This window comes from Leptospira kanakyensis (assembly GCF_004769235.1).
In the GTDB taxonomy this organism is placed as follows: Bacteria; Spirochaetota; Leptospiria; order Leptospirales; family Leptospiraceae; genus Leptospira_A; species Leptospira_A kanakyensis.
In genome coordinates this window covers 1-115,343 of record NZ_RQFG01000019.1, presented here as the reverse complement: position 1 = coordinate 115,343, position 115,343 = coordinate 1, and the positions used below count along the sequence as shown (strand labels likewise).

Sequence of the window (115,343 nt, the reverse complement as noted above, 5' to 3'; positions counted from 1 at the left end):
TCTCCATAAAATGCGGCCATTCGTTCATATCCATTCGGAGCTTCTTCCAAACCTGTGTGCATAGAGCCCATAATGGTTCGATTTCGTAGAGTTGTGAATCCTAAAGATAAAGGGGAGAGAAGATTGGGATAAGATGTCATATGCTACAAAAATAGAAAATGGAAGAATTTGGCAAGATTTACTTGCAATCCAAGGAGAAACAGGTATAACATTGCCCTGTGGTTATTAAGACTGAGACTAAAAATAAAAAAAATGCCATTCTCTTTGTAGATGATGAGACCATCATTTTACTGAGTATGAAGTCACAAGTCAGACAACATTTCGGAGAAAAATACAAATACCTCACAGCAGACAATGCAAAGGAAGCTTGGGATCTTCTCCAGGAACTAGAAGAAGAAGGATGTTCTGTTTCCATCATCATCACCGATTGGTCCATGCCTGGGATGAATGGAGATGAATTTTTACGAAAGGTTCACCATTCCTATCCAGAGATTGAAAAGGTGATTGTCACTGGTTTTGCTGACCAAAAATCAATGGAAGAATTAAACTCAGAAATTGGCCCGATTGTTTGTTTAAAAAAACCTTGGGACGAAGAAGAACTCATCACTACTATTTCCAAAGCAATGCATTCTTAAACATTTTTCGGAAGGTAAATAGAAAATATCGTTTCTCCAGGCACAGAAGAAAGTTCAATCCTACCTCCGTGACGTTTCACAATTTTATTCACGATATCAAGTCCAAGCCCACTCCCTTCTCCCGGTGGTTTGGTCGTAAAAAATGGTTCAAAGATTTTTGATTGGATCTCACTGGGAACCCCTGGGCCTGAGTCCTTAAAAGAAACCAAAATTTCTTCGGCACAATCCTTCACGGTAATTTCTAAATCTCCAATAAACGACATGGCCTGGAGTGCATTATAAATTAAATTAGTCCAAACATGCAAAAGATCATCCGGATAACAATCGATAGGTTGCACTGGCTCAAAGTTTTTAGTTAGATTGATTCCTCGTTTTAATTGGTTTTGATAAATTGTCAGAACGGTTTCTATCGTTTCAGGAATGGAAGCTCGATTTTTTTTACCATTCATATCAAACCTAGAAAAATTCTTCAAAGCATACATGATTTTAGAGATTCGATCCACTGCCAATTGGATGGAACGAGTGTTCCTTCTGAATTGGATCTCCAATGATAAATAATCTAAAAATACTTTTACGTAATGAGATTTGAATAAAGGAAGATAACTGGGGTCAATCTCACCGATTCCTAAATCCACCCAGATATCAGCAAGTTCTTCGGCTTGTGCGTTAGGAAATCCATTGGATAAAAACAACTCCCGATTTCTTTTTTTGCGGAGACGTTCTTCCTTTCCTGTATAAAATTCAATGGGTTTGTCTAAATTCCCAAGAATCGTTTTTAAAATTTTTTGCTCAGTGACAGGGACTGACAAAATGGCTTCCCGAAAGAGTTGGGAAGCAAGCCCATACCTTTTTTGCCAATCCAACATATTCTGATTGGATGCTTTCACTGCCCCAATGGGATTATTGATTTCGTGGGCGATCCCTGCAATCAACTGCCCTAAAGCGGCAAGTTTCTCCGATTGGATCAATTGTTCCTGGGTTCGTTTTAAATTCTCGAACGCCATTTCTAATTCTAGTTTTTGTTTTTCAATGAGTTTGTTTTTATCTCTGATTTCTGCATTGATCAATCGTAACTCTTCTACTTCTTTTAAGGGACTCAAATCAAAGATACTATAAGCAATCGAATTTGTTTCTTTATATAGAAATCGTTTGATAGAAACGAGTGCTGGAAAAAAATCTCCATTCTTTTTTCGACAAACGATTTCTATGGATCCGCCTAAGTTCGATCCAATTCTTTCTCGAATGATTCGAAGTGATTTTGTGGAAAGAAGATTTCGTATTTTTAATTTGGGAGTGTCTTCTAAATCATAACCAAATAGTTTTTGGAATGCAAAATTAGAATCTTTGGCTGTTAAACCTCCGGCATCAAAAATCAGAAAGGCTTCTGTCGAAAACTGATAAAAAGCTTCAAACCTCTCATCTGACTTTCGTAAAGCTTCTTCGCTGAGTTTGATTTCAGTGATATCTAAAACCGTTCCTCGAAGGTTCAAAGGTTTGCCGTCTTTGGATCTAGTTAGTTTTCCAATGGCTTCCACCCAATGCAGTGTTCCGTCTGGATGTTTGATTCGGTTACGAAGCCTGTATGCTGACCTGTTTGGATCATTCAAAAGATTCGTTGTTTCTTTTGACATTAATTCCAGATCTTCTTTGTAGATTAGGGATAAAAATTTCTCTTCTGTTACTTCAAAATTTTCCCCAGGGAATCCATAGATATGATAAGTTTGCGGAGACCAAAATATGGCCCTTGAGTCTAAATCCCAACTCCAAATTCCCATTTTTGCGGCATCAAGTGCCATAACCAGTCTGGATTCCGATTCTTTTAGAGCAAAACTGGCTTCGGTTTGTTTGGTGCGATCGATCATGGCACCAAGCAAACGATAGGCTAATCCAACTTCATCATATAAAAAAATTCCATTGTCTTCAATGTATACGTAATTACCCGACTTTGTTTGGTAACGGTATTCTGCAGAAAACTTCTGATGGTTTTCCGAAGATTCTCGAAACAATTTTAAAGTAGTTTCTCTATCGTCTGGATGGATGGAGGCAAACCATTCGGAAAATCCAAACTTTTGGTATTCTTCTGCTGAAAAACCAGTGATTTCTTCGATGGCCCCACCCCAATGGTTTTTTCCTGTACGAATGTCCATATCATAAACCAAACTTAACGAGAGTTCGGTGATCATACGATATTTAGATTCACTATATTCTAAGGCTTTTTGTTTTAAAACATTTTCTGTAATATCAGTAACTAAAAAAACTAAAAAAGAAATTTCTCCTTCTTTGTTGAAGACGGGAGATCCATTGATGGAAAGGTATTTTTTATTTCCAGAAGAATCTTCAATGGCGTGGCGAATGTCTGTGACTGGTTTTTTTGTTTTTAGAACAATATTAAAGGGTTGGTCTTCCTCTCTCCAAGGTGCACCATCCAAGGAAGTATTTTTCCATTCAGGTGCATCAAAGGTTCGAGAAAGGATATCGTTCAACTTAATTCCGAGAACTGATTCAGAAGCTGGATTCGCATAAAGAATCTGCCCCTTTGCATTCAAAACTGTCATGGCAGTGGAACTGACGTTCATGATGGTTGTCAAAAGTTCTGCTTCGACAAAGGTCTCCTCAGCGGAGAGACTTCTCTCCGTTTTTTTTCCGTCCAACCCTTCGCCTTTTGAAAACTTAGAATCCACGAAGCGGTAAACTTATTTTTTTAAGGAATCCAATTTGGAGGCTTCAATTTTTTGATAAACCGGTAGGATGAAAAACAAAAACCGATCTAACACTTGGATGAAACGGAAAAGAAAAGAAGGATACACTTCTTTGGAATCGGATAAAATTCCATTCACTACTTTTTTAGCCACAGTTTCTGCCGTTTGGCTTGGGAAAGGAACAGGAACTTTTTTCCCAGCAGAATCAAAAAACTTGGTTCTAGTTGCAATTGGATAAACAACCATCACACGGTTTCCCGGTTTTAATTCATAACGGTAGGCATCAATAAAAGAACGAACCGCAGCTTTTGTAGAAGAATACTGTGCATAACCAGGAAGTGCTAAATGGCTCATGGCAGAAGCTGTGACCACAAATAAAAACGGATCTTTCCTTGTATGATTGAGAGTGATGAGAGTGTATAAGGGAGAAAATACGTTGGTTCGATAGATTCGATCAATTCTGTCCCAATCAGCATTCGAAATTACTTCGTAATAAGCAAAACCTGCATTCGCATAAAAAATATCAATTCCACCCAATTTTTTATCTGCATCTTTCAATAATTTATCTAAATTTTCTTTTTTAGATACGTCGCATTTGTATGGGATGACGTTTGGATGTTCCAGAATGTATTTTTCGTTCAAATCACAAGCAAGGATTTTCACACCCTCATGCTTTAACACTTGCAATACGGTTTCTTTTCCGATTCCGGAACCGGCCCCGGTAATCACGATTCGTTTGTTTTTTAGTTCCATATAGCTGAAACCTATATGGGAGAGATTCGGAATAAAGTTCTTTTTGATAAGATGTCTAACTTTTTTAGAACATTTCTATAAAAAATCTTTACTAAGTATTTTTCATCCTTAAATTTTGTGTTCCCTGGAGATTCGGAATGAGCAGCTTTTTTGATCGGATTTTCAAATTCTTCTACAAATACATATCTTATAGTTTTGCCATTGTATTTTTTTCCCTGCTAGGTGCCTTTTTTGGGGCTTTTTATGCTTACTTTTTTGGATCAGCCCTCATCCCTGATTTCACAATGGCAAACCATCCGGAAGTGGTTTTGGTTTTTGTTGTGACTACCTTAATGGCAGCCCTTGGTCATAGTATAGAGTTTGGAATTTTGGCACCAATTGGTTACCAAGGTTTTCGTTCCGATACAAAAAAATTAAACATAACACTGAGGCCCAACGAAACGATTCGCCACAAGGACATTCTTGAATTAGAAAATATTTTAAAATCCATCATTGATTTTCCTAAAGAGAATATGTTTGCTGCAGTTCGTTATGCTTGTTTTGTTTTCCTGTCGGTAATGATCACCTATCTCATTTACAAATATCCAATTTATGAACTGGCTCTCATTTTTATTGGTTGGCTTGCGGCCGTTTTTGTATACGGAGGATTTTCTTATATCATCTCCGATTATTTTACCGGCGCCAAACGAGTGGAGATCAAAAAGATCTTAGCGTATAGAGATGTAACCATTCATAAAAATTATGGAATCATGAGCCTAAAGGGAAAGTTTATTTTTTTACTAATCCTTATTTTATTATCACTCAGTGTCCTCGCTGTATTTATCTCTTTTGAAAATGCAAGTCTTTTGAAAATTTCAGCATTCATTACCATGACTTTTTTTGAAGCTGTCATTTTGATTTTTATGTTTTTCCAATCCATCAATTTAACCTTAGAACAAATCAATGAATCAGCAAATAGTTTGGCGAGTGGAGGACGAGGTGCCCTTCCCATTTTATCAATCGATAAAGAATTCATTCAGTTTGCAGAGAATTTTGAAAAAGCAACAAGAGAAGTAGGACGGATCAGGGAAAACTTACAAGAATTAGTCGAAGCAAAAACTTCCGAACTCAGAAACAGCTTAGAAATTGTAGAATCACTCAAAAAACAACAAGACGGGGATTATTTTCTAACATCCCTTCTGATCAAACCACTTAGTTTAAACAAAACGCTCGGTTCCAATGTAAAAACCGATTTTTTCATCAAACAAAAGAAAACCTTTACCTTCCATGGGAGAGAAAATGAAATTGGTGGGGATATTTGTATCACAAGGACTTTGTCACTTCGAGGAAAGGATTATACTTTTTTTCTCAATGCCGATGCCATGGGGAAATCTTTACAAGGAGCTGGAGGGGTTCTCGTTCTTGGTGCTGCTGTCCAATCTATCTTAGAACGTTCCAACGCCGTCCAATCTGTCAAACTTCTATATGCAGAAAGGTGGATTAAAAATGCCTACCAAGAACTCCACCATATATTTGAAAGTTTCGACTGTTCTATGTTAGTTTCCATGGTAATGGGCCTCATTGATGATGAAACAGGACTCGTTTATTATTTAAATGCAGAACATCCTTGGTCTGTTTTATTCCGAAACGAAAAAGCCGAGTTCATTAAAAACAATTCCGAACTCAGAAAATTAGGAACACCTGTCAAAGAAAACTCACTAGAAATATCCACCTTACAATTGCAACCTGGTGATGTTTTGGTTTTAGGTTCCGACGGCCGAGACGATATCGAATTTGTCAGTATGGAAGATTTACGAAAAATCAACCATGATGAAGAATTATTTTTACATCATGTAGAAAGGGGAAAGGGAGATCTAAAATCCATTTACAAATCCATTTTAGAAACGGGAGAACTCACTGATGACCTAAGCCTAATGCGAATTTCTTTTAAGGAAAACTTAAGCCTCCCGGCAAGATCCATCCGAAAGGAATCCTATGAACTGATGAGAAAGGCGAGAACCAATATCAAAGATGGCCAATTGGAAAAAGCCAAACAGAATTTGGTCGATGCCAATAAAATCAACCCAGAAAACCAAGAAATTTCCAGAGCCCTCATCCGCCTCCTTGTCAGAATGAAAGACTATGGTTTAGCCGCTGAAAAGTTAAATGCCTATATTGAAGAATTTCCGGGAGATACAGATCTCATTTATTTGGCATCCTTCACTTACAAACAAACCAAAGAATATGGGAAGGCCATTGATATGGGGGAAAGGATTCGGCTTCGTAATCCAGGCCACTTGTCCAACTTATTGCGCCTTGTACAATTGTATCTTTTAATAGGCAATTTGCCTAAGGCGGAAAAAACTTTAGGCCTCACTTCTTTTCTAACCGCTGATTCCAAACGGATCGAAAGTTTTAAATTACAAATTGAAGACTACAAAAAGAAAGTTCTTGATTAAATCCCTAAGAAATCAGAGGAAGGATCATCTCCTTCGTGCAAGTTTTCATGTTATCAAGAACCAAAAGAACAATCTGTACTTTTCTGGTTCTATTTCTCTCATTTTTTTGCCAGAGGTCAAACCTCAATAACCTTTGTGATCCAAAATCAGACGCTTACTTAGAAAGTTTACTTGTTAGATACGTTAACTTCGATGAGACGCCCCATTGCGGGCTGGTCTTAAAAGTTGATCCACCCACATTTTTAATTTGTCCCCCACTCACACCCAAGGTGAATGGAAGTTTCTTTTTTGAAGGTTTTGAATCCGATGGCAATCGGTTGAGTTTTTCCTCCTCACCCCCACTTCCAGAAGGAATTTTCTTTTCTCCTTTTGGCAATTCCCTCCAAGGCAGTTATTCTGGCTGGATGGCAAACAGAATCTCTTATACCATTACTGCTAGTAACCCAAAAGGGAGTGCCAGTTGTACTTACCAACCTGCTTGGATGGGAAAACTCACTTTAAAAACCAACCAAACAACTTGTTATGATGGTGCTACTCCACCGAATCTAGATCCAAGTTGTACGGTCATCCTTGGCCAAGATGGTAGCCTTCAAAAAGGGATCTCTCAAAGTTTTATTGGCCCGACCCTTGTCGCCGGTGGAGAAATCACAACAGATCTCAATACAGGCCTCGTTTGGACCAGTTGCCAAATAGGAAAAACAGGGATTGGGTGCACAACCCCTGGTACGACATCCTTTCAATATTCACCTGCCCTAGCAGAATGTGCCAGCCTCAATGCGGGATCTGGATTTGCAAATCGCACCGATTGGAGAGTTCCAGAAATTTACGAATATTTAAGTACGTATCATTATGCTTTAGAAAATCCATCGATCGATCAGACATTTTTTCCTGTCACTGACAGTTTTAATTTTAAAACAAATACGATAAGCACACCTGTATCGCGAACATTTAACGCTACCTTCATTCAATCTTCCATTGGAACAGGTGCTTTTTCTGACTACCACCATTTACGTTGTGTTTCGAATTCATTGCCTATTAAAAACAAACGCCTTCAAAACAATGATGATGGAACGATTCTTGACCTAGACACATCTCTAGTTTGGCAAAGATGTACAGCGGGCCAAACCAACCTCACTACCTGCACTGGTGGAACGGACCTCATACTCGATTGGGAAAATGCTATCAATTACTGTCGGAATTTAAACCTTGTTGGAAAAACTTGGCGTCTTCCCAATGCTTCGGAACTTAGAAGTTTGCTAGATTTTTACCTCACTTATGGAAGTCCTGGATTTGATCCTATCTACTTTCCAAACACAGCAGCTGTCCCAGGTGTCTTTTACTGGACATCTACAACCTTACTTTCCACTCCAGAAAATGCATTTATAGTTGCATTCGATACTTCCGGCGGAGGGGGGGATGCAAAATCAAATGCCTCGTACAACCGAACTCGTTGTGTTTCCGATTTTTAAGGTTTGGCGAAAAAACAATCCTTAGGGAAAATTGAATTCTCTACTAAAAATGTTAAAACCATTTCCTTATATTCTCCTCCTATTTATTTTTCAATGTACAACCATTGGATTCCACGAGAAAGAAATCCGAGAGAATATTTCCTTTGGTAAAGAAGAAACAATTCGCGTTTGCCTTTTCACAGAACCAGACATCACGAAAGAAGAAATCAAAGATTTATTTACGGCATGGAATGAAGAGTTATCTCTTTACCAATTAAAAGTAGAACCCATCCATTTACAAGTGTTACAAAGACCTGGATTTTGGGGTACCGATATCTTAGGATACCTAATGTCGACTCCCCTAACAAAAGATTGTGACAGACTTGTTTATTTCAAAGGTAGAACCTGGGGGGATATGGCTTTTGAAGTTTTGACTCTTGGCATTTTTGCAGGTGTGGGTATCAAACTAGAAATCCAAGGTGCTGTGGAAGGCCAGTCCAATACCAGAGGATACATCAAAGCAAAATACCAATCCACCATCCAACTTTTATTCACAAGTCCGAAATCCACACTCATCCATGAAGGTTACCACCTACTTGGCTGTGGCCACCAACTTTTTATGAAAGATTGTTATGAAAAAATTCGGGATGTAAAACTCCTTCTCGCTGATCCAGAAAGAGATCCTAACTTTTTTCCAAACCTAACAACCTCCGGAAAAAAAATATTAAATCGGTCGCAAGTTCTCACCTATTCTAACAACGATTAAATTTCATTCATAAGGTTTCGAACAGGTTTTTGATTTATAAAAACAATGGACTTTCTTTTTGTTTGGGAAGATGATTTGTCTGTCTCCACTTCCCTTCCAATTCACAATAAGAATTCCATTCCCATTCCACTGTTCTTCATCTCCACCAATTGTCCATGATTGCCCTTCGGATTTGATTTCATAAGCACCGGACTTCCATAAAAAAATGGATTCTTTTTTTCCGTCTGTAGATAATCCCGAAAACCATCCTTCATAAATTCCTTCGAGCCCGTTAAAGTCATAAACTTGTTTTCTCATCATACAAGGAATCTGATGAAATTCAGTAATTTCATTAGGATTTTTGGGAATTGTCTGAATGGAAGTCGCACAATGTTCGGGGACTGTTCTCGATTTATGTTTCAGTTTATATTTTTCTGACCATCGCCATTCGATAAATTCTTTCTCAAAAGAACTTTGATTTTTTTGGAAATAATCATACATATCTGAAGTAGCTTTTTGTAAAGAAACTCCAAACTCAGATTGGAATGAAAGTTCCGATGATTTACCAAAACAAGTTCCTTCATAAAAATTTCGAATTTTTTGGTTTCCATAAACAAGTGATAGATATTCTAAAAACATGGTTCCGACCAAACGATAGTCAGGAAGATTCGGGTTATTTGCTTCTTTTAAAGATGTTCTTTTGCGAAGGAATTTTTGAAAAAAACTTTCATAAGTTCCTGCTTTGTGTTCTTTATCGGTATGAATGACACTCAATTCAGCAATCCCTTCTAAAAACCAAGGTTCCATCATTCCTTGCGTGGGTGATCCAAGTTGGTCACAACGTTGCGATTGAATGTAATGTAAAGTATCATGTTTCCATGCGCGGAAATGATAATTCTGTTTATTAAAATCATCCAATGTTTGATTTTCTGATTTTAAAAGTAAAATTCCGGTTAATGGACAAAGAGTAAAAAAACTCTTATAGGAAAATCCCGTACAATCATCTTTTGTTTTAGGATCTTTTCCGGCATAAATCCAAAATTTTTCTTTTGATTCATGTAAAACTACTTTGATCCTTTCGGCTCGAAAACCAAACTCATCTTCTGCATTTTTTAGAAAATCTGTCATCCGGTTGGTTTCACGTAGAGATTCAACAACCAAACTCCAAATTGGTGAATATGTAATATCAAATACTCCGACAACAGTACGTTCTGTTCCCCATTCTTTGGGATGGACAATGTCAAAAAACAAAAACTGCCCCTCTTTATTTTTCTTTTGATAAGTGTACTGATTTGTATTTGATTTTGGAATTTTATGTTTTGTTACAATGGTTCCATCCGGAAACTGAATGGAATGGAGTGATTGCCATAAAGCATGGGAACCAATGGCAGAACGTACAGTATGTGTATTATTTTTCCATTCCCAACTTCCGTCTCTTTGTGTGAAAACGGAACCATCTGCCAACTCCCAAATAAAATTGGACTTAGAAGAAAAATTGATTTTTCCTCCTTCAGAAGTTAAGGATTCACCTACAGGTAAGTTTTTAGGCAATTCGTAGTCAGACGGAGAGGGAACCAACATGGAATCCCATTCTTGAAAGTCTTCCGGCGCCGATTCGGGAAGACGAAATTGGTATAAAAACCAATTTTCATTTTTAGTAATCCTTTCGTCTTTTGCATCTAGGCCGATGGCAAAAATGCATAGAAAAACAAAATAAAAGAAAACATTCATCTTTAGAACCTTTTGCACAATCGTTCAGCAGAGTTAATGATTTGAACAGAGTCAACCGTGATAAAAAAAATCCAAGTTTTTACTACGGACTCATCCGTAAGGTTAAGAAATATCTTTCTCGCTTGATTCTGGACTCCCCTTTCTTATACCAGGTTAACTTAATCATTATTATATGAATCGATTTTTGATTTCCTGGTTTCTTCTTTCCCTCTTCCTTTCTTGCGCAAAACCAAAAGCAGACAATGCTTGCGACTTAGAAGATTCAATTTTTCTACCCAACCTTTTTTACAGGCTGATCTCTAAAGACAAAAGTAACCAATGTGGGTACAATCTGGCCTTAAAGTTGCCCGCTTGTGAACTTTCTTACGAAGAAACGCATTTAGCAGAAAATTGGCCCCAAGTGAAAGCAGAGATGGAATCACAATTCGCTCTGGGATCAGAGGGATCAGAATCTTTATCGCAATATAGATCGGAAACAATACAGGCAATCATAGGGAGCTCTTACACGACAGCCTTCCAAGGGGCACTCAATGCACCGAATGGAGAAATTTATTTTCTACCTTATGATTCCACAATGTTTTTATCCATTAACCCCAGCGCCAAAACTTATGCCAATGCCGGTGCCTCAGCAGGTGGTGTTGCCTTTATTGGAGGTTCTCTTGGACCTGCAGGAAAAATTTATCTATCTCCACATGTATCCGGTGATTTCCTCACCATCGATACTACTAATGCAAACCAACAAAAAGTATTAGCGACTCAGTCTATGGGTGCAGCCGCCTATAACGGGGCAATATACGCACCTAACGGTAAAATATATTTTGTACCAAGTAGCCAAACCATCATTCGTTATTATGATACAATTAAGGAAACAATTGGTACAGTAGCAACGCCTACTTCGGGAGGTTTTTCAACTGGCGTACTCACTCCCGATGGTAAAATTTATTTCATCCCATTCACAACAAATACAATGTATATTCTGGACACTAAGGACGATTCAGTAACGACCCACCCATATGTGTTCGCAGGAACTAATAGATATATTGCAGGGATACTAACCCCCAATGGCCGAATCTATATGATCCCATATAACTCATTGCCAGTGATTTATCTTGACACGACCACGAATCAAATCTCGACTCCTCTATACCTCTCGAGTCCTACCATTGACATGTTCAATGGTGCCGTTCTTGCCCCCAATGGAAAAATTTATCCCGTTCCTTATGGATATACCGATTTCGTATCGATTGATACCAAAGAACATAGCATCAAGACTCTTTTTGCAAATCCCAGTGGCGCCACTGCCTACCGAGGCGGTGCGCTTAGTGCCGATGGAGATATCTATTTGGCACCCCATGGGGCCAACCGGCTTGATCTCATCAAAACCAATTCAAAGGGAAAGTTCTGTGATTCCCTCCGCCTTTCCCCTTATTGGAACAAACTTTAACCAAAAAAGAATGACATAATTTTGGAAATTGACGCGTCAAATGGGAGGTAAGGGTAGTTTTCCTTGCAAAAGTCAGAACCCTTATGTTTTCTCTAAAAAACAATCTGCCCACTACCTTTGTTTTATTTGCCAATAGCCTTCCCCATGCGGTTTTTGTTTTTGAGTCACCAACCGCAGAACTCTCGTTAGAAAGTCACCTAATCTATGCAAATGAAAATGCCCTGTCTATTTTAAACCAGAAACCAAATCAAAAAAATACACAAACGATTTTAGATTTATTTCCTACTTTCCAATCGGATGGATTTTTTTCGCAGATTCTTCACTCGTTAACGGAAGGGAAACCTTCTCGCATACTTTTAGGTCATGAGGAACTTTTTCCGAAAGATGCAAGTATAAAAAAAGTCTATTCACTCCGAACCTCCATTCTCACATCCAACCAGTTTTCTTTCCTTTTGGAAGACATCACTGAAACGGTAGAGGCGATGGAGAATACAGATAAGATGTTACATTTTACTGGGATCCAAAATAGTCGTTTGCAGAATTTTGCCTATATCATCTCACATAATGTCAGACAACACTCCGCTAATTTTAAATCGCTCATTGGTTTGTTAGAAGAAAATCCAACCGACGAAGAAAAAAAAAGTATCATGGAAATGTTACATACTTCTGCGGATAAATTGAATGAAACCATCATCCATCTAAATGATATTGTTTCCATAGGACAGATGTTAAACAAACAAATGGAAGTTTGTTATTTGGAAAAAGAAATTCAGAAAACATTAAACATCCTGAAAGGATCCATTGAGTCTAGAAAAATCCAAATCATCCTAAATTTAGAAACCAATTTAAGTCTCAAGATCATCCCTGTATATTTAGAAAGTATCCTTCTGAACTTAATCTCTAATGCTGTTAAGTACGTACGATTGAAAGAAGGAGCATTCCTTCGGATCATTGCGCATAAAAAAGACAACCAAGTTTCTCTAGTCTTTGAAGACAATGGCCTTGGAATCAATTTAGAAAAACACGGGGATAAAATCTTTGGAATGTTTAAAACCTTTCATAAAAATGAAGATGCTCGGGGGATCGGACTCTTTATTACAAAATCCCAGGTGGAAGTTCTTGGCGGAACCATCACGGTCGAAAGCTTAGAAGGGAAAGGTTCCACGTTCACCGTGTTACTCCCCGATGTTCCCGACGAATCGCTCTACATCTAATCCCCCTTGTTCTATTTCTGTACAACTAAAGAAAACTTCTAACCCAGAGTTTGGATGAGAAGATCTCCCCATTCTCTCTTGACAATCTCACCCGACCCACGAGCCTTACCCTAGTGATCCGTCGGCATGCCCTTCGGACGTACCAATGACATAAGGAAATCCATGAAAGTCCACGAATACCAGGCCAAAGAAATCCTACGTAGACACAATGCCAACGTTCCCTTCGGAAAGGTCATCGACACAGTCGGTGATTTCGAAAAGGCATATAGCGAAGTTGTCCAAAAATCACCCGTAGTGGTGGTGAAAGCCCAAATCCACGCTGGTGGACGAGGAAAAGGTGGCGGTGTCAAGGTTGCCAAAACCAAAGAAGACGCCAAAGCTGCTGCTGAGAGAATTCTCGGGATGCAACTCATCACCCCTCAAACCGGTGAAGAAGGAAAAAAAGTTCTAAAAATCTATTTGGAACAAGGTCTTGAAATCGCAAAGGAATACTACCTTTCCATTCTACTCGATCGTGCTTTCCGTAAAACCATCATCATGGCTTCTACCGAAGGTGGAATGGAAATCGAGGAAGTTGCAGAAACTCACCCAGAAAAAATCATCAAAATACAAATTGATCCAGGAATCGGAATCCAAGGTTCTCAAATCCGTGAACTCGCGTTTGCTTTAGGAATCCCAGCGGAGGCGCAAAAGTCCTTCTCTGCTCTTGTAAACTCAATTTACAATGCATACATCAAAGAAGATGCAGCGTTATTGGAAATCAACCCCCTCATCCTAACAAAACAAAACGAAATCGTTGCCGGTGACTGCAAGATGGACTTGGATGAAAACGCACTCTATCGCCACCCTGAAAACGAAGCTCTTCGTGATATCTCCGAAGAAGATCCGTATGAAGTAAAAGCAAAAGAATACAACCTCAACTACGTTAAGTTAGATGGTAACATTGGTTGTATGGTAAATGGTGCCGGTCTTGCTATGGCAACTATGGACATCGTAAAGTTAGCTGGTGCTGAACCTGCAAACTTTTTGGACGTCGGAGGTGGAGCAAACCCTACTACTGTAGAAAACGGTTTCCGTCTTATCCTTTCTGATCCAAACGTAAAAGGTATCTTTGTAAACGTATTCGGTGGTATCGTTCGTTGCGACCGAGTGGCTCTTGGAATTATCGAAGCTACGAAAAAGGTAAACGTATCGGTTCCAGTAGTGGTTCGATTGAAAGGAACCAACGCGGAAGAAGGAAAAAAAATCCTGAACGAATCCGGTATGAACATTGTGGGAGTGGAAGGACTCCGTGAAGCGGCAGACAAAATCGTCTCCCTAATCAAAAAATAGGAACTATAAAACATGACTGTATTAGTTGACGCAAACACAAGAGTAGTCGTCCAAGGGATCACCGGTAAGGAAGGATCCTTTCATGCGACTCAAATGTTAGAATATGGTACAAAAGTGGTTGCAGGGGTCACTCCAGGCAAAGGCGGACAAACCTGGACTTCCGAAACTGGAAAAACAGCTCCGGTTCGTAATACCATTAAAGAAGCGATGATCCAAGATGGTGCAAACGCTGCCATTATCTTTGTTCCACCTCCATTCGCAGCGGATGCGATTTTGGAAGGAATCTTTGCTGAGATCCCACTCGTAGTGTGTATCACAGAAGGAATTCCGACTCACGATATGCTAAAAGTATATAGTGTACTTCGTAATTCCAAAACCAAACTGGTTGGACCAAACTGCCCTGGGGTCATCAACCCTCTTCATAAAGTGAAAATGGGAATTATGCCAGGTTTCATCCACACTCCAGGAAAGATCGGGATCGTTTCTCGTTCTGGAACTTTGACTTATGAATCCGTTGCTTCCTTAACTGCGGCAGGTCTTGGCCAGTCCACTTGTATCGGAATCGGGGGAGACCCAGTTCCAGGAATGAACCACACAGAAGCGGTTCGTCTTCTCAACGAAGATCCAGACACTGAAGGAATCGTAATGATTGGTGAGATCGGTGGAACTTCGGAAGAAGAAGCTGCTGCTTACATCAAAGCTCATGTGAAAAAACCCGTGGTTGGTTTCATTGCAGGCCAAACAGCTCCTCCAGGAAAACGTATGGGCCATGCCGGTGCGATCATTTCTGGTGGAATGGGAACCGCTACTTCTAAGATTGCTGCGATGCAAGACGCTGGTGTCAGCATCTGCGCGCACATTGGGGAAGTTGGCGATAAAATGAAGGCTGCCCTTAAAAAATAAGGGTTTGCCTCAAAAAAAAAACAGCTATTCAAGGGGAATGGGGAGTCTGAATTAAGAGTATGGAACAACGTTCATGGGTTTCAAGTACATTGATTCTCCTCGTTTCCGTGGGCCTTTTGGCTGCGGAATCTGGAGATAAGGGATTTACACTTAGCTTACAAGACGCAGTCAAGTATGCCATAGAAAACAACCGCGAGGTCATGCAGGCCCGTCTAGAATTGGCAAAAGCTGACACAAACCTCATGAAGTTTGAGGGAAAGTATTCTTGGCGAGCCCTTTCTAAAGCGGAATTGGATGAAAAAAAATTCCCTTTCAACCAAAACAACATCTTTACGGGAACGAAAACCCAAACCACTACTTACAGTGCTGGACTTGAGAAACTTTTCACAACAGGAACCTACTTCAAATTAGAAGCGAAGTCACAACGTTTTGACTCGAACGCTTTTGAAGATCCGAATAAAACTCCTGCTGGATTTACCGCTCTTGGCCTACCGCCTTTATATACTGATACCCTTTCCGTAACCATTGCACAAGATTTACTGAAAAATGCTTTTGGTGCCAATGAAAGGAATATGGAAAAAATCCTTGAAAACCAAACAGAGATCATGCGCGAGCAAATGGAAGACCAAGTCGCAAACAAAGTGGTTGCCACTCTTGTTGACTACTGGAACTACTCTGTAAAGGAATCAGGATACCAAACCTTCGAACAACTTTTAAAAAATACAAAGAACGTTCGTGACCTAACCATTCGCAAACAAGGACTCGGACTTTCGGAAAGTTTTGAAGTCAACCAGTGGAACGCCCTTCTCTCCCAAGTGGAAGGACAGATGGCTCAGGCAGTTGCGGAAAAAGAAGAAGCACGAAGAAAACTCATTCGTTCACTGAACCTTCCAGAGGACACTGTTTTCCAAAAAACATCTCCACTATCAGAAACTCTACCAGCAAAATTGGATTACCAATCTGATATTGATTACGCATACAAACATAGAGCTGACTTCAAAGCCATTGTTCGTAAAAAAGAAAATGCAGAACTTTCAATGAGAACTGCTAAAAATGAAGCCCTTCCTTCTTTGAAAGCAGCAGGAACTTACGGATACCAAGCGCAAAATACCATCAGTCCTCAAAACAATTATACTGACAAAGGTGCGGGAGTTTTTTCTTACCAATACCCTGTGATGCAAGGATCTTTAGACCTAAGTTACCCTATTATGGACAAAGGTGTGAAGGCTGGAATTCGTGATGCAGAAATCCAAAAACGCCAGGTATCTTTGGAAGAAGCAGACCTGACAAAGGCTGTTTCTGATGATGTCAAAACAAGAATCGATATTTTAAAAGCATCTTTCCAAGTGATGGAAAATGCAAAACGCACAGAAGAAGAATCTAAAAAATACTACAACGGTGTTTTACGTTCCTTCCAACAAGGAAGGTTCAATGCACTGGCGGTCAAAAATGCTTTAGACACACATGTGCAAGACCAATTATCCCTTGTCCGAGCGAAAGTTGACTATAATATCAATTTACACAGATACTATGTTGCTAAGAATGCTTTGTTTGAAGAATACGGAGTGGAAAGATCCAAACTCCTACCTGAAAATCTTTAATTAAAGAAACGGGAGAATCATTTGATTAGATCCCGTGTATTTCTTGCTCTTGGCCTTCTTTTCTCTTTCATTGTCATTGTTACTTATGCCTTTGTTGACTTTCGTGAAAGAGAAGACAAGGCCTATGACCTCTACCAATCGGAATCCTACTTAAAAGTTCTAAAACTCTATGCCGATACAGAAATCCCATCCAGTGAATTAGAACTTACCATACTTTCACAAACCATCTCTCAATTAGAAAAAAAACTAAACGAAAAGGCCTCCTCTCAAGACCTTATTTCTTTTTTCAAAAAACGTTCTGTTACCAAACTCATCGAATGGGAAACAACGAGAGGGACTTATTACCATATCGAAGATCCTTATCTGTCCCATTTAAAAAAACATGGGGATGGATACAAAAGAGCACTCATCACAAAAATTGGAACCTTATCCAAACCCATTCCAAAACGTGAAGTCACTCACCTCCTCCTCTTACTCATCTTAGAAGACCCAAGGGGAATGGAGGAAAGTTTCAGTCGGTCACTGGCAAACCTACTCAGTTTTCCTTTTGAACCAATCGGTGAAATTGAATCTGAATTTTTGCTCCAGAGTCTTCACTTTCTCGCGAATACACAAAACACTCTTTTATCTCACCAAATCGCTGTAATCCGAGGAAAAAATGTAAACCTCAGGAGTGGCCCTGGGCGCGAAAATGCGGAAGTGGGAAAAATCAGCGAACCAGAACTTAGTTTTTGTTTAGAAGAAGATGCAGGTACAGAAACCATCGCTGGCCATAACGGTCACTGGAAACGTTGTTACTTTCCTAACTTACAAAAATCGGCTTGGATCTTTTCTGGATTTTTAACCGAAGTACCTCCGAATCCAAACATCGTGGCCGAATTTGAAAAAAGATTTAAGGCCGTAGACAATGAGATCCGAATTGACTTTGAAGGTTGGAACGGAAATCAAATCCCTTCCACTTTTTTCGGGAATTACATCCCCCGGGAATCCGTCCGAGTATCAGGAGAAACGGGGTTTCCTATCTATGGCAAAACAAAAGAATCCAAGGTAACCCAAAGGATTTGTAAAAAACTCTCAGGTGATAAGAACTACTTTGAATTTTCCTTTAGCCCTACGGATTCTGAAGTTCCCATCAGTTTTTTAGAACTCCATTTAAACTACGACAACCAGGAACACCTTGCCTATTCCATATCCTTGGATAAAGAATCCATCTGGGTAAATAAAAATCGATATGTCCTCGACGGCGAAAAAAGACGAGAAAATCTGTCCTTACACATTGAATCCCGCGATGGGGACAAATGGAACGCTAGCCTTTGGAGGCGAAACACAGGACTCATTCAGTCCATTCGTTCCTTACCTATGGATGAATCGGCCTTACAATCTGGTCGTTACTCCTGGGAAATTTGTCTCCCACTCGTAAAAGAACCAAACCGGGAACAAGTGTTACTCTTTGAAATTAGAACAGGAATCCATTAGAGGGGGAAAATTTATGGCTACCTACGATTACCATTGCCATACATGTGGAAAAGACTTTGAACACGTTCAATCAATGAAAGACGATGCACTGACCCTGTGCCTCTGTGGAAAAAATGGATCTGTCGAACGCCGCATTTCTGCTAGTGCCGGAATCATTTTCAAAGGATCTGGATTTTACGTAACAGATTATAAAAAAAATAGTTCCACTCCTGCTTCCAGCAGTGGTGATTCTGGATCCACGTAAGGTTTTTCTTTGGCACCCAAAGGCCGATTAGCCATTATTGCTGGTGGTGGTGAACTACCTCATATCGGAATGTCAGAGGCTCTGGCAGCAGGAGAAGATCCTTTATTTTTGGGACTCATTGAATCCGATTTCGTCCCGAGAGAACACAGTGCACGGACAATCCCTGTGCATATCACCCAAGTGGGTAAAATTCTCAAAACCATCCAAAAAGAAAAAATCACTCGGATTTTAATGCTTGGAAAAGTTCGTAAAGACCTTCTCTTCCAAAAACTCAAATTTGATTTAAAAGCCCTTGCCATCCTTGCTCGCACCATCAACCGCAATGACTATCCTATCTTTCTTGCGATTGCCGATGAATTCGAGGCCATGGGTGTGAAGGTGATCTCCCAAAAGATCTACCTACAATCTCTCCTCCTTCCCGAAGGAAGATACACCCCTAAAAAGTTTAGCTCCCAAGAACTAAAAGACATCGACTTTGGAATGTTTTACGCCGAAAAAATGGCAGATTTAGATATCGGACAAATGGTTGTGGTTTGTGATGAATCGGTAATTGCTGTAGAAGCAGTGGAAGGAACCGATGAAACCATCAAACGGGGTGGTCTGTATACCAAAAAGAAAGGAGATGCGGTTGTTTGTAAAAGCCCAAAAGCCAAACAAGATGATCGTTTTGACTTACCCACCATAGGAATCCATACCTTCCAAATGATGCTCGAAAGTGGATGTAAAACACTTTGTATACGAGAAGGAGAAACTTTAGTAGTGGATCCAAAATCTGCAATTGAATTTGCCACCAAACACAAATTAAATTTTTGTGTTATAGGAAAAAGTGGAAGTAAGGTTCTCAATGGTAACCAAAAAAAAATCCCATAATTATGAGTCAGACAAAAACATCCTAGTCATTGCCGGAGAACATTCTGGTGATTTACTGGGGGCCGACCTATTACAAGAATTGTCCATCCTAGAGCCAGAATACAAATTCTACGGAATTGGTGGGGAGGGAATGATCGGGCACGGCCTAGAGTCCATGGAAGAGTTGGAACAACTCAGTGTGATTGGATTTTCCGAAGCCCTCAAAAAATATAGTTTCTTAAAAAAGATATTCTATCGTGTTCTAGAGGAAACTAGCCGTAGACCAACCAAACTTGCCATTTTAATTGATTACCCCGGCTTTAACCTCCGTTTGGCGAAAGAACTAAAACAAAGAGGGATTCCATCCGTTTTTTATGTATCCCCTCAGATTTGGGCTTGGAAATTCAACCGGATTTATTTTATCAAAGAACAAATTGCTTTGATGCTTACCCTCTTTCGATTTGAAGAAGAGATTTATACAGAATACGGAGTAAATGCTAAATTTGTGGGTCACCCCATCACCAAACGAATTCCTGAAAAATTAAAAAAGGAACCGGTGATCACAGAAAAACTTCCTGACTCCCACCATGGATACAGTGTGGGACTACTCCCTGGTTCCAGAAAGGGAGAGATTCGGAGGCTGATTGATCCGATCCTCGGAACGGCCGCCCTCCTCCACGAAAAGTGTAAATTGGAAAAAAAGAAAATAGTATTCCTTCTTCCAAACATCAATGCAAAGGAAGAATCTTTTATCCTAGAAAAAATTGAAGCATTAAAACAAGTCCATCCAGACATCCAAATCCATTACTTATGGAATGCGTCCCTTCGTGTGATGGAAACAAGCGACCTCCTCCTCATTGCTTCTGGAACAGCAACTTTGGAAGGATTGTACTTTGAAACACCGATGGTGATTCTTTATAAGGTGAGTCTGTTTACTTATCTTTTAGGATCCCTTCTCATGCGTTCCAAATTCATTGGACTTGCCAATATCCTTTCCGGTGAGGAAGTCTGCCGGGAAATCACTCAAAACGAATGCCAACCAAAGTATATTTTCGAGGAGGCATGGAAAATCCTTTCTAATGCCAAACTTCGAAATAAAATGAAAGGGATTTTAAGGGATGCGAAAGAAAGAGAACTAGGAACTACCAATGCTTCCAAAAAGGCAGCAAAGGAAATCCAATCACTCCTGCGTTCCCTTTCGAATTAACCGCACCACTCGATTTTCCCAAGTTCCAATCCAGGATTTGGGTTTCAGGTCTGAATACAAAAAATACCCTTTGATGGTTTCTTCATCACTGGGTCGCAGGCGAATTCCTACGGAATCCAATTCCAAACTAAGGCCTTCTGTTCCATTCCAAAGCACAGTCTGATCTTCCGGTTGGATTTTGATGATATGAGTTTTATTTTCCCATTCCAAAACCCACTCCCCACCAAACGCCGGTAAACGAGAAGCCTCTGGAGCCGTATCAGCAGGATTTTTTTTATCCTGACAACCAATTGAAAATAAGAATAAAAAAAGAATACTTAGAGAAACTATTTGATGACGCATTTATTTTCCTCTTCTGAAAAACTAAAAGTTCCCCGGGATTCGCCGACGAGACCATAAGTCGTAAAACCATAGTTTCCATTTTTATTATTTCCGTATCCTTTCAGATCCAAAGATTCACTGGAAACCACCAGGTTCGAAATATAATCCATATCCGAATACCGACTCAAATCAAATTCCATTTGAAATGGTTTTTTGAAAGGAGTGAGATCCATTTCTAATTTAGAAACTAAATCAGCTTCTTTAAAACTCACTCCAAATAATTTTAGAAAATAAGAAGTTCTAGCATCTTTATGTAAGGTATAATAATCGCTTCCAATGCTATTAAAACTATAATCCAAACTGACTTCGGAAGGTTTCAATTCCGCACCACAAAGATGCATCCAAGGATCAGACCAAGGATATTCATTCAAAAACAAACTAAAACCAAAGTTGGGAGTTTTACTCGCAAAATAGGAAACCATAGAAACCTTGGAACCTGTATTTCCCAAAGCCAAATTGAAATTCATTCGCCCGTCTCTCACTTGAAGATTCCCTTTGGATTCTCCGAGAGATTTTGACCCACTATATGGAAAATAATTTCCAACAGCAATTCCTAAGTCCAAGTTCATGGATTCTAAAAAGTATTTATATACCTTTGTTTGGTAAAAGTATTCTTCTGGGATTAATTTCTCCTGGCGTTCCCTGATTTCTTCCAAGGTTTCTTTTTTCCAGTCTTCATACAAAGGTTTCCAATCATTGGCTGTAAAATCTGCCGTTTTGAAATTAAGTTTCGTTTTTGAATTTAATGGATAATAAAAACTGCCATCTGTTTTTTTAGACCTGCCCCAAACGTTCACTCCTCCCCCAGAAAGATGAGAAGGTTTACCAAAAAGCATAGAATCAAAATTCAAATTCCATTCATTGCCTTCGAGTAATTTTAGGTTTAAGTTTCCATTTTCGATTTGTAAAAGTTTAGAATCCCATTCGATTTCTGATCCGACAATTTCCCCAAGCAAACGAAACCATTTGTTTTTATCCCCCGTTTCCGTGAGATCTAAATTCCCTTTGAGATTACCGGTCAAAGGTAGAATAAAATTTCCAGATACGTCAGAGATTCGCTCCGTAATTCCTTCTAGAGATTCAATTTGAAATTCAAAATGACGATCAAGCACCGGTTCTTTAATGGTTTCTTTTTTGACTGAGGTTTTGATCCGAAAGTCTGTGCCTAAAAATTCTCTATCTTCTTTGTTTTCTGTGAATAAAAACACTTCTCGGAACCGGAATCCATCCAGAATGTAGTTTTCAAAAAATGGAAGGGGAATGAGTGAATTTTCAAACTCCACATCTCCGCTCGCAGTAAATCCGGACACAGGATCACGAACCACTTTCCCTTCTCCCGATAGGACAGCAGAATGTACATTGGAACCAAACAAGTAATTGGTAAGTATTATGGCTTCTTCTGATGGATAATTTTTCCATTGGAATTCAAATTGGAACTCATCCAAATTTGTATCAGAAAACTGACCTTCACCCTTAATGCGAGTTGTGTTCGGAATCCAAAACCAACCATTGTTATAGGAAAGGTATAATTTTTTACTTTTACGTTTTAAAACAATGTCCCAACCTTCTTTCCAATCCACCAAAGTGGAATCGTTTTGTTTGAAGGTGAGCCTTGCATCATGAAAACGAATGTCTTTTAATTTGTTTTTTTGCGCATATTCGATGAGTTGATTTCTTAAACTTACGTTTTCATTCAAAACCAAATGAGGACTATAAAAATCAATTTGTTCGACTGTAGGAGATTCTTTAAAGTAACTGGAAAGACGAAAGGTTACCTTTTTTACCTTCAACATATGATCGTTAAAGGAAAAGTCTTCTTCATTCGAAACCACTAGATCCTCAATGATAAGACCTTCTCTGAGCGAAAAGTCTAACACTCCAATATCAACCGCCTTCCCTAGTTCTTTATTGATGGTAAAAGAAACAACCTTCCGCAGTTGGACAAGTGGGATGCGGTAGTTTCGAAGGTAAAACTCAAGGCTATAGTAAAGTAGGACAAAACAGAAAAAAACAAACCCTAGTGCTAAAAATGAAAATAGAACCCGTTTGTTTTCACGGATTCTATTGATTACGTTTAGAAAGGATAACCTATACTGAGATAGGCGGTAGGAAGAAAAGATCCGTTCCAAAAGAACTTAGAGTTTGCCCTCCGGCTGCAACACTTCCAAACATTCTTTCTGAATGGATTTCAGAGTTTCGTTGTTTGGAAATTCTTCCAATCCTAAATTGGCAACTTGCAAACCTTTTTGGTAAAAACCTGTGTTCTTATACTCAAAGCCCATTTTTAAATAAGTCTTTGCAGCAGTTTCATAATAGAATTCGTCTTTTTTCTGATTCCCTTTGGTGTAAGTTTTTGTGAGGGTCGCAAGGGCCGGATAGTATTCCCGTTCCGCCACAAGGGACTGTACCACAAGTTTTTTACGTTCCATTAGGTTCGCATTTTTATCCAATTTTTCGGATTGGTTTAAAAATTGAATGGCTTTGGAGTATTCATTTTTTCCCACATAGGCCTTACCCATAGTGAGGTTCCACTCAGAGAGTTGGACTGGGTTTGATTTTGCTTGGTTTACTTGATTGAGAGTAGAAATGGTCTCATCATATTTTCCAAGATCGAGCAAAAGTTTTCCCTTTCGGATGATTAATTTGTCTCGGGATTCGTCAGATAGTGTAGAGGATTTGAGATCAGCATCGATAGATTCGATTTGGGCCAAATGAGACCCTGTATTGACTTTGGAAACTCCTGTTCTTTGGTTTCCTTGATTTGATGCACAATTTTCAAATGCCACTACCATCGTAAAAATGAGGGTGAGTGGGAGAATCGATTTCATTAGCCTACCTTTAGTTTGTCTAATTCCTCTAAGAAATTCTTAGTTTCTGTGTCTCTATCCTTCGTTTCCATAGGGAAAAAAAGAACAGCGTCCTGAGACAGCTCATTTAAAAACCGAGAGGGGGCACTCTCGATTTGCTCCCCAAATTTGCGTCTTGTACGAGCCGAAGTCAAGTACAATTTTCGCCTTGGGCGAGTCATACCCACGTAGAGAAGGCGTCTTTCTTCATCGACCACTTCTCCTTCTTCTTCTATAACACGTGAGTTCGGTAAAATTCCCTCTTCTAGGCCAACTAAAAAAACTAAATCGTATTCCAGACCTTTGGACTGGTGCATGGTCAGAAGTTGCACCCTCCTGTCTTCCTCGTCCTCTTTGGGCTCGTCTTCCATCAGGAGCACAAGCCTCTGTAAGAAGTCAAAAATCGTTGCCTTGCCCTCGCGGCCCTCTTCTTCTTCAAAAAAGGACAACATATTCACAAGTTCACTCAAATTGTAAATCCGAGCTTTGACCACTTTCTCCTCGGTTTCTTCCATGGAGATTTCCCGCTCAAAACCAATTTGGGTGATCATTTCCCGAAGCACAGGCGAAAGTTTCGGCGACATGGCAAACTTCTTTTTGAAAGCATCTACCATTTCTACGAATTGGTAGATTTCTTGTCTGACCTTAGCTTTAATTTCGGGCAAATAGTCAGGACTCTCAATCATTTTATGGAAGATTTCATAAAGAGAAAGTTTGTGAGTGAAGGCTTCCTCTTGGAGTTTTTGCATAGTGCCTGGGCCAATCCCACGTTTGGGGTAATTGATGATTCTGAGGAGAGAGTAATCATCCTTAGGATTTGCCACATAACGCAAGTAAGAAATACAATCTCTGATTTCTTTCCGATCAAAGAAATTATATCCCCCCACTACTTTATAGGGAATGCTACGATTTCTAAGTTCTTCTTCAAAAGGGCGAGATTGGAAATTTGTCCGAAATAAGATGGCGATTTCTTTTCCCTTAAATTCATTTTTGATGAGTAGGGTTTGGATCCTTCCAGCCACAAAAATGGCTTCTTCTCTTTCGTCGGCGGTTTCATAGTATTCCACTCGTTCTGCTGAAGGGATACGGCTATATAAAGTTTTTTCCTTACGGCCTTTGTTGTTTTGGATGAGTGAGTTTGCGGCTTGGATGATGAGTGATGTCGAACGATAGTTTTCAAGAAGCCTCACCACTTTTGCATGAGGGAATTCCCTTTCAAAGTTGAGGATGAGTTGGACATTGGAACCGCGGAAAGCATAGATACTTTGGTCGTCATCCCCTACCACACAAAGGTTGTCACTTTTGCCCCGAAATAAAGATAAAAACTCGTATTGGAGTTGGTTTGTATCTTGGAATTCATCCACCAGATAATATTCGTGTTTTCTTTGGTAATAGGCTGCAATTTCAGGAAACTCAGCTAACAGACGTTTGGGAAGTAAAATCAAATCATCGAAGTCGATGGCATTTTTTTCTTTGAGACCATCTTCATACATAGAAAAAACTTCTGCTGCAACTAGATCCAATTCTCCCGTAAGGCCATTGTCTCTTGGATGGACTTGTGTGTTTTTAGCATAAGAAATACGACGTAGGATTTCTTTTGGGGGAACTTTTTTAGGATCCAAACGTTTGGACTTCAATAGGTCGGAAACAAAGGCTTCCTGGTCAGTTCCATTGAATAACAAAAAGGTTTCGTTATATCCAAGTTTGGTAATATGTTCTTTTAGGATTTTTAAACCTAATGAATGGAAGGTAGAAAGTGTGATTCCTTTTAGTTTTTCCCGAGGAACCATCTTACGAAGCCGTTCGGCCATCTCTTTGGCACTTTTATTGGTAAAGGAAAGGGCCACAATTTTGCCAGCAGGGATTTTTACCCCTTCCACCATATGAGCAATCCGGTTGGTGATGACCCTTGTTTTTCCAGAACCCGCACCGGCGAAGACCAAAAGGGGTCCTTGGATGGTGGAGACTGCTTCCATTTGTGCCGTATTCAATTTCATTGGGAGACCGGTAAGGGACATAATCTTGGTAAATCCGATCCGGTCGAGTGAAAAACGGCTGTTCTTTATTACTTAGGAGCTGTTTCCTTCCAAGATTTGTTTTGGCCATGGAAGTTTAAAAAACTAACAAATACAGGATCTTCTTCCACTGGCAAAACGGAGCGAAACCGAATCCAATCCAGAGTCGTAAAAAGTGCCATTTCCGAAAGTCCCGTTTTCCCATCGGTAAAGAAAAAATGACCATTTAACTCGCGTTTGATATAGTCAAGAATGGAACTGATGCGGAGTGCATTTTTTGTGAGATAAGGTGCAGCATCAGGTTTGATCCCTTCTTTGTTTAGATAAAATAAGAGGATGGCATTGTCGAGTGCCTGGTCAATGGCTGTTTGTAAATTTGTCTCTCGGTAATGGTGGGATCCAGTTTTAGATCGAAGGTTTCCGAATCCCTTGGTTTCAAAAATGTAGTCAGTGATGGTATGGCTGTCCCAGATTTTCACATCATCAATCTCTGCATAAGGAACTTTCCAAAGAGGGTTTTTTTCCCGTAATTCTTTTTGGCCTGTCTCCGTCATTGTGTCCACAAGGGTAAATGGAATTCCAAGTTCCAGACAAAGAAAACGAATCCGTCTTACATAAGGAGAGGTGATGCTACCATATAATTTCATATAGAGATAGTATTCTCCATCCCTTCCATCCTTCAACAGTAAGATTTTGATAATTTTAAAAAAGTGAGAAAATCTCTATACAATTCCCGGAATCGAAATTTCCCTTGTTCGAAGGAAATCAAAATGAAAGAAAGAAAAAACTGGAAAGACCTATACCCTACTCCTATTTATACCCTTGCCAGTTTTGATATCCAACTTCCCAGATCCGAAGAAGAAAAAACATACTATGTATTAAAATCTAAAAACTGGGTCAACGTAGTTCCCGTCACCAAATCAGGTGAGATTCTACTCATCAAACAATACAGACATGGAATTGGTGAGATCAGTTTAGAAATCCCTGGAGGGATTGTGGATGAAGAAGGCCCTGGTTCCGAACTGGAATCGGCCATCCGAGAACTTAGAGAAGAAACAGGATATGCCACAGATCTTTCCAAATACAAATTACTTTCTAAGTTTTCCGGTAACCCAGCTATGTTTACCAATTGGTCCTATTCCTATGTTGCGTACGATGTAGAACTTGTTCACGAAGTAGAATTTGATGAAGGTGAGGACATTGAAATTGTTTTAAAAAAACCAGAAGAAGTAAAACGATTGTTACTCGATGGTGTCATCCATCATCCCCATATGGCAGCGGCCCTTGGGATTTATTTTTTACAAACCAAGTAACAACCTAACGAATGTAGAGTTTTTTACTAACTACCCCTCGGAGATTTACATTCATTCTTTAGTGAATTCTAAAAAAACAAATCAAAACTATATTTAGAAAAATCCCCAAGAATCTCGAAATTGCTGGAAAATTAAACATTAGTTTGAGACAGTATGTATATGAGAAAGTCCATCACACAGTCAATCCTAGTACTTATCATAGTATTCAGTCAGTTTTCGCTTTTTGCGGAAGATGGTGAAACTTTAGAGCCCATTACCATTACAGTCCAAAAGGGAGAAACCCTTTCTCTCATTTCAGAAAGACATCTTTCTGATCCAAAACGCTGGCCAGAACTTTTAAAACACAATAAAATCCCAAACCCCGATCTGATCAAACCAGGTTTATCTTTAGTGGTTCCCGTTTTCCTTAGAAAACCTGTTGTCGGTGTCACTGAGTTTGTGATGGGACAAGTGGAATGGAATGGAACTGGTGGTAAAGGCCCTTGGGTTCCTTTGAAGTTAGGACAAGAACTCCATCCGAATGACCAAATCAAAACAACTGGAAAAGGAAAAACAGATGTTCATATCAATAACGTTGGTATGGTGCGAATTTTAACAAACAGTCATTTTGAAGTCAAAGGTGCTGAGAAAAAAGGTGGGGCGGTAACCGTTGCCCTGTTTAAAGGAAGTTTGGATGCAAAGGTCACAAAATCCAATCCACCGACAAACGAACACAAATTTAATATCGTAAGTCCATCTTCCACAGCGGGCGTTCGGGGAACTGAATTTAGAGTGGAATTAGATGAAAAACTAAGTTCTACTATTTCCTGTTTTGAGGGAGTGGTAGATGTTGCTGCCCAAGGAAAAACAGTAGAGTTAAAACAAGGAATGGCTACTTTTGTTGAAAAAGGTAAGTCTCCTGTACAACCTTATAAAATTCCCGAAGCACCTCGCCTCAAAGAAGAATAGAAGGAATATGAATCGAAATTTTTTACTGATCCTTGGAATTGTTTTTTTTACATTTAGTTCTCTAGTTTCTAAACCAAAAAGAGAACTTCGAATTGCAATCGATGCGGAAGCAGATGCCAATTTTGAATTGGAACTTTGGCAAGAAAAACCAAATGAGAATGGGGACAGCATTGCCCCCAAACCTCCTGAATCCATTCAGTTTAAAGGAAACAGAATTACGGTAACACCGAAGGATGACTTTGAATACTTCCGTGTTCGTAGACTTGGTGAATACGGAGCCAAAGGATTTTGGACCCAAGTGTATTCGACAAATGTGGATCCTGGTTCCCCTCTTTCTGTTCCCAAAGAATATGTTGCTACCAAAAAAGTTTTTGTTCCCAAACAAGAACCGAAAAAAGCCACTTCTGTAATTTCAGGTGATAGTTTTGTCATCGTGAAAGACAAAGAACAATCAATTCGATATCTGACAAAAGACCATCTAACACTCAATCCTAGTGATGATGCCTCGGGTGTTGCTGAAGTACGTTATCGTATAAACGGTGGACATTGGAATTCCAGTAAAGCAATGACCTCAGTTCCAGTCCAAGAAGAAGGGAATTATAAGTTTTTGTATTTTTCTTTAGACCATGCTGGTAACAAAGAACCAATTCAAGTTTTGGACTTTATTAAAGACTCCACTCCACCAGAAACAACACTGGATTGGGTAGGACAAAGTGCAACCGGTAAGGGTGGAGTTAAATTCCTTTCACCAGAAACAAAACTTAAACTTACTTCCAAGGATCGTTTGAGTGGGACCAAAGACATTCTTGTTGCTTACACTTGTCAGTCGGGAAACCAATCCGAATTTAAACCATATACTGCTGAGATTTCGATTGTTGAGTTAAAAACAACATGTAAGGGATCCTTCCAATTGTTCTATTACGGAATTGACAACGTAGGGAATGAGGAAGCAGTCAAAACATTAAATTTCCAATTGGGTAGCGAATCCAATTAAGGTTCCAACTTAAAGATTGTCGATTGCCCCAAATTTAGGGCTTCTAAACACTGGCCTAAGAGATGAAGAAAAACCTTTCTTTGGCCATTTTCAAACACCGTGACTTTCGGTTTTTTATTGTCGCAAGATTCTTTATGGTTCTTGCGATCAATATCCAAGCTACCATTGTCGGGTGGCAAGTTTATGAACTTACAGGAAGTGTCCTCGACTTAGGCCTTGTAGGACTTTTTGAAGCAATCCCATCCATCGTCGTTGCCCTATATGCCGGACATCTCGCGGACTTAAGAGATCGTCGCAATATCATTGTTATCTGCCTCTTCTTTTTACTTGTTTGTTCTCTCACTCTTTTTGCATTCACCGGCCCTCTTTCTTTTTTACTCGATACCTACAAAGCTTATCCAATATTTTTAGTAATTTTGGTTTCTGGAATTGCGAGAGGGTTTATCTCTCCTGCTATTTTTAGTTTTGTCACACAACTAGTGCCAAGAGAACATTACCCACATTCGGCGGCTTGGATGGGAACCTCTTTCCAAGCCGGTGCCGTAATTGGCCCTGCACTCGGTGGGATTGTGTATGGAAGTTTTGGAATGCAGGCTGCGTATGCACTTGATTCCATTTGTATCGGACTCCCCTTTTTACTTTTCTTTTGGATCGCTAAACGAAGTCTTCCCGAACGAAAAGAAAAAGAAGCTTTAAAAGATAGCCTTCTCAAAGGCCTTCGTTTTGTTTTGAAAAACGAAATTATGTTAGGTGCAATGGCACTAGATATGTTTGCAGTTTTATTTGGAGGGGCCGTTGCCCTTCTCCCAGTATATGCCAAAGACATTTTATTTGTTGGTTCCGAAGGGCTTGGGTATTTGCGTGCGGCTCCTTCTTTCGGTGCACTACTCATGGCTTATTACCTCACATACAAACCACCTTTGGAAAAATCGGGGAGAGTTTTATTACTTTGTGTGTTTGGATTTGGGATCTGTATGTTGGTATTTGGGCTCTCTCAGTCCTTTCTCCTTTCCCTAGCCGCTTTATTTCTTTCAGGAGTTTTTGATAGTGTATCGGTTGTGGTTCGTTCCACCATCATGCAAACCATGACTCCAGAAGAAATGCGAGGGCGTGTGAGTGCGATTAATAAAGTTTTTATTGGTTCCTCAAACGAAATTGGAGCTTTTGAATCAGGAGTTTCCGCAAAATTTTTGGGTCCAGTGGGTTCGGTTGTCTTTGGTGGAGTTATGACCATCCTTGTTGTGTTTTTTACATTCCGTTTATCTCCTAAGTTGAAAGAATTGGAACTGAAAAACTGGGTTTAAAAATGCTTGGAAAATCTCTTTTGCAAGGAAAACTGGACAGGCCATGTCAGATTTGATCCATGATTCCAAACTTCCTGAAGACAAAAAACACGTTCTTGTTCTTCTCATACAAACAATGTTAAACGATGTGAACAAACAAATCACTCATTTAGGAATCAATAACTACATGAAACTCCAAGATGATATTGCGAAGATTTTACTTCCGATCATCGAAGACAAAATGGAGTGATCAGTCGTTAGAGCAGACGGGAGTTGTTTTTCCCATGACCTCCAACCGGTTCAGTAAAAATACCATCCATTCGGGTGGTTTATTTTTTTCCTTCGTATGACAAAAAGAAAGGGTTCCCTTTTCGGTATCCACCCAAAACCATAAATTTTTACCCCGCCAGAAATCGGTCTGGCCCAAAATCGTAGAATTCCCATCAGGCACAAAGGATTGTTTCGGATGTGATCCGTCCCAACTCGAAAAGGAAAGAACCTTTTCACCACTAGAAAGACTTACACTCGTTCCCAAAAAATAATTCTGCAGGACAAACCTTTCTCGTGACCCTTCCGATTCTTCCCAAATGGGATCTTTGGAGATGGAAGAAAATAAAAACCGATCGCCCATCCTATTTCTAATCATACCCGTTAAACCTAAACTTTGTTTATAAGCGTTAGAGATCGCATTGGAATTGTTATCAAAGATCCCTTCGCTATTAAAGAATACATTGGTTTGAAAGATTGAATTTTGGAATCTATGAATTGAATAAGATTTTAGTGAGGAATCTCCTTCTTGGTTGGTTGGATCAGAATTTACAGACAAATGAACCACTGGATTTGCCATCCATAAAATCCGCCTCCATTCCATAAGAAATTCACTAACGACAGTAGGATGCTCCATTCTTACAAAAACTTCTTTATTTTTATCCCTAGCCGATACAGAAAAATTATAAGATCCAGTATAAACAATTCGATCATCAATCATCATTGTTTTGTGGTGCAATAATCCACCCAAATAACGATCTTCTTTATAAACAAAATCAACATTTCCATCTTCCCAAATTTGCGAAGGGAAACTTAAATTTTTGCCTAGAAAAACACCTTCTGGATTGGTGGACATAGGACTGTTGTATATCCCTTCAACACGAACTCCGCGCTTACTTGCCTCCAACAATTTCAAACTAAGAACTGGGTCATAATGAGAATAAATTAAATACTTAATGGAGTGTTTTGCCTGATCCACTGCATCTAGTAACTGCTGTTGAATTTCGAGTCCAGCTTCCGGAGATGTGTAATATCTTAAAAAACCTAATTGAAAGAATCCTCTTGGATTTTTTCCCTCTAAAGTTGAAACCATCCCTTCAAATTCCTTTTCCGAAATGTTTTGAGCCCAATAAACGTTATGATCTGTCAATAATCCGTGGGTGGTAAAGTTTCCTGTTCCCATAAAAACACGAGTTTTGTCGATGATCCAAATTTTTGTATGATGGATTCCTGAACCTGACCATCTTTGGATTTCTAAACCAAAGGATTCAAGTTCCGAATAATCTTCCTCTTTGTCACCAAACAGTTGTACTTGTACGCCCATTCGTTTTTTCAAATAAAGTTCTGTGATGATTTCATAGTCATCTATGGAATAAAGATAAGCGCGGATCGAAATTTTTGCCTTTTTTATCTCTGAAAGTAAAACATCTTTCACTAGTCTTTTTTTCTCTTCGGCGACATCCCGACCAGGATAGGAAAAGTATAAGTCTGTGATTGGCATACTTGGGAATAAGAGAGAACTTAAATCTTGATTTTTTGGACTTTGACAGACTCCTATTAGTGAAAAAGAAAAAAACAAAAGACTAAAAAGAATCCGATTCATATTTGAAGTCTCCCAAAAACATATCCGAAGTTTGATTTGATTCCCATAGACTCTGGTAAAAATAAATTAGAGAATCCAAGTCCTAACTCAAAAGTAGATTCTTCCTTAAAAGAAAGTTCGAGAAGCCCTTCTCCAATGAAAAAAACTTCAAAATCCCGTTTCTGAAAACTAATCCGTCCATCCGTCTGCCCACTGAGTTTGTAAGGTAAAAAGTAAGATCCTACTAACTTAGCAACAAACTCACCATAGGTGAATTGTAAAACAAGTTCTGTCAGATACCCGAAACACCTACCTTCTTTCAAAGCAAAGTTTTTTTCAAAACCAGATTCAGTGACGGCAGCCGAAGGAAAGATCCGAAAGATTTGGGATAAATATGGAGTTTGAACAGGGTGGGCTCCCAAAAAAACAAAACCGTCTCGAATGATTTGATTTTTTGTATTCCTTTCTTCTCTATCTGATAAAAAATGAGAACTTCGAAAGAGAAAATCACCAAATCGTAGTTCGGCTCCCATTTGCAAAGCTTCCCCTGAAATTGGAATGGAATTCGGTTTTGCAGCCATTTTAGAACTGGTTCTGTCATTTCCCTTGGCCCAAAGAAAATCAAATTGAAGATTTAGAATTTCCAAATCCATCCCGAGTCCTAAATTTCCCGTGACTAAGGAATCACCGTCCGCTCCTGATGCTTTGGTTTCCCGAGGACTGTCCCTCGTATTCCGTCCAAAATTCCCTAACTCCAAATATTGTAACCCAAGGCGTAAGGTAAAATATTCTCCATAAACAAGACCAAAGGAATGTCTACGATGGTGGCTTCGTTTATTTTTGTTTGGCTGGGAGCCTTCGAGTTTTGATTCTTCCTCACCCAATACATCAGGAAGAAAAGAATGGAATCGATCTTTTTCAAATAACACTGCTCCCGAATACCGATCCCAAAGAAAAAACTGCAAAGTTAAATGCGAACTTGGTAAAAATTCGATAAAAGCACCCTCGCCTCCATCATACCCCGTTTGAAAGGCCTTAGGTCGGAACAAATGTTCTCTCCGTCCGATTCCAAAAAGAAATTTGGAAGTTTCATAACCTAAAAAATGATTTTTTCCCAAATAAAAAGGATGTAACCCCGTTTCCCTTCCCGTTGTGAGTTTGATTTCCAAATCCCAAACAATTTTATCTTTTTTGTTTTTGTCTTTGAGACCCACAAACATGGATTCGTTGGAAACTCGATTCAAATAAGACGAGTTTTGAAAGTTTTGCCCCATTCTACCCAAACCCAAATCCCAACCAGGAATTTCATTTGGCTTCTGTGTTTTAACTTCTTTTAAAAACAATTCATAACCAAGAATTCCGACCTCCACACCCACCGCATACAGCGGAGACACTCCAATTAACAGAGAGAATACGAAAAATAGAAAACCCCTGGTGAGTCTCAAAATTCCTCGCGAAAGATTTCGAAATCACTGAGAGACATACCTAAAGCATCTGACTTCAACCAAAGAAACTCACCTGTGGCAACCGTGATACGAAGCACCGAAAAACTTTCCTTGTGCCCAAAGGAAGAAATTAAAATGGATTTTGGACCTTGTTTTTTTCTAAGTTGGATGGACTCACCAGAAGAAATTCCATTTCCAATGGTGGCCGTGGTTCGAACAGTGAGGAGTAAATCCGATCCTTTTTGAAAGATTGGTAAATACCAGTCCTTACCATCAGGATCTACAATCCAAGCACAACCACCTGGGTTTAGAATGGTGGAATTGTACTGAAAACTCTGGCCCCCACTTCCCAATGGGGATAGGCTCGGAAACCGAGTTTGGTAAGACACAAGCTCATCTGTGTTTCCTTCATCCTCTACCAAATAAACAGACAAATCTTCTGGGTCATTTCCTCGGTTACAAAGATACACCCATTCATTTTGTGATTGGTGAGGGTTTGGATAAATGGCTTCAATTTGAATCGGGCCCTTTCTCTCTAAAAAACTTTTTGTTTTAATGAGTTTTGGATGAGAAAAATATGAATAAATTTGTTCTTCTGGAAAATGTGGAAGTGGAGATTCCAAACGAAGTTGGTAGAAATTGCCACCTAATGGTTGTAAAGTCGAAGAAACTTTCTCCGATCCATTTCCGATTAGAATTTCCATATCTTGTTCTAAGCTGAAGTTGGACAGATAGGTAAAAGCGGATGGTAACCTCTCTACTTCCAAACTTCTTTCTTTTCTCTGCCCTGGACTTCGAAAGGTTCCAGCACAATTGAGCGAAGGAACTAACGAACGAGAAAAGAAAATTGGATTAGGTTCTGGATGGAGTGAGCGAGTTCCGTCCATACTTTTTTCTCGAATGAAATTTGGATCCAGTGATAAGGTGATGGGGGCATTAGAACTTAAGTTTTGGTATCGAAGGGAACGAATCGGATGAGTAAAAAAATCTTCAGGGAGTCGGTAATTTCTTTCCCCGAAACAACCAGAAGGTTCGGTGACAAAGGTTAAAATTTCAGTACCATTTGGTTTCCAAAAGGAATAACGGTTGCCATTTTCTCTTTCAAAAGTAACAACTCCTTCCTCTCGTCCGAAAAACCCAAAGTCAAAAAACGGAGATGGGCCTGGATGGTATTCCATAAGTTCGGTAGAAATTTGGTTCACCAAACCCTCGTTTATCTTTCCTGGACTGATCTGAAAACCATAAGAGGACAAAAAGTGAGAACTATTCACTTGCGGATGAGGAGATTCATTTCTTAAATTTACTTGGATGGAGAATCGATTTTTTTCTTGGAAACGAAGTAGATGGAAATGGTAAGGGCTAGTTACAAATTCAGATTTTAATTTTGTTTTTCTGTCCTGAAAGTAGAAACTCGGAATTTGAAAAGATACCTTGGGAAGGGAAAATGGTTTTTCTTTTTCTAAAAGTTCTAACCCCACCCAAAGTTTTCTTGTGAGAAGAAAAATGGAACCTGTTGGTAAAACCCATTCACCAGCTGACAGAGGATAAAGGGAATGGTCAAAAAACCAATTGAGAGAAGATCCATCACATGTCCTTCCTGTGTTTTGAAATTCGAAATATCCTGGGATTGGCATCTCAGAATCAAAATGATTTCCGGGATAAAATTCTGTGATTTGGATTTGGTCGGGCTTGCAACCTGGCATGGTGTCTTCGTTTTCTTTTTTTTCTAAAGAATTGGGCAAACCTGGATTTCCACAAAAGATTTCTTCTGTTTTCCAAAAATTGAATTGGTTGCGACAGGATACGGAATGGGTTTGGGTTGTAAAAAATTCATTCCCTTGACGAAAAGAAAAATTAGAATCTCTAAATTCAGAATCACCCAAACGAACCCTAACATTTGTTCCAAGGCCTAAGAAAAAATCTTTGGGAATGGGAATTCCATGATATTTGGATTCATCTGAAAAAAGAAGGATCCCTCGCGGTAAAATCAATTTGGTTCTTTTAGAAAATAAATCAGACTGGAACGATTTCCAAGTTCCCTCGTTCTCCCAATCGATAGAGGAAAACCTGGGACAAAGAACTTTATCTTTTGGATTTTCCCATTCGATAAACCTTTGGTAAGAAGATTCGGAATGCCGAAATAGTTCGGAAACGACAGGCTCTGCGGGATCACACTCTGCCAGCCACTTTTCATTCTGAGTTTCAATTTGCTCGGCAATTTCTCCTAAATCTGGACAAGGGAATTCGAAAGTAAGGGTTCGTTGTTTGTTTTCAGATCCGGAGAAACTCTGGGATGGAAATACAACTTCACAGACTGCTTCTGTTCTCTGGATTAAGGTAGGATGAGGTAGTCCCAAGGTTTGGTAAGTGACAAGCCCACTGGACAAAATCTGCGAATCCCAAGAAAAAAGGTTCTCCAACTTTTCAGAATCTTTTTTCCATTTTCCCAATTCGATTGTGGAAGCCTGCCATCCCTTCCCACTCAGATTCCAATTTGGATATTCTAAAAAATCGTTTTCTAGTAAGGAAAATCCTTCGTTCCATTTCTGGAAAACGGATTCGTTTGTTTTCCAACAAATACGAAATTTACCACCTAACTCACGCCTGTATAGAGAAATGGGAAGGGAATGGATACAAAGAAGGTTTGAATCAAAACTAGTATAGTTTGTATTTTCTATTACGTCCCCGGTTTCTTCGATCGTTCCATATTGAAACTCAAACCGAGGGGTTTCGGTAAAACCATCACCAAACGGAAGAAAGGGGCTCTCTTCTTTATTTTGGCATCTGCATAAGAGAAATAAAACAAAAACTAGAATTTTTTTTTGCATCTCCTACCTCACCTAGATAGGTAGAAGAAAAAAATTATGGTTCTATTTTTCTTAAATTTTGGATTCCGTTGAAGATTTTTTCTGCAAGGACTGGCCCGATACCCGGGACCTCTTTTAATTCACCGATTGTAGCATCTGTGACTTTCTTTTTGGATTGGAAATAGGATAAGATACTTTTTCTTCGGCTAGCACCAATGTCTTCAATATCATCTAAAATGGTTTTGAGAGCTTTTTTCTTTCTTTGGACTCTTTGGAAAGTGACTCCAAATCTATGAGCCTCATCTCGCAAATTCCTGAGGAGACGCATCATAGGAGAATGCATATCAAAACTATAAGGATGTTTTTCACCGGGGAAATAGATTTCTTCTCTTTTTTTTGCAAGGCCTACCATTGGAATGTGGCCAAGCTCAAGTGCATTGGCAGCTTCTGCGGCACGAGAAAGTTGCGTAAGACCCCCATCGATCACAATGAGATCAGGAAGTGGTTCTTCTTCATTGACCAAATGACTGAGACGTCTGGCGATTACTTCGTGGATCATTCCCGGATCATTGATCCCTTCATACCCACGCATTTTATAATGCCTATAACCAGCCTTATACGGTTTGCCATCAACAAACATCACACCACTTGCCACAGGAGAAGATCCTTGGAAATGAGAAATATCATAACATTCGATGGTTCTTGGCAACACAGGTAAATTCAATTTTTCTTGCAGTTCTTTCATTGCAACCGATTGGTCTCTGAGTTTGGTGGCAAGGATACGTTCTGTCAAACTGAGATCAGCATTTTTTTCTGCCAAACGAAGGAGTGATTTTTTAGGACCCATCTCTGGAAATTTTAGTTTGATTGAGGTTCCGAATTTTTCTGTAATAGCTTCGACAAACACATCATAGTTCCCTTTCGCCGATGGAGGTAAAAATACAATACTTGGTAGAAGGGTGACATTTAGATAATAATCACGAAGAAAAGAAGTAAAAACTTCTTCATCATCGGAAAAAGAAAGTCCAGTGAGAGGAAAAGATTTTTTCCCTTCGAGCCTCCCACCTCGCACTTCTAAAATCACTACCTGACCTTCATCCTCCCGTTTGCTAATCCCAAGGATGTCTTCATCTCCTCCATCCATACTAACAACAGTTTGTTTCTCTCGAACTTGGTTGATTTTTTCAATCCGTGCTTTTAAGTAACCTGCCCTTTCATACTCCATCTTTTCGGAGGCTTTTACCATGGCAGATTTTAATCCAGAAACCAGTCGTTCTTTTTTTCCTTCTAAAAAACTTAGAATCTCATCAACTAACTCAGCATAGGTTTCCTTAGAGATATTTCCTTGGCAAGGACCAAGACAACGCCCCATATGAAAGTTGAGACAAGGCCTTTGTGGTTTTGCGAGAGGGAGTTTGAGTTTGGTTTTACGAATTGGAAAGATTCTATGTATCAATTCCAGTGTATCACGGGCCGCTTTGACATCAGTAAAGGGTCCAAAATAACGATCTCCATTGTCCTTGATTTTCCTTGTTAAAAAAACCATGGGATAAGCTTCACTTGTGGAAACACAGAGGAAGGGATATCTTTTATCATCCTTCAGCCTTACATTGAACTTGGGATTGTATTTTTTAATTAAAGTGGCTTCTAGAAGCAAAGCTTCTTTTTCTGTACTTGTTGCAATCCAATCCAGATCAAATAATTCAACAAAGAGAGCTCTTGTTTTACGATCTTTTTGGTTCGGATTTAAATAAGACCGAACTCTTGACTGAAGTTTTAGGGCCTTACCAACATAAATCACTTCTCCGATTTCATTTTTCCAAAGATAACATCCAGGTGAACTTCCTAAATTTTTAATCTTTTCTTGGATGGTTTTTAGAACGAGTGAGTCTTTCATTATGAGTGATTATAGGAATTTTACGTTTACAATTCTTAGACAGTCTGTATCCCTAGGGTATGGATATGCGTAAAATGATCAAATTTATAATTTTTGGTCTAGAAGGTTTTAATTACGGAATCGGTGTCCCCACTCTCCTCGGTTATATTTACTTTTTTACAGAATGGTCTGGAGAAGAATTTCAAATCATTCTAATTTCTACTTCCATCGCAGTTTTTTTCATCCTTGGATTTTGTATTAGTTTTTATTGGATACGGTTTGCTCCAGTCTCTCGGATTGGAACACCACAAGTCACAAAAAAAGACCACAAATTAGCTTACTTCTGGTTGGATCATCTCGGAAAAGTTGCCATATTTGACATGGTCATCCGTTACGCCATCGGATTTTTGTTTGTGATCGGAGCCCTTTTATTTTATCTAAAATCCAAAAACTTTATTTTAATGAGTGAGATGGCCATTGGACTTTTCCTCACTCTTGCGGTTACCGTCATTTTCCAATCCATATTCATTGATTATGTAGAAAACAAATTCAATATCAAAGGAATTTTACTCGCAATACGAAATGACCACACCAAACGAATCAACACAAGAAAACTCTCTCGAGATTTAGGGTTTCAAACCGTTCTTTCCTTTTTTGCGGCGATCCTCATTTTGTTTATCATCAATTACCGCATGAATTTCCGCCAAGAGTTGAATTTGGTCAACACAAGTATGGAACAATCGGTAATGGACTCAGAAACACTGATGCGAGTCACGTTAGTTGATTTTCGAGACCGGCTCACTTTATCCATTTTTGCAGAAAACAAACTAAAAGACCAAATTGTTAAAAAAGACATCCAAGGGATTCGAAACGTTCTAAACGAAATCCAGTTAAAAAGTACAAACCATGCAGTAGAGGCTTTATTCTATTACAAACCAGAAGATGGAATTTTTGTTTCTACAAATGAATATGACCGAACTAAATCAGGATCCGTATTTTTTATTGAAGATGAAAAATTAGCAAAACAAGGCCCACTTCGTCATACAAGCATTCGTTCAAATATTTCCGGAGATACCATCTCTCCTTACACTCTCCCCGTTTACCAAAACGATCGGTTTTTGGGTTATGTAGGTGGATTTTTAAACATCGGAAAACTTTCTAGTTTTATCTTGGGAAATATCAAAATTGGAGTGTCTGGCAAGGTAGGATTCTTTGATGGAGATGGTGCTGTTATTTATTACACCAACAAAAAAGAAATTGGTACAAACGCCAAAACAAAGTTAGTTTTTGATATTCCATTCCAAAGAGAAGATGCACTTGGTTTTGCCGATTCTACAGAAGATGGAACCTTCAAAAGAATATTTTTTGTCAAAAACCCAGAATTCAATTATGTGATTTTTTGTATTTTTGAGAATGCAGAGTTATATGAAAAAACATTGGTTAGTCTTTTTACCACACTAGGAATTTCAATTTTTGTGGTTTTACTCATTGGAATCATCACAGTACTTGTCATCGAATCCAAACTAAAACCATTAGAAAGAATCAAAGTGAGAATTGCGGATATGGTAAAAGGAAATTTACAATCTGATTTTTATGATTCGAGTCGTGATGAAATTGGAAGTATGGCCAACGCCATGTTTGATTTCCAAACAAAACTACGCCAAATTGTAAATAAAACGCAAACCGTATCCAATGAACTCACAAACACAAGTTCCGATATTTATGAGTCCATGTTATCACTTTCCGACGCAGCCCAAAACCAAGCAGCCAGTAGCGAAGAAATTTCTGCCTCTGTAGAAGAAATCACAGCAGGGATTGAAAGCGTAGCCCAAAGAACGGAAACCCAATCGTTTACCTTAGTTTCACTGATGAAAAAAATGACAGAGCTGAACCAGGCTGTATCAGAAATAGATAAAAAATTTCAAATTGCTGACACAAGGGTAGAAGAAATCACAAATGATGCCAAGTTAGGCGAAAAGTCTCTCAGTGAAATGAAACTGTCTATGGACAAAATTTACGAATCTTCCTCAGAGATGACAAATGTTGTGGAGATCATCCACAATATCTCGGAACAAATCAATTTACTCGCCCTGAATGCTGCCATTGAAGCCGCAAGAGCCGGTGCCAGTGGACGAGGATTTGCCGTTGTCGCCGATGAAATTTCCAAACTCGCTGACAAAACTGCCAAATCCATCGAAGACATCGAAGAACTGATCAAACAAAACGAAGGTGAGATCAGACAGGGTCAGGAAAAAATTGACCAGTCCATCGTGATTTTAAGTGAAACCATTTCCGGAGTGAATTCCATCAACCAGATGACAAAAGAAATTCGTTCCGTGGTTCAAAAACAAATTGAAACCAACGAAGAAGTCAACGAAGGTGTGACTCAAATCCGAGAACTTTCGGAAATGATAAAAGAAGCCACCGACGAACAAAAAATGGCGATGCTCGAAATTTCTAGATCCATGGCAGAAATTAACACCCATGCGCAGACCACGGCAATGTCTAGTGAAGGAACCAAATCCAGTTCACAAAACATGAATCAACTTTCAGAAAGTTTACGAAGAGAGATCAATTATTTCCATGTCTAAATCTAAAAACAAAGTTCCCTTCAAAACAAGGTTGTATGCATTTTTAATTCCACTTTGCCTTGGGCTATTTTTGGCAATTGTTGTGAAATATTATATCATCACGCCAGTCCACATTCCCAATCAGTTTATGGAACCCACTTTAAAAAATGGATCCACTGCCTATTTTAACAAATGGTTCAGAGCAAAACAATTAGGGATTGGAGATGTGGTTCTCGTCCGTTCCCCACTTGATCCTGAATCGGTTTTCATTGCTCGGATTGTTGGCAAACCGGGAGATACAATTTATGTACAAAAACGAATGGTCTTTCGTAACGGGGCCGTCCTTGATCCTACAAGTTTTCCTGAATCATCGGCAAACGATATCCCACTCATCCCACAGGGAAAAACAGAATCCGATGATATGGCAAAACTGACTGTTCCCGATAAATCCTTTTTCTTACTTGCTGACAATAGGGAAATGGGTGTGGACTCAAGGACTTTAGGTGTGGTTCAGGAAAGTCAGGTCATTGCTACCTTATGGTAAAAACAAACAAAGGTTAGGTCACAAGTAACAGAGGCAAATCCACAAAAAATTTTGTTTTCCCCGGTTTTGATTCAAAATGGATTTTTCCCTGGTGCCTTTCAACAATCTTCCGACAAATATCGAGCCCAAGCCCACTCCCTTCTCCCGAAGGTTTGGTGGTAAAAAAGGGCTCGAAAATTCGGTTTTGAACGTCCATAGGAATTCCGCATCCAGTATCTTCCACAGTCACTCTCACTTTTTCTTCCAAAACTTCAGTTCGAATTTTCATCTCCCCTGAGAAAGTCATGGCTTGTAATCCGTTATAAATCAAATTTGTCCAGAGGTGTAATAACTCTTCCGGATAACCTTCGATATACGGAACCGGCTCAAATTCTTTGATGAGAGTGACCTTTTTTTTAAACTGGTTCTGATAAAGAGTGATTACCGTTTCAATATTTTCATGGAGATTGGTTTTGATGGGATCAGTTGATACCTCAAACCTTGCAAAATTTTTTAAGGCAAAAGTCATTTTACTCGCACGTTCGACAGCCAGTTGCATGATACTCAATGATTGAAAAACAGTGATCTCTTCCGCTAACAAAGAGACGATGGCAAATACATCCGAGTCTTGAAACAAAATTTCAAACTCTTCCAGAATGGGCAGTTCAAAACCTGAATCGATTAATTGATAAGAAAAGGATTCAGGGATACTTTTGGAATTCAGCCAAGACTCAATTTCTTTTCTCCGCCTCATCCTTTCCTTTCCAGAAACCATCTCCACACGAGATTTTAATACATCCAAACAATTCAAAAACAACTTCTGTTTGTCTATAGAAGGTAGAAGGTCTTTCAGTTCTTTTTGGAATAATGATAACTCGGAATCAAATAATGATTCTTTTAAATTTTGTGCCGAAGCATGGATTGCGGCAATGGGGTTATTAATTTCATGAGCAATCCCGGCGACTAGTTGGCCAAGACTTGCCATTTTTTCTGATAAAATGAGCTGGGCTTGTGTTTTTTGTAAACTGGAGATTGTAACTTCCAATTCTGCATTTGTTTTTTTTAGGTTCTTTGTCCTTTCTTCCACTAACCTTTCTAAACTTTCATTGAGTTCACGAAGTTCCTTTTCCCGGGCATGAAGTTCCTTATTGATTTCATTTTTTCTTAAATTACTAATAGTGAGTGCAATTTGGTCTCCCAGTTGGCTACAGAATATAATTTCATCTTCTTCCCAAGTATGAGGTTTCCCCACATGTTCAAAACAGATTGTTCCAATGAGTTCCTCTCCCATACGAATGACACCGTCTAACATCGCTGTGATCCCGTTTGGTTTTAAATAGGATTCAATAAACCCCTTGGTTCTTGGATCTGTATAAGGATCATTGGCATCCACATACTTTTCTCTCACGAGGTATTGGAACTCCTCACGAAATTCCACTTCTTTTAAAACGGCTCCAGATTGATGTTCTGCAATGCTTGATCGGTAAGTGTCTACATTATGAAGTTCGTCTTTGGTTTCATTAAAGAGCCATACTCCCACCCTTTCGATTCCGAGAGCCTTGGACACAGACTCTGTGATAAAAGAAGCAAACGTAAAGATCTCTCCAGAACGTACTGCTGGATGGGAGGACACCTCGGCCAAAATTTTTTGTTCGGCCCTAGCCCGGTTTAGCTCTTTTTCTAAGCCTTTCATGGGTAATTTAGATTCCTATTGGACGGATACAGTCGGCAAATATTGGCAGGTCAGGTCGGAATTTCTCAATTTCTTAAGGGTTCTTTGCGTACTTAGCTCTTAAAATGAGTGACAGAGACCCCGAATCCGAAATTCTGTAATTAAAAAATCGTTTCATCTCTCGATACGAACCTTTTAGGAGAAACTCATGGTAAAAATCGCAATCAATGGTTTTGGTCGCATTGGACGTCTAGTACTTCGATCCGGAATCAAAGATCCCAATTTAGAATTTGTCGCAATCAACGACCTTGTTACACCGGACAACCTTTCTTATCTTTTCAAATATGACTCCACTCACGGTCGTTTTGACGGTGAAGTTTCTCACACAGACAACGAAATCATTATCGATGGCAAAAAAGTAAAAACCTTCTCTGAAAGAGATCCAGAAAAACTCCCGTGGAAAGAACTTGGAGTGGACTTCGTCATTGAATCTACAGGTCTTTTTACTGACCGAGTGGGTGCAGAAAAACACATCAAAGCCGGCGCGAAAAAAGTCGTGATCTCTGCTCCCGCAAAAGACAAAGACATCCCTACTTTTGTAATGGGTGTAAACCATGAAAAATACGATTCGGCAAAGGACAATGTTGTCTCTAACGCATCTTGTACAACAAACTGCCTTGCTCCGATCACAAAAGTGGTTCTTGACAACTTTGGAATCGTAGAAGGACTCATGACTACCATCCACGCGATGACAGCAACCCAACCGACTGTTGACGGACCTTCTAAAAAAGACTTCCGTGGTGGACGCGGTGCCGCTCAAAACATCATCCCTGCTTCGACTGGGGCTGCCAAAGCAGTAGGACTTTGTATCCCAGAAGTAAACGGAAAACTCACTGGTATGAGTTTCCGAGTTCCGACTCCAGACGTGTCTGTTGTGGACTTAACGGTTCGCACAGAAAAGCCAACTAGCTTAGCAGAAATCAAAAAGAAAATGAAAGAAGCAAGTGAAGGTTCCATGAAAGGAATCCTTGGTTACACAGAAGATATGGTAGTTTCTAACGACTTCCTCGGAGACATTCGTTCTTCTATCTTTGATGCCGATGCTTGTATTGAACTTAGCTCTACTTTTTTCAAACTTGTATCTTGGTATGACAATGAAATGGGATACTCTAACCGAGTGTTAGATCTCGTACGTTACATGGCAAAAAAAGGCTAAGATGAAATTACCTCTTCTAGAAGAACAAAATCTAAAAGGAAAACGAGTTTTTATCCGCGTGGACTTCAATGTCCCTGTAGAAAACGGAAAAGCAACAGACAAAACTCGGATCGAAAAAACCCTTCCCACTTTGGAGTTACTCATTTCCAAAGGGGCAAAGATCATTCTTGGAAGTCACTTAGGTCGCCCGAAAGGCGGCCCTGAGGCAAAATATTCCATGAAACCAGTGTTTGATGTTCTCTCCACACTCGTTAAAACCAAAGTCAGTTTTTCTGATTCTGTCGTTGGTGCCCCTGTTGTGAAGTTATCAAATGAACTGGGGGAAGGTGAAATCCTCCTTTTAGAAAACCTTCGTTTCCATAAGGAAGAAGAGGAAAATGAGGCCGGTTTCTGTAAGGAACTGGCCAAGTTAGCTGACGTCTATGTCAACGATGCTTTTGGAACTGCACACCGTGCCCACGCTTCTACGGAAGGTGTGGCTCACCTACTCCCTGCCTTTGCAGGACTTCTCATGAGAAAGGAAATTGAAGTACTCAGTGGACTTCTCGCAAGACCGGAACGTCCTTTTGTGGCGATTGTCGGTGGTTCCAAAGTCAGTTCTAAATTTGCAATTTTAAAGAACCTTCTCGAGAAGGTAGACCACCTACTCATCGGTGGAGGGATGGCTTATACCTTCCTCAAATCCAGAGCGGTTCCCGTAGGTAAGTCCCTTGTGGAACCAGACTTTGAATCCCAAGCCTTCCAACTGATTGACAGAGCCGGAATCCAAGGGGTAGACCTGCAAATTCCGGTAGACCATATCATTGCCGATAATTTTGATCCCAATGCCAAAACCAAGTCTGTTGATAAAATGGGAATCTTGGATGGTTGGATGGGAATGGACATTGGCCCAAAAACCGTAGATAATTACATCAAAGCCATCAAAGAAGCCAAAACCATCCTTTGGAATGGGCCGATGGGTGTGTTTGAGATGGACAAGTTCTCGAAAGGAACCATTGAGATCGCCAAAGCCATCAGTAAATCCAAGGCCAAAACCGTTGTGGGTGGTGGCGATTCCATTGCTGCCGTGAACAAAGCGGGTGTGGCAGACAAAATCACTCATATTTCCACAGGTGGTGGTGCTTCCTTAGAATTTTTAGAAGGACGCACTCTTCCTGGTGTACAATGTTTACTCCCTAAGGAAGAAAAATAAGATGAGAAAGAAAATCATTGCTGGAAACTGGAAAATGAATCTGACATTGGCGGAAGCTGTGACCATCACCAAAGGTTTGGTTTCTGCGAGTGACTCGTCTGCTCATGAGGTAATGATTTTCCCAAGTGCTTTGCATTTGGAATCTGTTGCGAATCTTGCCAAAGGATCAAAACTCATCGTCGGAGCACAAAATGCTTATCAATCTGGGCTCACAGCAATGACGGGAGAAATCTCTCCGGTGCAACTAGCAGAGCTTGGAATCACAACTGTTCTCGTGGGTCACTCAGAAAGACGTCAATTCCTAGGGGAAACTTCCGAGTTTGACAACCAGAAGATATTATACTTTTTGAAAGCAGGTCTTCGCGTTGTGTACTGCGTGGGTGAGACCTGGGCAGAAAGAGAAAAAGGAAACACCTTCTCTGTGTTAGAAGATCAAATCAAAAAAGGACTCAAAGACATTACAAGCGACCTATTCTCAAAACTTGTGATTGCTTACGAACCTGTTTGGGCCATTGGAACTGGAAAGGTAGCAACGCCTGTAGAAGCAGAAGAAGCTCATGCCTTTATCCGCAAAGAGATTGGTAACTTATTTGTGGGTGCTTCTACAATCGCCGAGAAAATTCAAATTCTTTATGGTGGTTCTGTAAAACCAGACAATATCAAAGAATTACTCGCCAAACCAAATATAGACGGTGGCCTCGTTGGAGGAGCTAGTCAAAAATTAGATTCATTTTTAGGACTTTTAAAATAAGGAAACAATATGGGATTTTTTGCAGGAACCATCCTCACACTTTTTATTCTACTCTCACTCTTTCTCATCCTTCTTGTCATGATCCAAACTGGAAAAGGCGGAAGTGCAGGAATGTTAGGTGGATCCACCGCGAGCCAATCGGTTTTTGGTGCATCTACAGCTGACGTAATGACCAAAACTACGAGAGTTGCGGCGATTCTTTTTATCGTTCTATCACTGGCTCTTTCCTTTGTTTTTGCGAAAAAAGACGAAGTTTTGGTTCCTGATGTGGAACCAAGTTTGGAAGCTCCGGTAGAAACTGATGGAACACCTTCCGAAGTACCGGCTCCTACTACTCCTTAATTTATTCTTTTGGGCTGTTGGTCTCTCTGCTGAGACTAACATCTCCGAAAAAGAAAATAGATTAGATAAGGAAATCCTTAGCCTTTACCGAGATATCGCTAAAGCTAGGGAACTTTTGTCTTACGAAAATCTAACTTCCCTTCCAGCAAATACAACCATCAGTTTTATTGGAACCTATCCCAATAGAACGGGGATCCGGATTCGAAAATATAAAGTAGATCCAGACCCTCAGAACAAAAACAGAATCAAACATTCTGAGGAAAAGTCAATCCTTCTCGAATTTAACGGATCGGTCCTCTCGAAAGTGGAAGTATCGGTGGTCACAGAAGATACGGAAATCGAACAAAAAACAAAAACCAAAATCTCTGATACCTCTCCTTTAGATGAATCACTCAATGATATGGTGATTAGTTTTTCCGGAATCGATGGAAGTGATAGTTTTCCGCTTTCTTCCTTACGTAATGATGATATAAAACAGGAACGTAACGATTTTAAAAAAGATTTTTATATCAAATTTCTTTTAGACTTTCATAGCCAACTTGCGGCCATCACCGCCTTACAAAAAACTGGTGGTAACAAAAATCAAAAGTCTATGTTCAAACAATTGAACCAGTCTTTGGGATACTAGCTTAACTCATGAACTCTCAAAGTGGTGACAGTGGAAACAGTATAAACGAGGGTAATGATTTTGCATCCGTAGAAAAGGTTGCAGAAAAAGCTCGCGAACTCGAAGCCATTTATGATGTGGTGCAAGACCCACTTGTCCTCATTGATTCCGATTTTAATATCCAAAGAGCCAATCTCGCTACCATTCTATTTGCCAAAAACAATAAATATGATGAACTCCTTGATCGTAAATGTTACGAAGTTTTATACCAAAGAACAGACATTTGTCCCTACTGCCCTAAAATCAATGTAAAGTCTAAAGAAAAAAATCAAACCTATTCCACTCCCATCACAAGAGAGATTTTTTTTCGTTCTGAAGATAAAAAACAAACCCTACTTTTGGAATTTTACCCTTATCCCAAACAGGAAGATCTGTTTTGGATGGTGGAAAAAATTTCAGATGTTACCAAACAAAGAGAAAAAGAAGAAGAATCCTTTCGGATGCGTAACCTCGCCTCTCTAGGAATTTTAATTTCAGGGATTGCCCATGAGTTAAATAACCCACTCACAGGGATTAGTCTTACACTCCAAAACTTAAAAGCAAATTGGCAAAACCAACCTCCTGAACAAATTGAAAAACGATTGGATATGATAAAAAACGATATTTCCCGTGCGGCCATTATTGTATCTGATATCATCTCGTTTGCCAAAACGGACAAAGTTAAAGTCACTCTGGGTGACATTGTCGAAACAATCAACCGTGCAAAAGATACGGTCATTCGACTCTATCCACATTTGAGTAAAAACATTGTTTGGCGCATTGCCTGTGACCATGATTACCAGTTTCCATTCCATCCAGGAAAGATGGAACGTTTGTTTATGAATCTATTTAGAAACTCACTCCAAGCCTTTGATTATAGACCTGGGGAGATTTCAATTGAACTTAGAAAAACAAAAAATTGGCTCCATATCATTGTCGAAGATAATGCCGGTGGAATCCCAGATGCCATCATTCAAAAAATTTTTGATCCATTTTTTACCAGCAATAAATCAGGGACAGGAACTGGACTTGGACTTTCTATCTGTCACTCCATTGTCAAAGAACATGATGGAAATATTTCAGTAAAATCCAGTGAACAGAAAACAAGGTTTACGATATCCTTCCCACTCACCAATGATATCACGGAGCAAAATCCATGAAGAAGTCGATTCTAATTGTTGAAGACATTCATTCCATTCGCGAAGCGATTATGGATTTACTCAGCACAAAGTTTAATGTTTTTGGAGCTGAACATTTTGAGGAAGCTGTTTGGTATTTAACAAATGAAAAAATCGACTTAACCATCACAGATATCCGACTCCCAGGAAAATCAGGAATTGATTTAGTCAAACTCATCCAAAAAGAATTCCCTCATATATTGTATGCGCTGATGACGGCATACAATATCAATGAATACATCAAATATGCAAAAGACCTACATATTTGGAACATCATCCCGAAATATAGTTTTTTAGACATCCACCTAATTGAAGTAATGGTAGAGAAATTACTTTCTAATGATATTTTTGGAATTGAAAAGTATTTCACTGGTGACTTCAAAGTTTATAACCAAAACATAGACAACGAATTTGAAGACGCACCTAGCAATGGAATCATTTACAAACAAATTAAGTCTGACCAAGACCGCTCCATACTTTGTGGAAAAATTTCTAAAAACCTAATCCAACTGGGTGCACCCAAGGCCATTCAACAAGTATTAGAAGAACTCACTTCCAATGCAATGATCCGAGCTCCCCGCACCCATGAGGGCGAATACAAATACCAATTTGAAATTCCAAGCCATGACATGGTAGTTCCACTCGATAATATCCAACTTATGCCCGATGATTATTTTTTGATTGGATATGGGGCCACAGAAAGTACCATCTTTATTGTGGTGCGTGACCAGTTTGGATCACTAAAGAAAGAAGAAATTTTACACAGGTTGGATCGTCATATCAGCATTGATGATTCCACTGGATTTCCAAAAGGTTTAGAGGATAGCCACGGACGTGGTCTTTATATTTGTCGAGAGATCTCAGACCAACTCATCTTTAACATTGAACCAGGAGTTTGTACAGAAACAATTGCCATGATCAATAGAGAAGGAAGAACTGGTTTCAAATCTCTTTCCATTTATGAAGTAGATCCAAAATCCAAATCAAATTCTTAAATCTAAAACACTATAGAATTACTATCTAGAGAACCAAACAGATCATAAGCCAAAATTGGCTAATGATCTATGGTCAAAAAAACGATGGTTCAAAAAATCTGGAACTGCATCAAATCAGATTTGGACTGCATATAAAAAACTGAACTTACTTTACCAGGGAAAAAGCGGATTGGTAACTCAGAAGGAGAAATTCGTTTGGTACGAATCAAATTTCCTTTGGTATTATAAAACTGGATTTCCGATTCAGACAAAACCACGTAAATCGAATCCGTAGCAAAAACAGATTGATATACACCACCTGATTTTTGTTTGGTTTTTTCCCAACTCAGTTTTCCATCCTGATAAAAAGTAATGGAATCTGGTAAATTAAAAATAATAGAACCATCATTTCCAGTCACAAAATAAAGTTTGTGTGGGTAAAATTTAGGAAGAGAAAACTCTTCAACGGTTTCTCCTTTTTCATCCAATACTAAAACAAAGTCTTTATCCAGTAATGAATAATGAACCGAAGAAAACTTTCCATCCGGAGAAAGAGAAACTGATTTAAAAAAGGAATCCTTTTTTTCTTTGGAAAGATCACTCTCAAAGAGGACATTTCCTTTTTCGTCTAATCGGTAGATCTCTCCTCCAGAAAAAAGGACAATCACACCTTTGTTTTTAGAATCAAATTGGTAATCAGTGAGGAACCTTCCATTTAATTCTGATTTGCCAACTCGGTTTCCACTCTCATCCATAAGAAAAACAGTATTATTATCACCGGCCAAATACAAAACCGGCGAAGCAAAATACCCACTCCTTGGATAAGAGTTGATTGGTTTTTTCCAAAAGAGTTCCGAAGCATCAGAGAAAAAATTCACTTCATCACCAATTTTTTCATACAATAAATACCCATTGGATAATAAAGGAAAGTCGACCAAATACTTTGGATCTGTTTCCAGAAACTTTCCTGTTCGGAAGGAATAATACTTTCCTCCGGTTTTGTATCCATTGATTGTCTTTAAAGGATCTTCACCTATCTTTGGTGAGGTGGTTCCGAACCTTCCCTCGCTGTTCCATACCCAAGTTTCCCGGATGTTTGGAAGTAAATTCAAATCAACATCCCAACTAAAAAAGAATAATAGAAAAAAACCAAGCGAATAAACAATCGTTTGTAACATCTTAAACCTTCCTTTGTTTTAAAGATTGGTATAATAAAAATAAAGCTGTATTACTTGCGTTTTCCCTGATACTTTCCCTGTTTCCCGGAAAAATATAGGAATGAGTTTCTATGGAACCATCTGGCGATTTGATTCCAATCCAAACAGTTCCCAAAGGTTTTGTATCCGTTCCCCCATCAGGCCCTGCAATCCCAGTAATGGAGATAGAGTAATCGGCTTTTGTTTTTTCTGAAATACCCCGCACCATGGCTTCCGCCGTTTCTCGACTCACAGCACCAAACTGGTTTAAGATATCACTTGGAACACCGAGTAGAGACTCTTTCATCTCATTCGAATAAGTTAAAAATCCGCCAATAAAATAAGAACTAGATCCCGGAGAGTCCGTTAGTTTCTTTCCGAGAAGCCCTCCCGTGCAACTTTCCCCCACAGCGATGGTAAGTTTTTTTGCGACCAATTCTTCATGAACAAAAGTAAACACATCATCCGAAATGATCTTTGGGTATTGTGATTCTAACTCAGAGATTATTTTTTCGAGTTTTGCCAAATCCGTCGATTGAAAAATACACTTAATATAACCTCTGTTTGCAGTCACACCCCACTCTACACCCGAAAAAAGTTCATCTCTATGGGCTTCGACAAAGTCTTTTTGGTAAAGAGATTCACCAATATTCCACAACCATTTTGTTTTTTGGACTAAGTTTTCTCTGGGGTAAATTCGTTTGAGTTCGGGAGTGAGTCTTCTTGTGAACATTTCCTTCATCTCAGAAGGAACACCTGGCATACAAACCAAATAAGAATCCACTCCAATGGGCTCCACAAATCCAACTGCAATCCCAACGTTATTGTCCAAAATTTTACAATCTTCCGGAACATGTGTTTGGCGCATTACTGTAGGAAGTATATCGCTATATTGTTTTCCACGAGATTCATAGATTCTTTGCAAACGGATCTTTGCTTTTTCAACGGAATAAGATTTTTTTCCGCTAAGTTTTAAAACTGTTTCGAGTGTATAATCATCTTCTGTGGGACCAAGGCCACCAGTCATCAGCGCAAGAACTGGTTTTGATTTTGTAAGCTCCTTTAGAGTCTGGAGTTCTGATAAAATAAGATCTGGATCATCTGGTAAAGTGATAAACTTTTTTACCTTCCAACCCAACTCAAACAATTGATTCGCCATCCAACCGGAATTTGTATCCAAACTCCTTCCGGCCGTAATTTCAGAACCCGAAGCAATGATAACTATATAAGGTGGTTCCACTTTTTTTTACGTCTCTTCTTTTGACATCTTTTCTGGTGCGGAGATTCCTAAAAGTTTCAATCCACTTTCTAAAGCAAACTTAGTGTAAAGCACGAGTGCAAGAAGGGTATCTCTTTCGTTTCCAGTTTTGTCTTTGATCCTATTGTCTTTTTGCGAATAAAACTTTGTGAATGATTTACTCAAAGATTGGAGATAATTCGTAAGCCTATGTGGTTCAAAGTTTGTTGCCGTATCATAAACTTCTTCTTGGAGTCTTGCCACCCAAAACAACAATCTAGACCTTTCTTCTTGTTTTAAAAAATCTACAGAAATTTTGGCCTCTAGAGGTTTAATATCCATAGGAACTTGTAATTCACGGAAGATGGAACAAATTCTCGCATGAGCATATTGAATATAAAACACAGGATTTTTGTCAGATTCATCCTTCGCCAAATCCAAATCAAAATCAAGAGGGGCATCGGAACTTCTCATTAGGAAAAAATAACGTCCTACGTCCCGACCTTGTTTTCCCAAGTAGGAAAGAAGATCGCGCATCGTTTGGAAAATTCCCAAACGTTTACTCATTTTAACTTTCTCTTTATTTTCAATTAGATTTACTTGTTGGGCAATGAGGATTCGAAAACTTTCATCTGATTTTCCAAACGATTTCACAGCACCTTTCAGACGAGCGATGTATCCGTAATGGTCAGGCCCCCAAATATCAATCAGTGTATCAAACCCTCGTGTGAATTTATTATAATGATAAGCTATATCTGCCATCAAATATGTTGGCCTTCCATCTTCTCTTCGGATCACACGATCTTTATCATCCCCGTAAAGAGTCGAAAGGAAGTGGAGTTTTCCATCGATTGTGGTTACGTCTTCTTTTTTTAAGATAGTAGGAACCTTTTCCACATCCCCCGCTTCATGTAAACTACGTTCGCTAAAAAACAAATCAAAGTTCACTCCAAAAAGAGCTAAGTCTTCTTTTTGTCGGCTTAGATTATATTCTACTGCATACTTGGAAAGGAAATCAATTACCTCATCCCATTTTTCAGAAGATACAGAATCAAAAATAAATTTTGTCCTCGATGTATCTTCCAAACATTGAAGAGCAATGTCTTTTATGTATTCGCCACGGTAACTTTCTTTCGGTAATATTCTTTTTTTGATTAAATCAATGACTGGTTCATCGGATTCTTTTTCTTGGAATTGAATGGTTTCTCCCTTCGATTCAAAAATTCGAAGTAAAACAGCAACCCCAAGTAAATAAACCTGATTACCATAATCATTCACATAGAACTCTCGTTTAACGGTATGTCCGAGACTAGTCAGTAAATTTGCCAATGCATCACCGTAAGCTGCTGACCTGGCCGAAACAATATTCATGGGACCCGTCGGGTTCGCAGAGACAAATTCAAGTAGTATATTTTCTTTTTTTGGTGTTTGGGCAAATGACACATCTGGTGTCATTACCGAAGTTACATACTTGTTTAAAAACTCTGTTTGGATTCGAAAATTGATAAAACCTGGTGGTGAAAAACTAACAAACTCAAAGAAAGAAACATTTTGAATTTCTGCAAGTACTGCCTCCGCAATTTCTTTTGGATTTTTGTTCAAAATGTTTTTGTTTTCTAAGGCAAAAGGTGAAGAATAATCTCCGAACTTTTCATCTCGTGAATATTCAATTCGAATTTTCAAATTATCTTTAACAGAGGTAAGATTATTTTTTTCTAAATAAACACTGACAGCCTTCTCTAATTCAGAAAGCACTAGTTGTTTTAATAATTGATTTGCATTCATTCTAATATTTAATTTCCATCTTTAATTTGTCTGAATTTTGCCAAAGTTCAAAACTTCTGGCTTTGAACCTAGATACAAAATGGGGAATACTTTCTTTTTCTTCCCGGAGGGTAATTTTGAAGGATTCAGACATTTCCTTTCCCGAAATCATTTTTTCCTTCTTTTGCCAATTCTCTCCCTTCAACAGGAGTTGGAATAAAGCAAAAAAAACAGAAAGAGTCATACAAAGTAAAATGGTCTTTGTAATAGAATTCATAAATACCCTATTGTTTTATAAAATTCGAAGTATGATTTTAACTCTTTTCCAAAAAGAGAACGTAAAAACTGATTTAAAATCAAATCACCATCTCTATATTCAGATTCCCCGAGAAAAATCCCGAGTACGTTCGAAAATTTCTTTGATAACATAGTATGAAACAGTTTCAAAACAGGCAAATGATCTTTAGGCAGAGGGTGGCAATCAGAACATAAAAATTCACGTTCGGCCACAGAAAAATAAGCTGCCGGTTTCAACAGAACCTCTTCCCCGCAAGTATGGCAGTAAAATTCTGTGGGAAAATGACCCATGTGGGCTAGAGCACGTAATTTAAAGAATGGCAGGATTTGTTTTTGGAAACCCTTTTCGTTGGATGTATTTAAACTACCTGATAAAAGTTGGAATAAAAACGGATGACTTTCCCCTTCTGGATAAAGAAAGGAAGTTAGTTCCGTAACATACAAAACAAACAAAGTTCCTAAATAGTCAGATTTTAATTCATCATACCGATTGACTAGATGGACTTCCTTAATGGACTTCCAATCTTTTTCAGCCTGATCATAATAATCCACTTCCACAAGTGATCCAATCTCTGTAGTAATGATGGCACGTCGTTTGGATTTACGAATTCCTTTGCTGAGAAAATTCATCCGCACCTGCGACTCACCAGCCAAACTAATCATTCGGTCACTATCACCAATATCGCGGCTCTGGATGACGATTCCCTTTTCTTTTCGGATGGCCATCTAACGTTCAAACACCAGTTCCAAACATTCATCTTCTTTTTTACGCATTTGGATGGCATCTTCTTCGTTTGTTTCATGATCATAACCAAACAAATGTAAGATTCCATGTACAAGAAGGCGGTAAAATTCATCGATGATCGAATGACCAATTTCTTTAGCCTGTCTGCGGCAAGTATCCATTGATATCACAACTTCACCTAAGATTTGGAATGGAATTGGAGGAGAATCTGAATAAAGTGGAAAGGATAATACATCTGTTGTTTTATCGTATCCCCTTCTTTCTAAATTGATTTCTTGCATCAGTTCATCATTAACAAGAAGAATCGAAAGTTCTAAGGATTGCAGAAAACTAGGACTTAAAAATTTAATAATCTGTTCGGAATTTTTTAAAACAAGTTCGGACTTAATTTCTGTGTCCCCACCCCACTGGTCATTCAGGTGGGATAACACAATTAACGAAGAGTTCATTTTTTATTTTTTTTAGAACCAGCAACTTCCAGTGCTTTGGTATCTTCTGGTTTAGGGTATTTAGGTCTTTGGTGCAAACTAGAGAGTAGTACTTCTTGAAAACTTGATTTGATAATTTCTAAATCTCCAATAGTAAGCCCACTTTCATCTAGTTGGTTCTCCGCTAGTTTGGAGTTCACAATTTTACGAATGAGTTCATCTAAACTTTCGGGAGATACTTCATCTAATGAACGAGATGCGGCTTCTAAAGAATCAGCAATCATCACAATTGCAGTTTCTTTACTTTGTGGTTTTGGACCAGGGTATTGAAAATCTTTTTTGTTTATATTCTTTCTAGCCGAGGGAGAAATTTCCTGTAAGGCTTTGTGGTAAAAAAAAGCCATTGTGGAGGTTCCATGATGTTCTGGGATAAAACTAATGATTTCTCTCGGGAGCCTTGCTTTTTTTGCCATCTCAATCCCATCTAACACGTGATCAATGACAGTTTTTGCAGCAAGGGCAGGATTGTTTTTATCAATATGTTCTGGTTTGGGGATCAGGTGTTGGTTTTCCACAAAAAAACCAGCATTGGGAATTTTTCCAATATCATGAAAGTACACACCTACACGAACAAGAAGTCGGTCCAAGTTCAAATTCTGGGCAGCTCGTTCTGATAAAGCTGCTACCATAAAGGTATGAGTATAGGTGGAAGGAGCTTTGGTTAACAATTGTTGTAACAATGGATGGCCAGTGTCCGCTAGTTCAATCAATTTGAAACGAGTAGGAATATTAAATACATATTCATACATTGGTAACAAAAATTGTACCGCGGTAGCACTCGCGAAACCATTCACAAAACACATCACAGTGATTCGGAATAAATTGGAATTGGTTAGGTCGCGAAAAAAACCAGACCCCGTGGATACATAAAACTCCCTTCCATCAAATAAATATCCGGCAGTTGTGATGAGAATCTGAACAAAGGTAAGAAGGAACCCAGCCTTCAAAAAATCGATTCGTTTGAGAAGCCGCCTTCCATAGATAGAACTCATGACGGCAACAGTAAAGGCCAACATAAATGATGTAGGATTGTATCTGGATGCAAAAAATACAGCAAAGGCTAAGAAAAACCCAATGGCAATAGAAAGTTGTTCGTCATAGACAAAACCAAGGAGTAAACAGAGCATCCCCACTGGAACAAACATACCAAAATAATAAACCCCCGACAAATCATTGTCAGTTGCATAGAAAATTTTAGATAGTAGATAGATCGACGCGATCACAATCCAAAGAGTAAAAAAGATAATTAGATTGCTAGAAAGATCGTTTAAGCGGTTTGGCCGGTAACGGATCAGATAAAATCCAACAATCACTATCAGAACACATTGAGTTAAGAATATTGAGATAATGGATGCCAAGTTTGCACGAGTGGCATACCGGTTCATCATATCCAGTTTTAGTTTTACTTCTGGAGTGATGACATCGCCCGAACGAACAATCACCTCATTGGCTTGGATCCGACTTTTTTGAATGGGAATGGAACTTGCCGCTCGCATCCGAGCGTTTTCCGTTTCTTCCGGGTTGTAATTACATGCCGGATAAGAATACACATAATAAAGTCCAATTCTTGAAACAGCTTTGAGTAGGGAATCGGAAACATTTGGCAACTTTTCAGAAGCTAACTTTGATAAAACGGAAGCAACAGGGCCTTCTTTATAAATCTGAGACCTAGGGATCACCAAATTTCCATCAATGATGGATGTTTGGTCTTGGGTTCCGATGTTTCGGATTTTGGCCCCAGCTTTGTCCAAATCTTTTGAAAAAGGAAGGTCTTCTTTGACAATACAATACTTAGAAAAAATCAAATTGGTGTATTGTTCGATAAAGTTCTTTAATTTATCTTTTCTTGGATAATCTAGGATGGCTTGGATTTCTTCATTGGTACGGTTACGCCATCTTGGAATTCGATCCTTAACAACCGCAGGTGTTCCCTTCCCTTCTGCTAGAATGGTGCGAAGGAGTTCTACATCTTCAGAGAGATTTGTATCAATGCCTGCGACTAAAATTCCAAAATCTTTATCAAAAGCAAAAGGAACATTGGCAACTGCCTTTTGTTTTTCCCCGTTTGTTTTTTCAGCATCTTCATAAGAAAATTCTTTTACCGATTGGATGGTCTCCGGCGCAATTTTACCTTCGGAGAATAAACCATCTGGATCTGTATCCACTTTTGTTTGCCCAAAAAATGGAATGGAAAGTACGTAGGTAACAAATAAAAGAGTTAAAAAAACCAAAACAATTTGGGTGTTACGAACCACAGATACGGGCCTAACCTTTGTTAGGAAGTCTGTAATTTGGGTCATTGGTGAATCTAATAAGGCTTTCATGGTTTTTTCGAAAATAGGCTTTCGTTTTCTTCAAAACGGCGTACGATAGATTCGACGATAGGGTGACGTGTAATATCCTCCCTTCCAAAGAAAATTGTTTCGATCCCATTTAGATTTCTTAATGTATACACCGTTTTTTCTAGTCCCGAACGACCATGAGCCAAATCAATTTGGGTGGCATCTCCAGAGATTGCCATTTTGGAATTTTTACCAAACCGAGTGAGAAACATTTTTAACTGTGGCAAAGTACAGTTTTGTGCTTCATCCAAGATAATAAAGGAATGAGAAAGTGTCCGACCTCTCATAAAGGCAATGGGTGCAATTTCAATTTTCCCCACTTGTAAGTATTCGCTTGTTTTTTCAAAACCAATACATTCGTGTAACGCATCATAGATGGGACGGAGGTATGGGTTTACTTTTTGTGTTAAGTCACCTGGTAAAAAACCTAAGTTTTCACCGGCTTCCACTGCGGGACGAGTGAGGATAAGCCGGTCCACTTCTCCCGTTTGCATCATTCGACAAGCTGATGCGATGGATAAAAAAGTTTTACCGGTTCCGGCTGGACCCATAGCAATGGTGATATAATTTTTATGAAGGCTATCGACAAAACTTTCCTGATTTTTTGTTCGAGGAAAGATGGGTTTTCCTTTGAAGGTGACAAAGATTTTGTCTCTCGGAGTCCAAGTTTCCCCTTCCTTTTGAAAGTCAGAGGAACCAGGAGTGGGCCATCCACCACTGGAATCTTTTACCTTACCCACCAAGTAATCAATATCAAAAAAAGAATAATCGGCTTTGTCTGGTCTACGTTTGAAGTTCTCTTCCACTTTATGGAAAGTATCCAAGGCCACTTGGACTTGGTCCTCGTTTCCTTGGATGATGAGAGATTTTCCTCTGGGGATGAGTTTTACATTGAGGCGACTTTCCCATAACGGGAGTTTGCTGTCTCCAATCCCACATACCGTTTGGTAGAGGGACTCTTCCTGAAATGTAAAACTTTCATCCATATTAGATAGTGACTACCCTGAGTTTTAATTCTTCTAGTTGTTTTGCCTCAACAGGACCTGGCGCTTCACTCATCATACAAGTTCCTTTCTGAGTTTTCGGGAAGGCAATGACATCACGAATGGAAGTTCCCCCAGTGAGTAACATCATAATCCGATCCACTCCAAAAGCAATTCCTCCATGCGGTGGTGCACCGAAAGAAAGAGCATCGAGTAAAAATCCAAATTTAGACTTAGCATCTTCTTCTCCAATTCCAATCGCTTCCAAAACAAGGCTTTGGATTTCAGGGTTATGGATCCGGATGGAACCACCACCAATTTCTGTGCCATTGAGAACTAGATCATAAGCTTTAGCACCTATCGAAGAAAGGTCAACCGATTTCCCAGCCTTCCAATCTCTTAGTTTATCAAAGTCTTCTTCTTTGGGAGAAGTGAAAGGATGGTGGAGGAAGGTCCAAGTTTTTGTGGTTTCATCCAGTTCAAACATAGGAAAATCCACGACCCAATGGAAACTATAGGGAACCTTAGGTGGATCATATTTTTCCGATAATTTCAAACGTAGGGCACCAAGTGAGGCATTCACAATTTTAGAGGAGTCGGCACCAAAAAATACCATATCCCCTTCTTTGGATCCAACCGCTTTGGCAATGGCAGCCAGTGCTTCTGGCGTGAATCGTTTGGTGATTGTGGACTCAAGTCCATTAGCACCATGTTTCATATACGCAAGGCCTTTCGCTCGGAAGTCGCGGGACAACCAAGAAGTTAAGTCTTCAATTTCTTTACGAGAAATCACAGACCCACCAGGAACACAAATCGCCTTCACTACCCCGCCACCAGAAACAGCAGCACTGAATACTTGGAAGTCTGCATCTTTGACAATCTCGGATACATTGACTAGTTTCATTCCAAACCGAATGTCTGGTTTGTCCGAACCATACTCTTCCATCGCCACATGATACGGCATAGTGGCAAAAGGGGCACTGACTTCTAAATTAAAAACTTTCTTTAAAGCAAAGGCCCACATAGCTTCAATTTCACGACGGATATCGTCTTCTGTTACAAAAGAAAATTCCATATCCAACTGAGTGAATTCCGGTTGTCTGTCCGCACGTAAGTCCTCATCTCGAAAACACTTTACGATTTGGAAGTACCGTTCCATTCCCCCAATCATTAGGATCTGTTTGAAAAGTTGTGGGGACTGAGGGAGAGCATAAAACTCACCGGCATTCAAACGAGAAGGAACGAGGAAATCACGTGCCCCTTCTGGTGTGGATTTATTTAAAATCGGAGTTTCAATTTCTAAAAAGGATTTACTATCCAAATACTCACGTAAAGCAAACGTTAGTTTGTGACGTAAAACCAAACGATCCCGAAGTTCTTCACGGCGCATATCGAGATAACGATACTTTAACCGAATCTCTTCTCCGGAGGGATCAAACTCATCTAATGTAAAGGGAGGTGTTTTAGAAGTATTTAAAATTTCCACTGATTCTGCGATCAGTTCGTATTTACCGGTCTCCATCTTTGGGTTTACCGATTCTGCATCGCGAAGGGAAAGTTTTCCTTTGACTGCAATCACAAACTCGGAACGAATTTTTTCTACTTTGGAGAAGTCATCACCCAAAATTTCTTTACGAGCAACAATTTGTAAAATTCCCGAACGATCACGAAGATCGATAAAGATCACTCCCCCTTGGTCGCGGTAACGAAACGCCCAACCGGAAAGGAATAAAGTTTTACCAACAGAGGCATCGGAGACACTTGTTGCGCTAATTCTATTTTTGTATTCGGAACTGACCCACTGATTCAATGGAAAACCTCTTTATAATGGAACGTTGTCGAAACGGCTGATCTTCGGATTGAACATCAATGGAAAATCGGCCGTAGCACCCGCTCTGTTTTTGGCGATGATGATTTCAGCCATTCCCCTTTTGTTTGGGTCAAGCTCTTCGGGAGGTTTCACCATTTCTTCCCGATATATAAAACATACAATGTCCGCATCCTGCTCAATGGCACCTGACTCCCGTAAGTCGGATAATTGTGGCCGTTGGTCTTTGGAGCGGTTTTCAATGGAACGGTTCATCTGCGACAATGCAATGATGGGACACCCTACTTCCCGGGCCATTTGTTTGAGACCCCTGGAAATATTGGCAACCTCTTGTTGCCTTCCACCCATGGCTGCTTTGGGATCACTCATTAGCTGCAAATAATCCACAATCACAAGACCCACTTCTTCTGTGGTACGAAGCTGGCGTAGTCTTGCTGAAAATTCTTGGATGGTCAAATATCCAGAATCATCAATGTACAAACTTGCAGATGTAATATTCCCAATACTGTCTTTCAGTTGGGTCATCTGTGCTGAAGTAAGAGTTCCTGCTTTTAAGGCATAGGAATCTATCCTTGCATCCGCACTGATAAGTTTGAGAAGTAGTTCGATCCGGCTCATCTCCAGAGAGAAAATAACAACTGTTTTACGCTCTTTCAAAGCCGCATTGGCTGCGATATTCAAAGCAAACGTAGTTTTTCCATTTCCAGGACGGGCGGCAAGGATCATAAGTTCGTGTGACTTAAGACCAGTGGTTGCCATATCAAGACCGGTAAAATGGGTTTTTAATCCATTGATTCCACCCGTTCCATTTTGGCTGGCTGCCACTACATTTTTGATATAATCGATGAGGGCATTGGCATCATCTTTTACTTTTCGTAAACCTTTGGATCTCTCTTGGCGAGAAATATCCATTAGCGACTGTTCTACGATACTGAATATAGAATCGTTTTCACCAGGTTCTACTTTGACTTTGTCAATGGCTTGGTTTAATGCTTCGACATACTTACGTCTGTCCGAAACACGTTTCACACGCCGCACATAGTATTCTAGTGGTTGGAAAGGAACAGTATCTTTGTAAAGAGAAGTGATGTATTCCAAGTCGCGAGATTCGTCTTTAAAAAGACGTTTTTCTCGCATTTGGTTTGTGACCGTAACTAGGTCGATATTGATTCCTTCATTGATAAGATCTGTGACGGCTTCAAAGACTCGCCTATGGCTGTCCATATAGAAGTCATCCGGGCTTAGACCTAAGTCTTCCTGCCCGGCTACCCCTCTCATGAGTAGGTAACCGATTAAGTTCTTCTCAGACTCTATCTCCTGAAGGGGGTTAGAATTCATCGAAAAAGCTTTAGTGTAAGACTATGCTTGGCCGACGACTTTAACTACGATTTGAGGAGCAACACCTTCAGCCAAACGAACTTTGATTTTGAATTCGCCTACTGATTTAATTGGCTCACCTAAATCTAACTTACGTTTGTCGAGCTCTACTCCAGTGTTTTTAATTGCTAGTGCAATATCATTCGCTGTTACAGAACCGAAAAGTTTGTCGTTCTCACCCACTTTCACTTTTACTTCGTAAGTTTTACCTTCGATAGAAGCAGAAAGTTCTTTCATCACTTTCACGCGTTTTTCGCGTTTCAGTTCAGCAAGTCTCTTTTGGTGGACTGCAGCTTTTGTGTTTCCATCATTTGCACGGACTGCAAATCTTCTAGGAATGAGGAAGTTACGTGCATAACCATCAGCAACTTCTTTCACATCACCAGCATCACCAAGATTCAATACATCTTTTTGCAATACAACTTTCATCCGTTACTCCTACAGAACTTTAAACGGCAATAAGCCGATGGATCTGGATTTTCTGATTTCACGAGCGAGTGCTCTTTGGTGTTTGCCACAAGTTCCAGTGATTCTTCTTGGAATGATTTTACCACGGTTCGTAACAAATCTTTCTAAGATGTCTACTCGTTTGTAATCAAGTCCTGCAAGTAGGGCTTTGTCAGCACAGAACTTACATACTTTCTTTTTATATTTTGCGTTTTTACGACCGAATTTGCCTTCTCCGTCTTTACCACGGAAACCGCCTTTTTCGTCGTCTTCCATCCCGTCCATACTCTCGCGGGAATCTGTTCTTGTATCATCAATATTTGCTGTTTCGCTCATTGTCATAACCTATCAAAAAGGAATGTCGTCATCACCGGCTGGATAATCATCATAACCATTACTTACGCCGGAATCATAAGAATTGGAATTATCAGTTCGGTCTCCCGATCCACCACCCTGTCCTTGTCCACCTAACAATTGTGCGGATTCGACATAAACGCGGATTTTGGAGGCTTTTTTGCCTTCAGGAGTTTCCCAGGACTGTTGTTGAAGTCTGCCTTCAATCGCTACTTGTTTCCCTTTGCCAGCATATTGTTTTAATATGTCAGCGAGTCGGCCCCATGCAACACAGTCAAAATAATGAGTTTCCTCTTTTTTTTCACCGTTAGTCACATAAACTCTGTTATTCGCAATTGAAAAATTGACAACAGAACTTCCGTTCACCGATTTAAATTCCGGATCACGGGTCATTCGACCGATTAAAAGTACTTTGTTGAGATCGTTAGCCATTGGCCCTGATTACTAGGGTTTTTAAGATGTTCCCATTGAGTTTAAACTCATGTTCGATCTTTGATACTTCTGTAGGGGATCCGGAACACTTGATGAGTGTGAAGTGGCCTTGTTCGTCTTGTCCAACGGGATGCCAGAGTCTTTTAGAACCCCAATCCTCTTCGCCTTGGATCGTGAAGTTGTATTTGGAGAGTAAGTCTTTTACTGCAGACTTCGTCTCTTCTACATTACCTTCACGAAGAATATTCGTGATTTCGTAGTTTCTCATATTTCTCCTATGGGTATACCTACATAGAAACACTTGTAGGTAGAAGAATTTGTTAGTTTCCACTAGGGTTTTGCCAATGGGGGTCGGGGTCAATGGAATTTCTTCTTGGAGTTCCCAAACCCTTCCATTTCCATGTAATTTCTAACATTTTTATGGGTGAAAAATCAAATTTTCCAGAAGTTTGGGGCCTTGGTCTTGGCCTATTTTTAGCACTTTATGCTGGTTTTCTAAACCACATCACCCCGAAAGAACCGGCTCTCGACAACCACTCTGGATTTGAATCCACCCTCCTCGGTCTTGAGATGGCAGAAACCCCTAAACAAGTCCAAGACCTGATTGGAATCCCGGACACCATCGATTTTTTCAACCTATCCTCAGAGTACCGAAAGGTTCACTATTTTGACTTTGGATTTATCTTTTGTTATCTGGCTTTTCTTACATATACCGGCCATTATGCGGGAAGAAAGGTGAGACCCATATTTTTAAAGATCTTTATGGGAATGGTTTTACTCCTTGTGATTGCGGGTTTCGCTGATTTAGTCGAAAACATTTTAATCCTAAATATTCTCGACGCAAAAACAGCTGAAGAGATGACCCCTTCTCTAGAATACTTAAAACCCACATCACAACTCAAATGGTTTTGTTTGTTTGGTTATGTTGCCATCGTATCCGTATACTTTTGGTTATACGAAAAAGGTTGGATTTTAAGAACCGCATCGATTCTCTTTTTTACAGGTTTTTTCTTGCAGTTGTTTTCGATTTACAAAACAAATTTACTCGAACTGAGTTTTCCTTTTTTTGCAGTGGGCCTTACTTGCAGTTGGTTTCATTACGGTTTTAGTTTGGCCTTTAGTTCCTTATCAAAAAAAACATAACCCCTTCCCCCAGAAATCACAAGATCCGTTCCTAGTTGTTTACAAAGGATTGCATATTCTTTTAAAAAAATCTCTGCCTCTTTTGGGTCTAAGGGAAAAAAATAATGATCACCCGGTAGAGACTGGTGTTTTCCAAAAACAGGAACCACTTCCACAAACAAAAGTTTGTCGGCATCAAAATGTAGAACCACAGAGATATTGTGTTTTAAGTATTGATTTTTAGAACCAAAAAGAAAATTTCCAAGGGAATAAATCACAACTCCTTTGGGAAATACTTCGATCCCTTGAGGGACATGGGGATGGTGACCGATGATCACCTTATAACCAGCATTCACCAAATATTTGGCAGCATTTCTTTCTGTATCCATTGGGAAGGGATTGTATTCCACACCCCAGTGCACGGAGAGAAGATTGACTTGGTTTGGTTTTGTTTTTTTAATCAGCCTTTCCGCCGTTCCCACTCGGAAGTAAGCTGCCCCAGGGGATTTGGTTCCCGAAAACAACCGAGTTTCTCCTGTATCAGAAAAAGAAAAAATCCTGTATTCGGTATTTTGTTTGGATACGGTAATGGGAACCAAGGCTTCATCGGTATTTTTACCAGCTCCCGTATGCGGAATTCCAAATTCATCTAGAAGCTCGAGTGTATCACTCAAACCATTTTCGCCAAAATCCATGGTATGATTATTTCCGAGAAAAACTCCATCAATCCCAAACATCCGAAGCACCAAAAGATCTCTCCTTTCGCCGAAAAAAACATAGGACTTCCTTTGGTCGGCGGCTGGTGTTTTATGAAGGATGGGTGTTTCTAAATTGAGAAACCGAAAATCAAAATTCTTTAGATAACTAAAAAAACTACGAAAGGGAAAGTATGGATCCTCTGTTTTCATCGAATCCCGAACACCCCAATTGAACATCACATCCCCACCAAACCATAATTTGGTGGATTTGGGGTATTGGATGGTTTCTCCCGTTTCCGTGCGGAAATGATAAAGATCCTTTATGGGTAATTCGAGTTTTGGTTCTTCTGACTCTGGAATGTCCGCAGAAAATAGAACGAGCGGCAATAACAAAATCAGAAATAAAAAGAAACGAAACTTAGGCATCTAAAAACGAAAAGTATTGGCTGGTGGTTCCGTCATTTGGGATTTTTTTAACTTAATTTGAATGAGGACATTTTCTTTTTCCGTATCCAAACTAATGACCTTGGTTAAAATTTCTTTTGGTGGATGGATTTGTTCTGGTTTGGTTTTGACAAGAGCAATGGCCTTTAACCCTCGTTTGATGCTCGAAAGTTCCAACCGGTCTAAATTGCCTTCCTTAAAAAAATACTCATATTCCCCATCTGGTTTTGTTAGGGCAATCCTTGAATCTGCGGTATTAAATTTGGCCTTAGGATTTTGGATTTCATTCACGTAAGTTCCTGTGAGGTATTCGTAAATCACAGGAAAAGGAATCGCAAATTTTTTCTTTGTATTTGGATCTTGGATGAGGATGTCCCCCATCGGTAAGGTTTGGATTTCGTTCGTACTTGTTGGTTTGATTTGGATTTGGTTCGGATTTGCAATGACTTCGGTAAAAACCATCCCAAAGAAAGTATCCATAAGCTGAATTTTGATTTGTTTGGATTCTTTAGAAAAGTACAACTTCCCATCTAATGAAACATTATCTTTTTTAGGGACAAAGGTTTGGATTTGCATGGAAAACTCGGACTTAAAACTCTGAAAATCAGTTTGTTTTCCTAAAATTTCTCCCAGAAGAGATTTGGACTCTCCTTCTTTTGCAGATATGTATTTTCCTTTATCCCGACCAATGAAACTAGGATCTTCTACTTCTGCTGCAGTACAAGAGAGAAAAAAGGATACAGTGAAGAGGAGGATTAAGGTTTCTTTCATTCAGAAATTTCCTTTTGCAATTTTTTGATTTTTGCCAAGAGATCTTTGTTCGGTTCCGCTTTTAGTTTAGACTCCGAAAGTTTAAAAAACTGGAGTGCATTCACTGGATCTTTTTTAGCCAAATACACATCGCCTAAATGTTCATAGATGACTGGATCTTCGAACCCTCTCTCTAATGCCAGTGAAGCTGCAAAATTCAAATGGAGGAGAGCACGATTAAAATCTTTTTTTCTGTATAACACCCATCCCAAACTATCTTGGAAAGCAGGATTGTCCGGTTCGAGAGATATTGCCTGGTTTAGAAGTTTGGTTGCTTCTTCGGGATTGATATCTTTTTCAGCATATAAATAACCCAAATAATTCATTGCATTGGAAGCATTTGGATTCAATGACAGTGTTGTTTTTAAATCTGATTCTGTATCACTAAATTGTTTTAGTTTATCAAAAGCGGTAGCGCGGTAAAAATAATAATTAAAATTGTTCGGATCAATTTTTATGGCTGCGGTAAAATCATCCACACTTTCCTTATATTTGGAAAGTTGAAAGTAAGCAAGGCCTCTCAAATAATAATGTGTGGGATTTGGATTTTCTTTGATGGTTTCTGATAAAACAGAAACGGCATGAGATTCTTTTTTTAAATTCCCTTGGAGATACAAATAGGCCAAACGAAATCGCAATCGAAACTTTTTTTCTGTTTCATTTGTCAGTCGTAAGGATTCCTTGGTGGACATCACTGCATGGTTCCAGAGACCTAACATCTCTTGGCAGGAAGATATCTTTTCATAATACAAAGATTTGTCTTCATCCGCGTTTTCTTTAGAATTTATTTTGGAAAGGCCAGACCTTAGAATTTTTTCTGCGGTTAGATACTGGCGGTATTCATAAGCATATTGGGCTGTGTCCGCATTTAAAATTTCATAATCGGATAGTTTTTCTTTTTCGGCCAGTTCCAACAGTGCAACCCGAGGAGAAAGTCTTCCTGGATTTTCTTGGATATAAGATCTTAGTTTGGTTTCCAGTCCGGTTTTTGAACCTGATATCAGTTTATCTAATAAAAAAACGATTCCCTCTTTCGGAATTTTTTTCTCTTTTCTCAATGTAGCAAAATAGATAGGTGCTGAGTCACGAGAATCCATAAAATAAATTTCAGCAAGCATATGCGAAGCATCAATGTCTCTTGGATTTTTTTCGCGAATTTGTTCTAGATACATTCGGCAATGTTTGAAATCACCTAACACAAAATAGATTTGTGCCAATCGAAACAGAACCTCGATATCGTTTTTGTAACCGGCAATGTATTCCCCGTAACGTTTGATGGCGATTTTTGGATGGTCTAATTTATAATTGAGTTCGCCGAGTGCTTTGGCGGTCAGAAATTTGTATTTGGAATGAGTGTCTCTTCTTTCGATCACAAAAGAAAGAGCTGTGTAATACAATATGGACTGGTTCCAAAGTTTCCTTTCAAAATTTAGATTACCAAGTAGGTATAAAAAGTCAGGATCGTTTGGGAATTTATAAAGTGAGTTTTCTAGAACCTCTGATGCTTTCGCCAGTTCACCTTGACGGATACGAATCCTAGTTTGCAAAAGGATTTGGTCTTTGGAAACTTCTGGTGATTGGCTGATGGCTTTTTCTGACCATTCCCAAGCCTTCTCTAAACTTCCAAGTTCTAGATAATTTAAGGACAAGGTTTCTGCACTAAGAGCACTCGGTTCTTTCCCGGCCTCTAACAAACAGAGATGGTAAGATTCCAGAAAGGAAACGGAACGTTCAAAGGAAAGTTTGGAATCTTCCGGTTTACGACGTTGGGCAGCCTGAAACCCATCCACTTGCTCCCGAAGGCCCCGGGAAAGCAGGAACTCGGCAGGCACTCCCGGTTCTGATTTCGAACATTCTTTGGTTCTTGTCCCAGGCTCAGTAGCAAACAGAGAAAGTGAAAGAAAACAAAAGAAAACAAAGACGAAGGGGCGGTTTAAAGTTTTAATTGCTTGAAACATCAGTAGATTCCGGCAAAGATCGGGAACAGGGACAATCCTTGAACCAAATCTTCCGAGAAAATTTAAAATACATCCTGGCTGTTCTCATCGTGTGGGCAATCACTTTCCCATGGATTCTGAGAAACAAGGACAATCTCCTAGCCAAATTCACCCTCGCCTACAATTCGTTTTTTGGTTATCCCAATCCCCGGATTGCGCACCAACTCATCGCCAAAGGGGACGCTGTCCTCGAAGGTCGAAAGGAAGGAGGGACAGACATCCTCCAAACCATAAGCCAATTTTTCAGTTCCGAAGATGGAACCAAAGGCACCATTCTGCCGTTAGACTTAAGCCTGATGGAAAAGTCCTGTTTGTACTTTCGAAGTAAAGAACATGTGGAAGATCATTTTTTAGAACTCACTTGGAGGGAAAAAGCACGGGAATGGGGATCTCCCCTCTTCCAAAAAATGGCTCCCCAGGGAGAACTCACCCTTGGCCCCAACCCCAAAGCCTATTGGAATTCTCATATTGATGCCGTTCTTACCGCCCTTGACTACTACAAACGCGCGTTACGTTTTTCTGGGCCAGAACTGATTGCTCCCAAAAAAATTGAATCGGTGGCTTGGGCGAGTTGTAGACCCAGCGAAATCCTTCTTGGTTACAAAACCCATATGTTGGAAACAGAAAACTTTGTCTTAAAAAAACTCACCGACTTGGAAAAGGTTCCGAGTGGACTCAGTGCGGTTCAAAAACGAAGTGTAGTCCTTTCTTCCATCAAACGAAGTGATTTTGCCGAAGTATCTGCGAATGATTATTTGGAATCTCTCCTCAGACAAATCCTACTGACAGGAATGAAAAACTTTTCTCCAAGAGAGATGGATGATATTTATGAAAGGATCCTTTACTTTGTTGGATCTGATGAAAGAGAATATTTAAAATTCAAATTCAGAAGGGCTGAACTATTTTTTCAATTGGGTCAGGAAGAAGAAGTTTATTACAAACGGGCTGCTATAGAATTCAAAGAAGCATCCAACATACAACTCGCCTCAGAAATTGAAGATATCAATGTTCCCGCACTTCTTGTCCATGAGTTTGAATCCAAAATGAAAGAAGCAGAATCTTATCACAAACTCAAAGAAAATTCAAAGAGTTTGACCATTCTTGATGCACTAAAAACCAAATTACGGAACGTAGACGAACGCAGTGTAGGTGGTAAAAAAGACGACATTTTGAAGTCGTATCATAAATTAACAAGATCCGTCCTTCGCAAACTAGGCCGGTATGAAGAAGCTGATGAAATCCCCTTTAAAGAATGATATAAAATATTTTGATTACAATGCCACACACCCACCTTTTGCAGAAATTTTGGAATCCTGTCTGGCAACCTATCTTTCAGGGTTTTACAATCCATCGGGTATCACTCGTTATTCCTTAAACAACCAAGGAAAGATAGAACAAACAAGAAAGTATTTTGCTTCGATCACAGGTGGGCAGGAAAAACAATTTGTATTTTCTGCTACAGGCACGGAAGCAAACTACTTACTCATCCAAAGTTTAAGAATTTTATATCCCGATTTAGATTCAGTAATAGTTTCTCCTTTTGAACATTCTAGTCTTTATGCTGCGCTAGAATCTTTTGGATTTTCTCCAGATCTCATTCATACTGACAAATCAGGAATGATCAACTTAGACAACTTAAATGAAAAACTAAAAACAAACCCAAGACCCGTCATTTGTCTTTATGCTGGAAATGAAACAGGTGTGATCCAACCAGCAGAAGAAATCTCAAAACTCACAAAAGAATTTGGACAGTTGTTTTACAGTGACCTGATGCAAGGATTTGGAAAGATCAACGTACCTTTTGGTTTGTTTGATGGATACACTTTCTCTGGTCACAAAATTGGAGCAGGAATGGGATCAGCTGTCACTTATCTGCCGAAGGTTCATCCCAATTTCCGCATCTTTGGTGGGGGAAATCAGGAAAACGACCATAGGGCCGGAACAGAAAATACCTTTGCCATTGAATCCTTCCAAAAAGTTTCTGAATTCCAAAATCAAAACTTGGAAGAAAAAAACAAAAGACTCCTAACTTACAGATCAAAAATCGAAAACCAATTGGAAGACTTAGGTTGTATCATCATTGCAAAAAATTCAAAAAGACTTCCCAATACAACATTTCTGATTTTACCGATTGAGGAGGTTGACTTCTTTCTTTTGGGAATGGAAGAAAAAAAGATTCTAGTTTCTACAGGAAGTTCTTGTAAATCAAGAGCGAGAGAGGCTTCGAAATCTCTTCTTTATATGGGTTATACAAAGGAAGAAGCATTACGTTCCATCCGAATCTCTACTGGATATTTTACAACCGAAGATGATGTAAACACACTGCTTATCGCAACTCGGGAACTCATCCAGAAGTTTAAATAAACAATCTCTATGAAATTAAGAATTATCGCTAAATATTCAAGAGATGAATTCACTGATGGTGAATGCATTTGGGAAGAAAAACAGGAAGATATGGGAACGGTGGAACGAACCACTAAGTTTTCTGGCAAAATCTTAAATGAATTCCAAAAAGATTGGTCACAATTCGTAGAACGTGTATTAGCACACAATCCCTCAAAAGAAGAGTTCCTAGAAAAACTTGGAAAAAAAGCGGATAGTTTAGAACAAATTGTATTTGGGAAAACACTCCCCTTTTGGAGAAATCCAAAAAATATAGGATCCATCCAACTTCTCATCGATCCAGAATTTTCCCCCCTCCCTTGGGAAATTTTACGCACACAAAAAGGTTTTTTATTCCAAGATGAAAATTACCGACGAGGGATTCGCATCGATACAATCCAAAAAGAAAATACAAACAAAACAAATTCAGTTTTACTTGTTTGTAACCCTGTAAAATCAAATCTCGTTGCCACCGTGAATGAAGAATGTTCCCAATTGTTTCCCATTTTGGAAAAAAAACTAAATCTACGGATTCTAAAAGATAACAACCTAACAAGAGTCCGATTCATCGAAGAAATGGGTTCCGTAAAGTATTTACATTATGCAGGCCATACGGAAAAAAAAGGAATTCCATTGGGTGCAAATGATTTTCTTTATACCAAAGAAATTGCAGGACATTCATTTTCCAATTTAGATCTCGTATTTTTTAATAGTTGTCACTCGTCTTTTGACTCCACCGAACAAACAGGACTAACCACTAGTTTTTTAAATGCAGGGGCAAAAGAAGTGATTGGTTTTTTATTTCCCGTAGAAACTAATTTAGCCAAGTCGATTGGAATCAAATTTTGGGATTCATTTTTAAAATCAAAGAACTCTCACAACTCACTTGCAAAAATTAGAAAAAGTTTATACAACGGATCAGCCCAAGAAATCATAACAGCGATTAGTTTAGTCCATTTTTCAACAGAGGAACAAAAACCCAAAATCAGAAAATCCTTAGCCATAACAATTGTTTTGTTTGTTTTATTTTTTTGTATTGTCTTATTAAGAGAGAAGAAAGAACCTATCAAGGTAGACAATTTTGAGGTTTCCGAACCAAAATCGTTTCCAACTAAAAAACGAATAGTGGAATCAGGTTTACCAAAAGACCCTCTCCTGGAAAGGATCTCTCAATTAAAAAATTCCGAATTTCGCAAAATGGCTCTGCAGTTTTTAAAAACCAAACACGAATTCTTAGATGATACTCAGAAAAAAGATCTATTAGAGTCCATTCTGTCCGAAAAAAGTTCCGAAGAAAAAATGTATTATGAATTCAAAACAAGGAGTGGCTTTTGAAATCACTGGGAAAAATTGTTCTCCTACTCTCCTGTATTTCTCTTCCACTTTTTGCGCAGTGGTTTCCTCAATCAAAGTCCTTCGATGACGTTTGGAATTCTTACGATACACACCAGAATCTAATCAGCCAGGCCTATGGAATCCAAACTCGAGACATGATCCGAATGGAAACTCCGGAAGAAGAACAAGATTTTTTATACTACCAAAAAAATTGCAATCATTCAGAAATCAAAGATCTAACCGAAATTTTGCGTTATATTTCATTTTATGATGCGATCCTCACTGCTAAACAGTGTATGGAATCAAACAAAGAAGAATTGGTTCAGATAGAAAAACAAACTAAGAAAAAAATCTTTGACCTCATTGTTTTACCCAAACTGGAAATCTTAGAATCAGAAATCTCCAATGAAGAACTCATTCCTCTCGTCACAGATTTGCGAAAAGAATGGGAAAAAACCATTTATATCTTTTCGAATTTGTATAAGTCTAATGAAGTTTTATTTTTAGGAAAAGAAAGAGAGTATACACTGGCAATCAATCGAGTTTTGTATTCAGAGATGCCTGAAACAAGAAGGAAAACCTTAGTTTTGAGACTCCTTCAAGATATGAAAAGTCATAACAAAAGCACCTATCAATTGTTTTATTATTCCAAACAAAACCCATGGTCTTCTGCAAACTTAACCGAAGAAAATTTTGAATCAAAAAAGTTTTTTCTGAGTTTGCTTGAAGAATGGAAAATTGATCCAGATTTTGATTTGGAAAAACTTACCTCTTTAAAAGAATTCCAATCTTGTTTAGAAGAAATTCCAAATACAAATCAGAAAATCAGGATTTTAGGTTTTTTTGGTTTTTTTAGCGATTATGGACGATTCACAACCAAAGACCAAACCAACTTCTCCAAAACCAACCAAACACGCGTCAGGTTCATTAGACAAACATTATTCCGCTCCCACCATTTTCACCGAAGACTAGAAAATGTACTGACATCCTGCAAAAATTCCATCCAATCGATAAAAGAACTATGAGTGATGAGATTCGTAATTTAATCGATAATTGCCTTCTAGGAAAAGGGGCGGCCTGGCAAGAACTCATCAGAAGGTTCCATCGGCTCATCATCGGTACTTGCGCCCACTACGTTCCGAGGGAAGAAATTACGGACACATCCCAACAAGTGTATCTCAAACTTACGGAAAATGACTACCATCTGCTCCGAAAGTTTAAAGGAGATAGTTTACCTGCATTTATTGTTTATTTAAGTGAAATTTCTAAAAATATAAGTATGTCTCAGACAAGATCCATTCGTCGGTATGAATATCGCGAGGGAATTTCTTTGGATTTGAGTATTGATATTTTAGATGAAAGGTTAACCCAAGAAGATGTTTATTTCGCATGGGAAGAAAAAAAGGAGTTCTACGACCTAATCGAAAATTTGGATGATACACATAAAGAAATCCTCATCCTACGCCTCAAAGGATACAAATTCAAGGAAATCTCAGAAATCCTCGATGTTCCCCTAGGAACAGTCCTTGCTCGAGCCAATCGAGCGAAAGAAAAGATAAAAAAAATCCTTACAAAGGAAATAAAGCCTTAGCGGGGGGAAATAAATACTATGGAACCAAAAGATCCGAATGAATTTATGAACCGACTCAAACTCAAAGAAGCCCTATACCTCATGTCTCAAGGGGAAGATGCGGACTCACCTACGGTGGATCGGATCTTAAAAACCGTTCTCCCTTCGGGCACAAATACCATCCAGGTTTACTTACAATTCATCAAAGACGGATTAAAACTCCTCACAACCGACCTGTTGGAGTCCAGTTTTGTCTCTCCAGAACTGATACTCCGAGGTGCTGGAACTTCCGGTGGAGCCTTTCGAGTGCATCGCCAGGTAGGAGGCCGGGATTTGGATTTTGTTTTCCAACCCAATGCGGAAAAAAACCAAGTTTTTCTTTCTGTTGAGGCATCCAACTGTGACCGGCTTTCGGCAAAACTGTTCCTAGACGGGGCTCCGGTGGAAACCCTGCAAAAACTAGGAACACAATCCATGTTCGACTCACCCATCACCCTGGATTCCAGTCCAGAACTAGCCATTTTTGAGTCCGGTAAAGAGATCGGCCGGTATCATTTTATGTTACAATCGTAATTTTTTAGAGCTGGATGCAATAAACCTGAGGTTTCAGGGCATTGATTGGATGAGAAACGTTCCTACTTTTAGGAACATACTTTCTTTTCCAAACTAGTTCACACTTGTAAGTCCCGACGAAAGTCGGGATTTTTTTTACGCGTTCACTCGGAAGTAAATCACATCCCCATCTTGGACAATGTATTCCTTCCCTTCCACACGGAGTTTTCCCTCGTCTTTCACTTTGGCCCCGTCTCCTGTTCTGTCGATGTCTTCGTATCGCATCACTTCAGCTCGGATATAACCCTTTTCAAAATCAGAATGGATGACACTCGCTGCCACAGGTCCCGTACTTCCCTGGTGTGTTGTCCAAGCACGAACCTCTTCCACACCGGCAGTAAAAAAAGTAAGAAGGCCGAGAAGTTTATAAGAAGCTCGGATCATTCGAGAAAGGCCTGATTCTTTTTCACCGATTTCTTCTAAAAAAGCAAGTTGGTCTTCTTTTTCCAATCCAGAGATTTCCTCTTCAAAACGACCACATAACACAACTACAGGTGCTCCTTCTTTCGAAGCAAAATCAATGATGGTTTTGACAAGTGGATTTTCACTTGTTTTTACATCAGAATCCAAAATATTAGCAACGTATAATACTGGTTTTATGGTGATTAAATTGAATTTTTTTGCAATTTTTACTTCTTCGTCACCAAGTTCCACAGTTGAAGCTCGGTTTCCCTTTTTTAGGGCATCCAAAATTTTATCCATCACAGATAAAATTTCCCCTGCTTCTTTGTTTCCGGTTTTTGCAGTTTTGGCAACACGTTGTTGTTGTTTTTCCAAACTATCCAAATCTGCTAAAATTAATTCATAATTGATGACTGTGATATCTTCGATGGGATCAACTTTCCCATGAACGTGTGTTATATTTTCATCTTGAAAGGCACGAACCACATGGCAAATCGCATCCACTTCGCGGATATGAGATAAAAACTGATTTCCAAGTCCTTCCCCTTGGCTTGCCCCTTTGACTAGACCCGCAATATCCACAAACTCAATCATAGTGGGAACCGTACGTTTTGGTTTGTACACTTCTGCCAATCGGTTCAGTCTTTCGTCCGGTACTTCCACAACTCCCGTATTGGGTTCTATTGTACAAAACGGATAGTTGGCAGCCTGAGCTCCTGCCTTAGTGAGTGCATTAAAAATAGTCGACTTACCGACGTTCGGGAGACCTACAATTCCACAATTCAAAGCCATAGGGATAGGTTTTTACCGAGAGACGGTAAGACAAGGAAAATTGCTTTCTTAGTTTTGAAATCCGTTCTCGAGATAGACGGAAGTAAGGTAAAATACCGATATTAAGATGACGACTAAATATCCAACCGAGTAAATTCTACCAATTCGTTTCCAAGGATAACGATCAAACAAATACAATTCCTTTATGATGAGTTCTGGTGTTGGTGAAGCGGGCAAAATATCTTCTTTTCCCGCTTTTCTCCAAACAAACTGACGTTCCTCTTCACCCAGTTGGAAAAAAGGAGCGGCTGATTTTAAAGTAAACACATCCAAAAGTAAAGTCGGGATTTCAAAGTATTTAAAAGTGATGATCCCCGAAAAACTGGTAAGGATGGCTAGGTAATTGATCACCACGATGAGTGGGCTTGCCGTATAACTGGAACTAAATAACAAATACAAATAAATGATAAGAAATCCAATGGAAACATATTTTGCAATTCGAGAAAGGATTTTGTATAATCTTTGTTCTTGGAGGAAATGGTGGAAAACTTCGTGTTTCATTCGGTTCTATCTCTGGACAGAGAGTTGGTTTCCGACTCGGGCCAAAAATTCCTCTGGAATCTCCGTCTCCACCCACTGTTTTTCCCCTTGAAAGTCGGTAAAGCACAATCGAAAGGAATGTAGATACATTCGTTTTTCTTTCTTAGTTTCACTAGTTAATGAATACACGGGATCACCGAGAACAGGAAAACCCAATTCACGAAGCATAACACGAATTTGGTGTCTACGCCCTGTTAAAATTTTTGCCATTCCAAAAGAAATGTTCTCTTTCGTATGAGTGGAAAGAATTCGAAATTCGGTGATGGCTTTTTTTCCTCCACTCCTCACGATCTTCACTTCCTTATTCCCATCTTTTATAAAACATTCAAATCGTTTCTCTTTCCATTCTGGAATTCCATGGCATAAAAAAATATATTCCTTCTCCGAATTTTTCAGTAAGGCATCGATTTCTTTATTTTTATCAATGGTTTTTCCAAGGAGCACAATCCCACTCGTACCTAAATCCAAACGGTTGGCAGTTCTGAGTTCAGGAAAACCTAGTTTTGTTGCCAGTAACCTCGTGAAATCCAAACGATTAGGATCCTTGGTTTCGTGTACGGGGATTCCTGCTGGTTTTTCTGCCAAAAGAAACTCATCACATTCAAAAAGAATGTTGGTTGTGAGGTTCGCAGTGATTTGAATTTTTTTAGATGGTAACTTCAATCCAAAGACCAGAAAGACTACGGATATTGATCACTCCAGATGCAAACAAAAGATACTGTCCTTTGATTCCCACAAGGGTATCTGTGATCGGAGTGTCTTTGGTAAGTTTGAGTGATTTGATTTTATCAGGATAAGTTTCTATTGGATACATAATTTCTGTAACACCGCCGCTGAGATCCAACCTGTTCCAATTGAGTTTGGATTTACTTTCAAGTGGAGAAAAAAATTCGTTTTTTTCTAAGTGGTTTAAAAACTTGTTTGCTTCTCGCACCAAATCCATGTCAGGTGGCTCTCCTGCGACCATTTTTTGCCAAGTGGTTTTGTCCGGCAAAAACTGACTTAAAAAATGTTCTAAAATTCCTGCGTCCCTTCGAGATTCCACTTCTAAAATGGGAATCCCAAATTTTGCTCCTTGGTCCACCCAACGGTTCGATACAGGATTTTCTTTTGTGATCCCTACTTTTAACCCACTGGAGTTTGCAAAGTAAACTGTATGTTTTTTAAAACAATTGGTTTTTCCCCATTCTGGTTCCCGACAAGTACCTTTGTGGAAATGACAGGTTTCGGGCCTTAGAATACAAAGATCATTTTCTGCTAAGGTAGTAAAACAAGTGAAACAATAACCTTGGCTAAACGACTTTTTTGTTTTTTTCCCACAATGCAAACAACGAATTTCATCATTTGTTGTGAGAGTTATTTTTTTTCCAATCCAAGACTCAACAGGTTTTTCCGAAGTGGATTCTGTCGCGATTAAGTTTTTTTTGTTCGCCTCATTGTAGTTCGTAGTTTCCCAAAAATAAGAAACAGGCGAAATCCCTTTGTGAGACATTTTTCTAACATAACCTTGGATCTGTGGCATAAAATTTTAGAAAGAATATTCCCGAACTTCTTCAGGAAAGAAGTCTCGAGTGACATTTACAAATAGTAATCCTGTGAGACTCGGTTCAGAACGAGAAACATCCCACTTAAAGATAACAAGTGTCTTACGAAAGATATAATGTGAAATTTGGCCTTTCGGTTGGTAAAAGATTTTCAGTTGGTCTTCTCCTTCTCCAAGTAAAACAACTTTCCCATTGAGATTCGGAGATTTTTGTTTGATCTGTTTGATCGTCACCTTCCCTCCAGGATATACATCTTCTGGATCAGATCCTTCAGTGGCTTCCCCTTCGTTCACAGCAGAACTCGGAGCCACTTCGAGAGTGGTTCCTTCATAGTCCAAATAGTTACATGGAAAATCACCAGGCATACTTGGAAAATTTTCCGAACATGGAGTGTAGTTGGATTCTTTTTCTTCACCTTCAACATAAGAAACAAGGAGTGTCGAACGAATCGTAGCATAAGCCACTGATTTTAGCACTTTTGCAGTTTTACTTTTAGGAATTGTTTTTAATTCCTTCTCGGAAGCAAAAGTATTGAAAGTGAAAAGAAAAATAACAAATAAAATTAACGATCGTTTCATTTTCACCTCAATAGATCAAATAAGGAGCAATTTTACTCCGTTCATTTTCTTCTTCTGCCAAATAAGTTTTGTGAAAGTCTACAAAAGATTTTCCTTCGTTGATAGAAGTGCGGAAATGTTCATTCCCCCAAAGTTGATCAACCCAATGGTTGGCAGAACCTTTGCTCCACTTAAAATCATTGGGATAGGTTTCTTTCATGAGCCGAATCAAATCATAAGCCAATTGGATGGGATCATAATCGGGACGAACCAGATTCATCCTTAACCCAGAACAAATTTTTCCTTTATGTGGACCAAAGGTTGGTTTGAAATATACAGGAGAAAAATAATAGGATTTGTTTCCGAGAGCACCTAGTTTTGATGCAAGTTCCTCAGGGTTTGTCATCCAAGGTGCCCCAAAGTAAACAAAAGGTGCTTGGGTTCCTCGTCCCACTGAAACATTCACTCCTTCCAAAAGAACTAAAGAAAGATAATTTCTAGCAGAATCCACCATTGGTAAGTTTGGTGAAGGGGTAGTCCAAGGAATTCCTGTATCTTCGAAATACATTCCTCGACGATATCCTTCCACAGGAACAACCATCACATCCACACTGTCTTTTAAATATTCTTTATTATAAAACCTTGTTGCTTCACCAACGGTCATCCCTGTGATGAGAAGTGATGGAAACTCACCTGCAAAGTTCAAATTTTTTGGATTCATTTTTTCACCCATTGGTGGGAGATGCATCGCCACATGGATATGATCGAGTACGATGAGTTTTGTTTTTGTATTTTTCATCGCATCCATGAGCCGCTTTAATACACTAAGGTATGTATAACAACGCATACCTACATCTTGAACATCAAAAACAACATAATCCACTTCCCGAACTAGATCTCGTAATTCAGAATCCTTGATACGATAGATATGATACAGTGGACGATTGAAGGTAGAGTCCATAGTAACAGGAGTTTGACTAAACTCCTCTTCTAATCCAAGAAATCCATGTTCAAGCCCAATCAAATGTTCGAGTGTTATTTTGTGTTTTTCTAAAGAAGAGATGATTTTTTTTGGATTGGTTCCAATTCCCGAAGGGTTTGTCGCAAGCATCAATTTTTTTCCGGTCATGGTGGGGAGGACTTTTTCATAAAAAATGTCCTGAGAAATCCGCAACTTGGAATCAAGCGGGTGGACGCGGAATTGGGGAACTGTGTTCCCCTGGCAAGCGAGTACAAGAAAGCAGAGAGAAAACCTAAAAAAGTAATTGGTCATGTAAGTATATGTTTCTATAATATAGCAAATCTTCAAGGAGAAATGTCCTTCATGTTCAACCGACTTCGTTTGGCTCCCTTAACCGGAGTTCTCATCCTAACCATTTTGGCATGTGCCGGATCCAATTCAGCCCAGAAACAACCTACGCTGCCAGACAATGTGGTAACAGCTATGGGAGAGGCACCTATCTACCAAGGAGACTTAGCTCTCGCTAGGAACAAAGCCTTGAAAGACGCCAAACTCAATGCCATCCGCAAACTCGTCGGGGAACAGATCACTGAAAAATCGGGAGTTTCCGATGGCCAATCCCTAGGATCCAAACTCTATGGAAAAACAGATAGTTTTGTAAAAAAATACGACATCATTAGCGAAGAACAATGGAAATTGGACACCCAAGACATGATCCGTTTGAATGTTCGCTGTGAAGTGGAAGCAACCAAACTTTCCACAGCAGTGGATGCCCTCCTCGATGATGTAGGAAATCCAAGAATTGCCGTCCTTGTCCAAACCGTTGTGAATGGAAAGTCCTATCCGATTGGATCGGCAACAAACATTGCAGAAGCAGAACTCATTGAAAAACTCCGAGCCAAAGGAAACAAGGTTGTGGATAGTTCCCAACTCACAGCTCTACTCAAAAAAAATCCAAGCCTTGCAAAACTTGATCTTACTTCTGTAGAAGAAGGAAGTCCCTTACTCACACTCGCACAAGATTCTGGGGCCGAAGTTTTGATCATTGCCAAGGTGACAACAACGGACCAAAAACCTGTAGTTTTGCCTGGTGGGAAAAAAACAGATTTCCTTAGCTCTGCAGCCACTGGTCCTTACCGCATCATCCAACTTTGGGGTGATGGAAAAATTTTTGGATCGGGAAGTTTGGAAGGACGTGGTGCTGACATCACCCAAGAAGTTTCCAGAGAACAAGCAGTCAAAGATTGGGCAAACCTGGTTTCCGGAAAAGTGGGAAAACAAATCAAAGACGAGTGGTTCAAACTCACAGAACAAAATACTGTGATCTTAAAATTCAAAGGCCTAGGCCTGGAAGATGCCATCAATTTCAAAAACGATTTGATGGAATACACTTCGGTCAAACAAATCAACGATCGCAAAACAGAAATGAATGGATCTGAATGGGAACTGACATATCCTGGAAAAGAATCTATGTTTGCAGAAGAATTGATGTATAAAAAAGATTCAAGTTTTCGTTTCTTAAGTTCTAAAACTTTGAGTATCAATAGCTCCAAACGAGGGGTTGTCGAAGCCGAGTTTAGAGGTAAATAGAATCTAAATTACCTTTAGTGACCATTTCCCGCAGAGAGAAATAAACCAATCTCTGTAGGGTCAAATGGTTTGGAAAAATAACGAGCCACTTTTTTTTCAATGATCGCCGTTTGGATTTCTGGTGTTAAATCATAACCTGTCAAAATACAGTATGTAATATTGGGTCTAATTGTTTTGGCCTTAGTGATAAATTCCAATCCACTCATCTCTGGCATCCGCATATCACTGATCACAAATTGTACATCAGTATTTTCCATTAATTCTTCAATGGCTTCTTCACCTGACTTAGCAACGATCACATCAAAATCATTTTTGAAATAATCACGAAACAAATATAAATTCAATATTTCGTCATCAACATAGAGTAACTTACGTTTAGTGATCCCTTGGTTCATTTTTGGATGGGAAGTTTGATTCGAAAAATACTTCCTTTCCCCCATATTGATTCCATCTCAATGAGACCTTTATGATCTTCTATAATTTTATAAGCAATGGGAAGTCCAAGACCAACACCTTTTCCAGGATCTTTGGTGGTAAAAAAAGGATTTCGAATTTGGTTTTGGAATTCCTCTGGGATACCACCTCCCGTATCTGAAATTTCAATCACCACAAATTCATTCCTTAAAAAACTCTTTAAACCTAAAATTCCAGAGTCCGCATCCATAGCCTGGATGGCGTTGGTCAGTATGTTTAGGAATACTTGGTGGATTTTACCGGAGTTTCCCTTTACAATCAACGGGTGGGGATAATAATCTTTTACGACCAAAATTCGATCCCGAAGGGAATGAACAAGAACGGTTAAACAATTTTCCAAGATATCATGTAGATCAAAATGTTCATCAAAGGAATCACCACTACGAGTGAATTGATTGAGACCCTTTACAATCTTAGAAGTACGATCCACCCCTTCTTTGATGGCTTCTAAATAGAGTTCCGTTTTTTCAGACACCAAATTCGAACCTTCTAAAATTTCCCGAACCCCAAAATAACCGCCTAAGATGAAGTTTAATGGATTGTTGATTTCATGAGCAATCCCGGCAGACAAGAGACCAAGACTTGCCATTTTTTCCGATTCAATGAGTTGGTTTTGCCGTTCTTTTAGTTCCTCTAAAGTTTGTTTTAATTCACGAGTCCTTGCATCTACTAAAGATTCCAACTCATGATTGTATTTTTCCAACCGCAATTCGTAATCAGATCTTTCAAGTTCAGCAGCGATCCTTCCTGAAAAAATTTGGAACAAAGTCAGGATATCATCTTTGTTTTCGATTTCAGTTTCATAAAGACCAACAATGAGCCCCATCACCTCTTTTTTTGAATTGATGAGAGGTGTTCCAATGTAGCCCTCAATTTTCATTTCTACCAAAAGTTGATCATCGGGAAAATATTTTTGAACCTCATTTGGATAATAACAAACACTATCATCAATCACATCTGCACAAGGTGTGTCTTTCAGTGAGTAAGACATATTCTCAGCAATCGCTCCATTCGCCACGAGAGAAATGGTTTGAGATTCGTATTTTTCTTTATCAAAAATGGCGATGAAGGTGTAATCAGCCTTAATGGTAGAAGCTAACTTAAGAGTGAGTCTGTTTAAAAACTCATTTCCATAGGTATTGGAAACCGCCTCAATGATATCAGATAAAAGTTCACCTTGGATCATGAGATAGTTTTTAGAGGGATCACCATATCAACTAACTTACAGATCATCTTAAGGTGTTTCTACCTTTTCTGGTTTTTCAGTCACCAAAGGAAGGACAGTTGTTTTTACATCCAGAAGTGGGCCAAGTTCAAAGATAGATTCATATCCATATGCTTTGAGAGAATTGTATGTGGAAAGATTGAGCGAAGCTGCGGGGCTTTTGGCAGCAAAGGCTTCCTGGTTTCCTTCAAAGTTATTGTTACAGTAAATTAGAATTTTTGATTTTTTCTCCGGGATTAGGTCTGCTAACGATTCTTTTGTGAATTCGGTAAAAGGAAGGTTTTTGGCACCTTTGATATGTAAAAGTCGAAACCGATTTTCGCTACGAGCATCGAGAAGAACCACTCCTTCCTCAGACATCAATTTCAAAAACTGATCCTCTGTTAGGCGGTGCATTTCCCTTTCTCCTTCAGAACGATTTACGATCCTTTTAAATTCACTATAATCGATGAGTTTATTTTCTATTGGCACTGGTTTCGTTTTGACTTTCTTCTTCTTTTTAGAAGATTCCGAAACGAGGGGAATTGTGACGAGAACCAGCAGAATGAGTAAAAATTGTTTCATAAGAGAATCCTCCTTCTTTTTAGCACCTAAAGAGTATACTATTGAAGGCGAAGGAAACTCAAACCTTTTTTCGACTTGCCATGGGAATTGGAGAAATTGTGATACATGAATGAGCACTTTGAGAGCAATTATCAAAACAAATAAAGGCGAAATTCGCATCGATTTGTTTCCAGACAAAACACCCAATACCGTAGCTAACTTCGTAAACCTCGCACAAAGGAATTTTTACAATGGACTTAAGTTCCACCGAGTCATTGCAGATTTTATGATCCAAGGGGGTTGCCCACAAGGAACAGGAACTGGTGGTCCGGGATATAAATTTCGAGATGAATTTGATTCCAGTTTAAAACACAACAAACCAGGAATCCTTTCGATGGCCAATGCGGGTCCTGGAACCAACGGTAGTCAATTTTTTATTACCCACGTTCCCACTCCATGGCTCGATGGAAAACATTCTGTATTTGGTGCCGTTGTGGACGACTCAGACCAAAAAGTGGTCGATGCCATCAGTCAAGGGGACGTGATGGAATCTGTTACCATCGAGGGTGATGTATCTTCTGTTTTGGCAGTGGCAAAACCATTTTTGGATGATTGGAACCAAATTCTAGATTCTAAAAAATAAAGATTGTTTTTTCCTTTTGGATTCATAAGTCTAATCACTATGAAAACAAAAGGAAAACAAAAACAAGTCTCCCAAATCAAACAGGCTTCTCGGTTGATTTTTACTCTGAAGCCAACAAAAATCAAACAGTCAAAAAAACTCTATTCTCGAAAAAAGAAAGAAGACCATTCGGGAATAGAGTTTCTACTTTCTCTCTTTTTCTAAACAAGAATTTTACCTCTCCATCTCACTCCAAGAATCCCTTTCCAATTCCTCTTCCTGGCCCAAATCCACAAACATCAATCTCTCGAGTTCAGCATTTCTTTGTTTTGCAAGACTCATATACTGGACACGGTCTTTCCTCAGATCAAACAATTCGTGAAAGGTTTCATCATCATGTTTTAGAAATAAATTTCTAGCTTTCTCCGCAGTATATGACCTTGTCCCAAGTAACCTAAGTACATCTCTTCCCATAAGGACTGCCGTTTCTCTAGTTTCACGATAGATATACTTTACTCCGATTTCCTTTAATTCGTAAGCCTCTTCCCTATCCCCCGCCCTTGCCACAATTTTGATATTGGGATAATGGAGGGTTACGTTTCGGATGAGTTCCGCTTGTTTTTCTGGACTGTCTAGAGCAGCGACCACTACCTTTGCATGTTCAAGCCCCGCCGATTCCAATAACTCCAATCTTGTGGCATCCCCAAAATAAACCTTAAACCCAAACCGACCGAGCATCTCTACTCGGTCCGCATCAAAATCTAAAATGGTAATTCCAATTCCATTGGAACGAAGGAAACGACCGAGCATATTTCCAAACTTACCAAACCCACAAATGATAACGGGGTTTTCTTGTTTATGAATATCTTGTTCGGTTTGTTTTTTAGGAGTTTTGGACTCTAAAAATCCAAATATAGTTTTCTCATATAACAAAAGTAAAACGGGAGTGAGTGCCATACTCACAGCAACAGCTGCAACCAAAACAATGATGGTATCTCCTTCTAAAATCCCAAGGTTTTCTGAATATCCAAAAAGAACAAAAGAGAACTCACCTACTTGACAAAGTGCTAAGGAAAAATATAAATTTTGGTTTAAAGGAAGTCGAAAAATTAGACCTAAAATAAATAAAACAAATGCTTTGAGAAAGATGATTCCAAAAACAATTTCCAAAACTTTGGTTGGGTTTTCCATAACCACCGGAAGATCCATCGAAGCACCAACACTTAGGAAAAACAATCCAAGAAGTAACCCCTTAAAAGGTTCTATGTTACTTTCTAACTCATGACGAAATTCGCTACTTGCTAAAACCACACCACCGAGAAAGGTTCCGAGTGCTGCCGACACACCCACCGCTCCCATAAGAACAGAAATAGCAATCACAAGTAACAAACTAGCTCCCGTAAAAATTTCTCGATTTCCTGACTTGGCTAACAATCGAAAAAAAGGACTGAGTAAATATTTTCCCACAAGTATAATTCCAATCACAACAGATAAAACCACGAAGGTTTTTAAATACCCAGGTAAGTTTTCCACAAGAGAATGATGGTTGGCAGCAGGAACAATATCTACTTCACTTAACATAGGAAAGATGGCTAGTATCGGAATCACTGCCATATCTTGAAACAAAAGTACAGAAAAAGAAGCTTGGCCAGAAATGGATTTCATAAGTCCTTTTTCTTTTAAGGTCTGTAAAACAATGGCCGTAGAAGATAAAGATAAAATGAGTCCAAGAGCCAGGGAAGATTTCCAAGAAAAACCCAAAAGGAAAGAAAAAAAAGCAGCTACGATCGTTGTCAAAACCAACTGTAAACCACCAAGACCAAGTAACCAAAACTTGAGCCGAAGGAGTAAGTCTAACTCCAATTCCAAACCAATGGCAAATAACATCATCACAACGCCAAATTCGGCAAAATGTAACATATCTTTGCCCTCTGTGCCGACAAACCCAAAGACAAAAGGTCCAATGACTATCCCTGCTATTAAGTATCCTAATACAGAACCTAACCCCAATCGGTTGGCAATCGGAACCATAATGATGGCACTGGTAAGATAAATCAAAGCCTGAATGAAAAAACTAGATTCACCCATAAATACCACCTAACAAATTATTGATAAACTGGAGATAACGATTGGATTCTTTTTGTAAATCCAATTCATTCAATTGAAAGGTTCCTTGGACTAGGAAGGGATTCAAATAGTCCATTCCACACAACTCCGCTGTCCTCCGAAAGGGAAGGAGAAACTCATCTGTTGTGTAACCATGAAACCCAGTATTTGTGTAAGCCTCTTTCGATCCACCAGTGGTAATCACTTGGATCCATTTTTTACCGAGTAGATGGTTTCCATCTTTTCCATAAGCCCACCCATCTTCCAAAACCAAATCAATCCATAATTTCATCAGTGGAGGACAACTATACCAGTATAACGGATGTTGGAACAAAAGGATGTCATGGTCTAAAATCAAATTTTGTTCTGCCTTTACATTGATAGTAAAACCAGGATATTCTTCATACAAATCATGTAAGGTGATAGCATCCGAATTAGGAATAGAATCTAAGAGCATTTGATTGGCTTTTGATTTTTCCAAACTAGGATGGACTAGATAAATTAAAATTTTGGACATACCGAATCACTCACAATAGAATTGGATGGGAGAAATACAAAAAATCTCTAACTAAAATATTCAGAAAGATAAGGAATCTTTTTTCTCTCTACATACAATAAATAAGTAGATAAAGTAAAAACAACAAGGGCTAAAATGAAAAGAAGACCACCATCATCTTTTACCACAATTCCTAAAAACACAAAATGAGACAATACAGCGCCTAACATTAAGTTAAATCCAAGTAAAGCCCCGAACCAAACCAAACGAGGAATTAGTAAAAAAAGAATACAAAAGGATTCTAAAACCGCCAAACCATATCTACCCCAAGGTTCCATACCCATCACAGAAAATATAAACTTGGATTCTTCTGAGCCGGAAAATTTAAAATACAAGGTTTGTCCTAAAATCAAAATGGCAATCACACGCGACCCGTGAAACAGAACGGTTTTCAATCTAACAATCTCCAACGAAAAACCCTCCAAGGATTTTTTTTGATTTCTATGGGACAAAAATTATATACGAGGAAACATTTTTCCCTGGAATTCGAATCTTATTTTTTTAGGGCGCATACCCATCCGTAAAGTAATAAACTTGGAAGATTCCCTACTTTCTGATAGAATCTTTTGGCAAGTCAAACCATGGATTCACAAAAAATCATAGAAATTCGAAACCTTGCAGAAATTGCAAAAAGTGAAGGTCGAAATACAGAGGCCATCGCACTGATGAAGGAGTATCTGAGTTTGGTGCATCCTTCTTTCACCCACTACTCCTGGTATTTCATTGCTGATCTTTACTTCCAAGAAGGAAAAATAGAAGAAGCAATGGAACATTGTAATGAGGCCTTACGGCTTAATAATGATTATATCCCGGGACTGGAACTTAGGATCACACTTTTTAAAAAATTAGACAGGTGGGAGGAAGCCATCAAAGATAAAGAAAAAATAGAAAAATTAAATGCGATAGAGAAATCAAAATGGGACGATCCAAACCACTACTACCATTACAAGTAAATACAATAATATAGATCGTCCGATAGTTTGATGGATGGAAAACCCGCTCCTATCAAAACCCAAAAAAATTAACAGGTTCCAAATCGCAGGCATTCCCTTGGATCGCAGCAGTGAGTTTGGAAGCAGAAGATGCAGCTCCTTGGAAAAGAGAATGTGGTTTATTACAAGTACTGACTTCCGTGATGAGAGCTGACAAAAACTTAGAATATTGAATTTCTATCACTGCGTAATCAACAATTTCCTTCCGACACTTCTCAAAAGATTCCTTTGTATAATATGTATCTTCTCCAATTTTGGAAACCGATTCAAATATATATGGTGAACTTGTAGATGAAAGTATAGGTTCGAGACCTGCCAAACTGAACAATTCAAAGTTGTATTGTTTTAATCTTATATAGGCCGGAGTTGTACAAAGAATTGCTAAACAATTACCCGCAGAAACGGACATCATTGTTGAAATTGAAGAAGAAATCGAAACACCAGATAAATCGGTATTCCCACAAACAGAACCTGTGATATAAGAACAGCTTGCTGTCGGAGAGGTATCATTTGTTTTCAAAATTTTTCCAGTGATTATTTGATTTGTTGAAGATGGACTGGAACGAAAATAATGAGTTCCTCCGGCAGTAACAGACAAATCAATATAATTTATTGGAGATGATAAATCGAAATTTGCACCTGTAGTGGGATTTGTAAAACCAGAAATGGCAGTATTTTCGGTAGCGCAAGTATAAGTAGTATTAGTCGAATTACTAGTAATGTTTAAGGTAGCAGGAATATAAGTAAACAAACTGACGGCACTCAAACCACTTCGAAGTTCTTCAAGTTGTTCTTTTGCTTTTTTTCCTTTGATTCCCATCGGAGAATACACATTCGTACAACCAATGAAAAATAAAAAAGCAGAGAGATATAAAATATTTTTTTTCGACATAAAACAGCGTCGCATTTCGCCCGTTATTTAGTCAATCTTTTCCCGTTAGGTGAATCAACAGGAACAATTTAAGACAATACTATATATTAATATTCTACCTCGATCGGTTTAAAAAACAAAACCAGCTAAAAAGAAAAAAGCCCCTTCCCGAAGTATCCTTCGAAAAGAGGCAACCGTCTTAAGGCAACTCTTGCCTTACTACGACTTAAGCGTTATTCAAAAGTCGTAATACAGAATTTGACCGAAGACTGGCCTGCGCTAACATTGCCGTACCGCTTTGCACGAGAATTTGTTTCGTCGTGAGCGCTACCATTTCTTCCGCCATATCTGCGTCCCTAATCCTTGATTCGGATGCTTGCATATTTTCGTATGCACCCATGAGGCCTTTTGCAGTACTTTCGAGCCTATTTTGATAAGCTCCCATATCTGCTCTCTGCTTCATGATCTTGTTCAAGGCGAAGTCCGCTTTAGCAATCGCTTCGTCTGCTTTTCCAGGTGTAGAAAGAGCAATTTTATTTGCACCTTCTGACATCTTTAGAGCTTTCGAAGTCATAGTTCCAATGTAGAAACGCTCTCTTTGCTTTGCGTTTGCTCCCATGTGAAACCACATCGACGCCTTCGTTGACCTTCGAGCGAAGTCTCCTTCAAACAATTTCATTTTATTGAACTCTGCTTGTGAAGCAATTCGATCGATCTCATCCACCAGCGCAGATACTTCTACCTGCACGAGCTGCCTGTCCTCCGGTGTGTAGATTCCGTTCGAAGTCTGGATCGCTAGGGTGCGGATTCGTTGGATGATTTCCGCCGACTGGTCGAGGAAACCCTCTGCAGTCTGGATGAAACTCAGTCCATCTTCCGTATTCCTTTCGGCCTGACGTAAACCACGAATTTGTGTTCGTAGTTTTTCCGAAACAGCAAGACCAGAAGCATCATCACCGGCAAGGTTAATCCTTTGCCCAGTGGAGAGGTTCCTCATGGTCTTATCTACATCCCATTGTGTAAACTTGAGAGCACGATGTGATTGAATCGCACTCATGTTGTGATTGATAATCATTGGCCTACACTCCTTTGTGTATTACCAAGAACGATATATCTTGCGTTCTTAGCCGGACAATCCCTGTCCGGTGTCAAGGATGAGCTTTCATTTTGCCACCTGGCAGGGGAAAGCCGGCTGATTATCTAATTACAACTCTTCAGTTACACAAACCACTCACTTCGTTAGGCTATTAACGAAGGAGAGAAAGAACTCCTTGTGGACGAACATTCGCCTGAGCTAACATAGCAGTTCCAGATTGAACTAAAATCTGGTTCTTTGTGAAAGCCACAGTTTCTTCTGCCATATCCGCATCACGGATCCTAGACTCGGAAGCTTGGGTATTCTCATAAGCGTTCATGAGCCCTTTCGCAGCATGCTCAAGACGGTTAAAGTAAGCACCTAAGTTTGCTCTTTGTTTGCTAATGCGAGTTAACGCAGCATCCAAAGTTCCGATCGCATCGTTTGACTTGTCAGCTGTTGACAAAGACAAGAGGTCTCCACTTTGACCTTTAAGATTAAGTGCACGCGCAGTCATTGTTGCAATGAACACTCTTTCTCTTTGGTGTTGGTTTGGTCCTAAATGGAACCACATGGAAGTTGCTCTAGATCCACGAGCAAAATCACCTTGAAGCAAATTCATTTTATTGAATTCAGCTTGAGAAGCAATTCTGTCCACTTCGTCGATAAGTTGTGAAACTTCGACTTGGATCATTTGTCTATCTTCGTCAGTGTAAATACCGTTAGACGACTGAATTGCAAGAGTTCGAATTCTTTGAATGATATCATTCGATTCTTGCAAAAAACCTTCCGTTGTTTGGATAAGGCTCATACCGTCTTCGGTATTTCTCTCTGCTTGTCTAAGACCATTCACTTGCGTTCTCATTTTTTCCGAAACGGCAAGGCCTGATGCATCATCACCTGCTCGGTTGATTCGCATACCAGAGGATAGTTTCTCCATATTTTTGGAGACTTCCTCGTTTTGGAACTTGAGGACGCGATGTGAGTTGATCGCGGCTAAATTGTGGTTTATGATCATTGGTTTCCTCCTTGAAACTTGATCTGGCAAAAGAGAGAATCCCTTCTCTCTTTGGTTTTTTGTGTCTGGCTTTCAGGCCCCTATGGTGCCTAAAATCTCTATTTGTTCCCTTTGTATGTCGGTGATCGGATAGAAGAAATTAATTTGAAGATTTTGCGGTATTTTTGGATTTTTTCGCGTGTTTTTACGCGTTTTGAGGTGTTTTTGGCAACTTTAGCGTTTTATTTTTTTTAAAAAAAAGTTCTAATTTCCCCCATACGATGATCGGCAAATCCCCATTTTCCATAAGTAAATTTTGAAAAATGGAGAAATATATAGGAATTCCCCTGATTTATGGGTGAGAGCAGTGAAAAGTGGAAAAAACCCTTAACTAAAAAGTTAAGGGCGTGTGACTAGAGTTGATAAAGAATCCCAGTGGTAAACAGGGCTAAGTTCCCCTGAAAATTGATGTTCAATTGTTTTTAAGTCTTTAAAGTTTTCAAATAAACTTGCATTTAACGCACGTATTGTGGACTCCATAGCAAGGATTTTTCGTTTGTTTACAACTTCTTCTGATTCCTTCGGACCAGTTTCTGTTCCAGCGGAGTAATAGGTAATGGTGTCGACTGGTGCATTTGGATTTTCGTCTTCAGAATCACCTGTTTCCTCGGATTTTGTACGAGGGAGTCTATATTTTTCCATCACATCTTGTAAAATTTGAACATTCCAATCGATCACAAGTTTAGAATCTTTTTGTAAAAACCAGGACTGTTTTAAAGCAAACCGAATGTCCAAAAGTTTTTTGGGAGAAAAAAGTTTACCATCTTTAGCCAACGCTTCCACAGAATCAAAGTAAGGTGGTGAGCCAACTTCACCTACAATTTGGTAAATAAATGCTCCCGTTTCATCTTGTTTTAATACCTTTCTGTGGATTGGGATTTGTTCCCCTTCTCCATTCGAAATATAAATCACAATTGGTTCCCTATGGTCAAGAGAGGGATAAGAATACAATTGGAAAGGAACAAGCAAACGAAATGGATTTTGTTCTGCTAAAATAAAAAAACTAAAAAAGATCAAAAGAGAAAACCAAGAGGCAAACAAAAAGATAAAGTCGCGAGTGAGTTTGGTTTCTCCGGTTCCGATTTTGTAAAATCGAATGATCAGGTCTTTTATGATTTCTTTCAGGGAACGAAGATATTCTTTAATCTTTTGAAGATGCGTATTCATGAATTCCTTTGATGACACTACGTGCAATTTTCTTTTGGTAGGTTTTATCCCGCAGTTTCCTACTTTCCTCAGGGTTTGTCAGATACCCCATTTCCACAAGTACCGCAGGCATAAGGCTTCCTCGCAAGACGGAAAAATCTGCCTTTTTCACCCCACGAGAAGGGATCTCAAGGCCCAAACCCTTTTCATACTGTTCGGCAACGGCACTAGCCAATTTCCTAGACCGCCTTTGGGTGACACTGGACAACATCTGGGATTGGATCTGAGAGACAACTGAGTTCTTGTGTTTTCCCACATACCGATTTTCCAAAATGGCTGTTTCGCGAGCGGCCTCCGTACTTGGACTTTGGGAAAGATAATAGACCTCAAATCCGGCTGCCTTATCCGAAAGTGATGCATTACAATGGAAACTAATAAAGACCACATCCCTTGTATCACGTAACATTTGGTTTGCCATTTTCGAACGATCTTCTAATTCCACAAAGCTATCATTTTTTCGAACCATCTGCACCCGAATTTCCGGATAATACTTTCGTAAGTACAAATAAGTATAACGAGCCACACCAAGACTCACATCTTTTTCAAAGTACCCACTAGGATCTGAAGTTCCGGGATCTTTCCCCCCGTGGCCCGCATCAATCACTATGGCCTTTACATTGAGGTTTCGTTTCGGCACTGGTTCTTTGGGAATGAGAATCCAAAGTTCCGTTTCTTTGAATTGGTACCGCACATCATAAGAGATTAGATTGAGTAAAACCGCTTCCACAAGATCCAGGGGAAGATACACATCTTCTTCCTTTTTTAAAATGGCTTTGGGGATTTTGTAAATTTTGCCATCCAGGGTATAAAAACTTGAACCTAGGCGGAATTGAAGATTCCCTTGGGGGGTGTAAATGGAACCAACTCTTGTGAACTTTTTTAGTTTGGTGGAAAGTTCGGGCATAATCGATTTTAAATCAGAAAATGCCACGTAGTTTCCTTTTCCGTAGAGCGGAAGTTTGGCGACCTCAGCAAATACGGAATTAGAAAAAATACAGAAACAAAGAAGGACTAATCTTTTTTGAAGATAGAAAGAATTCGCTGCCAAATCGATTGTTTCTGTTTTTTAGATTTTTTCACTTCGTTGATATCGAAGAGATTCCGTCTTGGATCGTTCTTTTGGTGGTGTTTTCCAGACTGGTTTTTCTTATGTTGCCCTTTGCCCTTTCCATCCTTAGAATGCCCATGTTTGAATTCATGGTGGGTCATTTTGGCTGGGTGTTTGTGGTCACCTTCCCCATCGTGATGGTGCGGGTGAGACATCTTTGCTGGTGGATGGTTTTTCTCCCCTTTGCCTTTTCCGCGGCCACGGTCTCCCGAACGGCTTTGATTTCGGTCACCTGATCTGTGTTCGCCGCCATGTCTTGGTTTCCCACCACGACCACCGCGTTCTCCCCTTTCCCGGTCTTGGTATTTTTTTTCACCAGGGATGGCTTCATCGGCAAATACAGGAGTGAACTCACCCTTAGGAAATTCCAAATACTCTTCTCGGATTTCTCCGATGGGGATTTTTGAATTTAAGTAACGTTCAATTCGTTCCAGTTCTGTATAATCTGTTTCAGAACAAAACCCAATGGACATACCCTTTCTTCCTGCACGGGCAGTACGTCCAATCCGGTGCACATAGTTTTCTGCATCTTGCGGTAGATCATAATTATAAACCACATCGATATTTTCGATATCGATCCCACGAGAAGCAACATCTGTCGCAATGAGATACTTATACTTTCCTTCTTTAAAATCTCTGAGGAGACGAATTCGCTTTTTTTGGTCGAGTTCAGAAGAAAGTCCCGTCGCGGTGATTCCAAATTTTCTAAGAACCGATACGATCTTCGGGATATTCATTTTGTAATTGGTGAAAATGATTCCAAGTCCCTCGATCTCGTTGTGCAAAAGAGAGTTCACTAGATAAGGAAGTTTTTCTTCGCGTCCTAAGTGAAGTAAAGTTTGGTCGATTCTTTCGGTGATGACTTTTTCTGGATTGATATGGACTTCAATCGGATCATTCAAATACTTACTGGCAAGTCTTACCACTTCGTAACTTAAAGTAGCACTAAAAAGAAGAGACTGTTTTCTGTTTTTACATTTGTGGAAGATGTATTTGAGATCTTGGACAAATCCCATATCGAACATTCTGTCCGCTTCGTCCAAAATCACCACTTTGATATTTTCCAAAGAGAGGCCGTGGTTTTTGACAAAGTCAATGAGGCGTCCGGGAGTTGCCACAATGAGGCAAGCCTTATTCCCTAATGCCTGTTCTTGCGAACGGTAATCCGTTCCACCGATAATGGTAGCCACACCAAAGTCAGTGAACTCTAAAAGTTTTTTGGCTTCTTCTGCAATTTGTATGGTAAGTTCTCTTGTCGGTGCAAGGACAAGGGCATAAGGTAATGGCTCTTCCTCGTTTGCTGACAAAAGTCTGTGGAGAGTCGGAAGTAGAAAAGCCATAGTCTTTCCAGTTCCGGTTTGGGCAAGACCAGTGAGGTCGTTTCCTTCCATAGCGAAAGGAATGGACTTGGCTTGGATGGGTGTGAGTTCTGTGTAGCCGATTTTATCAAGTGCTTTGGTTAGAGACTCATGAAAGGGTAATTCGTTAAATTTCATAATGGATTTCAGTGTTTTAATTTTCTGGCGATTAGTTCGATGGTATCACCATAGGCAAATTGGTTTGCATACAGTCGATACAGCCATTCGGGGAGTTTGCCAAGGAGGCCTAAATCCCGGTAGGAGTGATACGACATAGGTCTAACATAGTTCAGTCCAAAGCCAAGGATTGACAAGAGTTTTTTCAGGGAGTGAACGGAGTAGTCGAAAAAGTGGTCAGAGGGATGGGTGGAAAACCATTCTTTGGGATTGGTTTGGAAACTCGGGCCAAAACTTGAAGGAACTGCCAAATAAAGATAACCGCCAGGCTTAGTCCAAGCTGCGAGCCGTTTCCAAATCCCTTCAATTTCCTCAATGTGTTCGATCACAAAAAAGGCAGAGACCACATCAAACTTTTCCTTCCAATCCCCTTCTCCCACCGACAAAACCGAAGTTTTTTCTACATCGAGTCCGAGTGTGGATTTTGCATACTCCACTTCTTTAGGAGAAAGTTCGAGGCCTTTTGTTTGGTAACCGGCAGTCCTTGCTTCATCCAAAAAAAATCCTGCCGCCGATCCAATTTCCAAAAGTGATTTCTTGGGAGAGGAAGTTCTATCCTTGGTTTTGTCTTCCGCCAATTTTTTTAAATTCCCTAACCTACGTTTGGCCATAACCCGAAGGTTTGGTTCGTCTTCATAGTAAGATTTTTTGTATTGGGATTTGTATTCTTCCATAAAGTAACTATCCCCATATTCGCGATGTTTTGCGGGAAGATACCGAAGAACGCCCGTACGCTGGCATTCTTCGTAATGTTCTGGGAATTCTTTATGGGGTGAAAATTCGAATAAACTCAAAAATAAGTTCTCTTTTTTGATTCCAAGGATTTCTCATACTGGGCCCGAGCTGCCCTTTTGTTTTCATAGGCTTCGGTGAGGCTTGGGTTTAAATCAATGGCTGTTTGGAAACTAGAAAGTGCTCGTTTAAATTCCCCATTTTTAAAATAACAAACTCCCAAATAATTATGAGCTTTGGAAGAAATGGTAGGAGTGACATCAGAACGAGTGATGAGGGTTAGTTCCTCGATGGCTTTTTCCCGATCCACAAGAGAACCCGAATCGATTAAAATTTTAGAAAGGACAAGCCGAGATTCCATATCTTCTGGATCGATATGTGTGGCACGAAACGCTTCTTCTTTGGCCTTTTTAGAAAGCCCAGAGTTACCACTATTGGCGTAACTAAGTGCTAGTTTTCGATGAGCCAATTTGATTTCTTTTGGGTCTTTGGAATTTTCCAAAACATAAACTAACACCTTTTCGGCGGCCGGATAGTTTTTGGTTTGGATGTACACATCTGCCAGTTTCAGTCTTGCTTCATAAAGTTCCGGTTTCCAAGCGATGGCTTCTTCATACTCGGCAATGGCTTCTGAATAAAATCGGTTTTCTAAATAATAATCGGCAATGGCAAGCCTTGACTGCGTATGGTTTGGATCCAGGGCCTGCGATTTACGAAGGGACTCAATGGCCATTGTGGGTTTTCCAGCATGTAAATAGGTTAGTCCTAAATTGTAATAAGCTGATTGGTTTTTGGGATTTAAAGACAGGGCCCCTTCGAAAGCGGTGATACTTTCTGAATACCTCTCCATCTCATCCAAAATAATTCCAAGATTTACATAAGCAGTTTCTGAATACGTATCCCCCGGAGTGAGACGAATGATCCGGCGAAACAAACTTTCTGCTTCTACCAGTTCCCCTTTTTTATAATAGAGTTCTGACAAAGCAAAAAGGGAATCCACATCACTGGGTTTCAGTAACAAAGCTTTTTTTAAGGCCGTGATGGCCATATTGGTTTGGCCCATAGAAAGAAAGGCGTCAGCAATGTAACGATAGACTTCTGGTTCGTTGGCATTGGAATCGAGGGCTTTTTGAAAGTATTTGGCCGCTTCTTCTGGGACTTTCTTTTTTAAATACACCAAACCTAGGTTATAGTAAGATTTGGCATCGTTTGTTTTCAAACGAATCACTTCTCTGAAATAAAACTCCGCCCTGTCATAATCTTCTCTTTGGTAGAAGATGGTTCCTAGGTGGCCATAAGAAAGAACAGCTGTTTGGGAATTCGGAGCTGTTTGTACGACTTTTTGGAATTCAGAAATGGCTTCTGCGATATTTCCTTGTTTCAAATAACTAATGGCAAGGTTATAAGTCAGAGTGACATCTGTCGGTGCCAAAGACTGTCCTTCTTTATAGGCTTCAATGGCACTGGCCGGATCCCCAATCTCTTGGAATAAATTTCCTTGTAATAAAGAAACTCGGTAGTCATTCGGGGCAATTTCTTTGGCTCTTTCGGCGGCTCGCCTTGCCTCTTCAAACTTACCCGCATGTTTGAATGCGAGTGATAAATTATAATAAGCAAAATAGTTTTTGGAATCGTATTGGATGGCTTTTTCCAATCGTTCAATGGCATTGATATAACGACCAGCCTCATCATACATCACACCAAGGACTGTGAGTGCGATCGATTTGTCTTCGTCTGAGCCCGGGGAATTTAAAAACTCTTCACAAACAGTTCCCACTCGGTTCACATAACGGTTGTGATAGGCATTGAGGCAAGCCGCGAGTTTCGGATTTACGGAATCATCTGGAAGATAGGGTTTATCCACAAGAAGGTTCAGTGCCTTTTTATCTGTGGGAAGGTTCTTTAAGGCTTTTGCGATCTCTTCTGGGTTTTGTTTTTTTTGTAAATACCACCAGTATCCGGCGGTTAAAAATCCAAGGACGAGAAGAACAAGAAATGTCCAAAATAGAAAAGAGAGGACGGGACGGCGTGCCGAGGTTTCTGATTCGTAAGTTGTTTCTTTTTCTCGGCCCAGGTTCCGTAAGTATGGATCTTCCTGGTAATAACTTGGCTGAGAGGACTGCTCCTCAATGCGAAACCGGTTTTTTTGGATGGGATCCATTTTTTATCTTACTGGGGTTTGTTCGCTACGATCTCCTTCTTATAGAAGGCATCAAGTAATCCGTTGATGAACTGTGCCGATTCGTCCGTTTCAAATTCTTTTGTGAGTTCCACTGCTTCGTTGATCACAACGGGGGCAGCAAGGAAAGGTTCCTTTTGTAAACTCAAAATCGATAAACGTAAAATACAGCGGTTGACCACGGAAATACGCGAAAGTTCCCAATTCTCCGAATACTTCTTGATTAGAGTATCGATGCTTTTTCGATTTTCGACCACTCCTTTCACAAGAAAGACAGCATAATCCTTTTCTTCTCTAGTGATTTTTTTGTCATACCAATCGAATTTCATCGCGCGGTCGGGATCGGTTCCGACGAGATCAATTTGGTAGAGGCACATTAGGGCGAGACTTCGCCCGCGGTGTCTAGAACTCATCCGATCTCTTTGAAAAGATTTGCCATTTCGATGGCTGTGGTGGCTGCTTCGTATCCTTTGTTTCCCGCTTTGGTGCCGGCTCTTTCAATGGCTTGTTCGATTGATTCCGTAGTAATGACACCAAAAATCACGGGAACAGATCCATCTGCAACGGATCCTACTTTGGCGGCTTCCCCAGAAACCAAATCATAATGCGAAGTGGCCCCTCGGATCACTGCCCCAAGGCAAACAATGGCAGAGAATTGGTATTTTTTTGACCCAAGGACACGTTTTACAGTTTGTGGGAGTTCGAAAGCACCAGGAACATAGATCACAGTGACATCACTATCACTAATCCCATGTTGTCTGTAAGCATCTTTGGCCCCTTTGAGTAGAGACTCAGTAATGAATTCATTAAACTTTGAAACGATGACACAATGTTTTTGTCCGTTTCCGATGCGGGTGCCTTCCAGTGTAGCTGTCATGTATCCAAAATCCTAGGGGGGTGTTATTTCGCAAGACGAATGACAAGGGTAATCTTTCCGTCAGGATTTTCTACCACTTCAAACCCGTCTCTTTCGAGAGCTTTTTTGGCTCGGTAGATCGCTAGGTTCACAACATTGGTTTTCTCTTCAGGTAGCTTTTCTGGTTCCCGGTTCATAGATCCCCTCTCACCTTTAAAGTTCGGAGTGCACACCATCCAATCTTAAATACCAATGGCTTTACAAGGTAGAATTGTTTTCCTCTTATGTCATATAGGAAGAAAATGAAGAAAAAGAAATCCGTAAAGAAGGCCAAAAAAAGGAAACCGGTGGTTTATACCGAGAGTGACTTTATTGTCAAACCTTCCTCTGTTCCCAATATTGGAATGGGACTATTCACCAAACAAACATTATACAAGGGAGATACCGTTGGTTATTACATGGGTAAAATCATTACCGATGAACAAGCGGAATCAAACAAATACGTAGACTCAAAATACCTACTTTGGATCTGTAAAGATTGGTGGATTTATGGGGAAGGACGTGAATCCAATTACACCCGTTATATCAACCATTCCTCAAAACCCAATGCTGAACTCATCACATCTGTAAGATGGAAAACAGCTAGGTTTAAAGTATTAAAAACAATCCCAGAAGGATCAGAAATATTTTTTGATTATGGAAAGGACTATTGGGACAACGTGGACTTCAAACCGAAGTAAAGAGAAACTTGTAAAACGGTCTCTTAGAGGAGACCGTTATTTCCAAAAGAAGTTTTGGTAGAAGTTTTTACAGAGTCAGAAGCCTCTAAAGCTTCTGTATACCGAATGACCGAGTCATCCATACGAAAAACTCCTTCCGTCGTTTCTCTGTGCATCAATCGACAAACCAGGAAATTGGCCGCAAAGAATAGAAGTGTAAGAACCAAGGGAAAACGATACGAATTCGACATAAAACCCTCCGATTTAAGTTAAGCCTCCTACCAGCCCTTCTCCAGGCAAGAAATTTTTAGACGAATTCTAATAGAAATCTTCAATCCGGATATCAGGGAACGAATTGTTCTCTTCTTCCGCAGAGAGAAGGATCCCCTCATCCACCTGGCCGTTTAGCATTTCCTCCAAAGTTAGAAAAACATTGGTGTGCACATTGGTACGACGAACTGCATAATCCACCATAGTCCCCGTTTTCATAATAAAGGCCCAGTCACTACTTTGTAAAAGGAGGAGTTCCCTTCCCATTTGTTTCAAAATTCGTTTTTGTAAATCTGTCCCTGATTTAAACTCATGGGCCTTCTTATGCATCCGAATGCTAAGACCATGGATGAGAGGATAAATCCAATCGTTCGTTGGATTTAACCAAACCTCTCCATATCCATTTTCTCCCCAACTAGACATTTTCATTTCCACCGATTGCACCCGAGGGAGGGCCCTCGCTGCTTCTAACGGATGGGAAAGTTTGATTGTATTTTGGTTGAAGTGGATTTTTTTAAATAGGAATTCGATAAACTGTGGTCCTTCATACCACCAGTGACCATACAACTCCGCATCATAGGGAGAAACAATGACCGCCTGTTGTTTGTTAGCCTCAAATAAAACTTCCGCTTGGTGGATCCGGTTTCGTAAAAAATCTTCGGCATGGTTACCGGCCGCTTCCATTGCCCAGTCCGGATGGTAATACCCTTTGTCGGAAGTTTTGCCAGTGATCCGAAAGTATTTGATGCCCGTATTGATCCTCACCCCATTGGAATTCAGATAAGGAGAAATTTCCTCCCAAGGCAAATCATGTCCAATGTCACGGTAGTATTCTCTGTACCGGAAGTCTCCCGGATACCCATCAATGGAACTCCAAACTTGTTTGCTACTTTCGGGATCACGTCCAAAAGCAAACACTCCATACCCCACTTCCACAGGAGCATACACTCCAAACTTTGGCCTTGGACTTGCATGTGTGATTCCATGTGTGTCCACAAAGAAATACCGAAACCCTTCCCGGTCGAGTTCCTCTTCAAGTTTTTGTGTGTATCCGCATTCGGATAACCAAATTCCTTTTGGGTCTCTTCCCCAAATACGCCGAAAGGTCCTCCTTCCATTTTTCAATTGGGAACGAAAGATAGAAGGTTCGGAATCATAAAAAGGAAGGAAGGCATGGGTGGCAGGACTTGTCATCACTTCCAATTCCCCTGTCTCCACAAAAGGTAAAAACATTTTGGTTAAGTCACCACTCTCTTCTTCAAAGATGGATTCTGTATCCAAAAAATGTTCTAAGTATCTTGAGGCAAGGTAATGGAGATGGGGGTCTTTTGCATTTCGTTTGGTTTCCGCTTTGGCAAGAGTGATCAGGTTTTTTATGTATTTACGAAATCCATTTTGCAAATAGGGATCTGTCAACATAAGGGATAGTGTCGGAGTGAATGACATGGTGATCCGAAAGGGAACGGATTCTTTTTTTAGATTCCGAAACACTCGGAGGAGAGGGATATAGGTTTCAAGAATGGCTTCGTTCAACCAGTTTTCTTCGATAAAAGGAGTGTCATAACCGGGATGTCTAACAAATGGTAGGTGGGCATGTAAAACAAATACCAAATGCCCTTTTAAAAAATGATCCATTACAATTGTCCTTTGCCTGATCCCGATCCATTGGCTACCCTTGAATGTGGTTGGTTTTGGCCTGGATTCCTTTCTATTTGTTCTTTGGTGCGAGGGTTCACATAGAACTCAGACGCGTCTCCGTCTTTCACATAGTATTCATCACTTCCCACAGACTTTGCCACAAGTCCTTGACTAATCCATTGGGGGTGGATCCATTCCTTATCCAAACGAAAGGATTCGGTTCCACCAGGAAGATCCTTACCTGAAGAGTGGAGAGTCGAAACTTCTTTTTTTTCGGATGAAACAAGGATTGAAGTTTGGATCTCTCTTACTGGAAACATAAACTTTAAATAATAAGATTCGGTAAAAGGAGCGAGATCATAAATTTCCGTTCTTTCGCTTCCAAAGATATTTTTATATTCTACCTTCAAACGAAATCGTAATCCATCCGTAGAAGGAGAATCCAAATTGGTGAGAAGGTTCTTTAAGGTTGTTTCAGAAAACTTCCAAAACACAAATGCTTCTTTCGGTGTTCGCACAAGAACTCGAATGAGATCTTCCTGCGCAAATTCAGGGTGTTTGGTAAACTTGGAATCTTTGTAAATGGATTTGAGTGGTGGTTCTTTCGAAGGAATTTCTCTTTGATTGACTGCTTTTTTGGCTGCCGTTTTCGAAGTTTTTTTAGCAGCGGTGGCACTTGTTTTTTTCTTTTTAGCGGCAGATTTTTTTACTGGCCCATCTTTTTTTTCTTCATTTGCCATCCTCCAAGCTTAAAGACGAGAAACACTCACCTTCAATTCTTTTTTATTTGACGTTTGCTTTTTTTCCAAAATACAATCTATCCATACCAAATTGGGACAAACTATGAAAATCAATTATACCTGGAAACATTTAGACCGCTCCGAAGCGGCTGAAAAATACGCGGACGAAAAATTAGAACGAGTATCAAAATACGTTCAAAAAATCGTATCCTGTGAAGTATCATTTGAAGCCATTCATGGAGAAATCCACTCTAACATGAAGTTACATGCTGATGGTAACAATTTCAATGCTCACAACCAAGACAAAGATGTATATGTTTGTATCGATGGATTGGAAGATAAAATCCTCTCCCAAACAAGCAAACACCACGATAAAAAAAGCCAACACTAAGTCTTTATGATTCAGAAGTCGGAAGAAGCACTCACCTATCTTTCTAATGGTGAGTTTGAAACTGCTAAGTCTCTCTATTCCGTACTTCTGGACAGGGACCCACTCGATCTTGCCTCCATCAGCGGATTTTATATCGCCAGTTTTTGGGATCATAGACTTGATCTAATTCTAAAAACAAGAGAAGGTAAAGATCGAGGCAAACTCCTCCTTTCTCTCTTTGCCGATTTTGAATCCGAAATTCGAAAACGTGGGTATCAGAACACTGACAGTTTTTTTGCCACTCAAGACTGCATTCTAAAAGAAGCACGAGACCACCTAAAACTCGCTTACCAATGGGAAGGAGCAAACGCTCTCGATAAAGATTTGTTACGTGATCTTGCGGCCTGCCTCATCAAAATCAAAGATTATGGAATGGCTTTGGAAGTATTACTTTATGGTGGGAACAAACAATCGCCCGTCTTACTCTACTTTTTAGCAGAAACACAAGTGATGACAGGAAATGAAAGAGAAGGAATCGAAACCTATCGAAATGCCTTTTTAAATGACCCTCAACTTTTTCCTCATACCATCGTTCGGTGGCCACCCCTTCTCACCCTCATCCAAAAGGCAAATGAGATCACTACAAAAGAAGAAGAAATGAAGGAACTGGTTCCCGTCCTTGCTTGGCGAGAAGGGATTTTTAATCCTTATACAAAAAAGGACGAAACCACAATCCAAATTTGGTTTTCGGAACTAAAACGACTGGCTGATAGTAAAGAGAGAAGTGGTGGGAGTTTTCGATTGGAAGCAAGGATCGAACAGTTTGCCCTTGCCATCCTGCATTCGGCTGACGACATCCGTTCACGGGATGCCGTCCAATTTGCCAAAGGATTTGTTTAGAAATTTATCTTTCGATCGATTCGATAAGAAGTCTTAACTCATCTGCCGAAGACTCTCTTCCTGTTTTTTCATAATACAACTCGAGTTCTCGAAGTCCGTAAACAGATCCAGGAGCGGATCGCAAACGATCAAGTAACACGCGTTTTTGGTAAGATTCATTTAGATCAAGGCTAGTTGGTTCGTATTGGTAGTTGTTTTGTTCAATGACAACACCAGCAGTATCGTTCCCAGATAGAGTAGGTTCTTGGGAAGTGCGGCTCACAAGGATGAACACGAGGCTTAGGGCCATCACCGCAGAAAAGGAATATTGAACCGTTCGGTTTTCGATTAAGTCTCTGAAAGTGAAGGATATCTTTTGGTTGGGTTTGTCGATGGTGACGGATTCGAGAAGGTTGAAGAGGCGGGTGTCGAAGTCTTTTGACATTCGAGGAAGGATGGTGTCTTCCTTTTCCTTTACTCTTTGGAAAAGAGAACAAATCTTATTTTCCAAAACCACATTGTCTGTCTCTTCAGGGAAGAGAGCCGGATATTGTGAACGAAACCAATCTTTTAAATTCATAAACTTACTTTTCAAAGAAACCTTCTCCCTTTTCGTCTTTCTGGATGAGGTGCTTCAAAAACTCCTTCGCCTTGAAGAGACGACTCTTAACAGTACCCACATTACATTCCATGATCTCAGCAATTTCGTTATACGAAAGATTTTCGAAATAACGAAGTTCCAAAACCTGTTTGTAGGAATCTTCTAAGAGTGCGATCTTATCCATTAGATAACGAGACTCTTCAGAAAGTTCCAATTTTTTTTCATATCCGACACGAGAATCCACAAATTGGTTATCTCCCGAGTCATCCATGGGTTTTTCCCGACCTCTTTTCTTCTTAGCGAGTAAATCTTTTGACTTATTCACCACAATGCGGTAGAGCCAGGTATAAACCCCGGCCTCGGCTCGGAAGTTTTGGATGGATTTATAACCGGAAATGAGGGCGTCTTGGACAATATCCTCCGCATCGTCTCCATCTTTTACCATGGAAACAGCTTTGCGGAACAATCGTTCCCGGAAAGGGGACACTAAGGTCATGTAGGCAGTCGGATCCCCTGCTTTGATTTTTTGGAGGAGGATTTTTTCCTTCTCCCGCAGGGTCATATTTTTGCCTTCTAGGGGGCGTGGCATGAGGCCTAGAATTTCGAATCCGAGAATTCTATCAATGTTTTTCGGTTCTTTCCTCTAGGTCTAGATCCGGTGAAACATGGTTTCTAAATCTTTTCTTGTGAGTTTGATGAGAGTGGGCCGACCGTGAGGACAAAGGGATGGGTTTTCACAGTAAGACAATCGTTGCAATAATTCCCCAATGATAGGGTCAGAGACCTGGTCCCCTTTTTTGATGGCCGAACGACAAGCCACACATTTTGCCATTTCATCATAGAGTTCTTTGTCTTCCGGATCTTTCTGTTTGAACCTTTCCCATAAATCCAAAATGGTTTCGGTTTCTTTTCCAGGATCAATATAAGAAGGCACTTCCCGGATGAGAATGGTGCCTCCCGAAAATGGTTCCAGAGTGATTCCGAGTTCCAAAAACCGAGACCGTTCTTCTAACATCTCTTCGGCTTCTTCTTTGGTGAGTTCCAACCGAATGGGTGTGAGTAGGCTTTGTGACTTATAGGCTTTGGATTTTAGATCCCGCAAAACTTCTTCGTAACGAATCCTTTCATGGGCCGTATGTTGGTCGATGATATAGAGTCCATCTTCCGCTTCGGCTAAGATAAAGGTCTCAAATAAAACCCCATAATGTTTTTTCGGAACAAACAAATTGTGTTTGGTAAGATTCTCACCTAATAAATGCAAGTTGGTTCCAGCACCAATCCCTTCCAAAGAAAATCCTTCCCTACCTTCAATGGAACTTGGCCCAATCAGAGTTTCCCCTTCCGTTTGGAGATTGCCAAACATCCCTTGGCCCGCACCAAAACCAAATCCCGGGCCGCCAAACCCAGACCCGAAGGAAGAATTCCCTCCTCGGTTTTCATAGGGAATGGGCATAGAAAGCCTTCGACGCATTTCTAAAAATTCTACAGGTGTGGAAGTTCTTAAAACTTCTGTGATCCCTTGGAAAAGAATTCCTGTAATGGTTTCTTCCGATAAAAACCGAACTTCCTTTTTCTGTGGATGGACATTCACATCCACAAACTCTCGAGGGAGATCAAAAAATAGATAAGCATACGGAAAGGCTCCGCCAGGGAGAAGCTCTCCATAACAACGTTTCAAAATTTGTGCCGAAAATTTAAGCTCCACAGAGCGGTTGTTTACAAAGAAAAATTGTCCTGTACGAGAGGATTTATAAAAATCAGGGTGAGAGATCCAACCACGGAGGGTCATTCCGTTCCGGCTGGAATTGACTGGTAAAAGATGGTCTCGCAGATTTTCGCCATAAACAGATAACACGCGTTCCAGTCCATCTTCGGGAACCACATTCAAAACTTCTTTGCCGTTTTGCAAATACCGAAACCCAATACTCGGTTCGGAGACTGCCATGGTTTGGACTCGGGCCCTATTTTTTTTCTCTTCGCCCGTTTCGGTTTTTAAAAATTTACGCCTAACAGGTGTATTATAAAATAAATCTTTGATTTCAATTTTAGTTCCCAGAAAAAAAGGAATTTCTTCCTCTGCTACGATTTTTCCTTCTTCCACTGTCACACGATAGGCAGTGCGGTTTCCTTCTGTTCCTGATTCCAAAACCATCAGAGAAACAGAGGCAATCGAGGCGAGAGCTTCACCCCGAAACCCAAACGTGAAAAGATGTTCTAAGTCATGGAAGTCTTGGATTTTAGAAGTGGCATAACGTTTGATGGCAAGAGGCAAATCCTCTTTTTGGATTCCATGTCCGTTGTCAGAAACAAGGATACGACCAAAACCCGCTGAGTCGGTCGCAATTTCTATCTTTGTGGCACCGGCATCGATGGAATTTTCGATGAGTTCTTTGAGAATGGAATGGGTAGATTCAATCACCTCTCCGGCGGCAATTTGGTTGATCAGGTCCGCCGAAAGTGAATGAATGATGCCCATAGGACAATCATGGGATAGGGAACCTCCCTATCCAGAAAAATTTACAGTGAATGACAGTCCGCGCAGGTTCCGGAAACCACAACGTCTACGTGTTTCACTTGGAACCCGAGTCCTTGTAAATCCGTTTCGTCGCTGAGTTTCAAAGGTGCTACGTCCAAAACCTTTCCGCAATCGGAACAAAGTAAATGGGAGTGGTCATCCAAAAATGCATCGTAACGGACTGAATCCGATTCGATATTCAATTTGTTTACCATCTTGTGTTCGACCAAGTATTCCAAGGAATTGTAGACGGTGGCAAAACTAATTTTGTCAGCTTTTCCACGAACGGATTCAAAAACCATCTTTGCTGTGGGGTGGTCTTTTCTTTCTCTTAGGTCATTAAAAATAAGTTCTCTATGTTTTGTGAGTGCTTTCATACCATTGCCTTACCCCTAAATCATCTGCAAATAATCAAAGGGTCAAATGGAATTTGGTTTTTAGAATCCTTCCAGAAATTGATATTTGTCAATACCGAGGTTTTATGCCAACACCCATCGACCAATTTAAAACTTCACTTTCGCTTTGGGCGAGTGGAGTTTGTGTGATTACGTATGAATCAAAAGAGAAAAAAGGTGGAATTACTGTTTCTAGTTTTTCTTCTGTTTCCTTAGAACCGCCGTTAGTTTTATTCTGTTTGGCCAAAGACTCTAGTGCCAAAGAACCCATCGAAAAAGCCGGAAACTTCGTCGTGAATATTCTTTCTTCCGAACAAAAACAAATTTCCGCTGATTTTGCTTCTGGTTCCCTGGACAAAGCGGTTGTTTTGGAAGGACTGAAACCAGGAACTCTTTCCACCGGTGCCCCGGTTTTACCGGATACCTTGGCCTCACTCGACTGTACAGTGAACCAAACCATCGAAGCGGGGGACCATTGGATCCTCATCGGTCTTGTGGAAGCTGTGGCAACTCGGGAAGGTTCTCCCCTCCTCTACTTCAATCGCAATTATAGGGAACTCGTTTAAGGAATCAGTATGGAAAAAGAGAAAGTTAGTCTGGAAGATGCAAAAGAACACGGACTTACAGAAACTGAATTTGTAGAGATCCAAAAGATCTTAGGAAGAATGCCCAACTCTACGGAACTGGGAATTTTCTCCGCCATGTGGTCGGAACACTGCTCTTATAAAAATTCAATTTTAAAATTAAAAACACTTCCGACCAAGTCGGACAAACTTCTGGCCCAAGCGGGAGAAGAAAATGCGGGGGCTATGGACATTGGTGATGGCCTAGCCGTTGTCTTCAAAATTGAAAGCCACAACCATCCAACGGCCGTAGAACCTTACCAAGGGGCAGCCACAGGTGTTGGTGGGATCATGCGAGATATCTTTACTATGGGAGCTCGTCCCATCACATCCCTCAACTCACTTCGGTTTGGTGATCCAAAGGAACCACGTAACAAGTATTTGCTCACTCGTGCCGTAAAGGGGATTGGTGATTACGGAAATTCTCTTGGGATTGCTGTGGGTGGGGGTGAGTTATTCATCCATCCTACATTTACCAAAAACCCACTCGTCAATGCGATGACAGTGGGAATTGCTCGTCACGACCAAATGGCTTCTGCTTCCACCAAAGGAAAAGTAGGATACAAAGTTTACATCGTGGGTGCGACAACAGGACGCGATGGAATCCATGGGGCAAGTTTTGCCTCCAAAGACCTCACGAAAGAATCCGAAGAAAAAAGATCCGCAGTACAAGTCGGTGATCCCTTTATGGAAAAACTTCTCATGGAAGCATCCCTTGAAGCCATCCAAAAGAATCTCCTCGTGGGAATCCAAGACATGGGTGCGGCCGGAATTTCTTGTGCCACATCGGAGATGAGTGCTAAAGGAAAAACCGGAATGGATGTGGACTTAGACAAAGTCCCTCTCCGTGAGTCGGATATGAACGCTTATGAAATTATGTTATCCGAATCCCAAGAACGAATGCTTGTCATTCCGGAAACAGGAAAGGAAGAAGAACTTGTTTCTATCTTTCACAAATGGGGATTGAATGCCGTAGAGATAGGAACCGTTACCGGTGATGGAATCCTTAGGATTCGAAAAAATGGAACACTCAAAGCAGAAATCCCAGCAGACTCACTGGTTCTTGGTGGTGGTGCCCCAAGATACGTAAGAGAAGAAAAAAGACCGGCTTACCTCGATGAGGTGACAAAGTTTGATCCAACAAAAATCAATGATTTATCGAAAGATACAGTTTCCCAAACTCTAAACACCCTTCTTTCCTCCTTAAATATCAGTTCCAGACGACCTCTCTATGAGCAGTATGATACGGAAGTGGGACTTGTGAAAGTGGTAGAACCAGGAGAAGATGGTGGACTTGTCCGGATTCCTGGAACTAAAAAAGGAATCGCAGTGGCAACAGACTGTAACTCACGTTATACTTACTTAAACCCATACGAAGGGGCACAAATTGCCGTTTGTGAATCTGCTAGGAATGTTGCATCTACCGGAGCAGAACCTTATGGTGTCACAAACAACCTAAACTTTGGAAATCCCTACATCCCAGAAAACTACTATATCTTTAGTGAATGTGTGAGAGGACTTGGGGATGCTTGTCGTTTCCTTGGACTTCCTGTGACTGGTGGAAACGTATCTTTCTACAATGAATCGCCAGAAGGCCCTGTGTTCCCAACACCTACCATTGGTATGGTGGGAGTGATTGATGATGTTGCAAAAGGAATTCATACCTACCCTCGCACAGAGGAAGAAGTAGTGTATGCCCTTGTGGGAGAATTCCAACCCACAATCTCTGCTTCCGAATACCTTTACCGGTTTCATGGCCTGGACACAGGAAAAATACCAGCAATCTCCCTTTCCAAAGAAAAAGCAGCGATAGACACACTCATCTCTTGCCGCAAAGAAGGACTTCTCACTTCCGCCAAAGACCTGTCACTCGGTGGACTTCTTGTTGCATTGGCAAAAATTGTAATTTCTGGTGACAAAGGTTTGGAAGTAAATCTAGAAGGATTACAAAAAAGTTTTTCACGCCTCGACGAACTTTGTTTTGGTGAAACAGGTGCTTCCTTTGTTGTAAGTTTCCTTGCAAAGGACGAAGGAAAAGTCAAAGAAAAATACACCAAAGCGGGACTCGGTTTTACAACTTTAGGCAAATCCAATTCGAAATCATCCCTTTCTGTCAAAGGAAATGGATTCCAATGGGAATGGACTGCCAAATCGTTAGAAACAGAATTTGAGGCTGGGCTCAAAAGTTATTTCGAATAGACAAATCTAAATTTTCTTAAAGGATAGGCCGAATGCGCCTATCCTTCTCTTCTTTTGTTCTATTACTACTTTGTATCCAATGCACAAGTATCGCCAAACGACAAGAATATGAAGACTCCCTCCGTGCTTACAAAAAGGCCAATTTAGACAATACAATTGATTTTCTTCCCACAGAAGAACGAAAAGGTTTTATTGGAATTTTAGAACGCGCCCACTTGGGTTTTTTAAAAGGTGAAACCAATTATAAAGCCCTAGAAAAACTAGCAGAAGATAGTAAGGAACGCCTTCGTTTCAGTGCCTCAAGATCCCTAAAATCTTTTTTTTATATGGAAACAGAAGAAGGATACTATGCCTCTGAAGCAGAAATCATCTACCTCCACATCCTCCTTGGATTGTATTATGTAAAGGCGGGTGAATTTGAGAAAGGAAAAATCCAAGCTAGGTATGCCGGGAACTTACTCAGTGGGGAATGGAGTGCGGAAGGCCAATTTGATGATCCCACCTTACGTCTATTACTCGCTTCTCTTTGGCTCTCCACGGGTTCCATTGAAGAAGCCAGAGTGGATTTCAGAAAAGCAAACCAACTGAAACCTCAATCAGGAATCCTTCGCACCATGGCAAATGAAAGGTTTTCGGAAAAGGAAGAATTCATTTTAGTCTTTGGTGGCCCTGGTGCGGAACCAGAGATGGATCCTTCGGTAAATTTAAACTTTATTCGTGGGCTCAGGAATCTTAAATTCCGCCAAACAGGAAAACAAAGTCCACTGACGATTGTGGATGGTGGAAATAAAACCCAGCTTGTTTTAGAAAAAGATACCCTCGGATGGTATGAACGCCACCTAACTCGTGATAATGAAATTTCGGAACTCATCCAAGACTCAAAATACTTTCAACTGGTTTCTGCCACTGCCCTAAAAGAAGGAACCAAAGGCACCGTTAAAATTACGGGAGCCGTTCTTGCTAGTGCCACCATCGTCGCCTTTGGGGCCGGTTTGGTTTATTTAGGCGCCGAAGCAAACTCTGGTGACTTAAGTGCCCTAGGAGTCATCATCATTGTTTCTGGTTTTAAATTGGGGGCTGAGTGGGTTGCAACTTCCTATGATGACGCAAGAAGGAATATGAAAAAAGATTTGGATATCTCCGACGAATATCGATATGTCAGGTTTTTTCCCGAATATGTTTGGATGGGAAAATCAAAATCGGCCCTCGTTTCTCCGAAACTTCAAATGCATCCAGAGACCTTACCTTACACTTTAAGCCCTGCTATGGGAAAAATCAAAGTTCGATTTGGTTTTTTCCCAGACAATCAAAGGCCATAACCTTCGACACGACTTGTTTTTAAAAAATTGGTTTGTTCCGACCAAACAATTTGATTGGTTTCTAAACTTACAAGAAAAAGTGTCACAGTGATGTATTGGATCCGAGATCCAGATTCATAATTCACTACTTCATTGATCTCACCTTTTATTTTATGCGAAGGTGATTTAAATTTTCCCACCGCCAAACGCGACTCAGCCGAAACCATTCCTGTTTTTCCAAATGCCATCTCTGCACTTGCTTCTTCTCTAATGGAAGTATCCACAAATGGAACCTTATCTTTTGTAAGTTGGTTTAAGATTTCGTTACTGATAAGTTTGGTATCAATATGTTCTGATGTAGAATTTTGGATTGCCTTCCATTCCAAATACCCTGTCTTCAAATCAGACTTATAATATGTAGATAAGGAATGGCTCATACTGCGAGCTGTTTCTTTGACTTCCAAAACTCCCCACTGTTTGGTGGCCTTAGCCTTGTCGATTTTTTGGTAAGAAACCGAAGAACAACTAACAAACAAAAACGGAAGTAGGAACGAGAGAATTAAAATGCGCATTGGGGAAAGTTTGGTGGGGGTTCGGTAGTTTGGCAAGAAAGAATGTGAGAATATAGTATCCCCGCCCGATTTGAGGGTGGGGAACTAGACCCGCCACCCAATGGTTCACACTTACCACGAAAGCCAAAATCTTTCCACCTCAATCAACATCTTCTATTTTTTTATCTAAAAAAGTTCATACTTTGGCTCACACTAGTCTTTAATTTCCCTTGGGCGCCTCCACTCCGTTAGTGGAGATGACTCCCATCAAGTAAGAACCGGGCCACTCCGGGGTGCGCCTTCGCTCCCGTCTGCCAATGGCAGACCAAGCCCTCCGTCTCCCTGGCGCCTTACTTCCTTCGTTTAATTTTCCATATTTGATCCTTTCTGACCTAAATATTGTCTTGAAACTTTCCTCTCCCTTACGAAACTTCTGGATTAACTTATGGGTAAATTTTTAATTCGTTTCAGTTTCCTTCTCATCCTCCTCGCGATTCTTTTTGCGGGTTACACCTGGCTCACTCTCCAGTGGAGTTATTCGGAAGGAGATCGCGCTGGTTATATCCAAAAACTTTCCAAAAAAGGTTGGGTTTGCAAAACTTGGGAAGGGGAAATGGCCCTTGTCACTATGCCCGGAACAATGACAGAAAAGTTCTACTTCAGCATTCGGGATGAAGCCATTGCTGAACGATTAAACGAATCCATTGGCAAACGCGTGGTTTTAGAATACGAAGAACACATAGGAGTTCCTTTTAGCTGCTTTGCTGAAACCAGTTATTTTGTAACCGGTGTCAAAACCGTCCAAGAAGTTCCACCTCTATAAATCCTAAGTTCTGATCCTTCGCCAGGCTTTAGAAAGTCGTTAGATGGATCTACGTTTACTAGGGAAACTTTGTGACCGGAGGTAACTCCGGCTCAGAAAACTTCCCACTCCGAATCTACTGGAAAGATCCCTTCTCGCCAATTTCATTTTCAATCACCCAAATCATTCTTCCAGATCAAAACGAACCGTGTATTTTCAGTCTTCCGCTGAAAAAGGTAAGTGAGTTTCTTTTTCCAGTGAGTGAAAAACGAAACTTAGAGACAAATTACACTTTACATATTTTTACTATACATATAAATAGTATTTATGATTCTTGCTGAACCCTCTCCCATTTCTACTGATGTCTATGAGCCCATCAAAAACTGGAACCAAAAAGATATCGGCTTACTTACCGGAGAAAGAGGAATGTACCGACTAGCTCATTATTGGCAATACGCCATGGTTTGTTCTGGGTTTCAGATTTTCAATCTAGACTGTGCCATTCGATTCAATCCCTTCACCATTGCCGAAGAAACCAGAAAACAAAATTTACAACCAGAACCATTTTTAGAACAAATCAAAGTCCAAAGGGCTTTTACTCCCTACCAAATCTTAGATGCACTAAAAACAATTCTAAATCAAAAAGAAGAAAATACCATCTACTTTCTGTTAGCTCCATGTAAACAATTTCTGGATGGAGATGTCAAAGAAGACGAAGGTTTATTTTTGTTAAACCGGATGTTAGAATTTATAGAAAATTTTCCCGGTGAAAATGTCCCACTACTCATCATCGAATCCTGGACTTATACACATAAAAATTTTCAAATCTTTTTTCCAAAATTACTACGGACAACCCAAAACCTATGGGAACTCAAAATGGAAGAAGGCCTCTCTCGCATTCGTACAAGAAAAACATCAATCACAGGAGATTAACATGGGAAGAACCATCGCCCCCTACTCTCGCCAAATGTTACAAATAGAGGGAAACCTATCGGACTTTCGAAGGTCTCTTCGAAGACAAGACCAAGAAATTTTCGATGAACTAATGAGAACCTCCAAATTACAAGTGCAAGCCGGTGTTATGGCATCTCTACCATATCCCATTGACTCCATGATCCTATCCATGCTCATCGAACTAAAAAAAGAAGTGAACGAACTAAAAAAAGGCCTACAAAAAATTCCAGACAAGTAAAAACAAAAACCCAAACATCATGGAAACGTTCCAAGGTTACTTGTTTGATATCTATCACTCCGAACAAAAAATCTACCTTTGGTTAAGGTCTGACGAAGGAGAACTTAGATTATTTTCTGACAAGTTCTTTCCAACAATTTACATCGACGCACCAAAAAATATCCTTCAAAAATTAATAAAACGATTCTATGAGTTAAACGCGTTAGCAGAAATCCCGACCTTAACAGAAAAATGTTTATTCTATGAAAACAAAAAAATCTCAGTTTTAAAATTGGTGATTTCTAAACCACAACTGCTACCAAAAATAACAAATAAACTTTTTAATCTCTACGGAAAATATGATATCTATCACTCTGATATCGAAATCACTACGGGTTATATGGTCGAAAAAGATATCTACCCACTAGCATATTTAAAAATAAATTACGAAATTAAAGACAATCAAAATCAAATTAAAAATATCCAGTGTTTAACAAATATCCACGACTTAGACTACGAAGTTCCAAACTTTAGGACAATCTCTCTCTATTTAGAAAAAAGCCAAAGGATCTCTTTACAACATAACACACTAATTGTTGAAACCAATTCCGATCGGTATAAAATACCAACAAACAATTCTACGAATTTGATCCATAAACTAAACGAAATATTCAAAAAACATGATCCAGATATAGTTCTCACCTCCTACGGTGACCAAATTTTATTTCCTTATTTCTTTAAAACTTCACAAGAAAATCATATACCAACAGAATTCGATAGAGACAAAACAAGCACAATCAAGCGTTCGATCCAAACGCAAGGAACTAGTTTCAATACTTACGGTACAATCGTGTTTAGAGCCCCATCCTATCCGTTGTTTGGTCGATGGCATATAGACTCAAAAAACGGATTTGTTTATAAAGAAGCAGATCTTATGGGAATCATTGAACTTGCTCGTATCTCTCGTTTACCAATTCAAAAGATGGCGAGAGCATCAACGGGAAAAGCACTCACCTATATTGAGGTAGATGTGGCATTAAGAATGGGTTATCTTGTTCCTTGGCAAAAAAGTGCCTTAGAATCACCAAAAACAGCGTTAGACCTTCTAAATGCCGACAAAGGAGGATTGGTTTTTCAAGCAGACATTCAAAATGGATTTGTATTAGAAAATGTTGCTCAATTAGATTTTTCTCAAATGTATCCCAAAGTTATGGTTACTCACAATATATCACCCGAAACAATCAATTGTTTATGTTGTAAAAATGATCCCAAAATAGAAATAGTGCCATCTCTAGGATACCGAATCTGTAACAAAAGAAGAGGTGTCGTTTCCGACGCACTTGCACATGTTATAGAACGCAGAGCCCATTATAAAAAACAATGTAAAGAACCGAATCAAATTAACAAACATTACATCGAACAAAAACAATCCAGTTTAAAATGGATGTTGGTTACCTCTTTCGGATATTTGGGTTATCGAAATGCAAAATTTGGAAAACTAGAAAGCCACGAAGCTGTAACAGCTTTTGGAAGAGAAAAACTACTTATGGCAAAAGAAATTGCAGAAGACTATGGCTATAACTTAGTACATGCAATTACAGATTGTATATTCATTCAAAAAAAAGATAAATCAGTAATTACGGAACAAAATCTCCAAGAAATTTGCCAAACAATAAAACTAAAAACTAAAATAACGATGGATATAGAAGGTATTTTCTCCTGGTTATCTTTTCCACCATCCACCCAAGACCATAAAATGCCAGTTGCCAACCGTTATATGGGAAAATTCGCTAACGGACATTTCAAAGGAAGAGGAATCGCCTTACGACGGAAAGACTTTCCTTATTACATAAAACTTGCGCAACAGGAAATGATTCGTTGGATGTGCAAGTTTGAAACGATAGCTGATATGCAATCCAAAGAAACAGAAATTTTAGAAATTTTCAAAAAATATGATCTCCCTCTATCCAAAGGAGATGTTTCCTGGAAAGAACTATTGATCCTAAGATCTACATCCCAAGATCCAGAGGGATACAAAGTGGATGCACCAAGTGCGGTGGCAGTCAAAGACTTATTAGAGATGGGAATCCATGTGCAAGCAGGAGAAAAAATTCGTTACTTAGTCGTAAATAAAAAATCCGAACGAAAGGGAGAACGATACAAAACAGAAGAAAGAATAGAAACCAAAAACTCGCAAAATCTATTAATCTACGATAAAACCTATTATCGAAAACGATTACTCGCTTCATTCAAAGAAATCTGGATAGGGATTTCCAGTTTCAAAGATTTCAATGCATTGATTAGCGACGAACAGCTATTACCATTCAAATTTTAGCTATAAAGAAATTTTTTTAAAAAAACTCATTACAATATGCAAATTTACTTTTATTGCATAAATCGAAAAAAAATAAATAAAATTCCTATAAAAAAAAACCGTTAGCTGAGAATTTCTAAGGCTAATTCAAAAAACGTTTGCAGTCCCCATATAACAAAAAAGACTCAGATTCGTTTTTAACCAGCTGGGACTCAGGGGGCGAAGCTATGCCCTAACCCACAGATTACAGCAGCGGTGATAAATAGAAAAGAAAAGCATTATGTCTCATACTAAACTCACCTAGCACTTCGCAATCCAAAACAAGCTGCTAAACGAAACATAATATACAATGATAAAAGAGATATATACGAAACTCAGATATTCACTACGTCATGTAAAAAAAACGGTAAAACGGCTAGCTGCAAAATGGCAGTAATATACTGCAGATACACTCAAAAAGTTATCGATAAGTAATAAAACTTCGGAACAATCTACAATTAAAGTTCGTTATACGTAATGACCCAAATCATATCTTTATGACTGTTTTGACATAGAAAAATAGGATACCAACTCTGCACTTTTTGGACATCCTTTTGCATGGATATACAAGACATCTTTATTAAAAACATCGATTTCATTCAATCGGCTAACTTGCCTAAGCATGTTAAAAAAACGGCTCTCGATATTGCACAATGC

The 115,343-nt window shown here is 39.6% G+C and carries 108 protein-coding genes and 1 pseudogene (1 of these 109 running past the window's edge); 47 read left to right on the top strand and 62 right to left on the bottom strand.

Annotation, left to right across the window (positions count from 1 at the left end; all coding sequences use genetic code 11):
• A protein-coding gene (locus EHQ16_RS14805; RefSeq protein WP_135633107.1) for an NADPH-dependent 2,4-dienoyl-CoA reductase crosses the window boundary here: on the bottom strand, positions 1 to 140 show its 5' portion. The gene continues 1,876 nt to the left of window position 1, outside the view; only the first 140 of its 2,016 coding nucleotides appear in the window; it begins with the start codon at positions 138 to 140; its stop codon lies off the left edge, out of view.
• A gap of 78 nt (positions 141 to 218) precedes the next feature.
• On the opposite strand from EHQ16_RS14805, the gene EHQ16_RS14800 reads away from it, so the two are divergent.
• On the top strand, positions 219 to 635 hold the full coding sequence (locus EHQ16_RS14800) for a response regulator (RefSeq protein ID WP_135633109.1): 417 nt from the start codon (positions 219 to 221) through the stop codon (positions 633 to 635).
• Here the strand turns inward: EHQ16_RS14800 and EHQ16_RS14795 are convergent.
• A complete protein-coding gene (locus EHQ16_RS14795; RefSeq protein WP_244242150.1) occupies positions 632 to 3,211 on the bottom strand; it encodes a PAS domain S-box protein in 2,580 nt (859 codons plus the stop codon). The two genes, EHQ16_RS14800 and EHQ16_RS14795, sit on opposite strands and share 4 nt — an antisense overlap.
• A gap of 117 nt (positions 3,212 to 3,328) precedes the next feature.
• Positions 3,329 to 4,087 carry an SDR family NAD(P)-dependent oxidoreductase gene (locus EHQ16_RS14790; RefSeq protein WP_135633113.1) on the bottom strand — a complete coding sequence of 253 codons (759 nt, stop codon included), beginning with the start codon at positions 4,085 to 4,087 and terminating at the stop codon, positions 3,329 to 3,331.
• A 137-nt stretch (positions 4,088 to 4,224) separates the two neighbouring features.
• Between EHQ16_RS14790 and EHQ16_RS14785 the strand changes: the two genes are divergently transcribed.
• The 3 genes from EHQ16_RS14785 to EHQ16_RS14775 are packed head-to-tail and all read left to right on the top strand — an operon-like array spanning position 4,225 to position 8,739.
• Complete coding sequence (locus EHQ16_RS14785; protein WP_135633115.1) at positions 4,225 to 6,525, top strand: SpoIIE family protein phosphatase; 2,301 nt, start codon at positions 4,225 to 4,227, stop codon at positions 6,523 to 6,525.
• Positions 6,526 to 6,572: 47 nt separating this feature from the next.
• Positions 6,573 to 7,994 (top strand): Lcl C-terminal domain-containing protein, encoded by a 1,422-nt coding sequence (locus EHQ16_RS14780; protein WP_135633117.1) that lies wholly within the window; start codon positions 6,573 to 6,575, stop codon positions 7,992 to 7,994.
• A 49-nt stretch (positions 7,995 to 8,043) separates the two neighbouring features.
• Complete coding sequence (locus EHQ16_RS14775) at positions 8,044 to 8,739, top strand: hypothetical protein (protein ID WP_135633323.1); 696 nt, start codon at positions 8,044 to 8,046, stop codon at positions 8,737 to 8,739.
• Between the two features lie 3 nt (positions 8,740 to 8,742).
• Here EHQ16_RS14775 and EHQ16_RS14770 read toward each other — a convergent pair whose 3' ends face one another.
• Positions 8,743 to 10,449, bottom strand: a complete 1,707-nt coding sequence (locus EHQ16_RS14770) for a hypothetical protein (RefSeq protein ID WP_135633119.1) — start codon at positions 10,447 to 10,449, stop codon at positions 8,743 to 8,745.
• Positions 10,450 to 10,633: 184 nt separating this feature from the next.
• Between EHQ16_RS14770 and EHQ16_RS14765 the strand changes: the two genes are divergently transcribed.
• From EHQ16_RS14765 to lpxB, 9 genes and pseudogenes are all read left to right on the top strand, one after another.
• On the top strand, positions 10,634 to 11,893 hold the full coding sequence (locus EHQ16_RS14765) for an NHL repeat-containing protein (RefSeq protein WP_244242099.1): 1,260 nt from the start codon (positions 10,634 to 10,636) through the stop codon (positions 11,891 to 11,893).
• 455 nt (positions 11,894 to 12,348) lie between these two features.
• Positions 12,349 to 13,107 (top strand): annotated as a pseudogene (locus EHQ16_RS14760) (sensor histidine kinase); the annotation flags it as partial.
• A gap of 162 nt (positions 13,108 to 13,269) precedes the next feature.
• Positions 13,270 to 14,439, top strand: coding sequence for an ADP-forming succinate--CoA ligase subunit beta (sucC, locus tag EHQ16_RS14755; RefSeq protein WP_135603031.1), 1,170 nt, complete (start codon positions 13,270 to 13,272; stop codon positions 14,437 to 14,439).
• A gap of 12 nt (positions 14,440 to 14,451) precedes the next feature.
• Complete coding sequence (gene sucD, locus EHQ16_RS14750; protein WP_135603032.1) at positions 14,452 to 15,342, top strand: succinate--CoA ligase subunit alpha; 891 nt, start codon at positions 14,452 to 14,454, stop codon at positions 15,340 to 15,342.
• A gap of 59 nt (positions 15,343 to 15,401) precedes the next feature.
• Positions 15,402 to 16,943 carry a TolC family protein gene (locus tag EHQ16_RS14745; RefSeq protein ID WP_135633125.1) on the top strand — a complete coding sequence of 514 codons (1,542 nt, stop codon included), beginning with the start codon at positions 15,402 to 15,404 and terminating at the stop codon, positions 16,941 to 16,943.
• A 21-nt stretch (positions 16,944 to 16,964) separates the two neighbouring features.
• On the top strand, positions 16,965 to 18,419 hold the full coding sequence (locus tag EHQ16_RS14740; protein WP_135633127.1) for an SH3 domain-containing protein: 1,455 nt from the start codon (positions 16,965 to 16,967) through the stop codon (positions 18,417 to 18,419).
• 13 nt (positions 18,420 to 18,432) lie between these two features.
• Positions 18,433 to 18,663 carry an FmdB family zinc ribbon protein gene (locus EHQ16_RS14735; RefSeq protein ID WP_135633129.1) on the top strand — a complete coding sequence of 77 codons (231 nt, stop codon included), beginning with the start codon at positions 18,433 to 18,435 and terminating at the stop codon, positions 18,661 to 18,663.
• A gap of 9 nt (positions 18,664 to 18,672) precedes the next feature.
• Positions 18,673 to 19,533 (top strand): LpxI family protein, encoded by an 861-nt coding sequence (locus EHQ16_RS14730; protein WP_135633130.1) that lies wholly within the window; start codon positions 18,673 to 18,675, stop codon positions 19,531 to 19,533.
• Complete coding sequence (lpxB, locus tag EHQ16_RS14725; protein WP_135633132.1) at positions 19,508 to 20,719, top strand: lipid-A-disaccharide synthase; 1,212 nt, start codon at positions 19,508 to 19,510, stop codon at positions 20,717 to 20,719. Before EHQ16_RS14730 ends, lpxB begins: the two co-directional genes overlap by 26 nt.
• On the opposite strand, the gene EHQ16_RS14720 is transcribed toward lpxB, so the two are convergent.
• The 5 genes from EHQ16_RS14720 to EHQ16_RS14700 all read right to left on the bottom strand — a co-directional run bounded on the left by EHQ16_RS14720 (position 20,693) and on the right by EHQ16_RS14700 (position 26,608).
• Entirely contained in the window at positions 20,693 to 21,061 is a 369-nt protein-coding gene (locus EHQ16_RS14720) for a hypothetical protein (RefSeq protein WP_135633134.1), read from the bottom strand. The genes lpxB and EHQ16_RS14720 overlap by 27 nt on opposite strands.
• On the bottom strand, positions 21,046 to 23,229 hold the full coding sequence (locus EHQ16_RS14715) for an LIC_12586 family protein (RefSeq protein WP_208742306.1): 2,184 nt from the start codon (positions 23,227 to 23,229) through the stop codon (positions 21,046 to 21,048). Before EHQ16_RS14715 ends, EHQ16_RS14720 begins: the two co-directional genes overlap by 16 nt.
• A 6-nt stretch (positions 23,230 to 23,235) precedes the next feature.
• Positions 23,236 to 23,928, bottom strand: a complete 693-nt coding sequence (locus tag EHQ16_RS14710) for an LIC12587 family lipoprotein (protein WP_135633136.1) — start codon at positions 23,926 to 23,928, stop codon at positions 23,236 to 23,238.
• Positions 23,928 to 25,943, bottom strand: a complete 2,016-nt coding sequence (locus EHQ16_RS14705; protein WP_208742315.1) for an ATP-dependent helicase — start codon at positions 25,941 to 25,943, stop codon at positions 23,928 to 23,930. The genes EHQ16_RS14710 and EHQ16_RS14705 overlap by 1 nt, the downstream gene beginning before the upstream one ends.
• A 68-nt stretch (positions 25,944 to 26,011) precedes the next feature.
• Positions 26,012 to 26,608, bottom strand: a complete 597-nt coding sequence (locus EHQ16_RS14700; RefSeq protein ID WP_135633139.1) for a glutathione S-transferase family protein — start codon at positions 26,606 to 26,608, stop codon at positions 26,012 to 26,014.
• A gap of 123 nt (positions 26,609 to 26,731) precedes the next feature.
• Here EHQ16_RS14700 and EHQ16_RS14695 point away from each other — a divergent pair, with 123 nt between their 5' ends.
• From EHQ16_RS14695 to EHQ16_RS14675, 5 genes are all read left to right on the top strand, one after another.
• Positions 26,732 to 27,274, top strand: coding sequence for an NUDIX hydrolase (locus tag EHQ16_RS14695; RefSeq protein ID WP_135633141.1), 543 nt, complete (start codon positions 26,732 to 26,734; stop codon positions 27,272 to 27,274).
• Between the two features lie 159 nt (positions 27,275 to 27,433).
• Positions 27,434 to 28,222, top strand: coding sequence for a FecR family protein (locus EHQ16_RS14690; RefSeq protein ID WP_135633143.1), 789 nt, complete (start codon positions 27,434 to 27,436; stop codon positions 28,220 to 28,222).
• Positions 28,223 to 28,229: 7 nt separating this feature from the next.
• Entirely contained in the window at positions 28,230 to 29,216 is a 987-nt protein-coding gene (locus EHQ16_RS14685; RefSeq protein WP_135633145.1) for an LBF_2017 N-terminal domain-containing protein, read from the top strand.
• Positions 29,217 to 29,278: 62 nt separating this feature from the next.
• Complete coding sequence (locus EHQ16_RS14680) at positions 29,279 to 30,520, top strand: MFS transporter (protein ID WP_135633147.1); 1,242 nt, start codon at positions 29,279 to 29,281, stop codon at positions 30,518 to 30,520.
• A 43-nt stretch (positions 30,521 to 30,563) separates the two neighbouring features.
• Positions 30,564 to 30,749: a hypothetical protein gene (locus EHQ16_RS14675; RefSeq protein ID WP_135633149.1), complete on the top strand. Its 186-nt coding sequence runs from the start codon at positions 30,564 to 30,566 to the stop codon at positions 30,747 to 30,749.
• Here EHQ16_RS14675 and EHQ16_RS14670 read toward each other — a convergent pair whose 3' ends face one another.
• Genes EHQ16_RS14670 through uvrC form a run of 4 tightly spaced genes read right to left on the bottom strand, consistent with a single transcriptional unit; the run spans position 30,750 to position 38,497 of the window.
• Entirely contained in the window at positions 30,750 to 32,369 is a 1,620-nt protein-coding gene (locus EHQ16_RS14670; protein WP_135633151.1) for a phospholipase D-like domain-containing protein, read from the bottom strand.
• Positions 32,366 to 33,793, bottom strand: a complete 1,428-nt coding sequence (locus EHQ16_RS14665; RefSeq protein WP_135633153.1) for an LA_2168 family protein — start codon at positions 33,791 to 33,793, stop codon at positions 32,366 to 32,368. Before EHQ16_RS14665 ends, EHQ16_RS14670 begins: the two co-directional genes overlap by 4 nt.
• Positions 33,790 to 36,621: an LIC11755 family lipoprotein gene (locus EHQ16_RS14660; RefSeq protein ID WP_135633155.1), complete on the bottom strand. Its 2,832-nt coding sequence runs from the start codon at positions 36,619 to 36,621 to the stop codon at positions 33,790 to 33,792. Before EHQ16_RS14660 ends, EHQ16_RS14665 begins: the two co-directional genes overlap by 4 nt.
• 34 nt (positions 36,622 to 36,655) lie before the next feature.
• Positions 36,656 to 38,497: an excinuclease ABC subunit UvrC gene (uvrC, locus tag EHQ16_RS14655; protein WP_135633157.1), complete on the bottom strand. Its 1,842-nt coding sequence runs from the start codon at positions 38,495 to 38,497 to the stop codon at positions 36,656 to 36,658.
• Between the two features lie 74 nt (positions 38,498 to 38,571).
• Here uvrC and EHQ16_RS14650 point away from each other — a divergent pair, with 74 nt between their 5' ends.
• A complete protein-coding gene (locus EHQ16_RS14650) occupies positions 38,572 to 41,067 on the top strand; it encodes a methyl-accepting chemotaxis protein (protein ID WP_135633159.1) in 2,496 nt (831 codons plus the stop codon).
• On the top strand, positions 41,060 to 41,590 hold the full coding sequence (gene lepB / locus EHQ16_RS14645; protein WP_135633161.1) for a signal peptidase I: 531 nt from the start codon (positions 41,060 to 41,062) through the stop codon (positions 41,588 to 41,590). Before EHQ16_RS14650 ends, lepB begins: the two co-directional genes overlap by 8 nt.
• 13 nt (positions 41,591 to 41,603) lie before the next feature.
• Here the strand turns inward: lepB and EHQ16_RS14640 are convergent, their stop codons facing one another.
• The gene (locus EHQ16_RS14640) at positions 41,604 to 43,262 is read right to left on the bottom strand and encodes a GAF domain-containing sensor histidine kinase (protein ID WP_135633163.1); all 1,659 of its coding nucleotides are present in this window, start codon (positions 43,260 to 43,262) and stop codon (positions 41,604 to 41,606) included.
• 187 nt (positions 43,263 to 43,449) lie between these two features.
• Between EHQ16_RS14640 and gap the strand changes: the two genes are divergently transcribed.
• From gap to EHQ16_RS14605, 7 genes are read left to right on the top strand one after another with little or no spacing between them, the layout of a single operon-like run.
• Positions 43,450 to 44,457, top strand: coding sequence for a type I glyceraldehyde-3-phosphate dehydrogenase (gene gap, locus EHQ16_RS14635; protein ID WP_002973650.1), 1,008 nt, complete (start codon positions 43,450 to 43,452; stop codon positions 44,455 to 44,457).
• A 1-nt stretch (position 44,458) separates the two neighbouring features.
• The gene (locus tag EHQ16_RS14630) at positions 44,459 to 45,649 is read left to right on the top strand and encodes a phosphoglycerate kinase (protein ID WP_135633165.1); all 1,191 of its coding nucleotides are present in this window, start codon (positions 44,459 to 44,461) and stop codon (positions 45,647 to 45,649) included.
• A 1-nt stretch (position 45,650) separates the two neighbouring features.
• The gene (tpiA, locus tag EHQ16_RS14625; protein WP_135633167.1) at positions 45,651 to 46,400 is read left to right on the top strand and encodes a triose-phosphate isomerase; all 750 of its coding nucleotides are present in this window, start codon (positions 45,651 to 45,653) and stop codon (positions 46,398 to 46,400) included.
• Positions 46,401 to 46,409: 9 nt separating this feature from the next.
• Positions 46,410 to 46,742 carry a preprotein translocase subunit SecG gene (gene secG, locus EHQ16_RS14620; protein ID WP_002974121.1) on the top strand — a complete coding sequence of 111 codons (333 nt, stop codon included), beginning with the start codon at positions 46,410 to 46,412 and terminating at the stop codon, positions 46,740 to 46,742.
• Positions 46,702 to 47,370: an LIC_12096 family protein gene (locus EHQ16_RS14615; RefSeq protein WP_135633169.1), complete on the top strand. Its 669-nt coding sequence runs from the start codon at positions 46,702 to 46,704 to the stop codon at positions 47,368 to 47,370. Before secG ends, EHQ16_RS14615 begins: the two co-directional genes overlap by 41 nt.
• 8 nt (positions 47,371 to 47,378) lie before the next feature.
• Positions 47,379 to 48,548, top strand: coding sequence for an LIC_12097 family sensor histidine kinase (locus tag EHQ16_RS14610; RefSeq protein ID WP_135633171.1), 1,170 nt, complete (start codon positions 47,379 to 47,381; stop codon positions 48,546 to 48,548).
• Entirely contained in the window at positions 48,545 to 49,561 is a 1,017-nt protein-coding gene (locus EHQ16_RS14605; RefSeq protein ID WP_135633173.1) for a response regulator transcription factor, read from the top strand. The genes EHQ16_RS14610 and EHQ16_RS14605 overlap by 4 nt, the downstream gene beginning before the upstream one ends.
• 89 nt (positions 49,562 to 49,650) lie before the next feature.
• Here the strand turns inward: EHQ16_RS14605 and EHQ16_RS14600 are convergent, their stop codons facing one another.
• The 14 genes from EHQ16_RS14600 to rpsF form a co-directional block, all read right to left on the bottom strand.
• Complete coding sequence (locus EHQ16_RS14600; protein ID WP_135633175.1) at positions 49,651 to 50,718, bottom strand: hypothetical protein; 1,068 nt, start codon at positions 50,716 to 50,718, stop codon at positions 49,651 to 49,653.
• A gap of 1 nt (position 50,719) precedes the next feature.
• A complete protein-coding gene (locus tag EHQ16_RS14595) occupies positions 50,720 to 51,976 on the bottom strand; it encodes a nicotinamide-nucleotide amidohydrolase family protein (RefSeq protein WP_135633177.1) in 1,257 nt (418 codons plus the stop codon).
• 6 nt (positions 51,977 to 51,982) lie between these two features.
• Complete coding sequence (gene argS / locus EHQ16_RS14590) at positions 51,983 to 53,758, bottom strand: arginine--tRNA ligase (RefSeq protein ID WP_135633179.1); 1,776 nt, start codon at positions 53,756 to 53,758, stop codon at positions 51,983 to 51,985.
• Between the two features lies 1 nt (position 53,759).
• Positions 53,760 to 54,014: a hypothetical protein gene (locus EHQ16_RS14585; protein ID WP_167482666.1), complete on the bottom strand. Its 255-nt coding sequence runs from the start codon at positions 54,012 to 54,014 to the stop codon at positions 53,760 to 53,762.
• Entirely contained in the window at positions 54,011 to 54,760 is a 750-nt protein-coding gene (recO, locus tag EHQ16_RS14580) for a DNA repair protein RecO (RefSeq protein WP_135633181.1), read from the bottom strand. Before recO ends, EHQ16_RS14585 begins: the two co-directional genes overlap by 4 nt.
• Entirely contained in the window at positions 54,761 to 55,228 is a 468-nt protein-coding gene (gene ybeY, locus EHQ16_RS14575; protein WP_135633183.1) for an rRNA maturation RNase YbeY, read from the bottom strand.
• On the bottom strand, positions 55,225 to 57,591 hold the full coding sequence (locus EHQ16_RS14570) for an HD family phosphohydrolase (protein ID WP_135633185.1): 2,367 nt from the start codon (positions 57,589 to 57,591) through the stop codon (positions 55,225 to 55,227). The genes ybeY and EHQ16_RS14570 overlap by 4 nt, the downstream gene beginning before the upstream one ends.
• On the bottom strand, positions 57,588 to 58,595 hold the full coding sequence (locus EHQ16_RS14565) for a PhoH family protein (protein WP_135633187.1): 1,008 nt from the start codon (positions 58,593 to 58,595) through the stop codon (positions 57,588 to 57,590). The genes EHQ16_RS14570 and EHQ16_RS14565 overlap by 4 nt, the downstream gene beginning before the upstream one ends.
• Before the next feature lies 1 nt (position 58,596).
• Positions 58,597 to 60,402: an aspartate--tRNA ligase gene (gene aspS, locus EHQ16_RS14560; RefSeq protein ID WP_135633189.1), complete on the bottom strand. Its 1,806-nt coding sequence runs from the start codon at positions 60,400 to 60,402 to the stop codon at positions 58,597 to 58,599.
• 12 nt (positions 60,403 to 60,414) lie between these two features.
• Positions 60,415 to 61,758: a replicative DNA helicase gene (gene dnaB, locus EHQ16_RS14555; protein ID WP_135633191.1), complete on the bottom strand. Its 1,344-nt coding sequence runs from the start codon at positions 61,756 to 61,758 to the stop codon at positions 60,415 to 60,417.
• Positions 61,759 to 61,779: 21 nt separating this feature from the next.
• Positions 61,780 to 62,226 carry a 50S ribosomal protein L9 gene (rplI, locus tag EHQ16_RS14550; protein ID WP_135633193.1) on the bottom strand — a complete coding sequence of 149 codons (447 nt, stop codon included), beginning with the start codon at positions 62,224 to 62,226 and terminating at the stop codon, positions 61,780 to 61,782.
• 9 nt (positions 62,227 to 62,235) lie between these two features.
• Positions 62,236 to 62,520 carry a 30S ribosomal protein S18 gene (gene rpsR, locus EHQ16_RS14545; RefSeq protein ID WP_012389070.1) on the bottom strand — a complete coding sequence of 95 codons (285 nt, stop codon included), beginning with the start codon at positions 62,518 to 62,520 and terminating at the stop codon, positions 62,236 to 62,238.
• A 72-nt stretch (positions 62,521 to 62,592) separates the two neighbouring features.
• A complete protein-coding gene (locus EHQ16_RS14540; RefSeq protein WP_135633197.1) occupies positions 62,593 to 63,030 on the bottom strand; it encodes a single-stranded DNA-binding protein in 438 nt (145 codons plus the stop codon).
• Positions 63,023 to 63,298: a 30S ribosomal protein S6 gene (gene rpsF, locus EHQ16_RS14535; protein ID WP_015679921.1), complete on the bottom strand. Its 276-nt coding sequence runs from the start codon at positions 63,296 to 63,298 to the stop codon at positions 63,023 to 63,025. The genes EHQ16_RS14540 and rpsF overlap by 8 nt, the downstream gene beginning before the upstream one ends.
• A 92-nt stretch (positions 63,299 to 63,390) precedes the next feature.
• Here rpsF and EHQ16_RS14530 point away from each other — a divergent pair, with 92 nt between their 5' ends.
• A complete protein-coding gene (locus tag EHQ16_RS14530) occupies positions 63,391 to 64,173 on the top strand; it encodes a hypothetical protein (RefSeq protein WP_135633199.1) in 783 nt (260 codons plus the stop codon).
• Here the strand turns inward: EHQ16_RS14530 and EHQ16_RS14525 are convergent.
• Genes EHQ16_RS14525 through EHQ16_RS14515 form a run of 3 tightly spaced genes read right to left on the bottom strand, consistent with a single transcriptional unit; the run spans position 64,128 to position 68,062 of the window.
• Positions 64,128 to 65,276, bottom strand: coding sequence for a CapA family protein (locus EHQ16_RS14525; protein WP_135633201.1), 1,149 nt, complete (start codon positions 65,274 to 65,276; stop codon positions 64,128 to 64,130). The genes EHQ16_RS14530 and EHQ16_RS14525 overlap by 46 nt on opposite strands.
• On the bottom strand, positions 65,277 to 66,065 hold the full coding sequence (locus tag EHQ16_RS14520) for a hypothetical protein (protein WP_135633203.1): 789 nt from the start codon (positions 66,063 to 66,065) through the stop codon (positions 65,277 to 65,279).
• Positions 66,062 to 68,062 (bottom strand): tetratricopeptide repeat protein, encoded by a 2,001-nt coding sequence (locus EHQ16_RS14515; protein WP_135633205.1) that lies wholly within the window; start codon positions 68,060 to 68,062, stop codon positions 66,062 to 66,064. The genes EHQ16_RS14520 and EHQ16_RS14515 overlap by 4 nt, the downstream gene beginning before the upstream one ends.
• A gap of 38 nt (positions 68,063 to 68,100) precedes the next feature.
• Here EHQ16_RS14515 and EHQ16_RS14510 point away from each other — a divergent pair, with 38 nt between their 5' ends.
• From EHQ16_RS14510 to EHQ16_RS14485, 6 genes are all read left to right on the top strand, one after another.
• Positions 68,101 to 69,357, top strand: coding sequence for a hypothetical protein (locus EHQ16_RS14510; protein WP_135633207.1), 1,257 nt, complete (start codon positions 68,101 to 68,103; stop codon positions 69,355 to 69,357).
• Entirely contained in the window at positions 69,335 to 70,465 is a 1,131-nt protein-coding gene (locus tag EHQ16_RS14505; protein WP_135633209.1) for a cysteine desulfurase family protein, read from the top strand. Before EHQ16_RS14510 ends, EHQ16_RS14505 begins: the two co-directional genes overlap by 23 nt.
• A 9-nt stretch (positions 70,466 to 70,474) precedes the next feature.
• A complete protein-coding gene (locus EHQ16_RS14500; protein ID WP_135633213.1) occupies positions 70,475 to 71,818 on the top strand; it encodes a CHAT domain-containing protein in 1,344 nt (447 codons plus the stop codon).
• Positions 71,819 to 71,973: 155 nt separating this feature from the next.
• Positions 71,974 to 72,843 carry a hypothetical protein gene (locus tag EHQ16_RS14495; RefSeq protein WP_135633327.1) on the top strand — a complete coding sequence of 290 codons (870 nt, stop codon included), beginning with the start codon at positions 71,974 to 71,976 and terminating at the stop codon, positions 72,841 to 72,843.
• Positions 72,840 to 73,409 (top strand): RNA polymerase sigma factor, encoded by a 570-nt coding sequence (locus EHQ16_RS14490; RefSeq protein ID WP_135633224.1) that lies wholly within the window; start codon positions 72,840 to 72,842, stop codon positions 73,407 to 73,409. Before EHQ16_RS14495 ends, EHQ16_RS14490 begins: the two co-directional genes overlap by 4 nt.
• A gap of 18 nt (positions 73,410 to 73,427) precedes the next feature.
• Complete coding sequence (locus EHQ16_RS14485; protein ID WP_135633231.1) at positions 73,428 to 73,961, top strand: hypothetical protein; 534 nt, start codon at positions 73,428 to 73,430, stop codon at positions 73,959 to 73,961.
• A 135-nt stretch (positions 73,962 to 74,096) separates the two neighbouring features.
• Here the strand turns inward: EHQ16_RS14485 and ychF are convergent, their stop codons facing one another.
• The 6 genes from ychF to EHQ16_RS14455 are packed head-to-tail and all read right to left on the bottom strand — an operon-like array spanning position 74,097 to position 79,147.
• Positions 74,097 to 75,194, bottom strand: coding sequence for a redox-regulated ATPase YchF (ychF, locus tag EHQ16_RS14480; RefSeq protein ID WP_135633238.1), 1,098 nt, complete (start codon positions 75,192 to 75,194; stop codon positions 74,097 to 74,099).
• A 48-nt stretch (positions 75,195 to 75,242) separates the two neighbouring features.
• Positions 75,243 to 75,734, bottom strand: coding sequence for a hypothetical protein (locus tag EHQ16_RS14475; protein ID WP_135633246.1), 492 nt, complete (start codon positions 75,732 to 75,734; stop codon positions 75,243 to 75,245).
• A 6-nt stretch (positions 75,735 to 75,740) separates the two neighbouring features.
• Positions 75,741 to 76,436: an RluA family pseudouridine synthase gene (locus EHQ16_RS14470; RefSeq protein WP_135633252.1), complete on the bottom strand. Its 696-nt coding sequence runs from the start codon at positions 76,434 to 76,436 to the stop codon at positions 75,741 to 75,743.
• Positions 76,420 to 77,295: a DUF2797 domain-containing protein gene (locus EHQ16_RS14465; RefSeq protein WP_135633259.1), complete on the bottom strand. Its 876-nt coding sequence runs from the start codon at positions 77,293 to 77,295 to the stop codon at positions 76,420 to 76,422. The genes EHQ16_RS14470 and EHQ16_RS14465 overlap by 17 nt, the downstream gene beginning before the upstream one ends.
• Positions 77,296 to 77,301: 6 nt before the next feature.
• Positions 77,302 to 77,895: an LIC_11883 family protein gene (locus EHQ16_RS14460; protein WP_135633261.1), complete on the bottom strand. Its 594-nt coding sequence runs from the start codon at positions 77,893 to 77,895 to the stop codon at positions 77,302 to 77,304.
• A 7-nt stretch (positions 77,896 to 77,902) separates the two neighbouring features.
• On the bottom strand, positions 77,903 to 79,147 hold the full coding sequence (locus EHQ16_RS14455) for an exo-beta-N-acetylmuramidase NamZ family protein (RefSeq protein ID WP_135633264.1): 1,245 nt from the start codon (positions 79,145 to 79,147) through the stop codon (positions 77,903 to 77,905).
• Between the two features lie 51 nt (positions 79,148 to 79,198).
• Here EHQ16_RS14455 and EHQ16_RS14450 point away from each other — a divergent pair, with 51 nt between their 5' ends.
• On the top strand, positions 79,199 to 80,425 hold the full coding sequence (locus EHQ16_RS14450; protein WP_135603083.1) for a lipoprotein LipL46: 1,227 nt from the start codon (positions 79,199 to 79,201) through the stop codon (positions 80,423 to 80,425).
• Between the two features lie 14 nt (positions 80,426 to 80,439).
• On the opposite strand, the gene EHQ16_RS14445 is transcribed toward EHQ16_RS14450, so the two are convergent.
• From EHQ16_RS14445 to EHQ16_RS14435, 3 genes are read right to left on the bottom strand one after another with little or no spacing between them, the layout of a single operon-like run.
• The gene (locus EHQ16_RS14445; RefSeq protein ID WP_135633328.1) at positions 80,440 to 80,820 is read right to left on the bottom strand and encodes a response regulator; all 381 of its coding nucleotides are present in this window, start codon (positions 80,818 to 80,820) and stop codon (positions 80,440 to 80,442) included.
• Positions 80,817 to 82,085: an ATP-binding protein gene (locus EHQ16_RS14440; RefSeq protein ID WP_135633266.1), complete on the bottom strand. Its 1,269-nt coding sequence runs from the start codon at positions 82,083 to 82,085 to the stop codon at positions 80,817 to 80,819. Before EHQ16_RS14440 ends, EHQ16_RS14445 begins: the two co-directional genes overlap by 4 nt.
• Before the next feature lie 48 nt (positions 82,086 to 82,133).
• Positions 82,134 to 82,688, bottom strand: a complete 555-nt coding sequence (locus EHQ16_RS14435; protein WP_135633268.1) for a rhodanese-like domain-containing protein — start codon at positions 82,686 to 82,688, stop codon at positions 82,134 to 82,136.
• Positions 82,689 to 82,797: 109 nt separating this feature from the next.
• Here EHQ16_RS14435 and EHQ16_RS14430 point away from each other — a divergent pair, with 109 nt between their 5' ends.
• Complete coding sequence (locus tag EHQ16_RS14430; RefSeq protein WP_135633270.1) at positions 82,798 to 83,310, top strand: peptidylprolyl isomerase; 513 nt, start codon at positions 82,798 to 82,800, stop codon at positions 83,308 to 83,310.
• A gap of 213 nt (positions 83,311 to 83,523) precedes the next feature.
• Here EHQ16_RS14430 and EHQ16_RS14425 read toward each other — a convergent pair whose 3' ends face one another.
• The 3 genes from EHQ16_RS14425 to EHQ16_RS14415 are packed head-to-tail and all read right to left on the bottom strand — an operon-like array spanning position 83,524 to position 86,346.
• Positions 83,524 to 85,377 (bottom strand): monovalent cation:proton antiporter-2 (CPA2) family protein, encoded by a 1,854-nt coding sequence (locus tag EHQ16_RS14425; RefSeq protein ID WP_135633272.1) that lies wholly within the window; start codon positions 85,375 to 85,377, stop codon positions 83,524 to 83,526.
• Complete coding sequence (locus EHQ16_RS14420; RefSeq protein ID WP_135633274.1) at positions 85,370 to 85,912, bottom strand: NAD(P)H-dependent oxidoreductase; 543 nt, start codon at positions 85,910 to 85,912, stop codon at positions 85,370 to 85,372. Before EHQ16_RS14420 ends, EHQ16_RS14425 begins: the two co-directional genes overlap by 8 nt.
• Before the next feature lie 47 nt (positions 85,913 to 85,959).
• Positions 85,960 to 86,346 (bottom strand): DoxX family protein, encoded by a 387-nt coding sequence (locus tag EHQ16_RS14415; protein WP_244242097.1) that lies wholly within the window; start codon positions 86,344 to 86,346, stop codon positions 85,960 to 85,962.
• 186 nt (positions 86,347 to 86,532) lie between these two features.
• Between EHQ16_RS14415 and EHQ16_RS14410 the strand changes: the two genes are divergently transcribed.
• Positions 86,533 to 86,904, top strand: a complete 372-nt coding sequence (locus EHQ16_RS14410) for a tetratricopeptide repeat protein (protein WP_135633278.1) — start codon at positions 86,533 to 86,535, stop codon at positions 86,902 to 86,904.
• A 52-nt stretch (positions 86,905 to 86,956) separates the two neighbouring features.
• Here the strand turns inward: EHQ16_RS14410 and EHQ16_RS14405 are convergent, their stop codons facing one another.
• From EHQ16_RS14405 to EHQ16_RS19520, 11 genes are all read right to left on the bottom strand, one after another.
• Positions 86,957 to 87,835, bottom strand: coding sequence for a hypothetical protein (locus tag EHQ16_RS14405; RefSeq protein WP_135633280.1), 879 nt, complete (start codon positions 87,833 to 87,835; stop codon positions 86,957 to 86,959).
• A gap of 205 nt (positions 87,836 to 88,040) precedes the next feature.
• A complete protein-coding gene (locus EHQ16_RS14400) occupies positions 88,041 to 88,889 on the bottom strand; it encodes a flagellin N-terminal helical domain-containing protein (RefSeq protein ID WP_135633282.1) in 849 nt (282 codons plus the stop codon).
• Positions 88,890 to 89,061: 172 nt separating this feature from the next.
• Entirely contained in the window at positions 89,062 to 89,907 is an 846-nt protein-coding gene (locus tag EHQ16_RS14395) for a flagellin N-terminal helical domain-containing protein (RefSeq protein WP_135575347.1), read from the bottom strand.
• Positions 89,908 to 90,285: 378 nt separating this feature from the next.
• Positions 90,286 to 91,113, bottom strand: coding sequence for an LIC_10740 family protein (locus EHQ16_RS14390; RefSeq protein ID WP_135633283.1), 828 nt, complete (start codon positions 91,111 to 91,113; stop codon positions 90,286 to 90,288).
• Positions 91,088 to 92,083: an N-acetylmuramoyl-L-alanine amidase family protein gene (locus EHQ16_RS14385; protein WP_135633329.1), complete on the bottom strand. Its 996-nt coding sequence runs from the start codon at positions 92,081 to 92,083 to the stop codon at positions 91,088 to 91,090. The genes EHQ16_RS14390 and EHQ16_RS14385 overlap by 26 nt, the downstream gene beginning before the upstream one ends.
• 80 nt (positions 92,084 to 92,163) lie before the next feature.
• Positions 92,164 to 93,756 carry a DEAD/DEAH box helicase gene (locus tag EHQ16_RS14380; RefSeq protein ID WP_135633285.1) on the bottom strand — a complete coding sequence of 531 codons (1,593 nt, stop codon included), beginning with the start codon at positions 93,754 to 93,756 and terminating at the stop codon, positions 92,164 to 92,166.
• Positions 93,757 to 93,764: 8 nt separating this feature from the next.
• Positions 93,765 to 94,589, bottom strand: coding sequence for a class I SAM-dependent methyltransferase (locus EHQ16_RS14375; RefSeq protein ID WP_135633287.1), 825 nt, complete (start codon positions 94,587 to 94,589; stop codon positions 93,765 to 93,767).
• Entirely contained in the window at positions 94,586 to 96,688 is a 2,103-nt protein-coding gene (locus EHQ16_RS14370) for a tetratricopeptide repeat protein (RefSeq protein WP_135633289.1), read from the bottom strand. The genes EHQ16_RS14375 and EHQ16_RS14370 overlap by 4 nt, the downstream gene beginning before the upstream one ends.
• An 8-nt stretch (positions 96,689 to 96,696) precedes the next feature.
• A complete protein-coding gene (nusB, locus tag EHQ16_RS14365) occupies positions 96,697 to 97,119 on the bottom strand; it encodes a transcription antitermination factor NusB (protein ID WP_135575359.1) in 423 nt (140 codons plus the stop codon).
• Positions 97,116 to 97,583 (bottom strand): 6,7-dimethyl-8-ribityllumazine synthase, encoded by a 468-nt coding sequence (ribH, locus tag EHQ16_RS14360; protein WP_135575361.1) that lies wholly within the window; start codon positions 97,581 to 97,583, stop codon positions 97,116 to 97,118. The genes nusB and ribH overlap by 4 nt, the downstream gene beginning before the upstream one ends.
• A 23-nt stretch (positions 97,584 to 97,606) precedes the next feature.
• Positions 97,607 to 97,759, bottom strand: coding sequence for a hypothetical protein (locus EHQ16_RS19520; protein ID WP_167482665.1), 153 nt, complete (start codon positions 97,757 to 97,759; stop codon positions 97,607 to 97,609).
• Between the two features lie 105 nt (positions 97,760 to 97,864).
• Between EHQ16_RS19520 and EHQ16_RS14355 the strand changes: the two genes are divergently transcribed.
• The gene (locus EHQ16_RS14355; RefSeq protein WP_135603101.1) at positions 97,865 to 98,302 is read left to right on the top strand and encodes an SET domain-containing protein; all 438 of its coding nucleotides are present in this window, start codon (positions 97,865 to 97,867) and stop codon (positions 98,300 to 98,302) included.
• A 23-nt stretch (positions 98,303 to 98,325) separates the two neighbouring features.
• On the opposite strand, the gene EHQ16_RS14350 is transcribed toward EHQ16_RS14355, so the two are convergent.
• From EHQ16_RS14350 to EHQ16_RS14340, 3 genes are all read right to left on the bottom strand, one after another.
• Positions 98,326 to 98,532 carry a hypothetical protein gene (locus EHQ16_RS14350; protein ID WP_135633291.1) on the bottom strand — a complete coding sequence of 69 codons (207 nt, stop codon included), beginning with the start codon at positions 98,530 to 98,532 and terminating at the stop codon, positions 98,326 to 98,328.
• A 67-nt stretch (positions 98,533 to 98,599) separates the two neighbouring features.
• Positions 98,600 to 100,186 carry a glycoside hydrolase family 57 protein gene (locus tag EHQ16_RS14345; protein ID WP_135633293.1) on the bottom strand — a complete coding sequence of 529 codons (1,587 nt, stop codon included), beginning with the start codon at positions 100,184 to 100,186 and terminating at the stop codon, positions 98,600 to 98,602.
• Positions 100,186 to 100,929: a DUF4912 domain-containing protein gene (locus EHQ16_RS14340; protein ID WP_135633295.1), complete on the bottom strand. Its 744-nt coding sequence runs from the start codon at positions 100,927 to 100,929 to the stop codon at positions 100,186 to 100,188. Before EHQ16_RS14340 ends, EHQ16_RS14345 begins: the two co-directional genes overlap by 1 nt.
• Positions 100,930 to 101,032: 103 nt before the next feature.
• Between EHQ16_RS14340 and hpf the strand changes: the two genes are divergently transcribed.
• A complete protein-coding gene (gene hpf / locus EHQ16_RS14335; protein WP_004783901.1) occupies positions 101,033 to 101,320 on the top strand; it encodes a ribosome hibernation-promoting factor, HPF/YfiA family in 288 nt (95 codons plus the stop codon).
• Between the two features lie 6 nt (positions 101,321 to 101,326).
• The gene (locus tag EHQ16_RS14330; protein WP_135633296.1) at positions 101,327 to 102,199 is read left to right on the top strand and encodes a hypothetical protein; all 873 of its coding nucleotides are present in this window, start codon (positions 101,327 to 101,329) and stop codon (positions 102,197 to 102,199) included.
• A 4-nt stretch (positions 102,200 to 102,203) separates the two neighbouring features.
• Here the strand turns inward: EHQ16_RS14330 and EHQ16_RS14325 are convergent, their stop codons facing one another.
• The 4 genes from EHQ16_RS14325 to EHQ16_RS14310 are packed head-to-tail and all read right to left on the bottom strand — an operon-like array spanning position 102,204 to position 105,671.
• Positions 102,204 to 102,758, bottom strand: a complete 555-nt coding sequence (locus tag EHQ16_RS14325; RefSeq protein ID WP_135633330.1) for an LIMLP_12425 family protein — start codon at positions 102,756 to 102,758, stop codon at positions 102,204 to 102,206.
• A 4-nt stretch (positions 102,759 to 102,762) separates the two neighbouring features.
• Positions 102,763 to 103,368: an RNA polymerase sigma factor gene (locus EHQ16_RS14320; RefSeq protein WP_004784002.1), complete on the bottom strand. Its 606-nt coding sequence runs from the start codon at positions 103,366 to 103,368 to the stop codon at positions 102,763 to 102,765.
• Positions 103,369 to 103,428: 60 nt separating this feature from the next.
• Positions 103,429 to 105,255 carry a DNA mismatch repair endonuclease MutL gene (gene mutL / locus EHQ16_RS14315; protein WP_135633299.1) on the bottom strand — a complete coding sequence of 609 codons (1,827 nt, stop codon included), beginning with the start codon at positions 105,253 to 105,255 and terminating at the stop codon, positions 103,429 to 103,431.
• A gap of 41 nt (positions 105,256 to 105,296) precedes the next feature.
• Entirely contained in the window at positions 105,297 to 105,671 is a 375-nt protein-coding gene (locus tag EHQ16_RS14310; protein ID WP_135633301.1) for a Fur family transcriptional regulator, read from the bottom strand.
• A 104-nt stretch (positions 105,672 to 105,775) separates the two neighbouring features.
• Between EHQ16_RS14310 and EHQ16_RS14305 the strand changes: the two genes are divergently transcribed.
• The 3 genes from EHQ16_RS14305 to EHQ16_RS14295 are packed head-to-tail and all read left to right on the top strand — an operon-like array spanning position 105,776 to position 109,830.
• A complete protein-coding gene (locus EHQ16_RS14305; RefSeq protein WP_135633331.1) occupies positions 105,776 to 106,255 on the top strand; it encodes a flavin reductase family protein in 480 nt (159 codons plus the stop codon).
• A 9-nt stretch (positions 106,256 to 106,264) separates the two neighbouring features.
• Complete coding sequence (purL, locus tag EHQ16_RS14300) at positions 106,265 to 108,511, top strand: phosphoribosylformylglycinamidine synthase subunit PurL (protein WP_135633303.1); 2,247 nt, start codon at positions 106,265 to 106,267, stop codon at positions 108,509 to 108,511.
• 32 nt (positions 108,512 to 108,543) lie between these two features.
• Positions 108,544 to 109,830: a hypothetical protein gene (locus EHQ16_RS14295; RefSeq protein WP_135633305.1), complete on the top strand. Its 1,287-nt coding sequence runs from the start codon at positions 108,544 to 108,546 to the stop codon at positions 109,828 to 109,830.
• On the opposite strand, the gene EHQ16_RS14290 is transcribed toward EHQ16_RS14295, so the two are convergent.
• Positions 109,818 to 110,381 carry a penicillin-binding protein activator LpoB gene (locus tag EHQ16_RS14290; protein WP_135633307.1) on the bottom strand — a complete coding sequence of 188 codons (564 nt, stop codon included), beginning with the start codon at positions 110,379 to 110,381 and terminating at the stop codon, positions 109,818 to 109,820. The genes EHQ16_RS14295 and EHQ16_RS14290 overlap by 13 nt on opposite strands.
• Positions 110,382 to 110,805: 424 nt before the next feature.
• On the opposite strand from EHQ16_RS14290, the gene EHQ16_RS14285 reads away from it, so the two are divergent.
• The 4 genes from EHQ16_RS14285 to EHQ16_RS14270 all read left to right on the top strand — a co-directional run bounded on the left by EHQ16_RS14285 (position 110,806) and on the right by EHQ16_RS14270 (position 114,668).
• On the top strand, positions 110,806 to 111,183 hold the full coding sequence (locus EHQ16_RS14285; RefSeq protein ID WP_135633309.1) for a hypothetical protein: 378 nt from the start codon (positions 110,806 to 110,808) through the stop codon (positions 111,181 to 111,183).
• A gap of 306 nt (positions 111,184 to 111,489) precedes the next feature.
• Positions 111,490 to 112,095: a P-loop NTPase family protein gene (locus tag EHQ16_RS14280; protein WP_135633311.1), complete on the top strand. Its 606-nt coding sequence runs from the start codon at positions 111,490 to 111,492 to the stop codon at positions 112,093 to 112,095.
• A 1-nt stretch (position 112,096) separates the two neighbouring features.
• A complete protein-coding gene (locus EHQ16_RS14275; RefSeq protein ID WP_135633313.1) occupies positions 112,097 to 112,354 on the top strand; it encodes a DUF8156 family protein in 258 nt (85 codons plus the stop codon).
• A 19-nt stretch (positions 112,355 to 112,373) separates the two neighbouring features.
• On the top strand, positions 112,374 to 114,668 hold the full coding sequence (locus EHQ16_RS14270) for a DNA polymerase domain-containing protein (protein WP_135633315.1): 2,295 nt from the start codon (positions 112,374 to 112,376) through the stop codon (positions 114,666 to 114,668).
• The last annotated feature ends 675 nt before the right edge of the window (positions 114,669 to 115,343 follow it).

What these genes read in the sequence shown, in the direction of transcription:
- EHQ16_RS14795 (WP_244242150.1), bottom strand. Translation starts at nt 3,211, where the DNA reads ATGAACGTCAGTTCCACTGCCATGACAGTTTTGAATGCAAAGGGGCAG.
- EHQ16_RS14790 (WP_135633113.1), bottom strand. Translation starts at nt 4,087, where the DNA reads ATGGAACTAAAAAACAAACGAATCGTGATTACCGGGGCCGGTTCCGGA.
- EHQ16_RS14785 (WP_135633115.1), top strand. Translation starts at nt 4,225, where the DNA reads ATGAGCAGCTTTTTTGATCGGATTTTCAAATTCTTCTACAAATACATA.
- EHQ16_RS14780 (WP_135633117.1), top strand. Translation starts at nt 6,573, where the DNA reads ATGTTATCAAGAACCAAAAGAACAATCTGTACTTTTCTGGTTCTATTT.
- EHQ16_RS14775 (WP_135633323.1), top strand. Translation starts at nt 8,044, where the DNA reads ATGTTAAAACCATTTCCTTATATTCTCCTCCTATTTATTTTTCAATGT.
- EHQ16_RS14770 (WP_135633119.1), bottom strand. Translation starts at nt 10,449, where the DNA reads ATGAATGTTTTCTTTTATTTTGTTTTTCTATGCATTTTTGCCATCGGC.
- sucC (WP_135603031.1), top strand. Translation starts at nt 13,270, where the DNA reads ATGAAAGTCCACGAATACCAGGCCAAAGAAATCCTACGTAGACACAAT.
- sucD (WP_135603032.1), top strand. Translation starts at nt 14,452, where the DNA reads ATGACTGTATTAGTTGACGCAAACACAAGAGTAGTCGTCCAAGGGATC.
- EHQ16_RS14745 (WP_135633125.1), top strand. Translation starts at nt 15,402, where the DNA reads ATGGAACAACGTTCATGGGTTTCAAGTACATTGATTCTCCTCGTTTCC.
- EHQ16_RS14735 (WP_135633129.1), top strand. Translation starts at nt 18,433, where the DNA reads ATGGCTACCTACGATTACCATTGCCATACATGTGGAAAAGACTTTGAA.
- lpxB (WP_135633132.1), top strand. Translation starts at nt 19,508, where the DNA reads ATGGTAACCAAAAAAAAATCCCATAATTATGAGTCAGACAAAAACATC.
- EHQ16_RS14720 (WP_135633134.1), bottom strand. Translation starts at nt 21,061, where the DNA reads ATGCGTCATCAAATAGTTTCTCTAAGTATTCTTTTTTTATTCTTATTT.
- EHQ16_RS14710 (WP_135633136.1), bottom strand. Translation starts at nt 23,928, where the DNA reads ATGAAATCGATTCTCCCACTCACCCTCATTTTTACGATGGTAGTGGCA.
- EHQ16_RS14705 (WP_208742315.1), bottom strand. Translation starts at nt 25,943, where the DNA reads ATGAAATTGAATACGGCACAAATGGAAGCAGTCTCCACCATCCAAGGA.
- EHQ16_RS14700 (WP_135633139.1), bottom strand. Translation starts at nt 26,608, where the DNA reads ATGAAATTATATGGTAGCATCACCTCTCCTTATGTAAGACGGATTCGT.
- EHQ16_RS14695 (WP_135633141.1), top strand. Translation starts at nt 26,732, where the DNA reads ATGAAAGAAAGAAAAAACTGGAAAGACCTATACCCTACTCCTATTTAT.
- EHQ16_RS14690 (WP_135633143.1), top strand. Translation starts at nt 27,434, where the DNA reads ATGAGAAAGTCCATCACACAGTCAATCCTAGTACTTATCATAGTATTC.
- EHQ16_RS14685 (WP_135633145.1), top strand. Translation starts at nt 28,230, where the DNA reads ATGAATCGAAATTTTTTACTGATCCTTGGAATTGTTTTTTTTACATTT.
- EHQ16_RS14680 (WP_135633147.1), top strand. Translation starts at nt 29,279, where the DNA reads ATGAAGAAAAACCTTTCTTTGGCCATTTTCAAACACCGTGACTTTCGG.
- EHQ16_RS14675 (WP_135633149.1), top strand. Translation starts at nt 30,564, where the DNA reads ATGTCAGATTTGATCCATGATTCCAAACTTCCTGAAGACAAAAAACAC.
- EHQ16_RS14670 (WP_135633151.1), bottom strand. Translation starts at nt 32,369, where the DNA reads ATGAATCGGATTCTTTTTAGTCTTTTGTTTTTTTCTTTTTCACTAATA.
- EHQ16_RS14660 (WP_135633155.1), bottom strand. Translation starts at nt 36,621, where the DNA reads ATGCAAAAAAAAATTCTAGTTTTTGTTTTATTTCTCTTATGCAGATGC.
- uvrC (WP_135633157.1), bottom strand. Translation starts at nt 38,497, where the DNA reads ATGAAAGACTCACTCGTTCTAAAAACCATCCAAGAAAAGATTAAAAAT.
- EHQ16_RS14650 (WP_135633159.1), top strand. Translation starts at nt 38,572, where the DNA reads ATGATCAAATTTATAATTTTTGGTCTAGAAGGTTTTAATTACGGAATC.
- lepB (WP_135633161.1), top strand. Translation starts at nt 41,060, where the DNA reads ATGTCTAAATCTAAAAACAAAGTTCCCTTCAAAACAAGGTTGTATGCA.
- EHQ16_RS14640 (WP_135633163.1), bottom strand. Translation starts at nt 43,262, where the DNA reads ATGAAAGGCTTAGAAAAAGAGCTAAACCGGGCTAGGGCCGAACAAAAA.
- gap (WP_002973650.1), top strand. Translation starts at nt 43,450, where the DNA reads ATGGTAAAAATCGCAATCAATGGTTTTGGTCGCATTGGACGTCTAGTA.
- EHQ16_RS14630 (WP_135633165.1), top strand. Translation starts at nt 44,459, where the DNA reads ATGAAATTACCTCTTCTAGAAGAACAAAATCTAAAAGGAAAACGAGTT.
- tpiA (WP_135633167.1), top strand. Translation starts at nt 45,651, where the DNA reads ATGAGAAAGAAAATCATTGCTGGAAACTGGAAAATGAATCTGACATTG.
- secG (WP_002974121.1), top strand. Translation starts at nt 46,410, where the DNA reads ATGGGATTTTTTGCAGGAACCATCCTCACACTTTTTATTCTACTCTCA.
- EHQ16_RS14615 (WP_135633169.1), top strand. Translation starts at nt 46,702, where the DNA reads ATGGAACACCTTCCGAAGTACCGGCTCCTACTACTCCTTAATTTATTC.
- EHQ16_RS14610 (WP_135633171.1), top strand. Translation starts at nt 47,379, where the DNA reads ATGAACTCTCAAAGTGGTGACAGTGGAAACAGTATAAACGAGGGTAAT.
- EHQ16_RS14605 (WP_135633173.1), top strand. Translation starts at nt 48,545, where the DNA reads ATGAAGAAGTCGATTCTAATTGTTGAAGACATTCATTCCATTCGCGAA.
- EHQ16_RS14600 (WP_135633175.1), bottom strand. Translation starts at nt 50,718, where the DNA reads ATGTTACAAACGATTGTTTATTCGCTTGGTTTTTTTCTATTATTCTTT.
- argS (WP_135633179.1), bottom strand. Translation starts at nt 53,758, where the DNA reads ATGAATGCAAATCAATTATTAAAACAACTAGTGCTTTCTGAATTAGAG.
- EHQ16_RS14585 (WP_167482666.1), bottom strand. Translation starts at nt 54,014, where the DNA reads ATGAATTCTATTACAAAGACCATTTTACTTTGTATGACTCTTTCTGTT.
- recO (WP_135633181.1), bottom strand. Translation starts at nt 54,760, where the DNA reads ATGGCCATCCGAAAAGAAAAGGGAATCGTCATCCAGAGCCGCGATATT.
- ybeY (WP_135633183.1), bottom strand. Translation starts at nt 55,228, where the DNA reads ATGAACTCTTCGTTAATTGTGTTATCCCACCTGAATGACCAGTGGGGT.
- EHQ16_RS14570 (WP_135633185.1), bottom strand. Translation starts at nt 57,591, where the DNA reads ATGAAAGCCTTATTAGATTCACCAATGACCCAAATTACAGACTTCCTA.
- EHQ16_RS14565 (WP_135633187.1), bottom strand. Translation starts at nt 58,595, where the DNA reads ATGGATGAAAGTTTTACATTTCAGGAAGAGTCCCTCTACCAAACGGTA.
- dnaB (WP_135633191.1), bottom strand. Translation starts at nt 61,758, where the DNA reads ATGAATTCTAACCCCCTTCAGGAGATAGAGTCTGAGAAGAACTTAATC.
- rplI (WP_135633193.1), bottom strand. Translation starts at nt 62,226, where the DNA reads ATGAAAGTTGTATTGCAAAAAGATGTATTGAATCTTGGTGATGCTGGT.
- rpsR (WP_012389070.1), bottom strand. Translation starts at nt 62,520, where the DNA reads ATGGAAGACGACGAAAAAGGCGGTTTCCGTGGTAAAGACGGAGAAGGC.
- EHQ16_RS14540 (WP_135633197.1), bottom strand. Translation starts at nt 63,030, where the DNA reads ATGGCTAACGATCTCAACAAAGTACTTTTAATCGGTCGAATGACCCGT.
- rpsF (WP_015679921.1), bottom strand. Translation starts at nt 63,298, where the DNA reads ATGAGAAACTACGAAATCACGAATATTCTTCGTGAAGGTAATGTAGAA.
- EHQ16_RS14530 (WP_135633199.1), top strand. Translation starts at nt 63,391, where the DNA reads ATGGAATTTCTTCTTGGAGTTCCCAAACCCTTCCATTTCCATGTAATT.
- EHQ16_RS14525 (WP_135633201.1), bottom strand. Translation starts at nt 65,276, where the DNA reads ATGCCTAAGTTTCGTTTCTTTTTATTTCTGATTTTGTTATTGCCGCTC.
- EHQ16_RS14520 (WP_135633203.1), bottom strand. Translation starts at nt 66,065, where the DNA reads ATGAAAGAAACCTTAATCCTCCTCTTCACTGTATCCTTTTTTCTCTCT.
- EHQ16_RS14515 (WP_135633205.1), bottom strand. Translation starts at nt 68,062, where the DNA reads ATGTTTCAAGCAATTAAAACTTTAAACCGCCCCTTCGTCTTTGTTTTC.
- EHQ16_RS14505 (WP_135633209.1), top strand. Translation starts at nt 69,335, where the DNA reads ATGAAATCCCCTTTAAAGAATGATATAAAATATTTTGATTACAATGCC.
- EHQ16_RS14500 (WP_135633213.1), top strand. Translation starts at nt 70,475, where the DNA reads ATGAAATTAAGAATTATCGCTAAATATTCAAGAGATGAATTCACTGAT.
- EHQ16_RS14495 (WP_135633327.1), top strand. Translation starts at nt 71,974, where the DNA reads ATGATCCGAATGGAAACTCCGGAAGAAGAACAAGATTTTTTATACTAC.
- EHQ16_RS14490 (WP_135633224.1), top strand. Translation starts at nt 72,840, where the DNA reads ATGAGTGATGAGATTCGTAATTTAATCGATAATTGCCTTCTAGGAAAA.
- EHQ16_RS14485 (WP_135633231.1), top strand. Translation starts at nt 73,428, where the DNA reads ATGGAACCAAAAGATCCGAATGAATTTATGAACCGACTCAAACTCAAA.
- ychF (WP_135633238.1), bottom strand. Translation starts at nt 75,194, where the DNA reads ATGGCTTTGAATTGTGGAATTGTAGGTCTCCCGAACGTCGGTAAGTCG.
- EHQ16_RS14475 (WP_135633246.1), bottom strand. Translation starts at nt 75,734, where the DNA reads ATGAAACACGAAGTTTTCCACCATTTCCTCCAAGAACAAAGATTATAC.
- EHQ16_RS14465 (WP_135633259.1), bottom strand. Translation starts at nt 77,295, where the DNA reads ATGCCACAGATCCAAGGTTATGTTAGAAAAATGTCTCACAAAGGGATT.
- EHQ16_RS14460 (WP_135633261.1), bottom strand. Translation starts at nt 77,895, where the DNA reads ATGAAACGATCGTTAATTTTATTTGTTATTTTTCTTTTCACTTTCAAT.
- EHQ16_RS14455 (WP_135633264.1), bottom strand. Translation starts at nt 79,147, where the DNA reads ATGACCAATTACTTTTTTAGGTTTTCTCTCTGCTTTCTTGTACTCGCT.
- EHQ16_RS14450 (WP_135603083.1), top strand. Translation starts at nt 79,199, where the DNA reads ATGTTCAACCGACTTCGTTTGGCTCCCTTAACCGGAGTTCTCATCCTA.
- EHQ16_RS14445 (WP_135633328.1), bottom strand. Translation starts at nt 80,820, where the DNA reads ATGAACCAAGGGATCACTAAACGTAAGTTACTCTATGTTGATGACGAA.
- EHQ16_RS14440 (WP_135633266.1), bottom strand. Translation starts at nt 82,085, where the DNA reads ATGATCCAAGGTGAACTTTTATCTGATATCATTGAGGCGGTTTCCAAT.
- EHQ16_RS14435 (WP_135633268.1), bottom strand. Translation starts at nt 82,688, where the DNA reads ATGAAACAATTTTTACTCATTCTGCTGGTTCTCGTCACAATTCCCCTC.
- EHQ16_RS14430 (WP_135633270.1), top strand. Translation starts at nt 82,798, where the DNA reads ATGAGCACTTTGAGAGCAATTATCAAAACAAATAAAGGCGAAATTCGC.
- EHQ16_RS14425 (WP_135633272.1), bottom strand. Translation starts at nt 85,377, where the DNA reads ATGGGTGAATCTAGTTTTTTCATTCAGGCTTTGATTTATCTTACCAGT.
- EHQ16_RS14420 (WP_135633274.1), bottom strand. Translation starts at nt 85,912, where the DNA reads ATGTCCAAAATTTTAATTTATCTAGTCCATCCTAGTTTGGAAAAATCA.
- EHQ16_RS14410 (WP_135633278.1), top strand. Translation starts at nt 86,533, where the DNA reads ATGGATTCACAAAAAATCATAGAAATTCGAAACCTTGCAGAAATTGCA.
- EHQ16_RS14405 (WP_135633280.1), bottom strand. Translation starts at nt 87,835, where the DNA reads ATGTCGAAAAAAAATATTTTATATCTCTCTGCTTTTTTATTTTTCATT.
- EHQ16_RS14400 (WP_135633282.1), bottom strand. Translation starts at nt 88,889, where the DNA reads ATGATTATCAATCACAACATGAGTGCGATTCAATCACATCGTGCTCTC.
- EHQ16_RS14395 (WP_135575347.1), bottom strand. Translation starts at nt 89,907, where the DNA reads ATGATCATAAACCACAATTTAGCCGCGATCAACTCACATCGCGTCCTC.
- EHQ16_RS14390 (WP_135633283.1), bottom strand. Translation starts at nt 91,113, where the DNA reads ATGAATACGCATCTTCAAAAGATTAAAGAATATCTTCGTTCCCTGAAA.
- EHQ16_RS14380 (WP_135633285.1), bottom strand. Translation starts at nt 93,756, where the DNA reads ATGAAATTTAACGAATTACCCTTTCATGAGTCTCTAACCAAAGCACTT.
- EHQ16_RS14370 (WP_135633289.1), bottom strand. Translation starts at nt 96,688, where the DNA reads ATGGATCCCATCCAAAAAAACCGGTTTCGCATTGAGGAGCAGTCCTCT.
- nusB (WP_135575359.1), bottom strand. Translation starts at nt 97,119, where the DNA reads ATGAGTTCTAGACACCGCGGGCGAAGTCTCGCCCTAATGTGCCTCTAC.
- ribH (WP_135575361.1), bottom strand. Translation starts at nt 97,583, where the DNA reads ATGACAGCTACACTGGAAGGCACCCGCATCGGAAACGGACAAAAACAT.
- EHQ16_RS19520 (WP_167482665.1), bottom strand. Translation starts at nt 97,759, where the DNA reads ATGAACCGGGAACCAGAAAAGCTACCTGAAGAGAAAACCAATGTTGTG.
- EHQ16_RS14355 (WP_135603101.1), top strand. Translation starts at nt 97,865, where the DNA reads ATGAAGAAAAAGAAATCCGTAAAGAAGGCCAAAAAAAGGAAACCGGTG.
- EHQ16_RS14350 (WP_135633291.1), bottom strand. Translation starts at nt 98,532, where the DNA reads ATGTCGAATTCGTATCGTTTTCCCTTGGTTCTTACACTTCTATTCTTT.
- EHQ16_RS14345 (WP_135633293.1), bottom strand. Translation starts at nt 100,186, where the DNA reads ATGGATCATTTTTTAAAAGGGCATTTGGTATTTGTTTTACATGCCCAC.
- EHQ16_RS14340 (WP_135633295.1), bottom strand. Translation starts at nt 100,929, where the DNA reads ATGGCAAATGAAGAAAAAAAAGATGGGCCAGTAAAAAAATCTGCCGCT.
- hpf (WP_004783901.1), top strand. Translation starts at nt 101,033, where the DNA reads ATGAAAATCAATTATACCTGGAAACATTTAGACCGCTCCGAAGCGGCT.
- EHQ16_RS14330 (WP_135633296.1), top strand. Translation starts at nt 101,327, where the DNA reads ATGATTCAGAAGTCGGAAGAAGCACTCACCTATCTTTCTAATGGTGAG.
- EHQ16_RS14325 (WP_135633330.1), bottom strand. Translation starts at nt 102,758, where the DNA reads ATGAATTTAAAAGATTGGTTTCGTTCACAATATCCGGCTCTCTTCCCT.
- EHQ16_RS14320 (WP_004784002.1), bottom strand. Translation starts at nt 103,368, where the DNA reads ATGCCACGCCCCCTAGAAGGCAAAAATATGACCCTGCGGGAGAAGGAA.
- mutL (WP_135633299.1), bottom strand. Translation starts at nt 105,255, where the DNA reads ATGGGCATCATTCATTCACTTTCGGCGGACCTGATCAACCAAATTGCC.
- EHQ16_RS14310 (WP_135633301.1), bottom strand. Translation starts at nt 105,671, where the DNA reads ATGAAAGCACTCACAAAACATAGAGAACTTATTTTTAATGACCTAAGA.
- EHQ16_RS14305 (WP_135633331.1), top strand. Translation starts at nt 105,776, where the DNA reads ATGCCAACACCCATCGACCAATTTAAAACTTCACTTTCGCTTTGGGCG.
- purL (WP_135633303.1), top strand. Translation starts at nt 106,265, where the DNA reads ATGGAAAAAGAGAAAGTTAGTCTGGAAGATGCAAAAGAACACGGACTT.
- EHQ16_RS14295 (WP_135633305.1), top strand. Translation starts at nt 108,544, where the DNA reads ATGCGCCTATCCTTCTCTTCTTTTGTTCTATTACTACTTTGTATCCAA.
- EHQ16_RS14290 (WP_135633307.1), bottom strand. Translation starts at nt 110,381, where the DNA reads ATGCGCATTTTAATTCTCTCGTTCCTACTTCCGTTTTTGTTTGTTAGT.
- EHQ16_RS14285 (WP_135633309.1), top strand. Translation starts at nt 110,806, where the DNA reads ATGGGTAAATTTTTAATTCGTTTCAGTTTCCTTCTCATCCTCCTCGCG.
- EHQ16_RS14280 (WP_135633311.1), top strand. Translation starts at nt 111,490, where the DNA reads ATGATTCTTGCTGAACCCTCTCCCATTTCTACTGATGTCTATGAGCCC.
- EHQ16_RS14275 (WP_135633313.1), top strand. Translation starts at nt 112,097, where the DNA reads ATGGGAAGAACCATCGCCCCCTACTCTCGCCAAATGTTACAAATAGAG.
- EHQ16_RS14270 (WP_135633315.1), top strand. Translation starts at nt 112,374, where the DNA reads ATGGAAACGTTCCAAGGTTACTTGTTTGATATCTATCACTCCGAACAA.